General features: G+C 57.9%; 104 protein-coding genes, 4 tRNA genes, 1 other RNA gene and 1 pseudogene (2 of these 110 only partly in view). 63 read left to right on the top strand and 47 right to left on the bottom strand.

Annotated features, from left to right (window positions below):
• From WNY39_RS05640 to rpoD, 5 genes are all read left to right on the top strand, one after another.
• A protein-coding gene (locus tag WNY39_RS05640; RefSeq protein WP_342844686.1) for a sarcosine oxidase subunit alpha family protein crosses the window boundary here: on the top strand, window positions 1-2,530 show its 3' portion. The gene continues 404 nt to the left of window position 1, outside the view; only the last 2,530 of its 2,934 coding nucleotides appear in the window; the start codon falls outside the window, past its left edge; it ends in the stop codon at window positions 2,528-2,530.
• Window positions 2,523-3,068, top strand: a complete 546-nt coding sequence (locus WNY39_RS05635; RefSeq protein ID WP_342844685.1) for a sarcosine oxidase subunit gamma — start codon at window positions 2,523-2,525, stop codon at window positions 3,066-3,068. The genes WNY39_RS05640 and WNY39_RS05635 overlap by 8 nt, the downstream gene beginning before the upstream one ends.
• Window positions 3,069-3,107: 39 nt before the next feature.
• On the top strand, window positions 3,108-3,416 hold the full coding sequence (locus WNY39_RS05630) for a hypothetical protein (protein ID WP_342844684.1): 309 nt from the start codon (window positions 3,108-3,110) through the stop codon (window positions 3,414-3,416).
• Between the two features lie 145 nt (window positions 3,417-3,561).
• Entirely contained in the window at window positions 3,562-5,535 is a 1,974-nt protein-coding gene (gene dnaG / locus WNY39_RS05625) for a DNA primase (protein WP_342844683.1), read from the top strand.
• Between the two features lie 136 nt (window positions 5,536-5,671).
• A complete protein-coding gene (gene rpoD / locus WNY39_RS05620) occupies window positions 5,672-7,651 on the top strand; it encodes an RNA polymerase sigma factor RpoD (protein ID WP_342844682.1) in 1,980 nt (659 codons plus the stop codon).
• Window positions 7,652-7,779: 128 nt separating this feature from the next.
• On the opposite strand, the gene WNY39_RS05615 is transcribed toward rpoD, so the two are convergent.
• Complete coding sequence (locus WNY39_RS05615; protein WP_342844681.1) at window positions 7,780-8,325, bottom strand: MOSC domain-containing protein; 546 nt, start codon at window positions 8,323-8,325, stop codon at window positions 7,780-7,782.
• Between the two features lie 178 nt (window positions 8,326-8,503).
• Between WNY39_RS05615 and WNY39_RS05610 the strand changes: the two genes are divergently transcribed.
• From WNY39_RS05610 to WNY39_RS05600, 3 genes are read left to right on the top strand one after another with little or no spacing between them, the layout of a single operon-like run.
• Complete coding sequence (locus tag WNY39_RS05610) at window positions 8,504-8,914, top strand: hypothetical protein (RefSeq protein WP_342844680.1); 411 nt, start codon at window positions 8,504-8,506, stop codon at window positions 8,912-8,914.
• A gap of 15 nt (window positions 8,915-8,929) precedes the next feature.
• Window positions 8,930-9,328: a hypothetical protein gene (locus WNY39_RS05605; protein ID WP_342844679.1), complete on the top strand. Its 399-nt coding sequence runs from the start codon at window positions 8,930-8,932 to the stop codon at window positions 9,326-9,328.
• 42 nt (window positions 9,329-9,370) lie between these two features.
• Window positions 9,371-9,787 carry a secondary thiamine-phosphate synthase enzyme YjbQ gene (locus WNY39_RS05600; RefSeq protein ID WP_342844678.1) on the top strand — a complete coding sequence of 139 codons (417 nt, stop codon included), beginning with the start codon at window positions 9,371-9,373 and terminating at the stop codon, window positions 9,785-9,787.
• An 8-nt stretch (window positions 9,788-9,795) separates the two neighbouring features.
• Here WNY39_RS05600 and WNY39_RS05595 read toward each other — a convergent pair whose 3' ends face one another.
• Entirely contained in the window at window positions 9,796-10,467 is a 672-nt protein-coding gene (locus tag WNY39_RS05595) for an SDR family oxidoreductase (protein WP_342844677.1), read from the bottom strand.
• Between the two features lie 194 nt (window positions 10,468-10,661).
• Here WNY39_RS05595 and nrdR point away from each other — a divergent pair, with 194 nt between their 5' ends.
• Window positions 10,662-11,129: a transcriptional regulator NrdR gene (gene nrdR, locus WNY39_RS05590; RefSeq protein WP_008225048.1), complete on the top strand. Its 468-nt coding sequence runs from the start codon at window positions 10,662-10,664 to the stop codon at window positions 11,127-11,129.
• The gene (ribD, locus tag WNY39_RS05585; RefSeq protein WP_342844676.1) at window positions 11,126-12,229 is read left to right on the top strand and encodes a bifunctional diaminohydroxyphosphoribosylaminopyrimidine deaminase/5-amino-6-(5-phosphoribosylamino)uracil reductase RibD; all 1,104 of its coding nucleotides are present in this window, start codon (window positions 11,126-11,128) and stop codon (window positions 12,227-12,229) included. Before nrdR ends, ribD begins: the two co-directional genes overlap by 4 nt.
• Before the next feature lie 85 nt (window positions 12,230-12,314).
• Here ribD and WNY39_RS05580 read toward each other — a convergent pair whose 3' ends face one another.
• The 3 genes from WNY39_RS05580 to WNY39_RS05570 all read right to left on the bottom strand — a co-directional run bounded on the left by WNY39_RS05580 (window position 12,315) and on the right by WNY39_RS05570 (window position 16,906).
• Window positions 12,315-14,351, bottom strand: a complete 2,037-nt coding sequence (locus WNY39_RS05580) for a capsular polysaccharide biosynthesis protein (protein WP_342844675.1) — start codon at window positions 14,349-14,351, stop codon at window positions 12,315-12,317.
• Window positions 14,352-14,359: 8 nt separating this feature from the next.
• Window positions 14,360-15,496: a polysaccharide biosynthesis/export family protein gene (locus WNY39_RS05575; RefSeq protein WP_342844674.1), complete on the bottom strand. Its 1,137-nt coding sequence runs from the start codon at window positions 15,494-15,496 to the stop codon at window positions 14,360-14,362.
• A gap of 117 nt (window positions 15,497-15,613) precedes the next feature.
• Window positions 15,614-16,906, bottom strand: a complete 1,293-nt coding sequence (locus tag WNY39_RS05570) for a capsular biosynthesis protein (protein WP_342844673.1) — start codon at window positions 16,904-16,906, stop codon at window positions 15,614-15,616.
• 130 nt (window positions 16,907-17,036) lie between these two features.
• On the opposite strand from WNY39_RS05570, the gene WNY39_RS05565 reads away from it, so the two are divergent.
• From WNY39_RS05565 to nusB, 5 genes are all read left to right on the top strand, one after another.
• Window positions 17,037-17,624, top strand: coding sequence for a riboflavin synthase (locus WNY39_RS05565; RefSeq protein ID WP_342844672.1), 588 nt, complete (start codon window positions 17,037-17,039; stop codon window positions 17,622-17,624).
• Window positions 17,621-18,196, top strand: a complete 576-nt coding sequence (locus WNY39_RS05560) for a hypothetical protein (protein WP_342844671.1) — start codon at window positions 17,621-17,623, stop codon at window positions 18,194-18,196. The genes WNY39_RS05565 and WNY39_RS05560 overlap by 4 nt, the downstream gene beginning before the upstream one ends.
• Before the next feature lie 158 nt (window positions 18,197-18,354).
• Window positions 18,355-19,479, top strand: a complete 1,125-nt coding sequence (gene ribB / locus WNY39_RS05555; protein WP_342844670.1) for a 3,4-dihydroxy-2-butanone-4-phosphate synthase — start codon at window positions 18,355-18,357, stop codon at window positions 19,477-19,479.
• A 5-nt stretch (window positions 19,480-19,484) separates the two neighbouring features.
• The gene (locus WNY39_RS05550) at window positions 19,485-20,033 is read left to right on the top strand and encodes a 6,7-dimethyl-8-ribityllumazine synthase (RefSeq protein ID WP_342844669.1); all 549 of its coding nucleotides are present in this window, start codon (window positions 19,485-19,487) and stop codon (window positions 20,031-20,033) included.
• Window positions 20,030-20,509 carry a transcription antitermination factor NusB gene (nusB, locus tag WNY39_RS05545; protein ID WP_093915775.1) on the top strand — a complete coding sequence of 160 codons (480 nt, stop codon included), beginning with the start codon at window positions 20,030-20,032 and terminating at the stop codon, window positions 20,507-20,509. Before WNY39_RS05550 ends, nusB begins: the two co-directional genes overlap by 4 nt.
• Window positions 20,510-20,562: 53 nt before the next feature.
• Here nusB and ssrS read toward each other — a convergent pair.
• The 3 genes from ssrS to WNY39_RS05530 form a co-directional block, all read right to left on the bottom strand.
• Window positions 20,563-20,716, bottom strand: a non-coding RNA gene (gene ssrS / locus WNY39_RS05540) — 6S RNA.
• A 47-nt stretch (window positions 20,717-20,763) separates the two neighbouring features.
• Window positions 20,764-21,531: a hypothetical protein gene (locus tag WNY39_RS05535; RefSeq protein WP_342844668.1), complete on the bottom strand. Its 768-nt coding sequence runs from the start codon at window positions 21,529-21,531 to the stop codon at window positions 20,764-20,766.
• Window positions 21,528-22,820, bottom strand: coding sequence for a hypothetical protein (locus tag WNY39_RS05530; protein WP_342844667.1), 1,293 nt, complete (start codon window positions 22,818-22,820; stop codon window positions 21,528-21,530). Before WNY39_RS05530 ends, WNY39_RS05535 begins: the two co-directional genes overlap by 4 nt.
• 107 nt (window positions 22,821-22,927) lie before the next feature.
• Between WNY39_RS05530 and WNY39_RS05525 the strand changes: the two genes are divergently transcribed.
• Window positions 22,928-23,386, top strand: a complete 459-nt coding sequence (locus WNY39_RS05525; protein ID WP_342844666.1) for an MmcB family DNA repair protein — start codon at window positions 22,928-22,930, stop codon at window positions 23,384-23,386.
• A gap of 85 nt (window positions 23,387-23,471) precedes the next feature.
• Here the strand turns inward: WNY39_RS05525 and WNY39_RS05520 are convergent, their stop codons facing one another.
• Complete coding sequence (locus WNY39_RS05520; RefSeq protein ID WP_341234190.1) at window positions 23,472-23,672, bottom strand: DUF6324 family protein; 201 nt, start codon at window positions 23,670-23,672, stop codon at window positions 23,472-23,474.
• Between the two features lie 147 nt (window positions 23,673-23,819).
• Here WNY39_RS05520 and WNY39_RS05515 point away from each other — a divergent pair.
• Window positions 23,820-23,896, top strand: a tRNA-His gene (locus tag WNY39_RS05515).
• Window positions 23,897-23,929: 33 nt separating this feature from the next.
• Here the strand turns inward: WNY39_RS05515 and WNY39_RS05510 are convergent.
• Window positions 23,930-24,214 carry a DUF6476 family protein gene (locus WNY39_RS05510; protein ID WP_342844665.1) on the bottom strand — a complete coding sequence of 95 codons (285 nt, stop codon included), beginning with the start codon at window positions 24,212-24,214 and terminating at the stop codon, window positions 23,930-23,932.
• On the opposite strand from WNY39_RS05510, the gene WNY39_RS05505 reads away from it, so the two are divergent.
• The 4 genes from WNY39_RS05505 (at window position 24,213) to WNY39_RS05490 (ending at window position 27,695) form a co-directional block, all read left to right on the top strand.
• The gene (locus WNY39_RS05505; RefSeq protein ID WP_342844664.1) at window positions 24,213-25,247 is read left to right on the top strand and encodes an RluA family pseudouridine synthase; all 1,035 of its coding nucleotides are present in this window, start codon (window positions 24,213-24,215) and stop codon (window positions 25,245-25,247) included. The genes WNY39_RS05510 and WNY39_RS05505 overlap by 2 nt on opposite strands.
• A gap of 173 nt (window positions 25,248-25,420) precedes the next feature.
• A complete protein-coding gene (gene rpoH, locus WNY39_RS05500; protein ID WP_342844663.1) occupies window positions 25,421-26,317 on the top strand; it encodes an RNA polymerase sigma factor RpoH in 897 nt (298 codons plus the stop codon).
• A 117-nt stretch (window positions 26,318-26,434) separates the two neighbouring features.
• Window positions 26,435-27,397: a Gfo/Idh/MocA family oxidoreductase gene (locus tag WNY39_RS05495; RefSeq protein ID WP_342844662.1), complete on the top strand. Its 963-nt coding sequence runs from the start codon at window positions 26,435-26,437 to the stop codon at window positions 27,395-27,397.
• Between the two features lie 28 nt (window positions 27,398-27,425).
• Complete coding sequence (locus tag WNY39_RS05490) at window positions 27,426-27,695, top strand: DksA/TraR family C4-type zinc finger protein (RefSeq protein ID WP_093915784.1); 270 nt, start codon at window positions 27,426-27,428, stop codon at window positions 27,693-27,695.
• Window positions 27,696-27,809: 114 nt separating this feature from the next.
• On the opposite strand, the gene WNY39_RS05485 is transcribed toward WNY39_RS05490, so the two are convergent.
• From WNY39_RS05485 to WNY39_RS05465, 5 genes are all read right to left on the bottom strand, one after another.
• Window positions 27,810-29,630 (bottom strand): M3 family oligoendopeptidase, encoded by a 1,821-nt coding sequence (locus WNY39_RS05485; RefSeq protein ID WP_342844661.1) that lies wholly within the window; start codon window positions 29,628-29,630, stop codon window positions 27,810-27,812.
• A 72-nt stretch (window positions 29,631-29,702) separates the two neighbouring features.
• Window positions 29,703-31,301: an ATP-dependent DNA ligase gene (locus WNY39_RS05480; protein WP_342844660.1), complete on the bottom strand. Its 1,599-nt coding sequence runs from the start codon at window positions 31,299-31,301 to the stop codon at window positions 29,703-29,705.
• Complete coding sequence (locus tag WNY39_RS05475) at window positions 31,298-32,311, bottom strand: ligase-associated DNA damage response exonuclease (protein ID WP_342844659.1); 1,014 nt, start codon at window positions 32,309-32,311, stop codon at window positions 31,298-31,300. Before WNY39_RS05475 ends, WNY39_RS05480 begins: the two co-directional genes overlap by 4 nt.
• A 122-nt stretch (window positions 32,312-32,433) precedes the next feature.
• Window positions 32,434-33,381, bottom strand: a complete 948-nt coding sequence (locus WNY39_RS05470; protein WP_342844658.1) for an alpha/beta hydrolase — start codon at window positions 33,379-33,381, stop codon at window positions 32,434-32,436.
• Entirely contained in the window at window positions 33,381-33,671 is a 291-nt protein-coding gene (locus tag WNY39_RS05465) for an SCP2 sterol-binding domain-containing protein (protein WP_342844657.1), read from the bottom strand. The genes WNY39_RS05470 and WNY39_RS05465 overlap by 1 nt, the downstream gene beginning before the upstream one ends.
• A gap of 74 nt (window positions 33,672-33,745) precedes the next feature.
• Here WNY39_RS05465 and WNY39_RS05460 point away from each other — a divergent pair, with 74 nt between their 5' ends.
• From WNY39_RS05460 to WNY39_RS05440, 5 genes are all read left to right on the top strand, one after another.
• Window positions 33,746-34,312, top strand: coding sequence for a tetratricopeptide repeat protein (locus WNY39_RS05460; RefSeq protein WP_342844656.1), 567 nt, complete (start codon window positions 33,746-33,748; stop codon window positions 34,310-34,312).
• 18 nt (window positions 34,313-34,330) lie between these two features.
• Window positions 34,331-37,255 (top strand): helicase-related protein, encoded by a 2,925-nt coding sequence (locus WNY39_RS05455; protein ID WP_342844655.1) that lies wholly within the window; start codon window positions 34,331-34,333, stop codon window positions 37,253-37,255.
• Window positions 37,256-37,642: an RNA-binding S4 domain-containing protein gene (locus tag WNY39_RS05450; protein ID WP_342844654.1), complete on the top strand. Its 387-nt coding sequence runs from the start codon at window positions 37,256-37,258 to the stop codon at window positions 37,640-37,642.
• Window positions 37,643-37,693: 51 nt separating this feature from the next.
• Window positions 37,694-38,032, top strand: a complete 339-nt coding sequence (fdxA, locus tag WNY39_RS05445) for a ferredoxin FdxA (RefSeq protein ID WP_341234203.1) — start codon at window positions 37,694-37,696, stop codon at window positions 38,030-38,032.
• 303 nt (window positions 38,033-38,335) lie between these two features.
• Entirely contained in the window at window positions 38,336-38,851 is a 516-nt protein-coding gene (locus tag WNY39_RS05440; protein ID WP_176249559.1) for a CarD family transcriptional regulator, read from the top strand.
• A gap of 68 nt (window positions 38,852-38,919) precedes the next feature.
• Here the strand turns inward: WNY39_RS05440 and WNY39_RS05435 are convergent, their stop codons facing one another.
• Complete coding sequence (locus WNY39_RS05435) at window positions 38,920-40,848, bottom strand: cation:proton antiporter (RefSeq protein WP_342844653.1); 1,929 nt, start codon at window positions 40,846-40,848, stop codon at window positions 38,920-38,922.
• A gap of 46 nt (window positions 40,849-40,894) precedes the next feature.
• A complete protein-coding gene (locus WNY39_RS05430; RefSeq protein WP_341234205.1) occupies window positions 40,895-41,353 on the bottom strand; it encodes an Lrp/AsnC family transcriptional regulator in 459 nt (152 codons plus the stop codon).
• Window positions 41,354-41,489: 136 nt separating this feature from the next.
• Here WNY39_RS05430 and hppD point away from each other — a divergent pair, with 136 nt between their 5' ends.
• Window positions 41,490-42,584, top strand: a complete 1,095-nt coding sequence (hppD, locus tag WNY39_RS05425) for a 4-hydroxyphenylpyruvate dioxygenase (protein ID WP_342844652.1) — start codon at window positions 41,490-41,492, stop codon at window positions 42,582-42,584.
• A gap of 117 nt (window positions 42,585-42,701) precedes the next feature.
• On the opposite strand, the gene WNY39_RS05420 is transcribed toward hppD, so the two are convergent.
• Complete coding sequence (locus WNY39_RS05420) at window positions 42,702-45,272, bottom strand: hypothetical protein (RefSeq protein WP_342844651.1); 2,571 nt, start codon at window positions 45,270-45,272, stop codon at window positions 42,702-42,704.
• 198 nt (window positions 45,273-45,470) lie between these two features.
• On the opposite strand from WNY39_RS05420, the gene WNY39_RS05415 reads away from it, so the two are divergent.
• Entirely contained in the window at window positions 45,471-46,166 is a 696-nt protein-coding gene (locus WNY39_RS05415) for an SIMPL domain-containing protein (RefSeq protein ID WP_342844650.1), read from the top strand.
• An 84-nt stretch (window positions 46,167-46,250) separates the two neighbouring features.
• On the opposite strand, the gene WNY39_RS05410 is transcribed toward WNY39_RS05415, so the two are convergent.
• The 3 genes from WNY39_RS05410 to WNY39_RS05400 all read right to left on the bottom strand — a co-directional run bounded on the left by WNY39_RS05410 (window position 46,251) and on the right by WNY39_RS05400 (window position 48,906).
• Window positions 46,251-47,543: an O-acetylhomoserine aminocarboxypropyltransferase/cysteine synthase family protein gene (locus WNY39_RS05410; RefSeq protein ID WP_219579862.1), complete on the bottom strand. Its 1,293-nt coding sequence runs from the start codon at window positions 47,541-47,543 to the stop codon at window positions 46,251-46,253.
• A 145-nt stretch (window positions 47,544-47,688) separates the two neighbouring features.
• Window positions 47,689-48,711 (bottom strand): hypothetical protein, encoded by a 1,023-nt coding sequence (locus tag WNY39_RS05405; protein ID WP_342844649.1) that lies wholly within the window; start codon window positions 48,709-48,711, stop codon window positions 47,689-47,691.
• 111 nt (window positions 48,712-48,822) lie between these two features.
• A tRNA-Tyr gene (locus tag WNY39_RS05400) sits at window positions 48,823-48,906 on the bottom strand.
• A gap of 127 nt (window positions 48,907-49,033) precedes the next feature.
• Between WNY39_RS05400 and rlmB the strand changes: the two genes are divergently transcribed.
• The 3 genes from rlmB (at window position 49,034) to WNY39_RS05385 (ending at window position 50,839) form a co-directional block, all read left to right on the top strand.
• The gene (gene rlmB / locus WNY39_RS05395) at window positions 49,034-49,810 is read left to right on the top strand and encodes a 23S rRNA (guanosine(2251)-2'-O)-methyltransferase RlmB (RefSeq protein WP_342844648.1); all 777 of its coding nucleotides are present in this window, start codon (window positions 49,034-49,036) and stop codon (window positions 49,808-49,810) included.
• Window positions 49,811-49,834: 24 nt separating this feature from the next.
• Window positions 49,835-50,143 (top strand): hypothetical protein, encoded by a 309-nt coding sequence (locus tag WNY39_RS05390; protein WP_342844647.1) that lies wholly within the window; start codon window positions 49,835-49,837, stop codon window positions 50,141-50,143.
• Window positions 50,144-50,371: 228 nt separating this feature from the next.
• Window positions 50,372-50,839, top strand: coding sequence for a CoA-binding protein (locus tag WNY39_RS05385; protein ID WP_342844646.1), 468 nt, complete (start codon window positions 50,372-50,374; stop codon window positions 50,837-50,839).
• A gap of 95 nt (window positions 50,840-50,934) precedes the next feature.
• Here the strand turns inward: WNY39_RS05385 and WNY39_RS05380 are convergent, their stop codons facing one another.
• From WNY39_RS05380 to hisA, 3 genes are all read right to left on the bottom strand, one after another.
• On the bottom strand, window positions 50,935-51,240 hold the full coding sequence (locus WNY39_RS05380) for a phosphoribosyl-ATP diphosphatase (protein ID WP_342844645.1): 306 nt from the start codon (window positions 51,238-51,240) through the stop codon (window positions 50,935-50,937).
• The gene (gene hisF, locus WNY39_RS05375) at window positions 51,237-51,998 is read right to left on the bottom strand and encodes an imidazole glycerol phosphate synthase subunit HisF (protein WP_342844644.1); all 762 of its coding nucleotides are present in this window, start codon (window positions 51,996-51,998) and stop codon (window positions 51,237-51,239) included. The genes WNY39_RS05380 and hisF overlap by 4 nt, the downstream gene beginning before the upstream one ends.
• Window positions 51,999-52,091: 93 nt before the next feature.
• Window positions 52,092-52,808 carry a 1-(5-phosphoribosyl)-5-[(5-phosphoribosylamino)methylideneamino]imidazole-4-carboxamide isomerase gene (hisA, locus tag WNY39_RS05370; RefSeq protein WP_342844643.1) on the bottom strand — a complete coding sequence of 239 codons (717 nt, stop codon included), beginning with the start codon at window positions 52,806-52,808 and terminating at the stop codon, window positions 52,092-52,094.
• Window positions 52,809-52,951: 143 nt separating this feature from the next.
• On the opposite strand from hisA, the gene WNY39_RS05365 reads away from it, so the two are divergent.
• Window positions 52,952-53,341, top strand: coding sequence for a DUF2147 domain-containing protein (locus WNY39_RS05365; protein ID WP_342844642.1), 390 nt, complete (start codon window positions 52,952-52,954; stop codon window positions 53,339-53,341).
• Between the two features lie 54 nt (window positions 53,342-53,395).
• Here WNY39_RS05365 and hisH read toward each other — a convergent pair whose 3' ends face one another.
• Both hisH and hisB read right to left on the bottom strand, forming a co-directional pair.
• A complete protein-coding gene (hisH, locus tag WNY39_RS05360; protein WP_342844641.1) occupies window positions 53,396-54,034 on the bottom strand; it encodes an imidazole glycerol phosphate synthase subunit HisH in 639 nt (212 codons plus the stop codon).
• A 3-nt stretch (window positions 54,035-54,037) separates the two neighbouring features.
• On the bottom strand, window positions 54,038-54,625 hold the full coding sequence (gene hisB / locus WNY39_RS05355; protein ID WP_342844640.1) for an imidazoleglycerol-phosphate dehydratase HisB: 588 nt from the start codon (window positions 54,623-54,625) through the stop codon (window positions 54,038-54,040).
• Between the two features lie 146 nt (window positions 54,626-54,771).
• Here hisB and WNY39_RS05350 point away from each other — a divergent pair, with 146 nt between their 5' ends.
• Window positions 54,772-55,011, top strand: a complete 240-nt coding sequence (locus WNY39_RS05350) for an Lrp/AsnC ligand binding domain-containing protein (RefSeq protein WP_342844639.1) — start codon at window positions 54,772-54,774, stop codon at window positions 55,009-55,011.
• Window positions 55,008-55,343 carry a hypothetical protein gene (locus tag WNY39_RS05345; protein WP_342844638.1) on the top strand — a complete coding sequence of 112 codons (336 nt, stop codon included), beginning with the start codon at window positions 55,008-55,010 and terminating at the stop codon, window positions 55,341-55,343. Before WNY39_RS05350 ends, WNY39_RS05345 begins: the two co-directional genes overlap by 4 nt.
• On the opposite strand, the gene WNY39_RS05340 is transcribed toward WNY39_RS05345, so the two are convergent.
• The 6 genes and pseudogenes from WNY39_RS05340 to WNY39_RS05315 all read right to left on the bottom strand — a co-directional run bounded on the left by WNY39_RS05340 (window position 55,336) and on the right by WNY39_RS05315 (window position 60,893).
• Entirely contained in the window at window positions 55,336-56,292 is a 957-nt protein-coding gene (locus WNY39_RS05340; RefSeq protein WP_342844637.1) for a response regulator, read from the bottom strand. The two genes, WNY39_RS05345 and WNY39_RS05340, sit on opposite strands and share 8 nt — an antisense overlap.
• Before the next feature lie 441 nt (window positions 56,293-56,733).
• Window positions 56,734-56,808, bottom strand: a tRNA-Gly gene (locus tag WNY39_RS05335).
• Window positions 56,809-56,918: 110 nt separating this feature from the next.
• Window positions 56,919-57,308, bottom strand: a complete 390-nt coding sequence (locus WNY39_RS05330) for an MAPEG family protein (protein WP_342844636.1) — start codon at window positions 57,306-57,308, stop codon at window positions 56,919-56,921.
• A gap of 169 nt (window positions 57,309-57,477) precedes the next feature.
• Window positions 57,478-59,151: a cytochrome c oxidase subunit I gene (ctaD, locus tag WNY39_RS05325; RefSeq protein ID WP_341234223.1), complete on the bottom strand. Its 1,674-nt coding sequence runs from the start codon at window positions 59,149-59,151 to the stop codon at window positions 57,478-57,480.
• Window positions 59,152-59,524: 373 nt separating this feature from the next.
• Window positions 59,525-60,190 (bottom strand): annotated as a pseudogene (lipB, locus tag WNY39_RS05320) (lipoyl(octanoyl) transferase LipB); the annotation flags it as partial.
• A 28-nt stretch (window positions 60,191-60,218) separates the two neighbouring features.
• Window positions 60,219-60,893, bottom strand: coding sequence for a DsbA family oxidoreductase (locus tag WNY39_RS05315; protein WP_342844635.1), 675 nt, complete (start codon window positions 60,891-60,893; stop codon window positions 60,219-60,221).
• Window positions 60,894-61,071: 178 nt separating this feature from the next.
• Between WNY39_RS05315 and WNY39_RS05310 the strand changes: the two genes are divergently transcribed.
• Together WNY39_RS05310 and WNY39_RS05305 are read left to right on the top strand one after the other, a co-directional pair.
• Window positions 61,072-61,157: transfer RNA gene (locus WNY39_RS05310), tRNA-Leu, on the top strand.
• Window positions 61,158-61,334: 177 nt separating this feature from the next.
• Window positions 61,335-62,852 (top strand): catalase, encoded by a 1,518-nt coding sequence (locus WNY39_RS05305; RefSeq protein ID WP_342844634.1) that lies wholly within the window; start codon window positions 61,335-61,337, stop codon window positions 62,850-62,852.
• 61 nt (window positions 62,853-62,913) lie between these two features.
• Here the strand turns inward: WNY39_RS05305 and arsJ are convergent, their stop codons facing one another.
• From arsJ to WNY39_RS05275, 6 genes are all read right to left on the bottom strand, one after another.
• A complete protein-coding gene (arsJ, locus tag WNY39_RS05300) occupies window positions 62,914-64,185 on the bottom strand; it encodes an organoarsenical effux MFS transporter ArsJ (RefSeq protein WP_342844633.1) in 1,272 nt (423 codons plus the stop codon).
• On the bottom strand, window positions 64,182-65,180 hold the full coding sequence (locus WNY39_RS05295; RefSeq protein WP_342844632.1) for an ArsJ-associated glyceraldehyde-3-phosphate dehydrogenase: 999 nt from the start codon (window positions 65,178-65,180) through the stop codon (window positions 64,182-64,184). Before WNY39_RS05295 ends, arsJ begins: the two co-directional genes overlap by 4 nt.
• A gap of 3 nt (window positions 65,181-65,183) precedes the next feature.
• Window positions 65,184-66,026 (bottom strand): helix-turn-helix domain-containing protein, encoded by an 843-nt coding sequence (locus WNY39_RS05290; RefSeq protein ID WP_342844631.1) that lies wholly within the window; start codon window positions 66,024-66,026, stop codon window positions 65,184-65,186.
• Window positions 66,027-66,195: 169 nt separating this feature from the next.
• Complete coding sequence (locus WNY39_RS05285) at window positions 66,196-67,479, bottom strand: serine hydrolase domain-containing protein (RefSeq protein WP_342844630.1); 1,284 nt, start codon at window positions 67,477-67,479, stop codon at window positions 66,196-66,198.
• A gap of 194 nt (window positions 67,480-67,673) precedes the next feature.
• Entirely contained in the window at window positions 67,674-68,810 is a 1,137-nt protein-coding gene (locus tag WNY39_RS05280; RefSeq protein ID WP_342844629.1) for a patatin-like phospholipase family protein, read from the bottom strand.
• A gap of 155 nt (window positions 68,811-68,965) precedes the next feature.
• Window positions 68,966-70,114 carry a PLP-dependent transferase gene (locus WNY39_RS05275; RefSeq protein WP_342844628.1) on the bottom strand — a complete coding sequence of 383 codons (1,149 nt, stop codon included), beginning with the start codon at window positions 70,112-70,114 and terminating at the stop codon, window positions 68,966-68,968.
• A gap of 258 nt (window positions 70,115-70,372) precedes the next feature.
• Between WNY39_RS05275 and purB the strand changes: the two genes are divergently transcribed.
• The 5 genes from purB (at window position 70,373) to WNY39_RS05250 (ending at window position 74,669) form a co-directional block, all read left to right on the top strand.
• Window positions 70,373-71,677: an adenylosuccinate lyase gene (purB, locus tag WNY39_RS05270; protein WP_342844627.1), complete on the top strand. Its 1,305-nt coding sequence runs from the start codon at window positions 70,373-70,375 to the stop codon at window positions 71,675-71,677.
• Window positions 71,678-71,779: 102 nt separating this feature from the next.
• Complete coding sequence (locus WNY39_RS05265) at window positions 71,780-71,935, top strand: hypothetical protein (protein WP_341234233.1); 156 nt, start codon at window positions 71,780-71,782, stop codon at window positions 71,933-71,935.
• A gap of 193 nt (window positions 71,936-72,128) precedes the next feature.
• Window positions 72,129-72,542: a hypothetical protein gene (locus tag WNY39_RS05260; RefSeq protein ID WP_342844626.1), complete on the top strand. Its 414-nt coding sequence runs from the start codon at window positions 72,129-72,131 to the stop codon at window positions 72,540-72,542.
• A gap of 136 nt (window positions 72,543-72,678) precedes the next feature.
• Entirely contained in the window at window positions 72,679-73,698 is a 1,020-nt protein-coding gene (locus WNY39_RS05255) for a FliG C-terminal domain-containing protein (RefSeq protein WP_342844625.1), read from the top strand.
• 68 nt (window positions 73,699-73,766) lie between these two features.
• Entirely contained in the window at window positions 73,767-74,669 is a 903-nt protein-coding gene (locus WNY39_RS05250) for a lysophospholipid acyltransferase family protein (RefSeq protein ID WP_342844624.1), read from the top strand.
• Between the two features lie 13 nt (window positions 74,670-74,682).
• Here WNY39_RS05250 and WNY39_RS05245 read toward each other — a convergent pair whose 3' ends face one another.
• A complete protein-coding gene (locus tag WNY39_RS05245) occupies window positions 74,683-75,381 on the bottom strand; it encodes a DUF1223 domain-containing protein (RefSeq protein WP_342844623.1) in 699 nt (232 codons plus the stop codon).
• A gap of 230 nt (window positions 75,382-75,611) precedes the next feature.
• On the opposite strand from WNY39_RS05245, the gene acnA reads away from it, so the two are divergent.
• The 3 genes from acnA to WNY39_RS05230 all read left to right on the top strand — a co-directional run bounded on the left by acnA (window position 75,612) and on the right by WNY39_RS05230 (window position 84,641).
• Window positions 75,612-78,386 carry an aconitate hydratase AcnA gene (acnA, locus tag WNY39_RS05240; protein WP_342844622.1) on the top strand — a complete coding sequence of 925 codons (2,775 nt, stop codon included), beginning with the start codon at window positions 75,612-75,614 and terminating at the stop codon, window positions 78,384-78,386.
• A 283-nt stretch (window positions 78,387-78,669) separates the two neighbouring features.
• Entirely contained in the window at window positions 78,670-80,490 is a 1,821-nt protein-coding gene (locus tag WNY39_RS05235; protein WP_342844621.1) for an autotransporter assembly complex family protein, read from the top strand.
• Window positions 80,487-84,641: a translocation/assembly module TamB domain-containing protein gene (locus WNY39_RS05230; protein WP_342844620.1), complete on the top strand. Its 4,155-nt coding sequence runs from the start codon at window positions 80,487-80,489 to the stop codon at window positions 84,639-84,641. The genes WNY39_RS05235 and WNY39_RS05230 overlap by 4 nt, the downstream gene beginning before the upstream one ends.
• Here the strand turns inward: WNY39_RS05230 and WNY39_RS05225 are convergent.
• Window positions 84,638-85,162: a flavin reductase family protein gene (locus WNY39_RS05225; protein WP_342844619.1), complete on the bottom strand. Its 525-nt coding sequence runs from the start codon at window positions 85,160-85,162 to the stop codon at window positions 84,638-84,640. The genes WNY39_RS05230 and WNY39_RS05225 overlap by 4 nt on opposite strands.
• Before the next feature lie 112 nt (window positions 85,163-85,274).
• Here WNY39_RS05225 and WNY39_RS05220 point away from each other — a divergent pair, with 112 nt between their 5' ends.
• Window positions 85,275-86,780, top strand: coding sequence for a PAS domain-containing sensor histidine kinase (locus WNY39_RS05220; protein WP_342844618.1), 1,506 nt, complete (start codon window positions 85,275-85,277; stop codon window positions 86,778-86,780).
• Complete coding sequence (locus WNY39_RS05215; RefSeq protein WP_342844617.1) at window positions 86,773-87,183, top strand: response regulator; 411 nt, start codon at window positions 86,773-86,775, stop codon at window positions 87,181-87,183. The genes WNY39_RS05220 and WNY39_RS05215 overlap by 8 nt, the downstream gene beginning before the upstream one ends.
• 95 nt (window positions 87,184-87,278) lie before the next feature.
• On the opposite strand, the gene acs is transcribed toward WNY39_RS05215, so the two are convergent.
• Window positions 87,279-89,231: an acetate--CoA ligase gene (gene acs, locus WNY39_RS05210; RefSeq protein WP_342844616.1), complete on the bottom strand. Its 1,953-nt coding sequence runs from the start codon at window positions 89,229-89,231 to the stop codon at window positions 87,279-87,281.
• A 385-nt stretch (window positions 89,232-89,616) separates the two neighbouring features.
• On the opposite strand from acs, the gene dctP reads away from it, so the two are divergent.
• From dctP to WNY39_RS05195, 3 genes are all read left to right on the top strand, one after another.
• Complete coding sequence (dctP, locus tag WNY39_RS05205) at window positions 89,617-90,633, top strand: TRAP transporter substrate-binding protein DctP (RefSeq protein ID WP_093915833.1); 1,017 nt, start codon at window positions 89,617-89,619, stop codon at window positions 90,631-90,633.
• A gap of 73 nt (window positions 90,634-90,706) precedes the next feature.
• Entirely contained in the window at window positions 90,707-91,336 is a 630-nt protein-coding gene (locus WNY39_RS05200; RefSeq protein WP_342844615.1) for a TRAP transporter small permease, read from the top strand.
• Between the two features lie 2 nt (window positions 91,337-91,338).
• On the top strand, window positions 91,339-92,739 hold the full coding sequence (locus WNY39_RS05195; protein ID WP_342844614.1) for a TRAP transporter large permease: 1,401 nt from the start codon (window positions 91,339-91,341) through the stop codon (window positions 92,737-92,739).
• Here the strand turns inward: WNY39_RS05195 and WNY39_RS05190 are convergent.
• Complete coding sequence (locus tag WNY39_RS05190; RefSeq protein ID WP_341234248.1) at window positions 92,725-93,825, bottom strand: AI-2E family transporter; 1,101 nt, start codon at window positions 93,823-93,825, stop codon at window positions 92,725-92,727. The genes WNY39_RS05195 and WNY39_RS05190 overlap by 15 nt on opposite strands.
• 161 nt (window positions 93,826-93,986) lie before the next feature.
• Between WNY39_RS05190 and WNY39_RS05185 the strand changes: the two genes are divergently transcribed.
• A complete protein-coding gene (locus tag WNY39_RS05185) occupies window positions 93,987-95,441 on the top strand; it encodes an aldehyde dehydrogenase family protein (RefSeq protein WP_342844613.1) in 1,455 nt (484 codons plus the stop codon).
• 34 nt (window positions 95,442-95,475) lie between these two features.
• Here the strand turns inward: WNY39_RS05185 and WNY39_RS05180 are convergent, their stop codons facing one another.
• Window positions 95,476-96,024, bottom strand: a complete 549-nt coding sequence (locus WNY39_RS05180) for a peptidoglycan-binding domain-containing protein (protein WP_342844612.1) — start codon at window positions 96,022-96,024, stop codon at window positions 95,476-95,478.
• A gap of 189 nt (window positions 96,025-96,213) precedes the next feature.
• Between WNY39_RS05180 and WNY39_RS05175 the strand changes: the two genes are divergently transcribed.
• Together WNY39_RS05175 and WNY39_RS05170 are read left to right on the top strand one after the other, a co-directional pair.
• Window positions 96,214-96,537: a 2Fe-2S iron-sulfur cluster-binding protein gene (locus WNY39_RS05175; protein WP_093916110.1), complete on the top strand. Its 324-nt coding sequence runs from the start codon at window positions 96,214-96,216 to the stop codon at window positions 96,535-96,537.
• On the top strand, window positions 96,537-97,319 hold the full coding sequence (locus WNY39_RS05170; RefSeq protein ID WP_342844611.1) for a VCBS repeat-containing protein: 783 nt from the start codon (window positions 96,537-96,539) through the stop codon (window positions 97,317-97,319). The genes WNY39_RS05175 and WNY39_RS05170 overlap by 1 nt, the downstream gene beginning before the upstream one ends.
• 76 nt (window positions 97,320-97,395) lie before the next feature.
• Here the strand turns inward: WNY39_RS05170 and purD are convergent, their stop codons facing one another.
• The gene (gene purD / locus WNY39_RS05165; protein WP_342844610.1) at window positions 97,396-98,661 is read right to left on the bottom strand and encodes a phosphoribosylamine--glycine ligase; all 1,266 of its coding nucleotides are present in this window, start codon (window positions 98,659-98,661) and stop codon (window positions 97,396-97,398) included.
• Between the two features lie 106 nt (window positions 98,662-98,767).
• Here purD and xseA point away from each other — a divergent pair, with 106 nt between their 5' ends.
• Window positions 98,768-100,243 (top strand): exodeoxyribonuclease VII large subunit, encoded by a 1,476-nt coding sequence (xseA, locus tag WNY39_RS05160; protein ID WP_342844609.1) that lies wholly within the window; start codon window positions 98,768-98,770, stop codon window positions 100,241-100,243.
• A 9-nt stretch (window positions 100,244-100,252) separates the two neighbouring features.
• Here xseA and WNY39_RS05155 read toward each other — a convergent pair whose 3' ends face one another.
• Together WNY39_RS05155 and WNY39_RS05150 are read right to left on the bottom strand one after the other, a co-directional pair.
• Window positions 100,253-100,648, bottom strand: a complete 396-nt coding sequence (locus WNY39_RS05155) for a hypothetical protein (RefSeq protein ID WP_342844608.1) — start codon at window positions 100,646-100,648, stop codon at window positions 100,253-100,255.
• 39 nt (window positions 100,649-100,687) lie between these two features.
• Window positions 100,688-101,695 carry an alkane 1-monooxygenase gene (locus WNY39_RS05150; RefSeq protein ID WP_342844607.1) on the bottom strand — a complete coding sequence of 336 codons (1,008 nt, stop codon included), beginning with the start codon at window positions 101,693-101,695 and terminating at the stop codon, window positions 100,688-100,690.
• A gap of 173 nt (window positions 101,696-101,868) precedes the next feature.
• Between WNY39_RS05150 and WNY39_RS05145 the strand changes: the two genes are divergently transcribed.
• The 6 genes from WNY39_RS05145 (at window position 101,869) to WNY39_RS05120 (ending at window position 109,804) form a co-directional block, all read left to right on the top strand.
• A complete protein-coding gene (locus WNY39_RS05145) occupies window positions 101,869-103,581 on the top strand; it encodes an NAD(P)H-dependent oxidoreductase subunit E (RefSeq protein WP_342844606.1) in 1,713 nt (570 codons plus the stop codon).
• Window positions 103,582-103,837: 256 nt separating this feature from the next.
• The gene (locus WNY39_RS05140) at window positions 103,838-104,647 is read left to right on the top strand and encodes a transporter substrate-binding domain-containing protein (protein ID WP_342844605.1); all 810 of its coding nucleotides are present in this window, start codon (window positions 103,838-103,840) and stop codon (window positions 104,645-104,647) included.
• Window positions 104,644-106,884: an ATP-binding protein gene (locus tag WNY39_RS05135; RefSeq protein WP_342844604.1), complete on the top strand. Its 2,241-nt coding sequence runs from the start codon at window positions 104,644-104,646 to the stop codon at window positions 106,882-106,884. The genes WNY39_RS05140 and WNY39_RS05135 overlap by 4 nt, the downstream gene beginning before the upstream one ends.
• 162 nt (window positions 106,885-107,046) lie before the next feature.
• Window positions 107,047-108,258 (top strand): signal recognition particle-docking protein FtsY, encoded by a 1,212-nt coding sequence (ftsY, locus tag WNY39_RS05130; protein WP_342844603.1) that lies wholly within the window; start codon window positions 107,047-107,049, stop codon window positions 108,256-108,258.
• A gap of 25 nt (window positions 108,259-108,283) precedes the next feature.
• Complete coding sequence (locus WNY39_RS05125) at window positions 108,284-109,186, top strand: DMT family transporter (protein WP_341234484.1); 903 nt, start codon at window positions 108,284-108,286, stop codon at window positions 109,184-109,186.
• A gap of 12 nt (window positions 109,187-109,198) precedes the next feature.
• Window positions 109,199-109,804 (top strand): inner membrane-spanning protein YciB, encoded by a 606-nt coding sequence (locus WNY39_RS05120; protein ID WP_342844602.1) that lies wholly within the window; start codon window positions 109,199-109,201, stop codon window positions 109,802-109,804.
• Between the two features lie 22 nt (window positions 109,805-109,826).
• Here WNY39_RS05120 and WNY39_RS05115 read toward each other — a convergent pair whose 3' ends face one another.
• The gene (locus WNY39_RS05115) at window positions 109,827-110,531 is read right to left on the bottom strand and encodes a glutathione S-transferase N-terminal domain-containing protein (protein ID WP_342844601.1); all 705 of its coding nucleotides are present in this window, start codon (window positions 110,529-110,531) and stop codon (window positions 109,827-109,829) included.
• A 273-nt stretch (window positions 110,532-110,804) separates the two neighbouring features.
• Here WNY39_RS05115 and WNY39_RS05110 point away from each other — a divergent pair, with 273 nt between their 5' ends.
• The 4 genes from WNY39_RS05110 to WNY39_RS05095 form a co-directional block, all read left to right on the top strand.
• Entirely contained in the window at window positions 110,805-111,989 is a 1,185-nt protein-coding gene (locus WNY39_RS05110; protein ID WP_342844600.1) for an aminotransferase class V-fold PLP-dependent enzyme, read from the top strand.
• A 94-nt stretch (window positions 111,990-112,083) separates the two neighbouring features.
• Window positions 112,084-113,178 carry a GTP cyclohydrolase FolE2 gene (folE2, locus tag WNY39_RS05105; protein WP_341234263.1) on the top strand — a complete coding sequence of 365 codons (1,095 nt, stop codon included), beginning with the start codon at window positions 112,084-112,086 and terminating at the stop codon, window positions 113,176-113,178.
• A gap of 212 nt (window positions 113,179-113,390) precedes the next feature.
• A complete protein-coding gene (locus WNY39_RS05100; RefSeq protein ID WP_341234264.1) occupies window positions 113,391-113,627 on the top strand; it encodes a hypothetical protein in 237 nt (78 codons plus the stop codon).
• A gap of 112 nt (window positions 113,628-113,739) precedes the next feature.
• Window positions 113,740-114,850: the 5' portion of a TrkH family potassium uptake protein gene (locus WNY39_RS05095; protein ID WP_341234485.1), read on the top strand. Its footprint extends 338 nt past the window's final position; only the first 1,111 of its 1,449 coding nucleotides appear in the window; the start codon lies at window positions 113,740-113,742; its stop codon lies off the right edge, out of view.

Genomic DNA, 114,850 nt, shown 5'->3' with positions numbered 1-114,850 from the left:
GGTCTATGAGCCGGTGATCCGGCGGGCGGCTGGTTTAGGCGGGCTAAGCGGCGCGCATAATGCGGATACTTACGAGCGGGCCTTTGCGTTTTGCGATGTGTTGGTGATTGGCGCGGGGCCTGCGGGGCTGATGGCGGCCTTGACGGCAGCGCGGGGTGGCGCGGATGTGATTTTGGCCGATGAGAACGCGCTGATGGGCGGGCGGTTGAATGCCGAGACCTATGAGATTGAGGGTAAGCCCGGTCATGTTTGGGCGGCTGAGGCTGTGGCCGAGTTGGCTGGGATGGACAATGTCCGGTTGATGTCGCGCACGACGGTGACCGGGGCCTATGATCAAGGCACTTTTGGCGCGTTGGAGCGGGTTGGTCACCATCATGGCATGCGGGACGAGGGCGCCCCGCTTGAGTGTTTTTGGCGCATCGTGGCCAAGCATAGCATCTTGACCGCTGGCGCGTTGGAGCGGCCCATTGCCTTTCAGAACAATGACCGGCCCGGGATTATGACGGCGGGGGCGGTGCGCGCATATTTGAACCGTTGGGGCGTGAGCCCCGGAAAGGCACTGACGATCTTTGGCAATAACGACGATGCGCACCGCACGGCGCGTGATCTGGCGGAAGCGGGTGTGCGCATTGCTGCGGTGGTGGACAGCCGTACCAAGGTTGATATCAAGGGAGATTTCCCGGTTTATCGCGGCGCGCAGGTGTTCAACACAAGTGGCGGTAAAGCGTTGGAGAGCATTTCCATCCGCACCATCAGCGGTGTCGAAAAAATCCAGACCGATTGTCTGGCAATGTCGGGTGGCTGGAACCCGACGGCGCATCTGACCTGCCACATGAACGGGCGGCCCACGTGGCGGCCAGACATTCAGGCCTTTGTGCCCAGCGAAGGGGCCATTCCGGGCATGGTCACGGCGGGGGCGTGTAATGGCACGTTTTCGACCCATGGCTGTTTGACCGAGGGGGCGCAGGTCGCGGGTAAGGTGCTGGAGATGCTTGGCAAGACCGTGCCCGATGTGGCGCTGCCGCAGGCCGAGGATGCGCCGTATCGGATGGCACCGCTGTGGGCCGTTGCGGGCAAGGGGCGTGCTTGGCTGGATTTCCAGAATGACGTGAGCGTTAAGGACATCAAGCAGGCGGCGGTCGAAAACTTCCGCTCGGTCGAGCATATGAAACGCTATACCACCCAAGGCATGGCGACGGATCAGGGCAAGAATTCGAACGTCGGGGCCTTGGCGGTACTGGCCGATGCGACCGGGCGCGGGATACCCGAGACGGGGACAACGACATTCCGCCCGCCTTATTCGCCTGTGACGATCGCGGCGATGGGTGCTGGTGCGCAAGGCAAGGGCTTCGCGCCTGAACGGTTCACAACCTCGCATAGCGCCAGTGTTGAGGCGGGCGCGCCGATGATCGAGGCCGGGCTGTGGTATCGGCCCAGCTATTTCCCCAAGCCGGGGGAAAAGACCTGGCGGGAATCATGTGACCGTGAGGTCGGCTATGTCCGCAAGGCGGTTGGGGTCTGCGATGTGTCGACGTTGGGCAAGATAGACATTCAGGGACCGGATGCGGCCATGTTGCTGGATTTCGTTTACACTAACATGTTTTCAACGCTCAAAGTCGGGCGCGTGCGTTATGGTTTGATGCTGCGTGAAGACGGCACGGTGATGGATGACGGTACCTGTGCGCGGCTGGAGGACCAGCATTTCGTGATGACCACGACAACGGCGGCGGCGGGTGCTGTGATGAAGCATCTGGAGTTTGTCGCGCAGTGTCTGCACCCTGAATGGCAGGTTGCGATGACATCGGTCACCGAACAATGGGCGCAGTTCGCCGTGGCGGGGCCAAAGTCGCGCGACTTGTTGAACGGGGTCTTGGACGCGCCCATTGATAATGACAGCTGGCCGTTTATGGCCTGCGGCGACACGTCGGTTTTGGGCGTTAAGGGTCGGTTGTTCCGGATATCGTTCTCGGGCGAGCATGCGTATGAGATCGCGGTGCCGGCGCGCTATGGCGACAGCTTGTTTCGCGAATTGGTGGCCCGTGCCCAAGGGTTGGGCGGGGGTGCTTATGGGATGGAAGCGCTGAATGTGTTGCGCATCGAAAAAGGCTTCATCACCCATTCGGAAATTCACGGGCGGACGACGGCCTTTGATGTGGGGATGGCGGGGATGATCAGCGCCAAAAAGGATTGCATCGGCAAGGTGATGGCGGCGCGGCCCGGATTGGTTGCGGCGGATCGTGAGCGGTTGGTGGGGATGCGGCCCGTGGGGGCGGTCAAACTACTGAGTGCGGGCGCGCATATCTTTGCGAAAGACGCCGAAGCGGTGCGGGAGAATGACGAGGGCTATGTCACCTCGGTCTGTTTCTCGCCCGAAGTTGACACCTATATCGGGTTGGGGTTCGTCAAGAACGGGCCAGAGCGTTACGGTGACGTGATGCGCGTGGTGGATCATCTGCGCGAATTGGAAGTCGAGGTGGAAATCTGCCCGCCGGTTTTCTTTGACCCTGAGGGAGGGCGTGCCCGTGGCTGAGTTGAAAGCGAGAACAGCTTGTGGTGATGAACTGCCGCTTGAGATTGGATCGGCTCAACTGGCGGAGCTTGATCTGGGGCCAGTGACAGCGGTCATGGTGTGGGGGGCAGAGAAGGAGCTGTCCGCAGCGATGAAGGAAGCGCATGGGGTGGCGTTTCCAAAACCGAACCGAAGCAGCGGCAAAGACGCAACCCGCTGCATCTGGTTCGGGCGCAATCAGGCGCTGCTGATTGGGACTGCTGCGGATGTCGGTCTGCGGGACTACGCAGCGATTGTGGATCAAAGCGACGCGTGGTGTGCTGTGTCGCTGAGTGGTGAGGCGTCGGAGGATGTCTTGGCACGGTTGGTGCCGGTGGATTTACGTCGTGCGCAGTTTAAACGGGGGCATACGGTGCGCACGCAGGTCGGGCATATGATGGCGTCTGTCACGCGGATAGGGCCGGACAGTTTTATGATCCTTGTCTTTCGGTCGATGGCGGCTACCTTGATCCACGAGCTGAAACAGGCGATGCAGTCTGTTGCTGCGCGCCGCGCATAAGGCGCGTGCCGCGGCGCTAGAAAGACTTGGAGACGTAGAATGAAGATTGTAACAGTTGCGATGATGGCCGGGCTTTTGACCAGTGCTGCCCCGGTTCTGGCGCAGACGGCAAAGGAAACCGATTGTGCCTATCAGGCGGATGTCGTCAATGCGGTACGCCAGGCGCGGCTGGCGCGGGTCAAAGAACGCAAAGTCGCAGCACATGTTCAGGATAATGCGCCAAGCTGGCCCGAGAAATATTCGGCGATCGTGCCTTTGGTGACCCCATGGGTTTACGAGATGAAAATGCGCGACGTGAAAGCCAATGATCTGGGCGCTGCCTGGAAAGAAATGTGTATGGGCCGATAAGCCTGATATCTTGGCTGAGGTCCCTTGGGGGCCAGCCCCCATCGCCCTGATGGGCGATCCCCCCGGAGTTTACTTGGCAAAATGAAACAGCTGTTTCACGCAGTGGGTTCTGGACTCTGTCCATGCTGGGCCAATATATAGTGTTATGAGCCTGCCCCCTGGATTTTTAGATGAATTGCGAAGCCGTTCCAGCCTGTCACAGGTGGTGGGGCGCAAAGTTATGTGGGATGCGCGCAAGTCCAATCAGGGCAAGGGCGATATGTGGGCCCCATGCCCGTTCCATCAGGAAAAATCTGCCAGTTTTCATGTAGATGATCGCAAGGGGTTTTATTACTGCTTTGGCTGTCACGCCAAGGGCGACGCGATAACCTTTATTCGTGAGACCGAGAACGTGAGCTTCATGGAGGCGGTCGAGATTTTGGCGCGCGAGGTCGGGATGCCTGTGCCGAAACAAGACCCACGTGCGCAGCAGAAAGCCGATAAACGCACCCAGTTGGCCGAGGTGATGGAGCAGGCGGTTCAGTTTTTCCGCTTGCAGTTGCAAACCGGCGCGGCGGGTGCCGCACGGGATTATCTGGCGCGGCGCGGGTTATCTGCACAGGCGCTGGAGCGTTGGGAGATCGGTTTTGCTGCGGACCAGTGGCAGGGGTTGTGGGACCATTTGAAGGCCAAAGGCGTTGAGGATGATCTGATTTTTGGCGCGGGGTTGGCCAAGCCATCGACCAAAGGCGGGCGGCCCTATGACACGTTTCGGGGGCGGATTATGTATCCGATCCGCGATGCGCGGGGGCGTGCGATAGCCTTTGGTGGCCGTGCCATGGACCCAAGCGATAATGCGAAATACCTGAATTCGCCCGAGACCGAGTTATTCGACAAAGGCCGCAGTCTCTACAACGTCAAAGAGGCGCGCACGGCGGCGGGGCAGGGGCAACCGTTGCTGGTGGCCGAAGGTTATATGGACGTGATCGCGCTGGTCGAGGCCGGGTTTGGCGCGGCGGTTGCGCCACTTGGCACTGCGATCACCGAAAGCCAGTTACAGATGCTGTGGCGGATATCGCCCGAACCGATCATTACGATGGACGGGGATACAGCCGGCCAGCGTGCGGCCTTACGTTTGATTGATCTGGCACTGCCGTTGTTAGAGGCGGGGCAATCCTTGCGGTTTGCGATGATGCCAGAGGGGCAAGACCCCGATGATCTATTGCGCGCCCATGGTGCGCCGGCATTGCAGCGGTTGCTGGACGGGGCCATGCCGATGGTGCGGCTGTTGTGGCAGCGCGAGACCGAAGGGCGCGTCTTTGACAGCCCTGAACGCAAGGCCGCGTTGGACAAGGCGCTGCGCGAGAAGATCAAACTGATCAAGGACCCGTCAATCCGCAGCCACTACGGTCAGGAAATTAAGGACCTGCGCTATCAGCTGTTCCGGCCGCAGCAGGCGAAAAAGACGTTTACGCCGGGCGGGCGCAGCGGCGGGCAGGGGCGTTGGAACGCGGCACCGCAGGGGCCATCGCCCAGTGCAAAGTCATCGATGTTGGTGACCGCTGCCGGGCTGGGCGCGACAGAGCATCTGCGCGAGGCGGTGATCCTGTGCGCGTTGCTTGGCTGCCCCGAGCTGGTCGAGGAATTCGAGACCGGGCTTGCAGCGATGCAGTGCCAGGACAGCCATCATGGGCGGATCAGGGATTTGATGTTGCGCCACATGCATCTGGAACCCGCAGCGTTGCGCGAAAAGATATACGGCGCACTGGGCGAGCAGACCCTTGAAAATATGCGGTCGCAACGCCACGTTGCAGTGACGCCGTGCATTAGGACCCCCGGTAATTCCGACATGACCCGAATGACTGTTGCCGAAGAGCTGGGCAAGCTGGAAGCCGTGCGCGGGTTGGATGCCGAGATTGCAGATGCCATGGAAGATCTAACCGGCGTCGCCGACGAAGGGCTGACGTGGCGGTTAAGTGAGGCGGCGCGAAATGCTGACCGTGCGCAGCGCAGTGGCCAAGAAGATACGGCGGAATATGACATCGCGGAAAACGGTGCGCATATCAGCCGAGACGAGCGCAGCGCCTTTGACGCGTTGCTTGGGGCGATCCGTGGAAAGGGCGCCGAGGAAGATAAATGACCCCTGCGTGGCTTTTTCGCCGGGATGTTTAATAAAAAGCAGGGTAACGGGTTTAAGAATCACCCAGAACCCCGCATGATTCGGAAAATTTCGAATCACTATGTGTGATTCGCTTATGTTCGCTGGAGGAAGCTTAATGGCCGCCAAAGATACTAATGAAGACGCTAAGTCTGACGATCAGGATGCCGGCCACTCGCTCGACATGAGTCAAGCTGCCGTCAAGAAGATGATCGGTGACGCCCGTGAAAAAGGCTATATCACCTATGATCAGCTGAACACGGTTTTGCCGCCCGAGCAGGTGAGCTCGGAACAAATTGAAGACGTGATGTCGATGCTGTCCGAAATGGGCATTAACATCATCGAAGACGAAGACGCCGAGGAAGAAGAAGCCAAAGGCGGCACGGATGTTGCCACCACGGATAGCAACCGCGATGTCACGCTGTCGGCCTCGACCTCAGAAAAGCTGGACCGTACCGATGACCCTGTGCGCATGTATCTGCGTGAAATGGGGTCTGTCGAACTGCTAAGCCGCGAGGGCGAGATCGCCATCGCCAAGAGGATCGAGGCGGGTCGCAACACCATGATCGCGGGGCTTTGTGAAAGCCCGCTGACATTCCAGGCGATCACGATCTGGCGCGACGAACTGTTGTCCGAAGACATTTTGCTGCGCGATGTGATCGACCTTGAGGCGACGTTTGGCACCCAGATGGGCGAGGAAGAGACCACGCCGGTTGTGCCGGTCGTTCCGGGAGCCGAGGCCAAGCCCGCCGAGGAAGCAAGCGAAGTCGATGCCGACGGCAACCCGATTGCAAATGACGATGACGATGATGAAGATGAACAAGCCAACATGTCGCTGGCCGCGATGGAAGCCGCGCTTAAGCCTCAGGTGCTTGAGGCGCTGGATATCATCGCTGACGATTATGTTCGCCTTAGCGAAATTCAGGACAGCCGGATTTCTGCGACCCTGAACGAAGACGGTACATTCTCGAAAAAAGACGAGGAAGAGTACCAGAAGGTCCGGTCTGAAATCGTTTTGCTGGTGAATGAACTTCACCTGCACAACAACCGTATCGAAGCGTTGATTGACCAGCTTTACGGCATCAACCGTCGCATCATGCAGATCGATAGTGCGATGGTGAAACTTGCCGACCAAGCACGTATCAACCGCAAGGAATTCGTCGATAACTATCGCGGTTACGAGCTTGATCCGAACTGGATGGAGCGGATGTCCGAGAAGTCCGGTCGCGGCTGGCAGATGTTCATCGAACGCTCGTCCGACAAAGTAGAAGAGTTGCGCGCTGACATGGCCCAAGTCGGTCAATATGTCGGTCTTGATATCTCTGAATTCCGCCGCATCGTGCAGCAAGTTCAGAAAGGCGAAAAAGAAGCCCGTCAGGCCAAAAAAGAAATGGTCGAGGCGAACCTGCGTTTGGTTATCTCGATCGCTAAAAAATACACCAACCGCGGCCTACAATTCCTTGATCTTATTCAAGAAGGTAACATTGGTCTGATGAAGGCCGTTGATAAATTCGAATACCGTCGTGGTTATAAATTCAGCACCTATGCGACGTGGTGGATCCGTCAGGCAATCACCCGGTCCATCGCGGATCAGGCGCGTACCATCCGTATTCCTGTGCACATGATCGAAACGATCAACAAACTGGTCCGCACAGGCCGTCAGATGCTGCACGAGATCGGCCGCGAACCAACGCCCGAGGAATTGGCAGAAAAGCTGCAAATGCCTTTGGAAAAAGTGCGCAAGGTGATGAAGATCGCCAAGGAACCAATTTCGCTGGAAACACCGATTGGCGACGAAGAAGACAGCCAGTTGGGCGATTTCATCGAGGACAAGAATGCCGTGCTGCCGCTCGACAGTGCCATTCAGGAAAACCTCAAGGAAACCACCACGCGGGTTCTGGCGTCGCTTACCCCACGCGAAGAACGTGTGCTGCGGATGCGGTTTGGTATCGGTATGAACACTGACCACACGCTCGAAGAAGTGGGCCAACAGTTCAGCGTTACGCGCGAACGTATTCGCCAGATCGAAGCCAAAGCGCTGCGCAAGCTCAAGCACCCCAGCCGGTCGCGCAAGCTGCGGTCGTTCCTGGATCAGTAAAGCTGAATTTTAGTATTTTGCGTAAGGGGCGGGGTGATTACCTCGCCCCTTTTGCGTTGTTGGGCGGGCCGCGAACTGGGGCTGTAACTTTGGCGCAGGATATCCGCCACCTGCTGACGCCCCGCGCATCAGACCCTCTCAAGCGGCAAATACGGTTTTTCAGGATAAATGGACTGGATGACATCCCCTGCCTTCACCATCCCTCCCGTCTTCACCACCGTCATAATGCCGGACTTTCTCAAAATTTCGCCCCGCTCACCTTTTGACAATACGGCGAACAGAAGCCCCGGCTGAAAGTCATCGATCTGGTGGCAGGGGTTTCTTAGGCCCGTCACTTCAAGCTCCACCGCGTCGCCAATGCGCAAAATGGTCCCTCGGGGCAGCGCCAGTAGATCGATGCCAACGGTTGTAATGTTTTCGCCCAGATCAGCAGGATGAACGTTAAACCCTTTTGCGCCGACCTCCTCGAACAGCTCTGAATGGATCAGATGGACCTGTCTTAGGTTGGGTTGCGCTGGATCAATCGCAACACGAGAGCGGTGTTTTACAGTTCGCCCTAGATGCGCATCACCTTCGACGCCCAGGCCGTCGATCATGCGAATTTCAGAGACCACTTTTTTTGAGAAGCGGTGAACACTATCCTTTGCCACGGCAACGACTTTTCCGGTTAACAAAGCGCCTCCGATCTATGCCAAAATGAACAGACGAACATTCGCTGCCGTACCAAGGGATGTCAAATAGGGCCCAAACCGCCCGCCCACAGCTGCAAGGCACCAGTCACCGAGCTGTGATTTTGTTATTTGTATCGCGGCACTATCTTAACAGGAAAGCCGCTGAACAGGAGATGTCCAAATGCGTTCAATTCTTGCTGCCGTAATCTGTGCCACGGTGCCCTTCGCGGCCCATGCGCAAAGCTATGAGGCGATCAACCGTTTGAATGTTATTCCGCTGGGCGGGTCAAGCTTTGAGGTAATCGAGGCAAGAGGCGAAGGCCCCAGCGGTATTTGGTGCGCTGCAGCAAGCTACGCGCAGGACCGCCTTGGGCTAACCAATTCAACACGGATGTATATCAAAACCCCACGCGGCCCGTCGATCAGCGGCGCGGGCCGTATCGGCGTTGTTTTCACAACTGACCCAAACGATCTGCCAAGCCCGCCGCAAAAATCCTATTCCATCAGTGTCGACCAACAAAGCATTGGTCTGACCATCGGGCATAGCAGCCAGTATTGCAAAGATTACATTATCGAATTGAACGACCTGTAAGGGATGAAGCCTGTTATGAAACGCAATATCGCAGCAGTCGTCATCGCCTCGGTGATGTCGGGCCCTTTGGCGGCCCAAGGGTATCCGGCGAACGGTCGGCTCGTGTTCACGCCGCTGGAAAACGGTGTCCGGATCGAAGGCGACACAGGCCATGGTGCGCGCGGCATTTGGTGTTCGGCTGTGGATTATGCGCGTGATGAACTTGGTGCGCGCAGCGACCAAGACATCTATGTCAGCGCGCCGCAGGTGCGTGGGCTTGGCCAACCTAACGCCGTGTCATTTACGCTTGATCCAACGGGTCTGACGCCGGTTAACGTGTTGATCATCGGCCCATCGCTTAACCGTCAGGGGTCGCGGCTGTCTGTGGGGCATGCGTTGTCGTTCTGCCCAGATCTGTATCTGCCCAGCCGCTAACGGGCGGTTGTCTGCACCAGATCGTGCGCCTAAGCTGAACTGATGATAACAGAGTTTCAGATTTCGACCCACGGGCAGGGCCTGTACGAATTTACAGGCGACGTGGCGCGCTGGCTGAATGCCTCGTCAGACGGGCTGCTGACGTTGATGGTACGCCACACCTCTGCGTCGTTGTTGATACAGGAAAATGCCGATCCGGATGTGCAGCGCGATTTGCTGGCGTTCTTTAGTCGCGCAGTCCCGCGCAGCGATGATCCGTCGATGTCGTATCTTACCCATACCTTGGAAGGGCCGGATGATATGCCAGCCCATATCAAGGCGGCAATGTTGCCCATCAGCCTGTCTATCCCTGTGCAAGCCGGGGTGATGATGCTGGGCACATGGCAGGGTATTTATCTGTTCGAACACCGCGACGCACCCCATGTCAGGCGCGTCGCGGCACATTTTGCGGCGTCCTAGCCCAAGGTTTAACCCACTGGCATCAGATGGATTTCACGCACGGCAGCATGGGCCGGGGCCTCAAGCGCGTGCATAACAGCTGATGCGACGTCATCGGGTTGCAGCTTGTCTGGCTTGGCCTCGTCAAAGAATGCGGTGTTCACCATGCCGGGAGATACCACCATGCAGCGGCCGCCCCATTCGGCCATCTCATCCGCCAGATTACCCGCGAAACCGTGGATAAAGAACTTGGTCGCGCCATAGATCGATCCCTTGATGTGGCGACGCCCTGCTGCCGATCCGGTCACGATGTATTGGCCGGTCGTTTTACGCAGATGCGGCATAGCGGCATGCGCGGTATAAAGCGCGCCCATCACGTTCAGATCGACCATGGATTTCCAATCCTCCGGATCACCCTTTTCGGTGCCGCCCTGCGCAGTGCCGCGGCCTGCATTGGCAAACACGGCGTCCACTTGCCCGAACTTTTCCGCCAGCTTGTCCAGCGCATCATTTTGCGCCTCATATGATGTGGCGTCGCCGGGCAGGGCGATCGCTTGCTGGCCGATTTCTGCCACTAGATCGTTCAGCTTATCCTCGCTGCGCGCGAATAATCCGACGTTCCAACCAGCCGCTGCGGCGGCCTTGGCAGTTGCGGCACCAATGCCGCTGGATGCACCCGTAATAAATAGGGTCTTGGTCATGGTGATCTCCTGAATTCTGTTCCGTTCCGGAGCCAACGCACGGGACAGCTGTTGGGTTCATGCCACTTTTCAAAACACAACATTTAGCGATGTAATTCGCCCCTACCCAAAACCCTGCGGGTATCCTATAGTTCTAGACAAGAGGGTGAACAGCCCCACTATTGAGGCAGATCAGAAAATAAAGGGGAACGGCAATGCGCTGCCCGTTTTGCGGAAATATAGATACCCAAGTCAAAGACAGCCGTCCGGCAGAGGATCACGTGTCCATCCGCCGCCGCCGTTTTTGCCCGGCCTGTGGTGGCCGTTTTACGACATATGAACGTGTGCAGCTGCGCGATCTTGTTGTCATCAAAAGCTCTGGCAAACGCGAAGACTTTGACCGTGACAAGCTCGAACGCTCCATCCGCATTTCGATGCAAAAACGCCCGATTGATCCCGAACGGATTGATCAGATGATTTCGGGCATCGTGCGGCGTCTCGAAAGCATGGGCGAGACCGACATCGGGTCCAAGCAAATCGGCGAGATCGTGATGGAGGCCTTGGCCCGCATCGACACCGTCGCCTATGTGCGGTTCGCAAGCGTTTACAAGAATTTCCAAGCGGCGGATGATTTCGATAAATTCGTTCAGGAATTGCGCCCCGACGTTCCGCCAGAAGAGTGACAACCGCAAACGACACCCGGTTTATGGCGCTTGCCCTGTCTTTGGGCAAGCGGGGGGAAGGGGCCGTCTGGCCCAATCCCGCCGTGGGCTGTGTCATCGTGCGGGGCTCCCGTATCGTGGGGCGCGGCTGGACCAAAGCCGGCGGGCGTCCCCATGCCGAGACCGAGGCGTTGCGCCAAGCGGGCAGCGCGGCCCAAGGGGCCACGGCCTATGTCACGCTTGAGCCTTGCGCACATACCGGCAAAACACCCCCCTGTTCGCAAGCTTTGATTGATGCGCAGATTGCGCGCGTGGTCATTGCCTGCACCGACAGCGATCCGCGCGTCAGCGGTCAGGGCATTGCGATGTTGCAGGCCGCAGGTATCGCGGTCGAGGTTGGTCTGTCCGAGGAGCAAGCCCGCGTAGATCACATCGGTTTCTTCTCAAAGGTTGATCAAGGCCGCCCCATGGTCACGCTGAAACTGGCCAGCAGCTTTGATGGCCGGATCGCGACGGCCACAGGTGATAGCCAATGGATCACGGCAGGCCCGGCGCGTCGCTTGGTCCATGCCATGCGCGCGCGCCATGATGCGGTGATGGTGGGCGGCGGTACAGCGCGCAAAGACGACCCCAGCCTGAATGTCCGCGACCTTGGCATCTCACGCCAACCGGCGCGCATCGTGATCAGCAAACATCTCGATCTGCCCTTGGGCGGCAAACTGGCGCAAACGGCGTCAGAAATTCCGCTGCTGCTGTGCCACGCGCGCACCGCTGACCCGCAACTGGTCAAGGCGTGGCAGGGCATCGGGGCAACCCTGATCCCTTGCGCCACCCATGCCGGCCAAATCGACCCGCATGACCTTTTGCAAAACCTCGGCTCCCATGGCCTGACCCGGATTTTTTGCGAAGGTGGCGGCGGGCTCGCGGCCACCTTGCTAAACGCTGGGCTAGTGGATCGCCTCGTGGGCTTTACCGCAGGTGTCACGATCGGGTCTGACGGAGTACCTGCGATCGGCCCGCTTGGCATAACCCGCCTCGCCTCCGCGCCCCGCTTTAGGCTCCACTCGACCCAAACAATCGGCCCCGACGTGCTGCACATCTGGGACCGCGCAGAAACCTAATTTTCCAAATGGTCCAAAATCCCGGGGGTGTGGGGGCTGGCCCCCACTTGGTCGCTTGTGTGGGGGCCAGCCCCCAGTCCAACATTTACCCCTTACGCCACAGATGCGCTTTACTGGCAAAGACCCCCTGCACCTTGGCCAGCATACGATTTGCCATACCGGGATGCGGCAGATCGCCGTGGCGCAACCGCTCCACGACCAACTCAACAGGGCAAGCGCTGCCTGTACGCGGATCAAAGTAGCGCGGATAATCAATCAAACTCGCGTGGACCAAGCCTTCTAACGTCACCTTGGCGCGGCGACGGGGGGGTATGTCTCCGCGGTCGTCCGTTAGGCCCCAGCCCGCATAAAACGGGGTGCCCAGCGTGACGACCTTGATCCCCCGCACCAGTGCCTCGAACCCTAAAAGCGAGGTCATGGTCCAAACCTGATCAACATGGGCAAGTGCTGCGATGGGATCAGCATGGCTTAGTACGACATCCGCTAGACCGGTGGTATCAACAGCGCCGCTGCGCAGGCCAGCCTCAACATCGGGATGCGGCTTGTAGAGGATCATGGCATCGGGATGCGCGGCTCGTACCGCCTGCAAAAGCCCTAGATTTGTCGAAACCGCACCCGCCCCTGTTATGATCGATGCGTCATCCTCGACCTGGCCCGGCACCAGAATGCGGTGCCCCTTGGGAATTTTTGCAAGGTCCGCAGCGCCGCCGAGGTTATATTTACTCACGCCGCTGGTGCGTAATGCAGCGATCAGCCGCTCGGCGCGCAGCTGTTGATCCGGGCGGATTTTTTGCCGTGTCTCGATCCATTTTTCCAGCCGGCTAGGCTGGCGGGGGTCGTAGTAAATGCCCAGATCGTCACAAACCAAGGATAGGGGCGGTACCAGATCGGCCCCCAGCCCGCGCGAGCGCAAGAACCCGTCTTCGACCCGAATTGCCCCGTCGTGATCACTGCCAGCTTTACCGGCCCAAACCATCCAAGGCTTACCTGCCTTGCGCGCGCGGGCTGGATCATCTTGGAACAGGACTGGCGACCATCCACCAAAGAAGCGTTGAAGGGGCCGGCGTTTCCACAGCCGCATGGCAGAGGCGGTCCAGCCGTTGTGATCCTCGCGCCACGCGCGGGTTTGTGCTGCTAGTGTTTCGATGGCTGTTTCCAGATCGCAAAGCTGGTCGCGGTGCGGGTCATACCATGTGGGATACAAAATCATCGCCGCCGCAAAAATCTGGGCGCGGGTAAGTATGCGTTGACGGCGCTGTACGGGAAATTCGTCATCCGTCAGGCCCCAGCCCGCATAAAACGGCTGTCCAAACACGCGCGGTTTATGGCCGGCGAAAATCGCCTCGAAGCCCATTTGCGACGACACCGTATAGACGCCAACAGCTCCTTCAAACAGCGCCCAGGGGCTGATCGGATCCGTTAGCAGTGTGATCCGATCGTTGGTATCTTCTGGCCCGAAATGTCCCGGACGGTAACCGTCGGCTGTCTCGGGGTGGGTTTTGATGATGATGCGCGCACCGGGGTTTTCCTGCTGGGCAAAAACCAGCATTTCCAAAAACCGCGACCGGTCTGCGCCGGATGCGGTCACCGATGCATCGCCTCGGGTCTGGTCGATCACCAGCACATAACCGGGGTCTGGTGCGGGCAGGTCTGTGTCAAAGCCGGTGTATTTGGTCAGTTGCGCCTCGATCATGCGGGCGATGCAGCCGCGCGCGCGGTTTAGCAACGCCGTGTCATCCAGCGGATGGGTGGCCAGCAAAGTTTCCAGATCGGACGGGCGGGACGGATCAAAATGCGCAGCTTTGGTATCGATCAGCAGCCCTAGCGGAGGTTCTCCGGCGCGGCCCGGAAACAGCGAGCGCAGCATCGCATCCTCAATGCGCAGGACGGGGGCAGTGCGTTTTGCAGCTACCGCAAGGCCGCGATGGGCGGTCGGGGAATTGCCCCAAACCGCGACGGCGTCCCCTTGTCGTGGCAGGCCAAGATGAATGGAATACCCCGACAATTGCAAAATCCGTCGCAGCCGTTTCTGCCGTAGAAACCCGCCATTATACACAAAAAGCCGCCGGTCCTGTTGAGGTCCGGCGGCGGGGCTGTCGTATATCTCAGGCCCTAAAGCCATTTTTGCGATCAGTTGCTCGAGGTAAGGTTGCTCACGCTGTTGAGCGAGCTTGCGGAACCGGTGATCGAGGAGATGACCTTGCTCCACTGGGTGAACGGCGCTTCGGTGACATAAAGCGTGTCGCCGTCGCGGATCACAAAGTCGCGGGCCATGAACATGCCGTTGGGCTTGGTCAGGTTCAACACGTAAACCAGCCGTTGCGCCCCTTGCAGATCGTTACGGCCCAGAACCTGTGCAGCGACCTCTTGGGGTTCATTACGGAACACAAATACGCCCGTCGGATCGGCCGAGCGTGCATTCAGACCGCCAACCTGCGCGATGCCTTCTAGGGCGGACAGGTTTTGCGATTCAAACGGCACCCTTTGTTGGGATCCGGTTGCGCCAAGTGCGGTGAACGACCGTGTGTCTTCCTCGACCAAGATGCGGTCACCGCCGCGTAGGGCGATGTCCAGCTCGGGGTGTTCGTACAAGTCTTCGAACCAGATTTTGCCACGTTGGCCGCCGCGCAGAACGGTGACCTGTGCGATTTCGGGTGTGATCGACACACCGCCGGCGCGTGCCAGCATGGTCGACAATGTGCGGGTTGGACGTTCAATGGCATAGACGCCTTGCGCCCCCACCGCGCCGATCAGGGATACTGTGGCACCGTCGCCCGCAATGCGGCGCACTTGAACCTGCGGGTCGGGCGTTTGTTCGGACAGGCGTTCTGTGATGATACGGCGGATTGCTTCGGGGGAATTGCCTGATGCTTTGATGCGCCCAGCATAGGGCACAAAGATAAAGCCAGCCCCGTCCACTTGGACCTCTTCGAGCATGGTTGCGTTGCTGGCTTGGCTTGCCAGCAGGCCGTCATCGACGTTTTCCCAGATCGTCAGGCCCAGCGTATCACCGGCATTGATCGTGTCTGACCCGATTTGGCCCGCATTAATAAAGGCTCGGCTAAAGCCCAAGGCGGGGGTCACGGCGGTGGCACGGGACACGCGATCATTGACTTCGACAATGAATGCGTCGCCTTCGCGCTGCACGGAACCGGAAAAGATTTGACGTTTATTCGGGCCAACTTGCGGCAAGCCACATGAAGATATCACGGCGATTGCCGCAAGAACTGCGATGGGACGTGCCCACCGAAAAGATACGGATTTCACTGCCCGGTCTCCTCGACCTATTCAAATTTCTGCCTCAAGATCGCCGATTGTTTCGACGTAATTTGGGATAACCTATCGCAGTTCGGATCAAAAAGCTACTGTTTGGAAGGGATTGGCCTAAGTTACAGCGCGCAACTGTTGCCGAGGGGCCGCGGTGCCCTGTTCCAGTGCGTCATAAGGGTCGTGATCGGCCAGCATCATGTCCACCACTTGGCGCAATAACTGGGTGCGGCCGCGTGCGGCATAGAACCCACCAGGCAGCTGCGAGGTTTCCAACAGATAGCGCCGGTAGTCCTTGTAGGCCTTGTTGTCGGGGCGCGCAGCACCTGCAAAAAACTCATGCAACGGCTGATCGGACACGAATTCGGGCTTAGCATAGACGGCATGGCCAAACACCTTAAGCGGGATACCCCGCCAAAGCACCTGCTGACCTGCGGTGGAGTTCACCGTCACTGCAGTGCGCGCATCGTTCAAAAGTTGCGCCAGCTTGCCGCCGCGTACGTAATGCACGCGGTCTGACACGCCCAATTCGCGGGCGATGCGTTTAAGATCGCGGCGCACAGGCGTGCGACCGTCTTCCAGCGGATGCGCTTTGACCACCAGATGATGATGGCGCGGCGCGCCGTTGGCAAAGCCTTCGACCACGAGACGCAGAAAGTCTGACATTGTATCGAATTTGGAATGTTCCTGAAACGAGCTGTCATGTTCCAACTGCAACAGGGCCAGATGATAGGGGAAACCGCCCAACCGGATACGCATTGTCGCAATCAACCGGTCCAAGGCCAGCACAGGCATCAGCAACAGCCGCTTGATATACAGGCTGAATTCTTTGGTAACCGGAATGCTGCGGTGGGGGCGGAAATTACGATAGTCGCCGTTCCGCGCCAAAATAAACCAGTGATAGAGCGCGCCATAAAACACATGCTGGCGCATGTCGCCCCAATGGCCGGGGGGCAAGGGGGCTTCCATATCGGAATTGGCCAGCGCCGCCTGCATCTGGTCGATGGTCATGTCCATTAGCCGTGAATTGCCGTTTGATCCGCCGCGTTCATAGGTGACCCAGTAGGGCCGCATATAGCCTTCCTCGAACACATGCACGGTTAGGCCGCGGGCTTTGGCCTCGGCCACGGCCTGCGCGTGGATAGGGCGCGTGTCGCCGTAGAGCACAATATCAGTGACACCTTTGTCGGCGAGCAGTCCAACAAAGGTGTCTTTCCAGGCGTCTGCCTTACCCCGAAACGGGATATAGCTGGCCGGATGAAACCAGAATGCCCGGTCGCCTGCATTAAAACCCACACGCCACACCTCGGCCCCGGCAAGCCGGAGCATTTTGCCCAATCTGTTAAAGAAGGGGCCATGGGGGCCTTGCAAAAACAAGAAAACCCTATGTTCTGAGGGGGCGGAATTCATCTCGGCTTTCGGTTCATACTGATTAACTCAGGTATATTCATTCAATTGGGGCTAAAATGGGGCAGCTACGCGGACTTGTCATGATCGGGGCGGGGGGCTAACTCCTTAGAGGATACAAAAAGGGCTGCGCATGTTTACAGGAATTATCACAGACGTCGGAAAAATCGCAACGCTTACGCAAGAAGGGGACCTGCGTGCGCGTATTGAAACCGGATATGACACAAGCCGGATCGATATGGGCGCGTCCATCGCCAGCGACGGCGTCTGCCTGACTGTCGTGGATCTGGGGCCCAATTGGTACGAGGTGCAGATTAGCGCCGAAACCGTCGATAAAACCAACCTTGGCGATTGGAAATTGGGGCGGCGGGTGAACTTGGAACGGGCGCTGAAGGTCGGTGATGAACTGGGCGGGCACATTGTATCGGGCCATATTGATGGCGTGGCGGAGGTGATCGCGATGCAGGATGATGGCGACAGCACCCGTGTCACCCTGCGCGCCCCGCTTGCCCTTGCGCGGTTCATCGCGCCCAAAGGATCGGTTGCCCTGAACGGCACGTCCCTGACGGTGAACGAGGTCAACGGCTGTGATTTTGGCATCAACTTTATCCCCCATACCAAAGAAGTAACGACATGGGGCGATGTGGCCATCGGCGACCGCATCAACCTCGAGATTGATACCTTGGCGCGTTACGTCGCGCGGCTGGCGGAAATGTCATGAGCGCGGGGATCGGTCATAACAACGGCCCCAGCATGGAGAGCGGCCATAAGTGGCGCAGCTTTCAATGGCAAAAGGCCCGCGAAGCGGCAATGCCAAAGACGATTCCTCTGATGGTCGTGAAAATGCGCGTCAAACGGGCGCGCGAGCTGGGGTTGGATTACAAGGCTTATGCGGCCATTCGTCAGGCCACCGGGCGTGATATTCTGGCGCTGCTGTTTTCGAACAATGCACTGCGGGTGGTACGTGCAGATGCGCCGCAAATGCCCGTGCGTCAGGCTGATGTGTTGAACACCGTTCAAGGGGCGCAAAAGCTGGCGCTGGTGCACCGTCCACTTGTTCCGGCAACGATTGCTGGCGCGAACCCCGTGTTGGATTTTGCAGGTCAGGCCCCGAAGTTCACCGACAGTTGGTCAGACATGCGCGATCATCTGAATGATGCGGTACAGGGCCGCAAGCTGGCAGGCGATCAAGTGCTGATCATCGGCGACACCGCGATTGAACGCGACTGGTCTGCCGCAAGTAAGGCTGCCGGGTATCTTGAGGCGGGGCGTTATTTCGGGGCAGGGGCCTAACGCGGGCACCTGCGCGCGGATGACGCGGCGGAATTGAGTTTATTTGGCAAAATGAAGCAGGGGCGTTGGTGCCCGTGCTCTAGCTTGGTGCCCGTGCTCTAGCAAAGTCGCGTGTGGTGGGCTATGTGCCAGAACACGCGACACAAGAGGAATGCCCCATGCAATTTGAAACGCCCGGCCCGGTTGAAACTGAATTGTCATCGGCCATCTCTCCCATCGAAGAGATCATCGAAGAGGCTCGACAGGGCCGGATGTTTATTCTGGTTGATCATGAAGACCGCGAAAACGAGGGCGATCTGGTGATCCCTGCGCAGTTTGCCGATGCGGCTGCGATCAATTTTATGGCCACCCACGGGCGCGGATTGATCTGCTTGCCACTGACGGAAGCGCGGATTGATAAGCTGGGATTGCCGATGATGGCGGTCAATAATTCGGCCCGCCATGAGACCGCATTTACCGTGTCTATCGAGGCCCGCGAAGGGGTGTCCACCGGCATTTCCGCAGGTGACCGTGCGCTGACTGTGAAGGCGGCCATTGACGAAGATATTGGCCCTGCGGATATCGCCACACCTGGGCATGTGTTCCCCCTGCGCGCCCGTGATGGTGGCGTGCTGGTGCGCGCGGGCCATACAGAGGCTGCAGTGGATATCTCGCGGCTTGCAGGATTGCACCCGTCAGGCGTGATTTGCGAGATTATGAAGGAAGACGGCACCATGGCGCGGCTGCCGGATCTGGTTGAGTTCTGCAAAGAGCACGACATGAAGATGGGCACGATCAGCGATTTGATCGCCTACCGCCACAAGCACGACAACCTGCTGGTTGAGCGCACGAGCCGTACAGTGACCTCAGCCTATGGCGGTGAATGGAAGATGCAAATCTTTACCGATGAGATCAGCGGCACCGATCACGTGGTGCTGTCCAAGGGCGATCTGACCACGGACGCGCCTGTCTTGGTGCGCACCCACGCCATTAACGCGCTTGAGGATATCTTGGGCCTTGGTCCCAGCCCCGCAGATGAATTGCCCCGCGCAATGCAGATCATCGCAGACGAGGGGCGCGGAGCGGTGCTGCTGTTCCGTGACCCCGATCCGCGCCTGCGGTTCGAGGACGAAGAAGACGAACGCCCGCGTACCATCAAACGTACCGGTCTGGGGTCACAGATCATGGCGACGCTGGGTCTGCACAAGCTCGTCTTGCTGACGGACAACCCCGACACGCGCTATCTGGGTCTGGACGCCTATGACCTGAGCATCGTGGGCACGCGCCCCATCACAACGGAGTAATCCCAATGGTAGCTACAAATCACACCACATTGGTCACGCCGCAGTTTGACAAACCCGTTAAGGTTTTGATCGTGATATCGCCCTATTATTCCGACATTGCGGATGGGTTGCTCAAAGGGGCCAAAGCCGAATTGGAAGCTGCTGGCGTTGAATGGGATGTGGTTGAAATGCCCGGTGCGTTGGAAATTCCCACCGCCATCGGCATCTCTGATCGCAAAAGCAACTTTGACGGTTATGTCGCCCTTGGCTGTGTGATCCGTGGCGAAACAACCCATTACGAGACGGTGTGCAACGACAGCAGTCGTGCGTTGCAATTGATGGGCTTGCAGGGGCTGTGCATCGGTAATGGCATCCTGACTGTGGAAAATCACGAACAGGCGGCGGTCCGTGCTGATCCTGCCAGGCAAAACAAGGGGGGCGGCGCTGCTGCTGCGGCCTTGCATCTGATCGCGCTCGCCCGTAAGTGGGGCGAAATTCGCAAAGACATCGGTTTCAAGCCCCGCTCGGATGAATATCTGATGGCGGGCGACAATGACGGACCCAAGACAGCATGACACCCACCGCCGGCCTTTCGGGCAATCAAAAACGCAAGATGAAATCAGCCTCGCGGCTTTACGCGGTGCAGGCGCTGTTCCAGATGGAACATTCATCGCAAAGCTATGACACCGTGAAGGTAGAGTTCCTGAACCACCGGTTCGGGGCCACTTATGATGGCGAGGAAATGATCGATGGCGACATCCGCCACTTCTCTCAGGTGCTTGAGACGGCTGTGAACGATCAAGCCGCGATTGACCAAATGACCGACCGCGCCTTGGTTGCGAAATGGCCGATTGCACGCATTGACCCGACATTGCGCGCCTTGTTCCGCGCTGCGGGGGCCGAATTACGCGATCAGGACACGCCACCAAAGGTCGTGATCACCGAATACGTAGACGTCGCGCGCGCGTTTTTTGAAGGCAGCGATGAGCCGAAATTCGTGAATGCGGTTCTGGATCACATGGCCCGCGAAGCGCGTCCCGAAGCGTTTTAATCCAAGTTTATGAAATCTGGTGCTGGCGCGGGTTCAGCGCGCTTGCAAAGTGTGACGGAACCACCACTGCCGTACCGTTGTATATTCCCGAGGACCTGTATGTACAGGTGGGCGCCAGGTAAAAGAACCAGGGTTCGAACAGAGCCAGCTCCCTCGGATTTGCTTAAGGCCACTGGAATGTAACTTTTACAAACAGGGCAGAACCGTCACAGCCAACAGGTAGGCCCGCGCTGGCCCCACGACAAGGGGCTATCTTAGCTGCCGCTCGGTTTTTCTATAAAACGGTAGCGTTCCAGCTCTTGCGGCAGCAGCACATAGATTTCATCGGGCGGTGTGACCAACGCGTGCTGCATCACCAGCGGATCAATGCCCATGTCATCCAGATATGTCAAGACTTCGCCCTGACCGCGCTGGATGTCCTCCACCGCGACAAAGGCAGGCAGCAGCGTGCTTTCCCCGAAATAATGTTGATGTACGCCGACGGAGGCATCATCGGGAACGGTGCGACCTATGCCAGCGGCCAGCAAATAGGGGCAGGCGGAATAGCAGATATCGCCAGACCGCAATGCCGTCGTCAGATCGGCATCGCGCAGATAACGGCCCAACAATAGCGCGTCCTGCACCGATCCACCGGGGGAGTTTAGGATCACGCCTTGGGGTTTTGGGGCCAGCTCGGCCAGTTGTTTTTCGATCCGCTCGGCGTCACCCGGCACAATGCCCCCTTCCAGCAGGGCCCTTTGCCCGCCTTCAACCACGGTCAACGTCAACCGGTCGGGCAGGGGCGATGACGGCATGGGTTGGCCGCCGGGCGGCGCGCGGTCGGGGCGGAAGCGTCTGGTTTGATCCCCGGGGCGCACGGGTTCTGTCAGTTCCGGCGCACGCGGGCCGAAACCTGGCAGACGTAACCCGTCACGCAGGTCGCCCCAAAACAGCAACCCGGCTAGCCCCAGCTGAAAGATCAGAACCCAAGCCAGCACCCTGCCAATCGGGTTGCGTTTGGGTGCGTCGGCTGTGTCGCTCATGATGATTTCAACGGGGTGACGCGGGGCGGGCTTTCGGTGGTGGCCTCCGCAATCTCCACCGTGCCTTTCATCGACGCTTCGACGTCACGCATGGCGTTCACGGCGGCGCGCAGCTCGGCCAGCGTCAGGGTTTCTTCAATCGACGTGCCTTCGCGCCCCTCGCGGATCGCGCCGTGGGTGATGGCAAGGATGAACACCAACACGGCCGGCAACAGATCAATTGCAATGGCCCCGGCCCAGGATGGCACAAAGTTGCGCGCGTATTTGATCACGGCATCGGCGCTGGAAATGGGGGTATAGGTGGTCTCAGTGGGCGGGGGCATGGCCAGCACGGCTTGGGCTGCGCGCTCCAATGTGGTGGCGCGTTGTGCCAAGACCTCAAGCACCGATGTGATGGTGGACGCCTGATTGCCGCGCTGCTCAGCCGAACTGCCGTCCAGCTCTGGCAGGACAACCGAAGCAGACAAATCCTGTGCTGCACGCTCAACCAAGGACGCAACAGAAAGCTGGCGCAATTGGGCGATCAGACCGGCAAGCCGCACGGCCTGCTCTGAAAACTCGACCGACCGTGCCTCGACGGGGCCGGGCTCAACCGTCAGCGCGCGCATCCGGCTGAGCAATTGATTACCTTCGGCAAAGGCGGCTTCGACCAGCGGGGTTTGTGTGGCGATCTGTGCCTCAAGCCCGGCCAGTTCGGATGATTTTTGCCGCAGCACGCGAAACACCGCACCGCGCCCGGCAAGGCCAGACAGTCCGCCGCTGGCTTCTTGCTCGCTCAGGTCTTCAAAACTCTGGCGCACGCGGGTCACGTCGCGCTCCAACCCTTGGGCGGACAGGGCAATCTCGTGGGCGCGCTCCAGCGATTCCTGATATTCCTGCACCGTGACGGCCAGATGCTGCTCAACCGCCGCCGATCCGGCAAGCGCCGCCGCGTTCAACCAACTGGACATTGCGATGATCGCGAACGACCCGAGGCCCATCGCCCCCAACAACCCCACACGCGCCCGCGCACTGCGCACAGCAGGGAATAGACGCAGCATATAGGACCAGAACACAAAGATGCCGACGGAGACAGCAATGGAATAGGCAATCGCGGCAAAGGCCGACATCGCACCATTGTCATCCAGCAAGGACGAAACCCCTAGATAGGTATAAATCCCCGATGCCACGGCCAGAACCCCCAAGGCGGTGCCGGAAAATGTATCCAGCCAGCTTAGATGCGCCTCAAGCTCTAGGGCATAGCGCGCCCCGCGCTGGTTGCCCGACGTATTGCTCGTTTCATCTGTCATGGATCGCCCCTTTATCTCAGGGTTCAAAGATAGGGCGGCACAGCAAGATTACCAAGCCGCAAGGTCAGGACTTGCCTCATGTTCACCTATTGTTCATAAGTGCGGGCATGATGCTTGACGACACCAAACAACTTCAGCCCGGTCAAATTCTGGCCCGCGGCGTGGCCCGCCACCTGTCCGCTCTCGGCTTTGCCTGTGTTGAGGAACTGGTCCCCACCCGCGGCCTGCGCGTCGATGTGATGGCCCTTGGCCCCAAGGGCGACATCTGGATCGTCGAATGCAAATCCAGCCGTGCCGATTTCATGACCGACAATAAATGGCAGGGCTATCTAGAATGGGCAGACCGCTTTTTTTGGGCCGTTGATGCCGATTTCGACACTGATCTTTTGCCAGAACACTCCGGCCTGATCATCGCCGATGGCTACGGTGCCGAAGTCCTGCGCATGGGCGCGGAAACCCGCCTTGCCGCCGCCCGCCGCAAGGCCATGACCCATAGGTTTGCAACCCACGCAGCGCGCAGGCTCCACCACTTGCGTGATCCGCACATGACCCCGCATTGGGACTGATCTGTAATTCCAAATGGATCTAAATCCCGGGGGGCCGCGCCTTGGCGCGGTGGGGGCTGGCCCCCTTATCCCCGGCTCTATGCGCTTAGCGCTTTTTGTTGCCGGCTTTACCGGCGCGGTGGGCCGCTGCCATGATTTCTTCGGCGATCTCGACAGCCTCGTCTGGCGTGAAATCCATCGGAATCTCAATACCGCCCTCGGCTTCAATAAAAAGCCGAACCATGCCTGCATCGGTTGGGCCGATTTGCAGATTTGCTTCGATGTCGCGTTCAGTGTCGATACCCATAGGTCCCTCCGAAATGTTGTCGCCAGCCCTAGCGCGGGTGCATATGAAAGGCAAGTTTCACCAAACATGGCAATGTGACGAACAAATCAAATTCCCACGTCTTAGGGTATTGCAATCTTTTTGCTTGGACGTTAGATCGGCGCAAGTGCCGCCTTAGCTCAGTTGGTTAGAGCGCCTGATTGTGGATCAGGAGGTCCCTGGTTCGAGACCAGGAGGTGGTACCATCATCCCCCCCCCGCTATTTAATAATGATCCTGCTATTCTATATCGACGGTTTGTCGTAAATTTCCGCTCGTCCGGTCAAAAATCAAAATCTGATTATCCTGTGTCACAATGGCGTACCAATCGGGGCCTTGCGTGAATGCCGTCGCCTTTTCACCGCTTGGCAGTGCGATCACTTCCGGTAAATCTGGTGACGTGCTCGAGAAGCGGATGACAAGCAGGCCAATCACGACTAGAAGGCCGAAAATCATTGTGGCGGTCAGCACCGTCACCAGCCTCCGCAGGAATTTGATGTTTGGGGGCTCGGAAGGATCAGTCATGTCGCACCGCCGTATCAGCTTTGTCATCGCGGACACACCGCCGCCGCGCCTTGATAAGGCGCTTGCCCGCGATGTGCCAGAGGATGCGAACCTGTCGCGCACCCGTTTGCTGCGGCTGATCACGGATGGGGCCGTGCAAATCGACAGCTTTGTCGTCACAGACCCGCGTGCGCGCGTCATGGAAGGGCAGGAAGTCACCATCGACGTCGAAGAGGCCGAAGAAAGCCACATCGCCCCCGAATCCATCCCGCTTGATGTGATCTTTGAGGATTCCGATCTGATCGTGATCAACAAACCTGCGGGCATGGTCGTGCATCCCGCCCCCGGCAGCCCGTCTGGAACATTGGTCAATGCACTGTTGGCGCATTGTGGCGATGATCTGTCTGGCGTTGGCGGTATGAAGCGCCCCGGTATCGTGCACCGCATCGACAAAGACACATCGGGCCTGCTGGTGGTGGCAAAATCTGACGCGGCCCATCACGGGCTTGCCAAACAATTCGAAAAACACACTGTGGAACGCTATTATCAGGCGCTTGTTTACGGTGTACCTGACGCGAACGATCCGCGTCTGCGCGGCGTCAAAGGGGCGAGCTTTGAACCGGGCAATATCCTCAAGATGACCACACAACTGGCCCGCCACCGCACCGATCGGCAACGTCAGGCGGTGTTGTTTCAGGGCGGTCGTCACGCCGTTACACGGGCCCGGACGATCCACCGCTTTGGTAATCCTCCGGTTCTGGCGCTGATGGAATGCTGGCTGGAAACCGGGCGCACCCATCAGATCAGGGTGCATATGGCCCATGCGGGGCATTCACTGGTTGGCGATCAAACCTATGGTGGTAAACGCAAACTGCCCAAGGCGGCCTTGCCGGAAATCGCGTCCGACGCCGTGCGGGCCTTTCCACGGCAGGCGTTGCACGCTGCGGTTTTGGGGTTTGAACATCCCGTCACGGGCGAAATGGTCCGGTTCGAGGCCCCTTTGCCGCGCGATATGACGGAACTGCTGGAACTGGTCGGGTTGGCGCAGGCTTAATCGTCACAAACTGCACGTCCGCGTGAGCATCGCCGTGTAACTTTCCTTCATTAAGATTAACGCCATATTAAGAAACTGACGGTAGAGAGCACTTGAAATCAGTGTTAGCGCTCTCCATATCTATGTTAAGCCCAATAACATGGGCCCCTAAAACTAGGGAAAGGGACAAGAAAATGGCTAATTACGCAAATCTGCCAGCACCAACACCAGAGGGCGGTTTAAACCGCTACATGCAGGAAATCCGCAAGTTTCCGCTGTTGGAACCTGAAGAAGAATACATGCTCGCCAAACGTTGGGTTGAAGAGCAAGACACCGAAGCCGCGCATCGGATGGTCACATCCCACCTGCGCTTGGCGGCGAAAATCGCCATGGGCTATCGTGGCTATGGCTTGCCACAGGCCGAGGTGATCTCCGAGGCCAACGTGGGTTTGATGCAGGCCGTCAAACGTTTTGACCCCGAAAAAGGTTTCCGTCTGGCGACCTATGCCATGTGGTGGATCCGCGCCTCGATCCAGGAATATATCCTGCGCTCGTGGAGCTTGGTGAAACTGGGCACCACCTCGGGCCAAAAGAAACTGTTCTTTAACCTGCGCAAGGCAAAAAACCGCATTGGTGCGTTGGAAGAGGGCGACATGCGCCCCGAAAACGTTAAGCGTATTGCGACCGACCTTGGCGTGACCGAAACCGAAGTCATCTCGATGAACCGTCGTATGTCGGGGGGCGATGCCTCGCTGAACGCGACCGTCGGGTCCGAGGGCGAAGGCACCATGCAATGGCAGGATTGGCTCGAGGATGAAGACGCCGATCAAGCTGGCGATTACGCCGAACGTGACGAGCTGGAAACCCGTCGCGAGATGTTGGCCGAAGCACTGGATGTGTTGAATGACCGCGAAAAGGATATTCTGACACAGCGCCGTCTGTCCGATGAAACCATTACGCTCGAAGATCTGAGCAGCCAGTATGACGTCAGCCGCGAACGCATCCGCCAAATCGAGGTGCGCGCGTTCGAAAAGCTACAGCAACGGATGCGCGAACTGGCCCGCGAAAAAGGGATGATGGCGAACGCCTAACGCCCCATCCACTTGGAAAACGCGCCCCCGCATAGCCCGGCTATTGCGGGGGTTTCTCATTCCCCCTCGTCTTGTCTGCCGATCCTGCCTAAACTGCACCAAAACAGGAGGCTGGACATGAAAACATTGAACTGGGGCATCATCGGCGCGGCAAACTTTGCCTACGAACATATGGGTCCCGCGATCCATGCCGCGCGGGGCGCACGTCTTGCGGGGCTCGCCACCTCCAGCACCGAAAAAGCCGAGCGTTTCAAAACTTTCGCGCCGGATATTAAGGTCTATCCCGATTATAGCGCATTGCTGGCTGATCCGGAAATCGACGCGGTCTATATCCCGCTGCCCAATCACCTGCATGTTGAATGGACCCTCAAGGCGCTTGAGGCCGGAAAGCATGTGCTCTGCGAAAAACCGATGACGATGCAGGCGTCGGAATTCGATCGCCTAATCGCCGCACGCGATGCGTCAGGTCTGCTCGCGGCCGAGGCGTTTATGATCGTCCACCACCCGCAAATGATCCGCGCCCGTGATATCATCGCCTCTGGCACCATCGGCCGCGTGCGCCATGTCGGCGCGACATTCTCGTTTTACAACGGGGATATGGACAACATCCGCAACAAACCCGAGGCAGGCGGCGGCGGGTTGCCCGACATCGGCATCTACACCTTTGGCTCCGTGCGGTTTTTGACAGGGCAGGAACCGCTTTCGATCCCTTATGCAAAAATTGACTATGAAAACGGCGTTGATGTCTTTGCCCAAGTCGCCGCAGAGTTTGACGGTTTTGGCTATTCCGCAACGGTTTCCATGCGCATGTTTCCGCGCCAAGAAATCGTCGTTCACGGTGAAAAAGGCGTCTTGCGTCTAAGCTGTCCGTTCAATCCAACCGTTCATTCTCAGGCCGAGCTGCACCTTGAGACGGAAAAGAATACAACCACCACGGAACGTTTCCCCGGCACAAATCATTATATTGAACAGGTCGAAGCCTTTGGCCGCTCGGTCACGACAGGCGCTGCCTATCCGTGCCCGCTCGAATTTAGCAAAGGCACACAAGAAATGATCGATATGGCCTATGCAGCACGCTAGGCCCAGATAACCCGAGAGGAAGCGTAAAATGGCCGGAGGTTGGGCAAAAGACGGCGCAGTAAGCGAACAGATCGAGGCGTCGATCAACGACGAGCTGGCCCGCCTCAAGGCGCGCAAGCTGCCGCAGGGCGAAAGCCGCACCCACTGCGCCGAATGCGAAGAACCAATCCCCGAAGCGCGCCGCGCCGCGCTGCCCGGTGTCAAACTCTGCATCGACTGCGTGAATGAACGCGACAACCGTCCCGAAACACGCGGCGGTATCAATCGCCGGGGCAGCAAAGACAGCCAGCTAAAGTAAAACGAAAAAACGGGCTTCTGAATATTCAAAGGCCCGTTCAATACTTCACGTCTTCAATTCCAAATGGCAAAAAATCCTCGCCGAAGGCATTCTTCTCTTCAGCGGCGCATCTGCCTAGTCTTCCATCGCTTCCAATTCATCGATGAAGCCGGAAATCATCGAAAGACCCTTGTCCCAGAACGCGGGGTCCGATGCATCGAGCCCAAACGGGGCCAACAGCTCTTTGTGATGCTTCGATCCACCGGCTTTCAGCATATCAAAATACTTGTCCTCGAACCCAGGTTTGCCTTCGGCATAAACGGCATAAAGCGCGTTCACCAACCCGTCGCCAAAGGCATAGGCATAGACATAGAACGGCGAATGAACGAAGTGGGGGATATAGGCCCAAAAGGTCTCATAGCCGTCCATAAACTCGAATGCAGGCCCAAGGCTTTCGGCTTGGACGGACATCCACAGCGCGTTGATGTCATCGGGGGTCAGCTCCCCACCACGGCGCGCGTCGTGCAGCTTGCACTCGAAATCATAGAACGCGATCTGGCGGACGACCGTGTTGATCATATCCTCGACCTTGCCTGCCAGCAAAACTTTGCGCTCGGTTTTGGTCTTTGCGTTGTCCAGCATCTTGCGGAAGGTCAGCATTTCGCCAAACACCGACGCGGTTTCGGCCAGCGTCAACGGCGTCGACGACAGCATTTCGCCCTGACCGGCGGCGAGAACCTGATGTACACCGTGGCCCAACTCATGCGCTAGCGTCATCACATCACGCGGTTTGCCAAGATAGTTCAGCATCACATAAGGGTGCACATTGGTCACGGTCGGGTGGGCAAAGGCACCGGGCGCTTTGCCCGGCTTTACGCCCGCATCGATCCAGCCATCGGTAAAGAACGGTTTGGCGATTTCGCCCATGCGCGGATCAAACGCGTTATAGGCATCCATCACCATGCTTTGGGCGCGGTCCCAATCCACAATTTTGGGGTCTTCCATCGGCAGTGGTGCGTTGCGGTCCCAGACCTGCATCACGTCCAGCCCCAACCATTTGCGCTTCAGCTCGTAATAGCGGTGGCTCAGCTTGGGATACGCGTTGACGACGGCGTTGCGTAGGGCCTCGACAACCTCGGGCTCCACGTCGTTGCTCAGGTGGCGGCCGGTTTGCGGGGTTGGCATGCCGCGCCAGCGGTCGATGACCTCTTTTTCCTTGGCTTGGGTGTTGTGAACCCGTGCAAAGGTTTTGATATTGCTTTGAAACACATCTGCCAGCTCGCGCGCGGCGGCTTCGCGAATCTCCCGACCGGGATCGGTCAGCAGGTTCAGCACCCCTTCGATGTTCAGCGGCTCGCCGTCGACCTCGAATTCCAGACCCGCAATGGTTTCATCAAACAGACGTTCCCAAGCGTCCCCTACAACGCCCAGATCATGCAGGAATTTCTCCAGCTCATCGCTCAGCTGGTGATCTTTCATCGCACGGATGCGGTCAAACACCGGCTTATAGCGTGCAAGATCAGCATTCTGGGCCAAGAGCTTGCCCAGATGATCATCTTCCAGACGGTTCAGTTCCAGCGTGAAAAACACCAGCGGTGTGGTGAAGTTCGTGATGCTTTCCTGCATGTCGGACATGAATTTGGCCCGCCCTGCATCCGTGGTCAACTGATAATAGCGCAGGCCGGCAAAGGACATGATGCGCCCGGCGATCTGATTGATTTTTTCGTTGCGCAGCACGCAGTCCAGAAAACCCGCGGCGTCTAGATCTGCCAGCTTGCCTTCATAATCAGCGGCAAAGCTGCGGCAGGCTTCCTCCAACCAATCCAGATCACGCTTAAGCTCGGGCGCGTTTTCACCGGTATACAGATCATCAAGATTCCATTCTGGCAGGTCCCCGAAAGGAGAGGTGCCAGCACCAGCATTTGCATCACGGACGGGGAAGGGGAGTTGGAACATCATATACCTCTTTTTAACGTCTAAAGTACCTAGGCGCGCCACCGCGTCAAAGCAAGCGGGGCAGGCCAGCGATTAGCCGTAAATGCGCAATAACTCTTCCAGATCGGCCAATGTGTTCGCCTCTTGCAGGGGTTTGTCCTGCCGCCAGCGCAGCATGCGGGGAAACCGCAGGGCGACGCCGGATTTATGGCGCGGGCTGCGCTGGATGCCCTCGAACGCGATTTCAAAGACGTGATGCGGCGTGACTTTGCGCACAGGGCCGAACCGTTCGAGGGTATTTTTCCGCACCCACGCTGTAATTTGGCGAAATTCCGCATCGGTCAGCCCGCTATAGGCCTTGGTAAACGGGACCAAATCGTTGCCGTTCCAGACCGCGAAGGTGAAATCGGTAAACAGATTGGCGCGGCGGCCAGACCCCGATTGGGCATAGATCATCACCGCATCAATCGTCAGCGGGTCCAGTTTCCATTTCCACCAATCGCCCTTTTTGCGCCCGGCCAGATAGGGGCTGTCGGCACGTTTGAGCATCAGCCCTTCGGCTTGGGCCGTGCGGGCGTTGGCGCGGAACGTGGCCAGATCATCCCAAGTCGTGAAATTCAGCTGTGGCGACAGGCGCACCGGGGCCTCGGGTGGCAGGGTTGCACAGGCGTCTTCCAACAGTGCCCGCCGCGCGGCAAAGGGCGTGTTGCGCATGTCCTGACCTTGCCATTCCAGCACGTCATAGGCGTGCAGCACCACTGGGGCCTCGGTCAGCAGCTTTTTCGGCACGGTTTTGCGGCCAATGCGGGATTGAAGCGCGTTGAACGATGATGGGGTCGGTTGACCGAATGGCCAGACCAATAGTTCACCATCCAGCACGGTGCCATCAGGCAGATAGTCCACGGCGCGCGCCAGCTCTGGAAAACGATCGGTCATCAACTCTTCACCACGAGACCAGACGAAATACTGGCTGTCGCGCAGGATCAATTGGCCGCGAATACCGTCCCATTTCCACTCGGCGCGCCAATCTGATGTGTCGCCAAGGGCGTGCGGCGTATCCTCAAGCCCGTAGGCCAGATAAAACGGATAGGGCCGCGACGCGTCTGCAGAGGCATCTTCGGCGATGACCAGCGTGTGCCACGTGGTATCATCTGGGTGCCAGTTCCCCATCAGCCGATGTGCTAGCTCGGCCTCGGGTTTTTGGGTGGCACGGGCCAAGGCGCGGGTCATCAGTTTTTGGCTGATACCGACCCGAAAACCGCCTGTAATCAGTTTGTTAAAGATAAACCGCTCTGTCCCGCCAAGCTGGTCCCATGCGGATAGAACGAAGGCTTTGCGCGCGTCTTCGTCTTGGGTATAGACCTCGCGCAGGGCGGCGATCCATTGCGATAGGCTGCGCGTGTCTTGGCTGGTGTTTGGCGGCAGGACGAGCGCGATGGTTTCGGCCAAATCACCGACGATGGAATAGCTTTCCTCGAACAGCCACAGCGGGATATTTGCGCGCTCAGCCGCCCATTCGCGCAGCTTGGTCGTGGTCACGGCCCGTTTTGGCCGCCGTCCGGAAAACAGCGCGATGGTCCACAGCCGGTCGGTATCGGGCGCGTCCTGAAAATATGCGGCAAGGGCTGCGACCTTAACGTTCGTCTTGGTGCTTTGGTCGATGGTGTTGAACAGTTGGGCAAAGCGCTTCATTCGCTGGCATCCTTGTCCAGGCTTTCCCCTTCGAACTGCGTCGGCACCACCTGCGCGTTCCAACCGTTAATATTCAAGTATCGGCTGAAGATGTCCGTATAACCATGCGTGACGTATATATTTTCAGCTTCTGTTTGTTTGATTGCTGACAGCAAACCGTCCCAATCTGCATGGTCCGATATGACAAAGCCCCGATCACCCGCACGTCGCCGCCGGACACCACGAATGGCCATCCAGCCGCTGGCAAATGCGGTCTCTTGCGGGCCGAATTTCTTGGCCCATGCGCTGCCCAATGCTGATGGCGGTGCCAGCACGATTGCGCCGGGGTGATCCTTGGGCTTTAGGTCCGCATTTGCCAATATCGTATCGGGCAGCTTGATCCCTTGGTCGCGCATGACCTGATTGGTGTTTTCCGTCGCCGTATGGGTCAGGATCGGGCCAATTTCAGGGTCCAGCATGGTGAGCAACCGCTGAGCCTTGCCCAACGCATATGCGCCGAGGAATGCGGTTTTCCCCTCGGCCGCGCAGGCCGCCCACCAACTGTTGATCTCGGCAGCTACGCTGGATTGATCGGCCCAATGGAACACCGGCAGGCCAAAGGTGCTTTCAGTGATGAAATGATGACATTTTATGGGGTTGAATGCTTCGGATAGGCCGTCATCGACAACTTTATAGTCCCCCGATGCGACCCAGACCTCGCCGTCTACTTCGACCCTGATCTGGGCCGATCCGGGCACATGACCGGCAGGGTGAAATGACACGTCAGCACCGCCGATCCGCCGCGTTTCGCCATAGGCTATCCCCTCGGCTGTGATGTCGCCCAAACGGTGACGCATGACGGGCAGGGCAGCATGGGTGGCCAGATAGAGGCCCATGCCCCACCGCGCGTGGTCGGAATGCCCGTGCGTGATCAGCGCGCGGTCCACGGGCCGCCACGGATCAATATAGAAATCCCCTGCCGCGCAGTAGATCCCGTTTTCGGTAAAGCTAAGAACCGGTTTTTTGGTCATGCAAGACAGATAGCGGCGTCTTGGGTTTTGAACAGGGGGCAGGCGGATGAAACGATTGTTGGATTTTCAAATCTGTTACGGATCAATGTAATAGCGTACAAAGATCATGTAGCACATGAATTTTAATCTTTTGCATTGCCAAGGAAAAGCCGCGCAATGTCATCGATTGCCGCGTCACGCAGTGCCGGTGTTTCCATCAAAATCTCATGCTCGGCCCCTTGGACCATCTGCAACTGACCGTTTTTCCAGTTTTCCATGCGTTCCTTGATCCGCCCGATGTGGACGATCCGTTCATTTGATCCAAGAAACGTTATGCAGGGCAGGCTGGGTGCGGCGCGGAGCGATAGATGTTTGGTCTCGGCCAGTGCCTCGCGCAGCCAGACATAACTGGGACCGCCCAAAGACAAATCCGGATGCGCGATAAGCTGGTCACGCATCATATCGTACATCTCTTCGTCAGTGGTAAGCATGTTGTCGTCAAATGGCGCGTCCGCGACGTAAGGATTTAGGGACGTTCCCATCGGCAGACGATGCCCCTGGCCGATTTTCGGCATCAGATGCGACAAAACAGTGGCGATCGGGCGCAAATGCGGGGCAATCCGGATGCCCCACATGGGGGCGGTAAAGGCAGCCGCTTGTACGGACAGCCCTTCCATCACGGCGCGCAGGCCGATGCAGCCACCCATCGAATGGGCAAGCAAAAAGAACGGGCGCGGCAATTGCAGCCCGCGTGCCGCGCGCATCAGGGCGGCGACGTCTTTTTGATAATCAGAAAATACGTCGACATATCCGATACGCCGGTCGGGCAACATGCGATCCGCCAGCCCCTGACCGCGCCAGTCAATCGTAATCACAGCCAACCCGCGTTTAGCGAACTCGGCAGCCGTTACGCCATATTTTTCAATGTATTCGGTCCTGCCGGGGAACAAGAGGACAGTGCCCCTTGCCCCTTCGGCAGGCCAATGTGCAATCCGCACGCGCTTACCATCAGAGGTGTCGACCCAATGGGCCACGCCGGTGTCCGGCCCCGGATGGATGTCGGTAAATAGCGGTGCGGAAGCCAGATTCATTAGGCCAGTACAGATGCCAGTTTCATGGCCATACCCATGTCGCCGTCGATCTTGAGCTTGCCGCTCATGAATGCGCCGGTTGGGTTTGTGTCGCCGGACAGGATAGCCTGAAAGGTTTCCGCGTCGGCCGACAGGGTAACGTCTGCTGGCTCGTCTGCGGCGCGCGCGCCGGCGTCGTCCATCATCACGCAGCCTTCGCCTTCGATGTCGAATTTTGCTGTGCCGTCAAAATCAGCGCCTGCCAGCTTTTCATTCAATACGGTTACCGCTTCGTTCAAAATATCACTCATAGTGGGCCCTTTTTTGGCAAATGGAGCCGTCACATCTGGAAAAGTGGCGGCAGCCTGTTACATTCAACATTGTTATGGTCAATCACATCGTCAACCTCAAACATACCGTAGCGGCACTTGGTTTGTTGGTGTTGCTCGCAGGTACATGTTTTGCGCAATCCGCCCCGTCACAAGTGGATGAATTGCTGGAAAAACTGCGCAGCGCACCTGCCGAAGAGGCCGCACGAATCGAGCGTGACGTTCAGGCGGCATGGCTGCGGTCCGGATCGGCGACGATGGACTTGCTGCTCAAGCGGGGGAGCGAGGCCCTGCGCGCCGGGGATACGAAACTGGCGATTGAACATTTCACTGCCCTGACCGACCACGCACCAGAGTTCGCCGAAGGCTATCATCTGCGGGCACAGGCCTATTTTCATGCTGATCTATATGGCCCGGCGATTGACGATCTAGAATCAACTTTGACGTTTAACCCGTTGCAATATGATGCGATTTTCGGGTTGGGCGCGATCTTGCAAGAGTTTGGTAACCTGCGGTCCGCCGCGCAATTGTATCGCCGGGTGTTAGAGATTAACCCTCACCATGAAAACGCGCAAAAGGCGCTGGACGGGCTTCGGCGCGACGGCATCGGGCGCACAGTTTAACACGTCGGGAATATTCTGGTGACAGGCGAAGGTAGGGTCGTGGCCGTTTTAGGCCCGACCAACACGGGCAAAACGACATATGCCATTGAACGGATGCTGGCGCATCGCACGGGGATCATCGGTTTGCCGCTGCGGCTGCTTGCGCGCGAGGTCTATGATCGGATCGTAGCGTTACGCGGCCCGTCTGTGGTGGCGTTGGTCACTGGCGAGGAGCGGATCGTGCCGCCGCGCACGCAATATTGGGTCTGTACCGTCGAGGCGATGCCCGAAGGTATGGGTGCGGACTTGGTTGCGGTAGATGAAATCCAGCTCTGCGCCGATCCGGAGCGGGGGCATGTCTTTACCGACCGTCTGTTGCGGTCGCGCGGCCTGCACGAAACGCTGTTTATGGGGTCTGACACCATGCGTGGGACCATCGCGGCGCTGGTCCCCAAGGCGCAATTCATTAAACGCGAGCGCATGTCCGAATTGACCTATGTAGGTCAGAAAAAGATAAGTAGAATGCGCCCACGCAGTGCAATAGTCGGATTTTCGGTTGAGAATGTATATGCGATAGCTGAGCTGATCCGCCGTCAAAAGGGTGGTGCCGCGGTGGTTATGGGCGCGCTTAGCCCGCGCACGCGCAACGCGCAGGTCGAGATGTATCAAAACGGTGAGGTTGATTATCTGGTGGCCACAGACGCCATCGGCATGGGGCTAAACCTTGATGTCGATCACGTGGCCTTTTCAGCGCTGAGCAAATTTGACGGTCGCCGCATGCGCCCCTTGGCCCCCAATGAGCTGGCGCAGATTGCCGGGCGGGCAGGGCGCGGGTTCAAGAGCGGGACATTTGGCGTGACCGGTGATGCGCCCCCGTTAGAGGACGGCGTGGCCCAAGCCATCATGGATCACAACTTTACCCCGCAAAACAAAATCAACTGGCGCAACCCGTCGCTTCAGTTCGGGTCGATTGACCGGTTGATCAAGACGCTTGAGATGTCGCCGGATAACGAGCGTCTGTTCAAAGCGCGCGAGGCCGACGATCTGCGGGCGCTGAAAACGCTGGGCGAGGATGCCGAGGTTATGGCGCGCTGCACGGACGGGCCGTCGGTCAAGCTGTTGTGGGATGTTTGCCGGATTCCCGACTTTCGTGGTATAAGCCACGCAGAGCATGCGAGCCTGCTTGAGGTGATTTTTAACTACCTTCATCAGCGTGGTTCTTTACCGGATGATTGGATTGCGCGACAAATTCAGCGCATAGATCGAACCGATGGCGACATTGATGCGTTGTCCAAGCGACTGGCCTTTATCCGCACATGGACCTATGTCACCCAACGCAAAGGGTGGACGGGTGACGAAAACCATTGGCGAGACGAAGCGCGTGTCGTAGAAGACAGACTGTCGGACGCGCTGCACGAGCGTTTGACCCAAAGATTTGTAGATCGGCGCACATCCGTGCTTTTGCGCCGACTAGGACAGAAGGAAGCCATGGTGGCCGAAGTAAACGAGACCGGTGAAGTAACCGTTGAAGGCGAATTTGTAGGCAAGTTGGACGGGTTCCGCTTCCGGCAAGACAAAGGCGCTGGCGTCGCGGAAGACAAAACGATCAAAACCGCGTCATTGCAGGCTTTGGCCCCGCAATTCCATTTGCGTGCAGACCGTTTTTACAATGCACCCGATACCGAGATTGATTTCACAGAGCAGGGCGGCCTGATGTGGGGCAGTGCGGCTGTGGGCAAGCTGGTTGCTGGCCCTGACGCGCTGAAACCCGGGATCGAGGTTTTCGTCGACGATGTCGCGGGCCCCGAGGTTGCACAAAAAGTGCAACGGCGTTTGCAGCACTTTATTGATCGCAAGGTCGCGGCACTGTTCGAGCCGCTGGTCGCCTTGTCCAAGGACGAGGCGCTGACGGGTCTTGCCCGTGGTTTTGCGTTCCGCATGGTTGAAAACCTTGGGATTATTCCACGTGCTGACATCGCCGACGATGTGAAGGCGCTGGACCAAGACGCACGCGGCGCCCTGCGCAAGCACGGCATTCGCTTTGGTCAGTTCACCATCTTCATGCAGGCGCTGCTGAAGCCCGCGCCGACGCGCCTGCGTCTGGTACTGTGGTCGCTGTCGAAAGGCCTGCAAGAATTTCCTGAATCGCCACCACCCGGCTTGGTGACGATCCCGGTTGATGCCGGTGCCCCTGCGGGTGCCGATACCATGTCGGGCTACCGCAACGCTGGTACGCGGGCGATCCGCATCGATATGCTTGAGCGTCTGGCAGATATGCTGCGGTCCGAGGATTCTCGCGGCGGGTTCGAGGCCAAGGCTGACATGCTGTCGATCACAGGCATGACGCTTGAACAGTTCGCGGCCCTTATGGAAGGGTTGGGCTACAAGGCCGAAAAGGCTGAGCGTACCAAGGTTAAACCCGTTGATACGGTGATGCCGCATGACGATTCCCCGTTTGCGGCCAGTACCGATGAAAATGCGGACACGCCCGTTATGGACATTGCCGCTGAACAACCCGCAGGCGGCATCGTTGCTGATCCAGAACCCGCACAACCTGCTGATATTGTGCCCGAAACAGCTGGCATGATCGACGAAGGCATCGCGCCGATGATCTCGGAAGAAGCCGAAAGCACCGAGGTGTCTGACCACACCGGCGATACGGCAAAAGGCGAAACGCCGCAGGGTACTGCGCCCGACGCATCCCTTGCCGGGGCCGAGACCGAGGTGTTCTATATCTTCACATGGGGCCGTGCCCCCCGCGCCAATCAAAATGCGCGACGTGGTGGTGGTGATCGTCCACAAGGTAAGGGCAAACCAGCCCAACGTGGGAAGAAAGGTGGCCCGCGCGGTGATAAAGGCGGCAATAAATCGCAAAACTTTAGCGCACGTCCCCCCAAGGCGGAAAAGCCTATCGATCCCGACAATCCCTTTGCTGCGGCCCTGATGGGTCTCAAGAACAAGTAATTGTCTGAAGCGGCCACAAAGCTGCGGCTGGATAAATGGCTGTGGCATGCGCGGTTCTTTAAAACACGATCACTGGCGGCGGCACGCGTGCAAGCGGGTGCCGTCCGGGTGAACGGGAGTATCGCGCAAAAACGGGCAACGATCATTGTGCCCGGTGACGTTTTAACCTTTGCGATGGGCGATGACATTCGTGTGATACAGATCGACGGGATCGGCGCGCGGCGCGGGCCAGCCCCCGAGGCGCAGGAACTTTATACCGATCTGTCCCCACCTGCGCCCAAGTCCGAGAAAAAACCGCCTGAAAATCCAGCTTTTGAGGGAAAAGGTCGCCCCAGTAAGCGGGATAGGCGTGTGCTTGATCTTTCTCGGGCGCGCCATCTTGAATGATGTGCTGCGCTGATTTAGCAATGCGCCAAATCCGTTATAAAAGATGACCCTATGACCTATATCGTTAACGACGCCTGCATTGCGTGCAAATATACCGACTGCGTCGAGGTATGCCCCGTGGATTGTTTCTATGAGGGCGAGAACATGTTGGTCATCCATCCCGATGAATGCATCGATTGCGGCGTTTGTGAACCTGAATGCCCGGCCGATGCGATCCGCCCCGATACAGAGCCGGATATGGAAAAATGGGTCGAATTTAACCGCAAGTATTCCGAACTGTGGCCGGTCATCATCACCAAGAAAGATCCGCTGCCCGAGGCAGAGGAACGCGACGGTGAAGAGGGCAAGCTTGAGAAATACTTCTCTGAGGTGCCGGGCGAGGGCGGTTAAGCGATTCGCAAGACGCGCCATTGGTGGGTGAATTTGTCAGTTAATTGACGTAAAATACCCCTACGGCGCGATAATTTGATCAAGAACTGCCTTGCCATCGCTTTCGGTAGGGCCGTTTTTGTGGTATATTCTCTCCAATGAACTTACATCTTTACCATCTCTCAACCTCTTCGCTGCGGTTGAAATTGTAATTCTGAAGTTATGAATCTTAGCTGTCGGTCTTTTCGGGCCGGGCAGCTTTTGTCTTTGTGAAAAGACAATCTACCCCTGCGGGTTATGTCCCGCGACCAAGGAGCCATGTTTATGAGCAAGTCGAAAAAGCTAGATTTCCGCCCCAACGAATTCGTCGTCTACCCTGCGCATGGCGTCGGGCAAATCGTATCGGTCGAAGAGCAGGAAGTCGCGGGCATCACGCTGGAACTTTTCGTGATTGCCTTTGTAAAAGACAAGATGACGTTGCGCGTGCCAACCCACAAGGCGATCGAGATCGGGATGCGCGCGCTAAGCAGCCCGGACACCATCACCCACGCGATGAAAACCCTCAAGGGTAAAGCCAAGGTGAAGCGTGCCATGTGGTCGCGCCGGGCGCAGGAATACGAGCAAAAGATCAACTCGGGCGATCTGATTGCCATTGCCGAGGTCGTGCGCGACCTGCACCGCACCGATGATCAACGTGAGCAAAGCTATTCCGAGCGTCAACTTTATGAAGCGGCACTTGAGCGTCTGACACGCGAAGTGTCTGCCGTTGCCGGTGGCGATGAATTGGCCGCTGCCAAGCAAATCGGTGACGTGCTGGAAAGCCGCGTCGCCGCCGCCTAAGCGACCCGATCAAGCACTAGATAAAGCCGCGGCAGGTTTCCCTAGCCGCGGCTTTTACGTGTCTGGCGCTAGGCCTGTTTCTTTTCCTCTTCCTCGATCCGGTTCATGAACGCGGTCTCGAGATCCTTTTGCAGTTCTTTCGCGCGGCTGACATAGGCCTTGTTCTCGCTCGGTGGAACACCGGGCCGCCATAGCGCTGCCAGTTCACGCACCGATGCACGGTCATGGCTATAGAACATGCGCTGCGCCTCGGCGGCCTCGTAATCGGACAGGCCCAGATTTTCCAACACATAGCGCCCCGCACGCAGCGAGCTGTCGAACATCTCGCGCACGATGTCATTGGCCCCTGCCTGATACTGAAGGTACACATCCGTGCGGTCATGGGCGCGGGAGACGATATGCAGATCGGGGCATTCCTTGCGAGCATAAGCAATCAGCTGAAGCGCTGATTTGGGATCGTCCAACGCCACCACCAGCACCTTGGCATCACGCAGACCGGCCTTGCGCAGGATGTCGGGGCGCGTCGGATCACCCAAGAACGCCTTGAACCCAAAGCGGCGCATGACGGCGATAGTCTCGGGGTTGTGGTCCAGCACCACGGTGCGAAAGCCCGACGCCTGAACCAAACGGTTCACGATCTGACCGAACCGGCCGACGCCTGCGATGATAACAGTGCCTTGTTCGTCAATCTCATCGGCGACGATGGGGCCGGCCTTGGTGTCAAACCGTTTGCTGATCTGATCGTATAGAATGAACAACAGCGGTGTGATCAGCATCGACAGGGCGACCACCAGCAGCAGAACCTCTGCAACGTCGTTGGGCATCACGCCGGTCGCAACCGAGAAGCTGACCAACACAAAGCCAAACTCACCCGCCTGCGCCAGACCCAAGGCCAGCAACCACCTGTCGCGCCCGCGCAGTTGGAACAAGCTGCCCAGGCCAAACAAAATTACGCCTTTGACGATGATCACCAGCAGGGCCATGCCCATGATAATCACCGTGTCTGCATACAGCAGCTCAAAGTTGATGCCCGCACCGACAGTGATAAAGAACAGCCCCAGCAGCAGCCCTTTGAATGGTTCAAGGTCGGTTTCCAGCTCGTGGCGGAATTCGCTACTGGCCAGAACCACGCCCGCCAAAAATGCGCCCAATGCGGGGGACAGGCCGACAAGCTCCATCAGAAACGAAATCCCGACGACGATCAGCAGGGCAAGGGCGGTATACATCTCGCGCAGTTTGGCGGCGTGGATAAAGCGGAACACGGGTCGGGTGAAAAACACGCCCGTGATGATGATGCCCGCGATGGCACCGATGGTCACAAGGGTGATGCCCCAGCCGGGCAACCCTTGAATAAGCGAGATCGCGGCATAGGCGACCTCGGCCCCTTGGCCCACATGTTCGCCGCCGCCATGGCCTGCAGCCGACGCAGCATGATCATTCCCCGCGATTGAGATAGACCCGTCAGGCAAAACCTCAGCCGCCATTTTCGTGACCAAGAGCGGTAGAAAGGCAAGGATCGGGATCACGGCGATGTCTTGTGTGAGCAGGACAGAAAACACAGACCGCCCCCCGGCGGTTTGCATCAACCCCTTTTCCGACAGGGTTTGCAGCACGATCGCGGTCGATGACAGCGACAGCGTCAGACCGATCGCAATTGCTACGCCCAGGGGTTGGTCATAGGCCATGGCGATGCCCATAAGTGCGGCTGCAGAGATTAGTACCTGCAAGCCACCAAGCCCCAACAAGCGATGCCGCATGTTCCACAGGGCACGGGGTTCCAGCTCAAGCCCGATCAGAAACAGCATCATAACCACGCCGAATTCCGCGAAATGCTGAAGGTCCTTGGTCTCGGACCCGACAAGGCCCAAGGCAGGCCCAATCAGAATACCCGCCGCCAGATAGCCCAGCACCGATCCAAGCCCCAACCGCGAGGCAATGGGCACCGCAATAACCGCAGCGGCCAAATAGATCGTGGCTTGGAACAGGAAACCTTCCATGGGATGTCTTCTTTCATAGGGCCGGTGGTTCGCCGGCTAGGGGGCGTTAAGTGGGCAGGGGTCCGTCATGCTTTAGTTGGTCCATAACGATCTGACTATGCACTTTCGCAACAGCGCCATGGGGCAGCAATACATCATGTATCAACCGGTTAAGGCTGGACAGGTCTGTGCAATAAACCCGCAAAAGGTAATCCGCATCCCCGGTCATGGTCCAGGCGCTCACGATCTCGGGCCGGGTGGCCAAAAGCCGCGCAAAGCTGGCCGAATGGTCCGGCCCGTGGGTGCCAAGATGTACTTGGATAAAACCTTGAACCGCCAACCCCAACCGGATCGGGTTCAGCTTGGCACGGTAACCTTCGATATATCCTTCGCTCTCAAGCCGTTGACGTCTGCGCCCGGCCTGCGAGGGCGACAGGTGCAAACGTTCGCCCAACTCCTGTGCCGTTAGATGCGCATCCTTTTGCAGGGCTTCCAGCAGGCGGCTATCTGTTTCGTCCAATGTCATGCGGGTTTCTCGCTTGGTTTCATCTCAATATGCGGGTTTCGCGCGTATACTTCTATGACATAGGTCATTTTTGCGCAAATCCAGCGGGGTTATGCCGATAGGTTGGGCAAAATATCCCAGCTATAGGAGAATCCCCATGGGTCCGTTTCCCCACGATGCAGAAAAGTCTCAGATCACTGATGAAAATCCGGCTGGTACCGATGGCTTTGAGTTCGTTGAATTCGCCAGCGAAAACCCGCAGGAATTGCGCGACCTGTTCACGCGCATGGGCTATGCTCATGTGGCCAATCACAAAAAACAGGCGGTCGAACTGTGGCAGCAGGGTGATATCACCTATGTGCTGAATGCCGACCCCGACAGCTTTGCCGCGAAATTTGTGGGCGAACACGGTCCTTGTGCGTCGTCCATGGGATGGCGCGTTGTCGATGCGCAGCACGCATTGGCCCACGCGGTGTCGAAAGGGGCCACAGAATACACCGGGCCGGGCAAGGTTCTGGATGTCCCCGCCATCGAAGGGATCGGCGGCTCGCTGATTTATTTCGTGGACCAGTATTATGACACCTCCCCCTATAACGAGGAATTCGATTGGATCGCACAGTCGAAACCGGCTGGCGTCGGGTTCTACTACCTCGATCACCTCACGCATAATGTGTTCAAGGGGAACATGGACGTGTGGTTCAAATTCTACGGCGATTTGTTCAACTTCCGCGAAATCCGTTTCTTCGATATCGAGGGCAAGTTTACCGGCCTGACATCGCGCGCTTTGACATCGCCCTGCGGCCGCATCCGGATCCCGATCAATCAGGATCGCGACGAAAAAGGTCAGATCGTCGCCTATCTCAAAAAATACAAAGGCGAGGGCATCCAACACATCGCTGTGGGCGCGCGCGACATCTATGAGGCCACAGACAAAATCGCTGACAACGGCCTCAAGTTCATGCCGGGTCCCCCTGATACCTATTACAAACTCAGCAAGGACCGGGTGAAAGACCACGAGGAACCGCTGGACCGTATGAAAAAGCACGGGATCCTGATCGACGGCGAAGGCGTGGTCGATGGCGGGGAAACACGCATCCTGTTGCAGATATTCTCGAAAACAGTGATTGGCCCGATCTTCTTTGAATTCATCCAACGCAAAGGCGACGACGGATTCGGAGAGGGCAATTTCAAAGCCCTGTTCGAAAGCATCGAGCAAGAGCAGATCGACAGTGGCGAGCTGACATCAGCCTGATCAAAACCATTCAGGGCCGCACCTCACCGTGTGGCCCCATTGCTTCTCTGGCTCTTAAATATCCCGGGGGAGCCGCCGTAAGGCGGCGGGGGGCAGCGCCCCTAAACTGCACCACCCTTAGCCGCGCGGCATTTTCAGCACGACATCGCGCCCGCTTCTGCGATAGCGCAGCTCGCTCTCGCCAATGGCAGACACACGGCCCCCATCCAGGCGGTCACCAACAGTCACTTTTTGGTAGCGGCCATTGGCAAGCCTAACCAGCGCGCGGCGGCTGGACGGCTGGCCATACACCCCGATCAAGTTGATTTTGCGCAGCTTAATCGCGTTCTTAACCGTGGCCTGTTTGGCGACTGATGCTTTTGATGGCAGGTCGGGTTTTACGGTGCGCGGCACCAAAGATGCAGTCGTGGCCACTTGGGTGGGTTCGGGCGTGGCGCGTTCTGCACGCTGTACAATCGCTGAAAAACCTTTTGGCCGCGTATCAGGGCGCAGCGACGTTTCAATCGCATTCGGGGTGGCATTATTAAACAGGGGGACCGTTGCTAATGTTGGCACTGGGGGTCTTGCCGACGCTGCGGCAAGGGATGCTGATGCAAGCGACGCATTGGCTGACACCGGGCCCGCGACGGGGGCGGGCGTTTCTTGCGCCGCAGCTGCAGCAGCTTGTTGAAGGGATACGGGGCGCAATAACGGACGCAGGCTGGCCAGTTCGTTGCGTGTCAGCCCGCCGAGGTTTGAACGCTCGTTGCTTTCGATCAACCCCTCTGGCCGCACCACGGGTCTAACCCCAAGCAGGGCCTGCCGTTGCGGCGCGTCGTCTAGGCTTTCGGGTGCTTGTGCGCTGCGTATCACGGATGGGGGGGGCGCAACGGGGGGGCGACCTGCAATCACTTTGACGCCATCCGCATTCAACGCCCCCTCAGGGGTGGGAATGACCAAGCCGCTGTCATCCAGCGCAAATGTGGTGCCCGACGGCGCGGGTGATGATGGTGCAAACTCGAATTCATCTCCGCCAAAAGATGCCAGCGCGGGCAGTGCCACCGCGTCATTTGCTGTGCTGACCGGATCGATGCTGGTCATATAGAGGTCATCAAGGGATACCATCGCGGGGACGGTCGGCGTGTCGGGTGCCAGCGGCCAGATGCCGGATGTGGCATATCGCGCTTCGATTTGTTGTTGGGACAGCGCGCGCGGTTCGGGCCGCTCTGGCACACGCAGCGCGTCGAGCACCGCGCCGTCTTCATCCGTCAGGCTGCTGTCTAACGCGGCAACGCGTTCCTCGTCAGGCTGGGGTGTGGGGGCAGGTACCAATACGGCCTGCACCGCGGGTGGTTCGATTGTCGCTTCAACCGCTGGGGCGGTGACGGCGGGATCAGCGGCTTTCAGGGGTGTCGATGCGACCGCCGTGGTGTCACGGTTGGAAAACAGGCGCGACAGTGAAATGCCGTCGTCCAAAAACACAGACGCCCAAGCCGCGACGCCCGCAAGGAACACCAACAAGACGGCAGTCAGCAAAAGCCCAAGGAACCGCGGCTTGCCGCCCACGTCATTGGATTTGCGCGCGCCAAAGATCGTCATCTGTTCGGCTTCGGACGCGGGCTTGCTTGGGGTGTAGGTGACGTCTTTGACGGCGGTCGCGGCGGCTGGCTGGCGCTTTGTCCGCCTGCTCAGGAACCGAAGTTTTTTGGGTGACGCTGCTTCATCCGTTGCCGTGCTGAGTGACCTGCTGTCCGGTATCGGGTTGGGAAAGATATCGGCGGATATTGCCGGTTTGGCAGCGGCCCGTTCCCCTGAAACCGGCGTGTAACCGGGCGGGGCAGGCATTGCTGCCGCGCCGCGCGTGGCGGCACCCGCCGATGGCGCTGTGGTCGATGACGCGGTGGCCGCGCGGCGGCTTGCGAATGTAGTGGGTACAGGTGCGGGTTCTTCAGGTTCTTCTGCCTCTGGGGCTTCTTGAACGACCTCCGCCACAGGTTGCTGCGTCTCGGCTGGCTTAGCCTCTAGCTCCACCTCTGCCGCCGGCTCAGCTTCCTCTGGCGGGGCCGCTGGTGAGGTCTCTGCCTCATCTTCATCCTCGGCCTGAGGATCGGACGCCTCCGCAACAGGCTCCGGCGTTTCTTCATCCTCGACAGGTATCGCGCCCGGACCAAGGACCACGACGGCATCCTCGTCCGGCTCTACCGTATCTCCGGGCTCAAGCAGGGTTTCAGCCGCCTGCGTTTGACCAAAAAACGGCTCGCCCTGAAACACATCGCTGTCAGGCTGCGCGACAAAGCTTACGGGATGGAAACGGTGCGACGTTGCAAAGGCTTCAGCCTCGGCCAGGGTTTCGCGCGCAACGGCGGCAATATGTGTCTGCGCGCCGTCACTGCTGATATCAAATGCCAGATCTTCGACGGCATAAGGGGTTGCCCCTTCCAGCGCGTGGCGGGCTTCGGACAGGCGGTCTGCGTCGGAAAGATCAGGCGTCTCAAGCGTCATATACTTGATCTGATCGTTGGGGATCAGCACCTTTGTCCGAACACCGCCGGGTTCCAGTGCCGCTGCCGTTTTGCGTAGCATGGCCAGTTCGGCGGGCATGTCCTCGGCGTCAAAAGGCACATTGCCAATGCTGTGCCAGCCCCCGGCGGAGCGGTGCAATAGCCTGATGCCTTCGACGGACAGGGACAGTGCAAAATTTGGCTTCATATCGACGCTTTTTGACCGGGCGGTTGTGAGAGAAGTTTTAGCATGTACACGCTCATTAAAACAGAGCGCCTGAACTTCACCAAGATTATAGCAGTAGTTTGCCTATGGAAAGGGCCGCGGGGCGACGGGGCTTGCGGTATAGGCATTGGACCGCCAAACATTGGCGAGGATGAACTTATCAAACCAAAGGTTGAAATAATGCGAATTTTGCAATGGGTTGCTGTGATGTGGATCGCGTTGGCGACAGGTGCTGTGGCTCAAGACGGTGCGCGGGGAATCAGTGTTACCGGTGAGGGGGTCGTATCAATGGCCCCTGACATGGCGACAATCCGGCTGGGCGTATCGGAACGCGCGGCGACCGCATCTGACGCCATGCGTCAAACGTCGGAAAAGGTGCGGGGCATCTTGGATCAGTTGGACAGCATTCAGGTGGCGGGTTTGGATCGTCAGACCAGTGGCCTGTACCTGCGCCCCGTCTATGACAATCGCCCCCGCGAGGATAACGGCCCGGCCCAAGTGGCGGCCTATGAGGCGGGGAACACGGTCAGCATCACCGTGCGCGACCTGAGCAAGCTGGGCGCGCTGCTGGATGCCGTGGTGGCCGAAGGGGCGAATAACTTCAACGGTCTGGAGTTCGGGCTGCAAGATAATGCCAATGCGTTGATCGAGGCGCGTAAAGGTGCGGTCGCCGATGCGATGGCGCGCGCCAATCAGCTTGCCGATGCGGCGGGGGTAAAGTTGGGGGATGTCCTGCAAATGTCGGAATCCAGCCAAGGATACATGCCGATGGAAATGAAGGCGTCGCAGATGCGCAGCATGGACGTGCCAATCGAGTCAGGCGAGGTCAGCGTGCGCGCGCAGGTGAATATGCAATTCGCCATCGCGCAAGACTAGACGCGCGATAAACATCTTTGAAAATGCAAAAGCGCCCGAAAGACGATGGTCCTTCGGGCGCTTTTTATTGTCAGTATCGCTAAATCAGCTGGTGGCTTTGGCCAGCGCCTGATCCAGATCCGCGATCAAATCATTCGCATCTTCCGTCCCGATGGACACACGCACAACATTTGCGCCGGCGCCTGCGGCCTCTTGCTGTTCCGCGCTAAGCTGGCGGTGCGTGGTCGAAGCCGAGTGGATGATCAGTGATCGTGTGTCGCCCAAGTTGGCGACGTGGCTAAAGATTTCCAGGGCGTTCACCAGTTTGACGCAAGCGTCATAGCCACCCTTGACCGCGAAGGTGAACAAACCACCAGCACCCTTGGGGCACACGGTTTTGACGCGTTCAAAATACGGCGAGGATTCGAGGCCAGCATAGGTCACGTAATCGACGCGGTCGTCATTCTCGAGCCATTGCGCGATTTTCATGGCGTTCTCGACGTGACGCTCCATCCGCAGGGACAGGGTTTCGGTGCCCATCAACGTGTAATGCGCGGCTTGGGGGTTCATGGTCATACCCAGATCGCGCAGACCGATGGCAATGCCGTGGAAGGTAAAGGCAAGCGGGCCAAAGGTCTCGTGGAACTTGAGGCCGTGATACGCAGGCTCTGGCTGGCTAAGCGACGGGAATTTGTCATTCGCGGACCAGTCGAACTTGCCGGAATCCACGATACAGCCGCCGGTGACAGTGCCGTTGCCGGTCAGGTATTTGGTGGTGGAATGCACGACCAGCGTCGCGCCATGTTCAATGGGGCGGCACAGGTACGGTGTGGCAGTGGTGTTATCGATGATCAGCGGGATACCGGCAGCATCGGCCACATCCGCGATGGAACGTACATCCATGATATAGCCACCGGGGTTTGCAATCGCCTCGCCAAAGATGGCGCGGGTGTCGTCATCAACGGCAGCTTTAACCGCGTCGACATCATCGAAATCAACAAATTTGCAGGACCAGCCGAAACGTTTGATGGTTTGGCTGAACTGGGTGACCGTGCCGCCGTACAGACGGGTCGAGGCGATGATGTTCTTGCCGGGGCCCATCAACGGGAACAGCGCCATGATCTGCGCCGCGTGACCGGAAGAGCAACAAACAGCGCCGACGCCACCCTCAAGCGTGGCAATGCGTTCTTGCAGCACGGCAACGGTTGGGTTGGTCAGGCGCGAATAGATAAACCCGACTTCTTGCAGGTTGAACAATGCGGCCGCATGATCGGCGTCGCGGAACACATAAGCGGTGGTTTGGTAGATCGGCGTCTGGCGCGCGCCAGTGGCTGGATCAGGCTTGGCCCCTGCGTGAATTTGCAGCGTGTCAAAGCCGTATGTTGGGCCGTCAGTCATGGTCATCCTCCCGTGGATTGTTTGAGAAAGAGATATTGGAATGGGCATTGCGGTACAAGTGATTGTGCAGCGGTCGCGGGGGGAGACGGAATTTTCAAAAAATGCCGACCCGGAAAATTCGAATTTTCCGCCGCCCGATGTGGGTCTAGCGCATCCAATAGCCGTTGGATTTTAGACGGTTCCGGATCGCTTGTTCTTTGCGGGGCAAATTATCCTGGTCAAACAGCGCCCGCGCTTTCCGACCGCGCCCTTGATAGATCATCCGTTTGATCGGGTCGTGGCCCTTGAGGACCTTCTTTAACTTGTTCGGGGCCGCGACCGTTTCCAGAACATCAACCGCGCTTTGGCTTTCGCGCGCATAAAGCAGGGGCAGGAACCTGTAGTGACAGCTTACGCTGCCATCTAGCAGGCCCTCTGGCAGGGTGTCGCGTCCGCCGCCCAATGCGTGGATGACCAGTGGCAAGGCGACTTGGTCCAGCCACGGGTCAAAGCTTTGTGCGCAAAGCTCCTCCGGCGGCGTGTCGCGGATCGCCAGCGCATATTCCAAAAACTTGGCACCGAATTCATGCGGGCAACGGTAAAAGAAAAAACCTGCGTTGAAATAGAGGTATCTTTGCCAGTATTCGTCCGGCTGGCTGAGATCGAGGCTGCTTTCGAAATCAAGATCAAACATGTCATACAGCGATTTCCACAGCCCGGTATATTGTGGCCCGTATAGCTGGGGCACAGGCCACGTGTTGGTGCGGCGCAGCGATGCGGTCGGGCGGTCAAAATCGAACGGAACTTGGGTGATGTCGCCCGTGATCAGCGTATCGGTGTCGAAAAAGACAAAGGGTTCGCCTTTGGGCAGGGCGCTCAGCATCTCGATCTTGTTGCCATAGGGATAGGATGCACCGAAATGTTCCGAGTGAAACGGGATAATCTCGGCACCCAAATCGGTTAGAGCGGTACGAATTTCATCGCTTTTGATATTGGGGTCGTTTGGCCATTGGTGCCCGGGCTGCGGTTCGGCCACCAAAAGGCGTCCGCGAAAATCGGGGCTGCTGTGGCGCAGGGACGCGGCAAACAGCAATGCCTCGTATGCCAGACGGCCCTGTTGCCCGACGACGACAATATTAAAGTCCTGCGATGGGGCGGGGGGATTGGTCAACGCGCTGCCTCTTGCCATTTTGTCGAACTATAGGGGCAAAGGGCGTTTCGCAAAAGATGCCAAATAAATGCGGCGGTTACACTACCCCCAAGGGCGGGGTTTGACCCAATCGGACATCTGATGTGAAAGTGGTGGGCGACCCTGGAATCGAACCAGGCGTGCGTCTCCGCGAGGGAGTTACAGTCCCCTGCCACACCTTGCGGCCTGTCGCCCACTTTCAGCCAGTGCATTGCACCGGATGTGAAGGCGTGATTACAAGCGGTCCTGATAGGCGTCAAGGCGAAAACCTAGGCGAAAGGCAGGGAAATGATCCTTGCAGCATATGATAGAGGGTCTGGGCATGAAAAAACCGAAGTGGGTCGTGCAAAAAGAGCAAGATAAAAAGGTCGAGGCGAACCAAACCGTGTGGTTATTCGGCTTGCACGCTGTGCGTGACGCGCTGGAGAATCCCAAACGCGAGAAGCTAAAGCTGATGGTCACGCCAAATGCGCAGATCAAGCTGGAAGAGGCGATCGCAAAAGCGGGAATCGAGCCAGAGGTCGTGGACCCGCGCAAATTCCGCCCGCCGCTTGATCAAGGGTCGGTGCATCAGGGCGCTGTGCTAGAGGTCAAGCCGCTGGCATGGGGATCGTTGGCCGAGGTTTGCATCGGGGCAGAGGCACCGCGTGTGTTATTGCTCGACCGCGTGACCGATCCGCATAACGTTGGGGCAATCTTGCGCTCGGCCGAGGTTTTGGGCGCGTCCGCCGTGATTGGCATGCGCCATCACGCTGCCCCTGAAACCGGATCGCTGGCGAAATCGGCCAGCGGCGCGTTGGAGCGTCAGCCCTATCTGCGGGTGCGTAACTTGGCGGATTCGATCAAAGAGCTTCAGAATATGGGGTATTTGGTGCTTGGGCTGGATGGTGAGGCCGATATGACGGTCGAGGCCGCACTGGAGGGAAAGCGGGATCGCCCCGTTGCACTGGTGCTGGGGGCCGAGGGGCCGGGGTTGCGTGAAAAGACCAAAGAAACGGTGGATATGCTGGTGCGGATTGACGCAGATGGCGGATTTGGCTCGCTCAATGTCTCGAACGCGGCGGCAATCGCCCTATATGCGTCTCGTCCGCACGGGTAAATCCGGCGCTAGGGGAAAGACGCAATGGCCTATCCAACAAAGATCGCAACCTGCTGTTTTTGCGGCAGCAAAGCGGCTTTGACGCTGGATGTGGGCCGCCACGAACTGTCCTGCGCGCAATGTGGCGCGCCGCTGCATGATTTAAAGCAAATTCCGGCGCCCAAGGCGAAAACCACGGGCGTCGGTGTGCCGCCAGCCTTGCGGCGGTTCCCGGCCGCTAAACCTGTCAAACGGGCATCCAAACCGAAGGTGAAGCATTCGAAACGCCGTAAATCTTGGCTGAAAGAACTTGCCAGCGAGGTTTTTGACGTTGTCGAAGACATTTTCGACTGAGGCGATGTCTCGGGCATTGGGCGGTATTCTGCCCAAATCTTTAGGTTTTATTCACGGATTTGTTAGACGGTCTTTGAATAGCGCAAAGAGTTCTTACTTCATGTGTAAGGCGGCGGGTATGGAACACCCGTCGATCTGTAACTGTCCCTCGTTCCATACCTTAGCGCCCTCGGACCTTTGTCTGACGGGCGCTCTTTTTTTTCGCCCGAATCGGTGTAGATGTAGGCGATGATATATTCAGATGCCCTTTTGAAAGATGTGCTGACCCGGACCAAGCGTGTTGCGGTTGTCGGCGTGTCGATGAACCCGGTGCGCCCCAGCTATTTTGTGGCGCGTTATCTATCGCTTAAGGGGTTCGAGGTGATTCCCGTGAACCCCGGCCACGCGGGCGAGACATTGTTCGGTGCCAAGGTTGTCGCAAAGCTGTCGGACATCGAGGGTGATGTGGATATGGTCGATATTTTCCGCCGCTCGGAAGCTGTGCCGGAGATCGTCGAAGAGGCGTTGGCGAGCTTTCCCAAGTTACAGACGATCTGGATGCAAATTGGTGTGGAACATGCGGAGGCTGCGGCCTTGGCAGAGGCGCGCGGTGTCACGGTGATCCAGAACCGCTGTCCGAAGATTGAGTATCAGCGTCTGTTTTCCGAGTTGCGCATGGGCGGTTTTGCGACGGGGATGATCTCGAGCAAGCTGTAATAGAGTCATAGTGCCTGCGGCGGCGGGGAAGGGGGGCTGGCCCCCCAAGCCGATATATCGGCTTTCCCCCCAGGATATTTAAGAGCCAGAGAAGCCTAGCGGGATGCTTTTTCAGCGATACCGCTTTGGTTTTGGCGGCGCGCGAGTTCATCCAACACATCTGTGAGCGGCACATCGCGTGATGCGAGCATGACCAGCAGGTGGTAAAGCACATCGGCGGCCTCAGATGTGAGCGCCTTTTTGTCGTCCTTCACGGCTTCGATAATGGCTTCTATTGCCTCTTCCCCGAATTTTTCGGCACATTTTTCCGGGCCTTTGGCCAGAAGCTGCGCTGTCCAACTGCTTGACGGGTCGGCGGTTTTGCGGGCGCTGATGGTGGCGTAAAGGTCATCTAGGGTCATGTCAGCCTCATCGGGATGCCGGCGGCGGCCATATGCTGTTTGGCTTGCGCGACCGTATATTCGCCAAAGTGAAAGATCGAGGCGGCAAGCACGGCAGAGGCACCGCCTTTGGTGACGCCGTCAACGAGGTGATCGAGATTGCCAACGCCGCCCGAGGCAATAACCGGCACGCTGACCGCGTCAGAGATGGCGCGGGTCAGGGGGAGATTGAAGCCTTGTTTGGTGCCGTCGCGGTCCATCGAGGTGAGCAGAATTTCACCCGCACCTTTGGCCGTGACGAGCTTGGCAAATTCCACGGCGTCGATGCCGGTGGGTTTGCGGCCACCATGGGTGAATATTTCCCATTTGCCGGGGCTAACGGTTTTTGCATCGATGGCGCAGACGATGCATTGGCTGCCGAATTGATCGGCGGCCCGTGCGATGACATCAGGATCTGCAACGGCGGCGGAGTTAAAGCTGACCTTGTCGGCACCGGCCAGAAGCAAGGCGCGCACATCTGCCACCGTCCGCACACCGCCGCCCACGGTTAGGGGGATGTAGCAATGTTCAGCGGTGCGGGTCACCAGATCAAACATGGTGCCGCGGTTTTCATGGGTGGCATGAATGTCGAGAAAACACAGTTCGTCCGCGCCGGCAGCATCATAGGCGATGGCCGCATCAACGGGATCGCCCGCATCGCGCAGGCCAACGAAATTCACGCCTTTGACCACACGGCCATCGGCGACATCAAGGCAGGGGATGATACGGGTTTTAAGCATGGGTATTCTTTAGATGGCGCATGTGCAGGTGGCAAGCGGCTGGAGGGCTGTCTGCCCTCCAGACCTCCCGAGGATTTTTAGCCATTTGGAACATCAGGCGAGCGCTTTGAGGGCTTCTTGGAGATCGATAGCACCGTCGTAGAGGGCACGGCCCGAGATGGCACCGGAGATGACGTTGGTGGCTTTGAGTGCTTTGAGGTCATCAAGGGAGCTGACGCCGCCGGAGGCGATGACCGGGATATTGACCGCGCGGGCAAGATCGGCTGTGGCATCGATGTTGGGGCCGCCCATGGCCCCGTCGCGCAGGATATCAGTGTAGATGATCGCCGCGACGCCTGCATCTTCAAAGGATTTTGCCAGATCGGTGACCATCACATCGGTCTCTTCTGCCCAGCCTTTGGTTGCGACGCGGCCATTGCGGGCGTCGATACCAACGGCAACTTTGCCGGGGAAGGCACGGGCGGCTTCGCGGACCAGATCGGGGTTTTCAACGGCAACGGTGCCAAGGATGACGCGGGCCAGCCCCTTGTCGAGCCAGGCCTCGATCGTGGCCATGTCGCGGATGCCGCCGCCAAGTTGGGCGGGGACATTGCAAGATTTCAAGATCGCCTCGACCGGGGCGGCGTTGACGGGGGTGCCTGCAAATGCGCCGTTAAGGTCCACCAGGTGCAGCCAAGTGCAGCCAGCATCAACAAAAGCGCGGGCTTGGGCTGCGGGGTCGTCGTTGAAAACCGTGGATTTTTCCATGTCGCCATGCACAAGGCGCACGGCTTGGCCGTCTTTGAGGTCGATTGCGGGGTAAAGGATCATATGGCTCGCCTTGGGTTGCGGGTGTTGAAGGTGAAATCGCATGATGGGCGTAAATGTGCAACGCAGCAGGTGCGGCCCTTACGTCAACCTTGCCTGAAGAGACAAATATGCGCCAGACTATCCGCGTATCGGGAGGATATATCATGAAAAGACTGATTTTGGCAGCGGCACTAAGTGTCATGGCAGCAGGCGCTGCGATGGCGGCGGATCCTGCTGTTGGCGTTTGGAAGACACAACCGGATGACGGGGCCTATGCGCATGTGAAAATGACACCATGCGGCGCAGAAATTTGCGGCACGATGATGCGTACGTTTAACGACGATGGCGAATATAAGTCGCCTAACCTTGGTAAACAGTTGGTCATCGGCATGGCACCGGATGGCAAGGGCAATTATGCGGGCAAGGTCTGGCGGCCCTCGAACGATAAAATCTATATCGGCAAGATGACCGTTGCGGGCGATAACCTAAAGCTGTCCGGTTGCATTGCGGGCGGTTTGCTGTGCTCAAAACAAAACTGGAGCCGGCTTAAGTAAGCTGGGGTGCCGTATGGCGCACCCGGCCCCGGATAGCGGGCCGGTGCGTGAAACTTATGGTCGCCACTTCAAGAAGTTGGCGATCATACGCAGGCCGGTGGTTTGGCTTTTCTCTGGGTGGAACTGCATGCCCAACATGGTGTCACGGCCAATCACGGCGGTAACATCGCCTGCATAATCGACATGGGCCAGACGCTCGGCAGGGTTGGTCACGACCATATGATAGCTGTGCACAAAATACGTGTGATCACCGGTGTTTATACCGTCGAATACCGGGTGCGGATGGTCGATGATCAGATCATTCCAGCCCATATGGGGCACCTTTAGCGTGGGGTCAGCTGGGGTGATCTTGGTTACTTCGCCCTCGATCCAGCCCAACCCTTGGGTATCTTCGTATTCGCGGCCCCAAGAGGCCATCAACTGCATGCCCACGCAAATGCCCAAGAAGGGGCGGCCTTTGACCTCGACCGCCTCGACCATGGCGGCGTAAATCCCGCTGTGCCCCTTGAGGGATGCCATGCACGCCGGGAACGCCCCGTCGCCGGGCAGCACAAGGCGATCGGCGCGGGCAACCACGTCGGCGTCGGCCGTGACGACAACATCGCCTGCGTCGCCTTCGCGGGCCATGCGTTCAAACGCCTTGTGGGCGGAGTGCAGATTGCCGGATTCGTAGTCAATAATCGCGGTTAACATGCCCTACAGCGCGCCTTTGGTGGACGGGATATCGCCTGCCTTGCGGGTGTCGACCTCGACTGCTTCGCGCAGCGCACGGGCCACGGATTTGAACGCCGCCTCGGCAATGTGGTGGCTGTTAAGGCCGTGCAGCATGTCCACGTGCAGGGTGATGCCGCCATGGGTGGACAGCGCCTGAAAGAACTCGCGCACCAGTTCGGTGTCAAAGCTCCCGATCTTGGCCGAGGGCAAAGCCACGTTCCAAATCAGAAAGGGGCGGGCAGACAGATCGAGGGCTGTGCGCACCAATGCATCATCCATGGGCAGCAGGCATGCGCCATACCGGCGGATGCCACGTTTGTCGCCCAAGGCCTGGGTCAGCGCCTGACCGATTGCAATGCCCACGTCCTCGACAGTGTGGTGGTCATCAACATGCAGGTCGCCCTTGGCGGTGATCTTCATATCAATCAGCGAGTGCCGCGCCAATTGATCCAGCATGTGGTCAAAGAAACCTACGCCAGTGTTGTTGTCATAGGCCCCGCTGCCATCAAGGTTGATCTCGACAACGATCTGGGTTTCGGCAGTGGAACGGCTGATGGTGGCTTGACGCATTGGGAATTCTCCGGCTGTTGTTGCCCTTATAGCAGTGCGCGCGGCCACGCCAAGGCCTGCAAAACGGATTTGCGTCTCATAGGGGATTGCAGCCCATACCCTGCTATGACAGCGTGTTAGCATCGCAATCAGCCGAAGGCCTTTTCATGTCCACCTGCGTCTTTATCCAGATACGGTGCCGCCCTGGCACAACTTACCGCGTTGCCGAAGAAATCGCCCTGCGCGAAATCCATTCAGAGCTGTATTCCACATCTGGCGATTTTGACCTGCTGATGAAGCTGTATATTCCCAAACGTGAAGATGTCGGCGTCTATATCAACGATCATTTGCTGGATATCGACGGGATCGAGCGGTCTTTGACGACGATGACCTTCAAAGTATTTTGAAAACGTTAATCGCCCTGTGTGTGGCGCTGTTATGTGCCACCCCCACCTTTGCTGCCCGCACCTATGAGGGCGAGGAAGCCGCGGCTTTGCGCTGTGCCAATATGCTGGCCTATACGGCGGTGACGTTGGCGCGTGCGGATATGATCGACGAGGATCAAAAGAACGTCATGCTTAGCATTACCGTTCTGATCCTCGAACGTCATGTCACTGGTACGCGGGCCGAAAAGAAGGCCGCAATGGGCATCGTGCGCGACCGGCGCGACATCGACGCCACGCTAGAAGATTACCGCCTGAATGCGGCCAAATGTTTGGTCCAGTTTCCGATTAATTAGACTTCACGGCGACGGATGCCTTGTTCGACGCGCGCATTTCCGCGCGGCAGATCGCGCGGGTAAAGGTGTTTTTCACACGCTGTGTCCGGTTCGCGTTTGGTACAATCGGGGTGCCGACCGACACTGTGATCGCGATGTGATCATCCGCTTTCAAGCCATACGACGTCTCTTCAATACTGCGCTGGATTTCAGTTTCCAGCACCTCCCAATCGGGAAGCTCAGTCTCGCGGTTGATGCAAATGAATTGCCCGTTGCCCACGTAAGACATCAGCAGATGCTGACTTTCGACGACGCTGTAAATGCTTTCACCCAGATCAGACAAAAGCTTCGCAAAATCGGCCGAGGTCGTGGTCTCATACACTTGTTCTGCGGAATCGAGCGACACGCAAAACACTTTGCATCCGTTCAAGGTTTTGCGGTCAAGTTGTGTAAGGTAGTTGCCAAGCGAAAAGGATAGGATCAGCCGGTCCACATTGGAGAAATACAGCTTTTCAGCCAGGTCAAAGGGATGCGTGCCAATCGGATTTTCATCAGAAATATCAAGCGCGTCGATGGTGACCACAGTTTTCGCAGCTTCGCTAAGCCGTTCTGCAACGCGAATACGGTTATAGACGTCTTTCAGGTTAAACGGCTTCGAGATGTAGTCGTTCGCGCGCGCGGCAAAAGCGCTTTCGATCGAAACGGCATCGGTGCGGGCGGTAAGCATCAAGATCGGGGTCATGTCGTGACCGGGCAGGGCGCGGATGCGGCGGCACAGCTCGATCCCGTCCATCTCGGGCATATCAACATCCAAAACAAAGCAATCAAACGGCTGCTTTTCAGATGCGATCAGTTCCAAGGCCTCAGGCCCGCCAACGGCCGTGTGGATATCCGTTAGGTCGGCCAGCTCAAAAATCTCGGGGAACAATTCAAGAATGAATGGATCATCGTCTACCACTAGAATTTTCATGACTTGCCTCGTCCTTGATTTATCGCTTTTGCATCGAATTTGACACATGTGTAACTGGGTAGTGCCGACGCTAGGTTTCAATCTAGGCAAGAATATGACAAAGGCCTGTTTTCTTACTGTTTTATAAGGCTGCTGCCGCCACGTAACCGGCCAAAGAAACATTCGTGCCCTACACATAGTGCGTTATTTAACGAGGCCAAGAACGGGCGCGTTTTTCCGCCGATTGGTTCAGGGCATAGGGTGGCGGGCGGTTGCACGAACCGAAATTTGCGAGGCAGTGCACGGTGCATTTAGGTCCGCTGTACGGTGTCAATTTCACGGAACACCTATGGCCCGGCTGTGGGAAGGGGGCGTTTCTGCGTCGAAAATATCTGTCGCTGAAAACACAAAGGCCGCCCGAAGGCGGCCTTGTTTTTATCTGCTGGGGTTGCAGAAACCAGTTGGAGCGGGCGAGGCGATTCGAACGCCCGACCCTAACCTTGGCAAGGTTATGCTCTACCCCTGAGCTACGCCCGCATCCTCTGGTAGGGCGTGAGATACCCATAGGGCGCTGTGTCTGCAAGAGGGAAATCAGCTTTGAATGCACTTTTTTCAAAGTTTTTTTCAGCGGCGGTTTTTGGGGCCTGTTAAAGCAGTGCGTGGCCCAAAAGCCCCAGGGCCGCGAAGGTGATCATGGTAATGTTCATCGCCATCCCGAGCTGACGCAGAATGATTTTCTGCGGGGTGGAGGCAAAACCAATGGCATGCAGCGCACGCCCCGCCACCAACAAGACGCCCAGCACATGCAGGGCCAGTGAGGGTGCACCTGCCAGTTCGCTAAGCATCAAGAGGATCAATGCCAACGGCGCATATTCGGCGCAGTTTGCTTGGGCGCGCATCCGTTTCAGCAAGTTCTTGTCGCCGCTATCGCCAAGCGAAATGATGTTGGCACGACGATAGATGATAACGCGGATGCTGAGGGTCAGAAAAATCAAAGCGGTTAATGCCGCGTAGATTGATGTGATGTGTAAGGGCATAAAAGATGTCCATTCGGGTCAGGTTCAAATGGTACTTTAGGGCAAAAATCGGTTTGCAAAAGCGTTTGCTGTTTTAGGCGTCCGGGCAGGGCCTGCATTCGGGTGAAGCTTGGGCATGAAAAAGGGGCCCCAACCGCCGTTGGAGCCCCTTGTATTTTACGGCCTAACCTTAGTGGCTTGGCTGCTTGTCCCATTCTTCCTGCTTTGGCAGGGTTTCGAAAGTGTGCTCTGGGGGTGGGCTTGGCAAAGTCCACTCAAGAGTATCTGCATATTCGTTCCATGGGTTCGCAGCCGTGCTCCGTGCGCCTCGGGTCAATGTGTACAAGATGACGCCGAAGAAGAAGATGAAGGATGCAAAGCTGAGGAACGCGCCGATCGAGGACCACAGGTTCCAGTAGGCAAATGCCTCTGGGTAGTCGATGTAGCGACGTGGCATGCCCTGACGGCCCAAGAAGTGCTGTGGGAAGAAGGTCAGGTTTGCACCGATGAACATCGCCCAGAAGTGCAGCTTGCCCGCCCATTCAGGGTACATGCGGCCCGACATCTTGGGCAGGTAAAAGTAGATACCTGCAAAGATCGCGAATACAGCACCCAGCGACATCACATAGTGGAAGTGCGCAACCACATAGTAGGTGTCATGGTAGTAGCGGTCGACAGCCGCTTGGGACAGAACGATCCCTGTAACCCCACCAACGGTGAAGAGAAACAGGAAGCCGAAGGCCCAAAGCATTGGCGTCTTGAATTCAATGGAACCGCCCCACATGGTGGCAATCCAGCTGAAGACTTTGACGCCTGTCGGCACCGCGATGACCATGGTCGCAAGCATGAAATATGCTTGTTGGTTCAGGGTCAGACCGACTGTGTACATGTGGTGCGCCCACACAACAAAGCCCAACGCGCCGATGGCGATGATCGCCCAAACCATTGGCAGGTAGCCAAAGATCGGTTTGCGGCTGAACGTCGCAATGACGTGGCTGATAATACCAAAGCCAGGCAGAATGATAATGTACACTTCGGGGTGACCGAAGAACCACAAGATGTGCTGGTACAGTACCGGATCACCGCCGCCTGCTGGGTCAAAGAACGCAAAGCCAAAGTTACGGTCCATCAGCAGCATGGTGATCGCGCCAGCCAAAACGGGCAGGGACAGCAAGATCAGCCAGCTGGTGACAAAGATCGACCAGCTGAACAATGGCACCTTGAACAGGGTCATGCCGGGGGCACGCATGTTCAGGAATGTGGTGATCATGTTGATCGCACCAAGGATCGAGGACGCGCCGGATACGTGAACCGCGAAGATCGCGAAATCCATCGACATCCCACCCTCGCGGACGGACAGCGGTGGATACAGAACCCAGCCAACGCCGGACCCCAGTTGGCCGTTGCCGCCCGGTGTCAGAACCGAACAGATTGCCAGCGTTGTACCGCCAACATACAGCCAGAAAGACAGGTTGTTCATACGGGGGAACGCCATGTCAGGCGCGCCGATTTGCAGCGGCATGAAGTAGTTACCAAAGCCGCCGAAAAGGGCGGGGATAACCACAAAGAACATCATCAGGATGCCGTGACCGGTGATCAAAACGTTCCAGAGATGGCCGTTTGGCGTACATGTTGCCGAACTATCAGCAATAAAACGCGCACCTTCCATACACATGTACTGAACACCTGGGTGCATCAGCTCTAGTCGCATATAGATGGTAAAACAGACAGAAACAAAGCCAACGAGGGCTGAGACGATCAGATATAGAATACCGATGTCTTTGTGGTTCGTGGACATAAACCAGCGTGTGAAAAATCCACGCTCGTCGTGATGGTCTTGCCCGTGAATGGCTGCGTCGGCCATGCGGTGCCTCCTGAGATTGGTTGGTCAACCCACGCCCCGACAGGGAACGCGCGCTGGATTATCATTCGTTTTAGTGCGCCTTGCCCAAAGGGGCAATGGCCCCCATTGCCGCAGGGGCGGTATTTTCTCAAAAAAGCAAGCGCGTGGCAGGTAGGCCGGTTTTGGAAATCGAGGCTGTTTTAACTGTGTTTTTCGGACCTTTCATCTGACAAGTAAGATGAAAGAAGTGAAACATATGTAAATTTCGGAATATCTTTTCCTCAAAAAGACGCTGCGAGCGCTATTTTATGCGGTACGTGCTTGGCAACTTCGTGGGGAATGACCGGGGGTGGTCAGATATCGCTCGGGGAGCAGATTCCGCGAATCGAAAGCCCTATCGTTGCGTTTCGAAAACTGTCTCGAACGCCGCGCGCAATGCAACGTCGAGTGTATCCATCGTAACGGGCAACCCAAGATCAACCAGCGACGTGACCCCATGGCCGCTGATCCCGCAGGGCACGATGCCGTCAAAGTGGCTCAGGTCGGGATCAACGTTGATGCTGATGCCGTGAAAGCTGACCCATTTACGCAATCGTATGCCGATGGCCGCGATTTTGTCTTCTGCTGTATTACCATTCGCCATCAGGGGCTTGTCAGGTCGTTCGACCCAGACGCCAACCCGACCTTCGCGTATTTCGCCGGTGACATTAAAGCTGTCGAGGGTGGCGATCACCCAGGCCTCAAGCTCTTGTACAAAGCGGCGCACGTCGCGGCCCCGTTTGCCCACGTCCAACATGACATAGACAACTCGCTGGCCCAGCCCGTGATAGGTATATTGCCCGCCGCGGCGGGTATCATAGACAGGAAATCGGTCAGGGTCAGTCAGATCATCGATTTTGGCCGAGGTGCCTGCGGTATAAAGCGCCGGATGTTCCACCAGCCAAATGCATTCATCAGCCGTGCCCGCCGCTATCTGGGTTGCACGGTCTTCCATCCACGCCTCGGCGGTTCTGAAATCGGTCAAGCCATCAGAGATGATCCATTCCACCATTTTCAGCTGCTTTGCGCCCCGCTTTCTATTTGCATGATTAGGCGGCTGTCTTTTCCGCCATGATTTGCTGGATGACTTGGCCGTAGTTCTCTGCGCCTTGTGCGCCGGTTACCAGATATTTGCCTTCGAACACCATCGCAGGCACGCCAGTGATTCCCTGACCCGTCCACGTGCCTTCAAGCTCGCGCACCGCATCTGCGTGGCTGCCGCTTTCCAAAACCTCGACGGCCTTCGCACGGTCAAGGCCAACGTCTTCGGCTACATCAACCAGAACGCCCTGATCAGACACATCACGCCCTTGTGTGAAATGCGCCTTGAACAGCGCCAGCTTTAACGGGTGCTGAAGGTTGTGTTCCTGGGCCCAGTGCAAAAGCTGATGCGCGGCAAAGCTGTTCACCATGCGGCTGTCGGGGGTAAAGTTGAAATCAATACCCAACCCTTCGCCAATTTGCACCAGATGCGCGCGGTTCTGTGCTGACTGCTCGGCGCTCGCGCCGTATTTTTCCATAATATGCTCGGCCGTGTTCTGACCTTCAGGTGGCATTTGGGGGTTCAGCTCGAACGGATGCCAACGGATGAAAGCACCCACACCGGTTTGCGCAAGGGCCTGCTCCAACTGGCGATACCCGACAATGCACCAAGGGCACATCACATCAGATACGATGTCGATTTGCAGGGCAGGGGCGGTTTGTGGGGGCACATCATTGGGCACGGGGGATCACCTGTTTTAATTTCTTGCCCCTAAAGTCAGGTTTTGCGCCCGTATTTCAAGGGGGGCGGCCAAATTTAGGCTGGGGTGCCTGCAGAAAATGCCGTTGTTCAAAATGATGAGGATTGCCTCTTCACAAGGGGATCATCTTTGTCTAAACGAGCGACACCATCCATGGCGTGCGGTCGTGGCGGAATGGTAGACGCGCAGCGTTGAGGTCGCTGTGGGGTAACACCCGTGAGAGTTCGAGTCTCTCCGACCGCACCAACTTATCAAGCCGTCGATTTAGACTGTTTGGGCTCCATGGTTGCCCTCTCGTAATGCTCCCCATTTTATCATCCGTATGCGTGCAGCAGATTTTGATGCGCACCGAAGCCGAATGCCACTTTGGAACTTTTCGCACTTCCTTGGGTTGTCCAACTAGGCAAGCTTTGGAGAGTGATGATGACCGAGAAGAAAAACGTTCCCCCCACAACAACCGATGCCGGTATCAGGGTGCAAAGTGATGAACACTCACTGACCGTTGGCCCCGACGGCCCGATTGTGTTGAATGATCACTATCTTTTGGAGCAGATGGCGAATTTTAACCGCGAACGTATTCCTGAGCGGCAACCCCATGCCAAAGGGTCCGGCGCGTTTGGGACCTTCGAGACGACGCAAGATGTGTCGCAATATACCAAAGCCAAGATTTTCCAGCCTGGTGCCAAATGCGACGTGGCAATGCGTTTTTCGACCGTTGCCGGTGAACGCGGCAGCCCGGACACATGGCGTGACCCGCGTGGTTTCTCCGTAAAAATGTACACCGAAGACGGCAATTTCGACATGGTCGGGAACAACACGCCGATCTTCTTTATCCGCGATCCGATGAAATTCCAGCACTTTATCCGCAGCCAAAAGCGCCGCGCGGATAACAACATGCGCGACCATGATATGCAGTGGGATTTCTGGACGCTGTCACCAGAAAGCGCGCATCAGGTAACCTATTTGATGGGCGATCGTGGCATTCCCAGAACGTGGCGCGAAATGAACGGCTATTCGAGCCACACCTATTCACTGATCAATGCCGAGGGCGAAAAGTTTTGGGTAAAGTTCCACTTTCACACCGATCAGGGCGACGGCAATGCGTATCTAAGCCAAGATGAAGCCGATAAAATGGCCGGCATGGATGGCGATTACCACCGCCGCGATCTGTTCGATTCTATCCACGAAGGTAATTACCCCAGCTGGACCCTCAAATGGCAGATCATGCCCTATGAGGATGCCAAGACCTATGACATCAACCCTTTTGATCTGACCAAAGTTTGGCCGCATGCCGATTATCCGCTGATCGAGGTTGGGAAACTGACGTTGAACCAGAACCCAACCGATTTTCACACCCAGATCGAACAGCTCGCGTTTGAGCCGAACAATATGGTGCCGGGCATTGGTCTGTCGCCAGATAAAATGCTGCTGGCGCGCGGCTTTTCCTATGCGGACGCGCACCGTGCCCGTTTGGGTGTGAACTACAAACAGATCCCGGTGAACACGCCGAAATCGCCTGTTCACAGCTACTCGAAAGATGGGGCAGGGCGGACTGTCCCCGTGACCGATCCAGTCTATGCGCCAAATTCCTATGGCGGTCCGGCAGCGCAGCCAGAGCCGGGCGGCGAGGCCGGCCTGTGGCATGCTGACGGCGATATGGTGCGCCAAGCCTATACGCTGCGTCCCAAGGACGACGATTGGACCCAAGCTGGCATTCTGGTGCGCGAAGTGATGGATGACGATGCGCGCGAGCGTCTGGTTGGCAACGCGGCGGGCCATCTGGCTGACGGCGTCAGCGAAAAGGTTCTGGTGCGGGCATTTGAATACTGGCGCAACATCGACAGCGAAATCGGTGACCGGATTGAAATCGCCGTTCGGGAAAAGATTGGCGGCGAATCCAAAGCCCCCGGTATGGCGTCAGCCAAAAGCATCAGCGGCTAAATTCGACCGCGTTGTAAAGCGAGAGAAAGCGGAGCCAGCAGGCTTCGCTTTTTCTTTTGCATTAAGGGTGTGAATGCACCTGCGTCTGGGTATTCTCGCGAAGCTGCGATGTTGCAAGCCAGCTGAAAAAGATCATGCCAGCGGCCGTACCAAGGCACAGCGGAAGCCCGCCAAGTTGGTAGGTGAGCCCGGACAGCATCGTGCCAGTCAAACGGCCTGCGGCATTGGCCATATAGTAAAAGCCCACATCCATCGTGACCCGTTTTGCATCGGTAAAGCTGAGGATCAAAAAGGAATGCAGAGCCGAGTTTACTGCGAATATCCCGCCAAACACCAAAAGCCCCAAGATGATCGTTACCGTCAGCGGGGTGGAGGGCGTGGGCGTGATCCAGACGATGGCGGCCAGTACGGCGGGGACCGCCATCAGCATGCCCACCCATATTCTGGCCTGCGCCAGAATTTCGGCCTCGTCGCGGGATGATGCGCGCAAGATGCGGGGGGCCCAGCCTTGGACAAAGCCATACAGGATCGTCCAGACTGCCATGAATGACCCGATCATAAAGAACGCGGCGCGGTTTCCGGCCTCGGACCCGTCAGACAACACCGCATAGAAATAGATCGGGATGCCGACGACGAACCACACATCGCGCGCGCCGAATAGAAAGAGCCGTGCCAAGCTCAGCCAGTTGATGTTGCGGTTCTTGGAAAACACGTCGGAAAACTTCGCGCCCCTGCGCCCGACGGGAAGGCCTCTTGGCATGCCAAGTACGACGCCGATCAGGATGACGAACAGGATCGCCGCCATTGCTTGGACCGCAGGCACAAAGCCAAGAACGGCCAACAGCGCCGCCCCCAGCAGAAAACCGAAGCCTTTCACGGCGTTCTTTGATCCGGTCAGCAACGCCACCCAGCGAAACAATCCGCCACCACCCGTCGGGGCAAGGATTTTCACCGCGCTTTTTGCGCTCATTTTGGCCAAATCTTTGGCGACGCCGGACATGCCCTGCACCAGCATGACAAAGGCAACGGACGCCGTGATGCCCCAAGCCGGATCAAGCTGCGCCAAGGCCAGCAATGCGACGACCTGCAACGCAAGCCCCGCATAAAGCGTTTTGGTCAGCCCGAACCGCGCGGCGATCCAGCCCGCCGACAGGTTGGTTACAACGCCTGCGACTTCATACAAGACAAACAGATAGGCCAGCTGCACCGGCGAGAAACCGAGCGTGTGAAAATGCAACAACACCAGCATGCGCAAGGCACCATCGGTCAGCATGAACGCCCAATAGGCTGCTGTTACGGTGATATATGCTGTGAAACCTGCCGGACGTGTCACAGCTTGCCACCCACCATCAGGGCCACGTCGACCAGCCGGTAAGCATAGCCATATTCATTGTCATACCACGCATAGATTTTCACCTGCGTGCCGTTTACCACCATGGTTGATGGCGCATCGATGATGCTACTGCGGGTATCGTTGGTGTAATCCGACGACACCAAGGGCCGCGTTTCATAGCCTAAGATGCCTTTCATCGGGCCATTGGCTGCGGCCTCGAACAAGGCGTTGACTTCCTCAACAGTGGTTTCACGGGCCATCTCGAATACGCAATCGGTGATGGAGGCATTCAGCAGCGGCACGCGCACGGCGTGGCCGTTCAGCTTTCCGGTCAGTTCGGGGTAGATCAATGTGATGGCTGTCGCAGATCCGGTCGTGGTCGGGATCAGGTTGGTCAAGGCCGACCGCGCGCGGCGCATATCCTTGGCGGGGCGGTCCACGATTGTTTGTGTGTTGGTCACATCATGGATCGTCGTGATCGACCCATGCTTGATGCCGATCCCCTCAAGCAGCACTTTGACCACCGGGGCCAGACAGTTCGTTGTACAACTGGCTGCAGTCACGATGTGATGGGCGTCTGGCTGATAGACATCGTCATTAACGCCATACACAATATTCGCGGTGGGGCCGTCTTTGACCGGTGCCGATACGATGACCTTTTTCACGCCTGCCGCAAAATACGGGGCCAGCTTGGCCTCGCTCTTGAACGCGCCGGTGCAGTCGATCACCACATCAACGCCGTCCAATGGAAGCTCTGACAGATTGCGGGTGCTGGTGACCGGAATGCGCGTGCCATCGATGCTGATCGAATTGGCATCGGCCTCGAATTTGGCAGGCCAGCGCCCGTGGACGGAATCAAACTCCAGCAGATGGGCGTGCATGGCCGGATCGCCCACGGCGTCATTGATAAACGCAATCTTGGCACCGCGTTCCAGCAGCGGGCGCAGGGCAAGTTTGCCGATCCGGCCTAGTCCGTTAAGTGCATAAGTTGTCATGATTTAGTCCCCTGTGGGTTTGGTTCTGCCGATGTCGTCGACGTGTTTTTGCAAGGCCGCGCGGTCCAGCGCTTCGAACGACAGCGAGGTGAAGGCGCTGATCCGGTTGTGCAGCGCGCCATAGGTTTGCTGAAAGGCCAGACGTTTTTCCGCATCGGTGCCTTGGGCCTTTACCGGGTCGGCCATGCCCCAATGCCCCGAAACGGGCTGCCCGGGCCAGGTTGAACATTCTTCGTTCGCGGCGTGGTCACAGACGGTAAAGACGAAATCCATTTTCGGCGCACCCGGCCTATGAAGTTCGCTGATATTCTTTGACCGAAGGGGGCTAATGTCATGGCCTTTGGTTTTCAGCATTTCCACGGCAAGCGGGTTCAGCGCGGATTGATGTTTGGTGCCTGCGGAATAGGCGTTGAATTTGTCGCCAGCCATGTCGCGCAGAATGGTTTCGGCGAAAATCGACCGGGCAGAGTTGCCCGTGCAAATGAACAGGACGTTATACTTCTTGTCAGACATGGGAGAGATGCTCTTGAGAAGATCAGAAAATTGAGGCGGGCAGACGTCGGCGCGCCCCCGACAGCAATCGAAAAACAGGTTCGAGACAACCTCTCGCGCCGCATCAAGGTTTACCGAGTACAAAAGCCGCGTGCCATCGCGCCGCTGAGAGATCATGCCAGCTTGGGTCAGGGCGGCAAGATAGACGGATGCCGTGCTGGACTTGAGGGATAGCGCTTGGGCGATTTCACCGGCGGGCAAGGCATCGGGGCAGCGCCGCATCAGCAAACGAAAGACTGCCATCCGTTGCGGATGACTAAGGATCGAGAGGCGGTTTATGAGCGCTGTTTCCATATTTCATGAATATTTAAAATATAGAACACGAGTCAATTGTTTTATGGGTTTGAAATGTGAATGTTTCATGACGGTTGGGGGGGGGGGCGTACCAAAGGCGAAACCGCCTGAGAGATACAGCAAGCCGACGAAAGGCCCCGATCATTCCAGAGCGGGGCCTTTGTTGTGGTTAGTCGTCGTTGCGGCTTTCCGCGATTGTTGGATAGAGCAGGTTGCGGAAAATCAGCCGCAGCGGCCCACGGTTTGCGGGGGACTGGATCATCAACAGTGCGATCATGTTTTCCTTGGGGTCGGTGTAATAGCCGGTGCCAGCAGCACCACCCCAATTGTAATCGCCAGCCGTTCCGAATGACGGGGCATTGCCATCGTCAAGACGCACCGCATAGCCAAGGCCGAATCCGTACCCCGCGCCGGGCAGATAGTATTTACCGGGTTTAATCCCCTTCAAGTGATCGGAGGTCATCAACTGCACCGTTTTGGGCGACAAAAGCCGCGTGCCGTTCAACTCGCCCCCGTTCAGCATCATCTGCGCGAACTTGGCGTAATCCTGCGCGGTGGACATCAAACCGCCGCCGCCCGATTGGTTGGGTTTACGCACGCGCGGATCGAACAGGGGGCTGCCGCCAAGCGTGCCTTGATCCGCAAAGGGTTCCGCGATGCGGTCAAAGTCAGCTTCGTCATCCACGTAGAACGCCGTATCGGTCATGCCCAAAGGATCGAAAATCCGCGCCTTCATAAAGTCTTCAAGGCTTTGCCCGGACACGACTTCGACCACGGCACCCAAGACATCCGTCGCACGGGAATATTCCCAAACGGTGCCGGGATCATGTTCCAACGGCAGGCTGGCCAGCAGGTTTGCCTGCTCGATCCCTGTGTTTTCCGCGCTGGCAACTTCGGCGGCTTTATATGCCTCGCGGGCGGGGCCGGCCCCGAAAAACCCATAGGTCAGGCCGGATGTGTGGCGCAGCAAGTCCTGCACCGTCATGGTACCCTTTGCGGGGCGCGTGACTGCATTGCCATCGGCGTCTTTTTCACCTGTCACCACAGTCATGTTCTTAAACGCGGGCAGGTAGGTCGCCACTGGCGCGTTCAGGATCAACCGGCCCTCTTCGACCAACATCATCGCGGCGACTGATGTGATGGGCTTGGTCATCGAATAAATGCGAAAAATGCTGTCTTCGGTCATGGCGTCCCCATCGGGGGTGCGCTTGCCCATGGCGGATAGATGCGCGACCTGACCATCACGGATCACCATAATCACCGCGCCCGGTGTCATGCCTTTGTCGATCAATGCGCCAAATGTTGCGTCCATCCGCGCCAGCCGTGCCGGGTCAAACCCCAGTTCTTTGGCATCACCCCGTGGCAAGTTTTGGGCCCAAGACCCCGTTACACTGGCCAGCACCGCAGCAATCGCAATTGCCCCGACCGACAGGCCTGATTTCAACCGTTTCATAATAACTCCTCCCAGATGTTATTGCCCGTTATGCGGACAGCATCAGGTTAGAAGGGGGGATTTACGGGTGGCAACCGCTGCAATGGCGATGACAGCGCCAAGATGTGTAATTGACGTACCGTAACTCTACCCAGGCGGTACTTTGGCAAACCGATGTCGCGGGGCCGCACCGGGTGGGGTTGCCCTGTACCAGCTTAACCGCGCGACCAAAGCGTGCCGCTTTTTCCGCGCTCAAGACCGTATTCAAACAGCTCGGTCATATAGGGCAGCGAAAACCGGTCAGACGGGTCATAGACGATCCCCGATTTGGGATCGATCGATGTCACGAACAAATCCAACCCGTTTGCGCGGGCAAACAAGCTGGTGGCGTTGATGGATGACAGGGCGCTGGCCCGTGCGAATGTCGTCAATGCCTGCTGCGAGATCGCCAGCGGATTGCGTGCAACTGCGACGGGGGCGGGGTCGAGGGTGTTGTTGATCAACAAATAAATCTCCCCATCGGGGAATTCGCGATGGCGCGCGGTAGTAAAGGCAAAGGCCGGAATGGCCAGAAACTGCATATGAACGCCGCCATCCACATGGGTTTCGCTATAGGTCACGCCATTCGCGGTGAATTTCAGATCAACCGGCGAAAACAGCCCCGGCAGCGCGGCAGAGGCCCGCATGATCGCCCGGAACAACGTATATTCGCCCGCCTGTGCAATTTCGCCCATATCCCAGACCGACGCGCGCGCGGTTTCCAGCTCTGAGGTGACGATGAACAGCCGTGCGCCTGTTGCGTGCCGTTCCGCGACGCGGTCGATGAATTCAATCGGCGTCGACCGCGTGATCAACTGGTCCAGCTTGGTCGTGTCATACAGCGCTTCACGAAACAGGCCATTAAAAGGACTGAACTTTACGATGTCTTCGGTGCCAAAATCGGTAAAAATGCGCTTTAGCTCAGCATCGACGGAACTGCCAATAAACCCAAAGGGCGCGATCAGCGCGCCGATTGAAATACCCGTCACGATGTCAAATTCAGGGCGCGTACCCGTCGCTGACCACCCGACCAGCGCACCGGCCCCGAACGCGCCTTCTTCGCCACCACTGGAAAGGGCCAACACGCGCAGCTTGCGCCCGGCGGCTGGCTCTGCCAGATGGTCCTCCCATTTTTGCTGGCTGGCATCGGCAAACAAACGGAACCGCGCCAATGGATCGCGGTCAAGGGGCGGGCGCTTGATGGCAGCCCGCCGCGCTGTGCCGGAACAGGCCCCCAATGCGGCTGTCGCCCCGAACCCCGCCAAAAGCTGCCGCCGGCCCAAGAAATTGGGCATTTCGCTCGAAGTGTTCATTTTGGCCCCATGGTTCGTCTGCGCAAAACTGCCTGCAAAGCCCGTGCTCCTTGCCTGCAGGGGGCAGTTTAAATGCAGCGCGCCGAGATTTGCAATGAACCGTCCTGCGGTGAACGCGTTCAGGGCTAAAGGCGCTTTGTAAAATGCCCCTCGGTCTAGACGGCCAAGGCTTGAACCAGGTCCGCCTTCAAATCCTCAACATCTTCGATTCCGACCGATACACGCAACAACCCTTCTGGAATGCCGGTGTGTGGCTCGATCGTGTGGCGATGCTCCACCAGACTTTCAACCCCGCCAAGCGAGGTTGCACGGTGGAACAGGTTCAGCTTGCCTGCGACCGCCAATGCGGCTTCGGCCCCGCCCTTGATGATGAAGGACAACAGCGGCCCAAAGCCACCCTTCATCTGACGCAGGGCGATGTCATGGCCGGGGTGCGCAGGCAGGCCGGGATAGAGCACGGCCTCCACCTGATCATGTTGGTCCAGAAATTCGGCCAGTGCTTGCGCGTTGCGCGACATTTCCCGCATTCGCAGGGGCAGGGTGCGCATGCCACGCACCAACAGCCATGCCTCGAACGGTCCGATAACCGCGCCCGCATCGTGACGGTCGGCTTTGATGTCCGTCCAGATCTGCGCCTCAGTGTCGTTGGTCGCCAAGACACCCGCCAAGACATCCGAATGGCCGTTAATGCCCTTGGTCGCCGAATGCATCACAATGTCAGCGCCGGATGCCAGCGGCTTTTGCAACACTGGCGTTGCGGCGGTGCTATCGACCATCAACAGCCCGCCAACGGCGTGAACCGCCTTGGCCGCGGCCTCAACATCGGTCACCCGCAACCACGGGTTTGACGGTGTTTCAATCAAGACCAGCGACGGCTTCAACGCGGCGCAGGCAGCATCAAACGCGGCTGCATCCGACGCCTCAACCTCGTGCAGGGCGATCTCGCGCCGGGTGCAGAAATCGCGCAGCCATTTGGTGGTGCCCCAATAAATCTGCGATTGCACCAGAACAGTGCCGCCATTGGGGACGGTGCGAAACGCTGCCGCGATCGCGGCCATGCCAGATGGAAACAGCAAAGCCTCCGCGGCACCTTCAAGCTGCGCCAGAACGGTTTCGGCCACACGGATGATATCGCTTTGGTCGCGCAGATAGATATTGTCGGGACGCAGCGGCGCGTATTCGGTGTCGCGCAAATAGGTGGTGGCCATTTGCAACGGGGGCACAACACCGCCGCTTTGCAAATCAACGGCTCCGGCGGCCTGTGCCGCGATGGTGGCTGGGTTCAATCGAGACGTATCAGACATGGCGCACGCCGCTCCTCAAAGATGACCTGTTTTCAATCCCCTACACCTAAACCGGACCCTTGTGAAACTGCCAGCCTGTAAATGAATGAACGCCACGTTCGCTTTCATTTTGCCCAATAAACTCCCGCCGGAGGCGTCCCACCCTCGCGCCACATGCCGCATCTGCAGGCTCCAAACCCCTGTTGAGCCTTGTTCTTTACCCCTTTGCGGTCTATGCCGCGCCCGAACCCTCATGCCCCTAGATAAAGGTATCACCACATGATTCCCCGCTATTCCCGCCCCGAGATGGTCGCAATCTGGTCCCCCGAAACCAAGTTCCGCATCTGGTTCGAGATCGAGGCACATGCCTGTGATGCCATGGCCAAGCTGGGCGTCATCCCGCAGGCCAATGCCGACGCGGTGTGGAAAGCCAAGGATGTTGAATTCGACGTGGCGCGCATCGACGAAATCGAAGCGGTTACCAAGCATGACGTTATCGCGTTCCTGACCCATCTGGCCGAACATGTGGGCAGTGACGAGGCGCGTTTCGTGCATCAGGGCATGACATCATCCGATGTGCTCGATACCTGTTTCAACGTCCAACTGACCCGCGCGGCTGACATCCTGATCGCGGATATGGGGCAGCTCTTGGCCGCGCTGAAACGCCGCGCGATTGAACATAAAGACACGTTGCGTGTGGGCCGCAGCCACGGCATCCACGCAGAACCAACGACAATGGGCCTGACATTCGCGCGTTTCTACGCTGAAATGGACCGCAACCTTGCCCGGCTGAAAACAGCGCGGGATGAAATCGCTACCGGTGCGATCTCGGGCGCTGTCGGGACATTTGCCAACATCGATCCCCGCGTAGAAGAACACGTCTGCGAGCAATTGGGCCTGACCCCCGAACCGATCAGCACCCAAGTGATCCCGCGCGACCGTCACGCGGCGTTCTTTGCCGCACTTGGCGTTGTTGCCAGCTCCATTGAAAACGTCGCCACCGAAGTGCGCCACATGCAGCGTACCGAAGTGCTGGAAGGGGCCGAATTCTTCTCGGCCGGTCAAAAGGGTTCGTCGGCGATGCCGCATAAAAAGAACCCCGTTCTAACCGAAAACCTGACCGGACTGGCGCGCACGATCCGCATGGCAGTGATCCCCGCGATGGAAAACGTTACCCTGTGGCACGAGCGTGATATTTCGCATTCCTCCGTCGAGCGTGCGATCGGGCCGGACACCACGATCACCCTTGATTTCGCCCTGCACCGTTTGACCGGCGTGATCGACAAAATGCTGATCTATCCTGACAACATGCTGGCCAACATGAACAAGTTCAGCGGTCTGGTTATGTCCCAGCGGGTATTGCTGGCATTGACCCAAGCAGGGGTAAGCCGCGAAGACAGTTATAAGCTGGTGCAGCGCAACGCGATGAAGGTCTGGGAAGAAGGCAAGGATTTCAAAACCGAACTGCTGGCCGACCCGGAAGTTCTAAAGGCGCTAAGTGCTGAAGAAATCGAAGAGAAATTCGACCTTGGGTACCACACCAAGCATGTCGACACGATCTTTGCCCGCGTCTTTAAAGACTAAATTATTGGCCGGTTAACCGATCGGCTAACGTGATTTACAATATTCCTTTGAGAATGCACCAAGCCATTGTACGCTTATGTTGCATCTCAAAGGAGTAGTATGATGAAACTTAGAATTGCACTTTCTGCAGTGGTCCTTGTGGCCCTTCCGGCGGTTGGCTTTGCCAAATGCGGATGGGAACAACATGCGATGTCTTGCGCCGAAGGCAGCGTGTATGACCCCCAAACGGCAAGCTGCGTAGCTGCGGCCACATCATAAAACAACACGCAAAGTTGAACCCGCGCCGCTTTACTTGGTCTGCGCGGGTCTTAACATCCGACCCTCATCTGATCGGGAGAGTACGATGCGTGTCCTTTTAATATCAGCCCTTGCAGCCGTTTTACCTTGCAGCCTTTTTGCCAACGGGCCTGAACCGGCCGCCCCAAAGCCCACGGTCACCTGTGAGCAGGGCATGGTTTACGATAAGAAGACCAAGAAATGCATTCCGGCGCAGGATAGCCGATTAACTCCGGACGACTTATTTCAAACTGTTCGTGAATTGGCCTATGCGGGGGATTATGTGGGTGCGCAGATCATTCTGGCCGCGATGCCACAGGACGATGACCGCACCCTAACCTATATGGGGTTTACCAATCGCAAGATGGGTAATGCCGCGGCGGGGATGGCGTTCTATACCCGCGCTTTAGCAGTTAATCCCGGCAATATCCTAGCGCGATCCTATATGGGGCAGGGCATGGTCGAGGAGGGAAATATCGCGGACGCATTGGAACAACTGCGCGCGATCAGGGCCTATGGTGGTACCGGAACATGGGCCGAAACATCCCTGCGCACGGCCATCGCAACTGGACAGACTTTTAATTATTGAACGGGTTTTTATTCGTTCTTTGTTTATCTCTGACTGCCACAACGCTGACAGGCATGGTGACAGGCAGAGATGATATTTTATGAATGAACTCGCAACGTTAGGGCAAATTCAACCTGTTCAGATGCCTAGACCAGGCATGATGGCAGCACCCGGACTTACCCGGCGTGCAAAGGCCGCGATTGTGGTGCGTTTGCTGTTGAACGAAGGGGCCGATATCCCGCTTGAGGAACTGCCCGAGACGCTTCAGGCCAGCCTGACGCAGCAAATGGGCGCGATGCGGACGGTTGACCGCCACACGCTTGCCGCTGTTGTCGATGAATTCGCACAAGAACTGGACAGCATCGGCCTGTCGTTCCCGGGCGGGATCGCCGGCGCGATTTCGGCGTTGGATGGCAAAATCAGCAAACAAACCGCCGAACGCCTGCGCAAAGAGGCGGGCGTGCTTGAGATGGGCGATCCGTGGGATCGGCTGCGCGGTCTTGAGGCGGCCAAACTTTTGCCGATGATCGAAAACGAAAGCATCGAAGTGGCGGCCGTGGTTTTGTCAAAGCTCAAGGTCGGGTTGGCGGCTGAACTGTTGGGTCTGTTGCCCGGACCCAAAGCACGCCAGATCACCTATGCGGTTTCCCTTACCAGCACGGTTACACCAGAGGCCGTTGAACGCATTGGCCTTTCACTGGCCAGCCAGCTGGATTTCGTGCCGGTTATGGCGTTCGACACAGGGGCGGTGGAACGGGTCGGTGCGATCTTGAACTCGTCCACGACACTGACCCGCGACGATATGTTAAGCGGATTGGAAGAGACCGACGAGGGGTTTGCAACTGCCGTGCGCAAGGCGATCTTTACCTTCGCGAATATCCCGGGCCGGATCATGCCCCGTGACATTCCCGCCATTCTGCGCCGCGCCGACCAACCACAGCTGGTGATCGCCCTGGCCGGGGCAGAGGCGGCAGGGATGCAAACCGTGGCTGACTTCATCCTTGAAAACATGTCGGGCCGTATGGCCGACCAACTGCGCGAGGATATTACCGATGCAGGCACCGTAAAACCCGCCGATGCAGAGGAGGCGATGGCGGGGTTCGTCTCGGTCATTCGCGAGATGGAGGCGGAGGGCGACTTGCAATTGGTCGTTGAGGAGGAGGAGGACGACACCTGATCACGCTTGTTGCTTGCGTGCGGTCACTGTAAACAGCACCACGCGATGCAGTCATCTGGCAGAGGTATATGGCCGATCCCAAGCTTCCCCCCAAAGATCCGCTGGCCCGCCGCACTGGTCACTATCTGACCAACGCGCTGATTGTCGGGATTATCAAATTCGCCTTGCTGATCCCCTTTCGGGCGCGGCTTGCGTTTGTGGGCTGGGTTGTGCAGCACATTATCGGCCCCGCCGCAGGATACCGCCGCCGCGCGCTACAAAACGTGGCGATGGTCTGGCCCGATGTATCCGAAAAGCGCCGGAATGAAATTGTTGCGGGGTGCCTGAACAACGTTGGGCGTACCTTTATCGAAAATTACTCGACCGATGATTTCCCTGCCCGCATGGCGCTGAATATCCCCCAGGGGCCTGGTTTCGATGCCTTGGAAAGTGCCGCCAAAAAAGGGCAGGCTGTTATTCTGGTCACGGGGCATTTTGGTAATTACGAAGCGACCCGCGCCTGTCTGGTCGCACGGGGCTATGACATCGGCGGTTTATACCGCGATATGAAAAACCCCTATTTCAATGAGCATTACGTGAAAACGATGGAAGCCTTTGGTGGGCCGGTTTTTCCGCAGGGGCGGCGCGGCACTGCCGGTTTCGTGCGCCACCTCAAGGACGATGGGCAGCTTGTTTTGCTGTTCGATCAACATGTCTTTGGCGCACCAAAACTCGATTTTTTGGGCCAACCTGCCAATACGGCGCTTTCAGCCGCTGAGCTTGCCCTGCGGTATGACGCGCTTTTGATCCCGTTTTATGGGATCAGACAGGCAGATGGCGTGTCCTTTGACGCCGTGCTTGAGGCACCGATCCCGCATTCTGATGCAACCACCATGACGCAAGCGCTGAACGACAGTCTGGCCGCGCGGGTAAAGGCGCATCCGGAGCAGTGGTTTTGGGTGCATCGGCGTTGGCGCCCGAACGAAGATTAAAGTTTTTACCCGATTATTTTACGCGGGCCGCTGCCACGATGGGGCCTGCACCGCTTTGCTGGATAATCACAACTGCTGGCAGGCCGCCGTCAATCGGGGTGGTTAGGATCAGCGGGGCATTCGCCGCCCAATCACCCAAAATCGACCAGTCTTTGGCGATGTTATGATAGGAAAAGGCGTGACCTGCGTTTTCACCACGTTTGATATGGATCTTTTGCGCGGGGATGTATTGCAGCAAATTCACCGTGAACGGCCCCTTGGCACCGGGCAGCGTTTCGGCGTTGATTTGCAAGCTATCGCCGCTGCGCGTCAGGGTTAGATCAACAAGTGCTGGATCATTTTTATGGTCAACGATGGCCTGGGCCACGGCCATGGGTTTTGCGCCCACGATATCCGTTATGCCATTGATAATCATTTCGGGCGTATAAATCGATTTCCTGCCACCAGCCACTGCATAGGCCCGCTGGCGCGTGGCATGATCGGGGTCGCCAAACTGGTCTTTCCAGCCGATGTAATCCCAGTAGTCGACATGCAGCGCCAGCGCGATTACGTCGTCGCGCCCGGCAAGTTCGGCCAATATCTCATCTGCTGGCGGGCAGGAGGAACAGCCTTGCGAGGTAAACAGTTCGACCACCACGGGGCGATCTTGGGCATGTACCGGTGCCGTACACGCAAGGCCCAAAACGAGGAGGGAGGAAAACAGGAATTTCATCGATCAGGCCACTTTCACAAGGTGGTTTTTTGTAGACCGGGTGCGGATTAATTACCACTCAAGCTTTGTTGAAGCGCTGTAACGTCAGGTTTTATCGAATTTGCGTCAATTTCTGTACACAATGGTATACAAAAGCGATTTACATGATGGATAACTGTTGAAACGCGCCGCGCAATACTGCATTTAGGCCCCAAGCCACCAATCTTATCAACCCACCGAAGGGAGCTTCCATGACCATTATTGTTGGGCAGGACACCGCCAAGACACGCAAGACGCTGACGTCAGGCGACCAATCTATCGCTTATTATTCGATTCCTGCCGCGCAGGAAGCCGGGCTTGGTGATTTCTCGAAATTGCCCGCTGCGTTGAAGGTGGTGTTGGAAAACATGTTGCGTTTCGAGGATGGCAAAACTGTCACCGTCGACGATATCAAGGCATTTGCCGAATGGGGCGCCAAGGGCGGCCAGAACCCGCGCGAGATCGCCTATCGTCCGGCGCGCGTTTTGATGCAGGATTTCACCGGCGTTCCGGCGGTTGTCGACTTGGCCGCGATGCGTGACGGTCTGGTTGCCTTGGGCGGTGACGCTGACAAGATTAACCCGCTGAACCCTGTTGATCTGGTCATTGACCACTCGGTTATGATTGACGAATTCGGCAACCCGCGCGCGTTCCAAATGAACGTTGACCGTGAATACGAGCGTAACATCGAACGCTATACCTTCCTCAAGTGGGGCCAGAAGGCGTTTAACAACTTCCGCGTTGTGCCCCCCGGCACCGGCATTTGCCACCAGGTGAACCTTGAATATCTGGCGCAAACCGTTTGGACTGACAAAGACCAAAACGGCGTCGAAGTGGCCTATCCTGATACGCTTGTGGGTACAGACAGCCACACCACCATGGTCAACGGCATGGCCGTTCTGGGCTGGGGCGTTGGCGGGATCGAGGCTGAGGCCGCAATGCTGGGCCAGCCGATTTCGATGCTGATCCCCGAAGTTGTCGGGTTCGAGCTGACAGGCCGCATGATGGAAGGCACCACCGGTACCGACCTTGTGCTGAAAGTCGTCGAAATGCTGCGCGAAAAAGGCGTGGTTTCCAAGTTCGTCGAATTCTACGGCGAAGGTTTGGACCATCTGCCATTGGCCGACCGCGCGACCATCGCCAACATGGCCCCTGAATATGGCGCGACCTGTGGTTTCTTCCCGATTGACGGCGAAACCCTGCGTTACCTGCGCACCACGGGCCGCGAAGAAGACCGCATTGCACTGGTCGAAGCCTATGCCAAGGAAAACGGCATGTGGCGCGACGCGGATTACGCACCAATCTACACCGACACATTGTCGCTGGACATGGGCACCATCGTGCCTGCGATTTCCGGCCCCAAGCGTCCGCAAGATTACATCGCGCTGACCTCTGCACACACCGCATTTGCGGATTACGTCAAAGGTGTCCGCGAAGGCAAAGATGCGTCACACGCTTCCGAGGTACGTTGGGAAGGCGAGGGCGGTCAGCCAGAGCCACAGGATATTCCCGGCGACGAGGGCAACCACAACCGCGGCTATGTGATGACCGATGATGGTCATTACCAGCTGCACGACGGTTCCATCGTGATCGCGTCGATCACATCCTGTACCAACACATCGAACCCATACGTGATGATCGGTGCCGGTCTGGTCGCACGCAAAGCGCGCGCGCTTGGCCTGACCCGCAAACCTTGGGTCAAGACGTCGCTGGCACCAGGCAGCCAAGTGGTTTCCGCCTATCTTGAGGCCGCAAACTTGCAAGAAGATCTGGACGCCATCGGCTTTAACCTTGTTGGCTATGGCTGCACGACCTGTATCGGTAACTCTGGCCCGCTTGAGCCTGAGATCAGCAAGGCGATCAACGATTACGACCTGATCGGTACGTCGGTCCTGTCGGGTAACCGCAACTTTGAAGGCCGTATTTCCCCTGACGTGCGCGCCAACTATCTGGCGTCGCCGCCACTGGTTGTGGCTTATGCGCTGGTGGGTGACATGAACGTCGATCTGGCACACGCACCTTTGGGTCAGGATCAGGACGGCAACGATGTTTATCTGCGCGACATCTGGCCAACCACGCAGGAAGTTGCCGAACTGGTTGAAAAGACCGTGACGCGCGAAGCCTTCCAAGAGAAATACGCCGACGTGTTCAAAGGCGACGAAAAATGGCAAGCGGTCGAGACCACGGACGCCAAGACCTACGACTGGCCACCTGCATCGACCTATGTGCAGAACCCGCCGTATTTCCAAAATATGTCGCCAGAGCCGGGCGTGATCACCAATATCGAAGGGGCCAAAGTACTGGCCGTTTTGGGTGACATGATCACAACCGACCACATCAGCCCGGCGGGTTCGTTCAAGGAAACCACACCTGCCGGTCAGTACCTGCTTGAGCATCAAGTGCCAGTGCGTGAATTCAACTCCTATGGCTCGCGCCGCGGTAACCACGAAGTCATGATGCGCGGCACATTCGCCAACATCCGTATCAAGAACGAGATGCTGGATGGGGTCGAGGGCGGCTATACCAAGGGGCCTGACGGCGAACAAACGTCGATCTTTGACGCGGCAATGGCCTATCAGGATACTGACACGCCGCTGGTGATCTTTGGTGGTGAACAATACGGTGCCGGGTCCTCGCGCGACTGGGCGGCGAAAGGTACCGCACTGCTGGGCGTCAAGGCCGTGATCGCCGAAAGCTTTGAGCGTATTCACCGCTCAAACCTTGTTGGTATGGGCGTTATCCCGTTCGAATTCACCAACGGCGACACGCGCAAAACCCTTGGGTTGACCGGCGATGAAACCGTTTCGATTTCCGGTCTGGATACGATCAAGCCGCTGCAAGAAGTACCTTGCACGATCACAATGGCCGACGGTTCGGTCAAAGAAATCATGATCAAGTGCCGCATCGATACCGCGATCGAGATTGAATACATCGAACACGGTGGCGTTTTGCACTATGTTCTGCGCGATCTGGCCAAGTCTGCCTGATCGGTCCGAACGATACCTTTAAGAACGCCCGCCAAGCATCGCCTTGGCGGGCGTTTTACGTTCTAAACCTGTCTAATATGGTGCGTATCTGCAGGAACCCGCCCATCCGACGGCAAATAACAGATTACGCGTTCACAATTGTGATTTGGCCCAGCAGAGTGTTTGCTGCCAGCAGTTCGTTTGAACTATGAAGCAAAGTATTATTTCACGATATGCTGACGCACCGGTTAATCGGACTAGCTGTTGCTTATCAGGTTTCGGTCTTCGCAAACGAGGGGGGCGCATGGCGCGTTCAACACCAGACGGTTTTTTCAGGGGCTTGCGGGCTGCAGGCACTGCTGTGGCAATTGTCTGGGGCAGCTCGGTCGGTCATGCCGCGTCGTTGGATGTGACGGGTATCGAAAAAGGGTCTGACCTTTATGATGCAGTGCTGGGCGGGTCGCTGCTGCGTGAACAAACCGCAGAAGACGCATCCCCATCGACCCAAGAACTCCTCGCCGCCGCGCAAGCCGACTATGCCAGAGTGTTGGCCGTGCTGTATGATCAGGGCTATTTCGCCCCTGTCATCAAGATCACTGTCGATGGCGTCGATGTGTCTGCCATCGCGCCTGTATCGCCACCTGCACAGATCAACCGCGCTGTGATCGCCATCCAGCCCGGCAAGAAATTTACCTTTGCCAAGGCCGATATCGCGCCTGTCGCCCCGGATACCGAACTGCCCGAAGGGTTCGCCGTGGGCCAGCCTGCGCGTTTAAGTATTTTGCAAACCACGGTCGAAAGGGGCATCACCGGCTGGCGGGATCAAGGGTACGCTAAGGCGGCTTTGACCGAACAACAGCTGACTGCGCGGGTCACCTACAGCACGATCAGCGCGCGGTTACGATTGGACCCCGGTCCGCGCCTGCGCTTTGGCGCGCTGACGGTCAAAGGCGAAAGTGCCGTGCGCCGCAACCGTATTCTCAAGATCGCCGGCCTGCCCACGGGCAAGGTATATTCCCAAGAACAGCTTGATCTGGCAGCCACCCGACTACGCCGCACTGGCGCGTTTAGTTCGGTCGCAATGATCGAGGCGGACCAGATCACAGCGCCTGACATTCTGCCTATCACAGCCCAAATCGCCGACGCACCCCCACGCCGGTTTGGCTTCGGGGCCGAGCTTTCGTCCCTCGAAGGGTTGAGCGTCAGCAGCTATTGGATGCACCGTAACCTTTTGGGCGGCGCGGAAAACCTGCGGGTCGAGGGCGAAGTATCTGGCATTGGCGGCAGTTCAGGTGGTACGGATTACCGGCTGTCGACGCGGTTTGAACGCCCCGCGACCTTTAATGCCGACACGAATTTCTATGCCTTTGCCGAGATCGAACAACTGGACGAAGTGAATTATTTTTCCCGTCAGCTTGATCTTGAGACGGGGATCGAACGGATCGCCAGCGCCGAGCGGACCTATACCTTGGGCGTCGGCCTGCGCACGGCGGAAACGCGTGATGCGTTCGGCATGCAAAAATACACGCTTTTGACGCTGCCGCTGACCGCCGAACATGATTACCGTGACAACCGTTTGGACGCCAAAGACGGGTTTTATGCCAAGGCAAGCGTGACCCCGTTTGTTGCCCTGTCCGGATCGGCGAACGGCGTGCGCAGCTATGTCGATCTGCGCGGGTATAAGACGTTTGGCACCACACGCCCGGTAACATTCGCCCTGCGCGGGCAGCTTGGGTCGGTCTACGGGCCAACGCTGGCGCAGTCGCCGGCGGATTACCTGTTCTACTCGGGCGGGGGCGGCAGTGTTCGCGGGCACCCCTATCAGACGCTTGGCGTTGATCTTGGGGGTGGTAACACCGTCGGCGGGCGCAGTTTCGCTGGTCTGTCAGCCGAGGCACGCGTGGCCCTGCGCGACAAAATCGGCGTCGTGGCCTTTGTCGATGCGGGCTATGTCGGGTCCGAACAGTTCATTGACGGCTCGGGCCGGTGGCATTCGGGCGCGGGGATCGGTCTGCGCTATGCCACGGGCATCGGGCCGATCCGCGTCGATTTCGCGGTGCCAACATCCGGGCCCGAAACGGACGAAAATTTTCAGGTTTATATCGGCATTGGACAATCGTTTTGATCCATTTTCTGCGCAGCTTAATCTTCACCTGCATGATGCTTTTGGCCTCGGGGGTTGCAGCCCAAGAGGATGACAAAGGCTTTTTGACTCGCACCATCCAGAACGCGCTAAGCGGGGCGGGCCGGACAGTCAGCATCGATGGTTTCGCAGGCGCGCTTAGCTCGCGTGCGACATTCGATCAGATGACGATTGCCGATGATCAAGGGGTGTGGCTGACCCTCGAAGGCGTCGAGCTGGACTGGAACCGGTCTGCGCTGCTGCGCGGGCGGCTTGAGGTTCAAGCGCTGACCGCCAAGCGCCTGTCGGTGCCGCGTTTGCCCGCTGCCCAAGACAACACATTGCCCGACCCCGAGGCGAAACCGTTCAGCTTTCCAACGATCCCCGATCTGCCCGTCGCCGTTGATGTGGCGAATTTCGAGGTCGAGGAGATTTTGCTGGGCGCACCTATTCTGGGCGAGGCCGCGCAGATGAGCCTGCGGGCCACAGCGAAACTGAACGACGATGTGGCGACCGTTGATGTTGACGCGGTGCGCACCGATGGAAAGCAAGGCGCGTTCAAGGTTTCGGCAAACCTGAACCGCAGTGACAGATTTCTGGACCTTCTGATTAACCTCTCGGAAGAGCAACAAGGCATCCTTTCACGGTCCCTTAACATCCCAGACGAGCCGTCGGTTGAGCTGACGGTTGCGGGGCAGGGGCCGTTGTCGGATTTCAATGCTGATATCAACCTGTCGACCGATGGGGCCGCGCGTCTGGCCGGCCAGGTTAACGTGGCCGAACAAGGCGCGGCGGATGATCCCGATCGCCGTATTCAGGCCGATCTGCGCGGCGATGTAACGGCATTGATCTTGTCGCAATATCGCGCGTTTTTTGGCACCGATGTGGGGCTGACCTTTGATGCGGTGGTGCAGGCAGATGGCGGGTTTGAGGTCAGCGATTTCGCCCTGAACGCCCAAGCGGCGCGGCTGCGGGGTAAGGTCACCCTGAACAGCAACAAATGGCCAAGCGTGATTGATATTACGGGAACCGTCGCCGCGACGGATGGTGAACGTGTGTTGCTGCCTGTGGCAGGGGCCAGCACCTATGTCCGGCGGATGGATTTGGACGTTAAGTATAACGCCGATGATGGCGATGCGATCACGGCGGTGTTTAACGTGGATGGGTTGGCGACAGACGCGCTGGCCATTGATCGCAGCCGTCTGGACCTGACCGGGACGCTGGCGGAACAGTCCGGCACGGTAGGGGCATTTGACGGCGATGTTGGTTTTTCTACTTCGGGGCTGACCCTGACCAAGGCGGCCATTTCCGAAGCTTTGGGAAAGACACTAAATGGCCGCGTCAATATTGCCTATACTACCGGCCAGCCGGTGCAGATCAGTGGGCTTGATCTGGCAGGTGCCGATTATGGCCTGTCCGGCGATGCCAGCATATCCGGCCCGTCCGACAAGTTTTTGACGCAGCTTAAGATGCGGCTGGAAGCTGATGATATAAGCCGTTTTTCCGCCCTTTCCGGTCGCGATCTGGGCGGCGCGGCACATGTCGATGTTGCGGGGCAGATCAAGCCGCTGGATGGCATGTTTGATCTGAATATTATTGGTCTGACGCGCGATCTGAAGGTTGGGATTGACCAAGCGGATGCCGTGCTGGTCGGTGAAACGACCCTAAGCGTTGCAACCTCGCGCGATGAGACGGGCACATTCGTGCGGGATTTATCGCTTGAGAATGCGGCGGTGACGGCCACCGGTGGTGCAGAACTGCGCAGCAATAATTCGCAAGCGCGGTTCATGGCTGAACTGACGGATATCGCGTTGATTGCGCCGCAGTATTCCGGCCCCGTGACACTAAACGTCAGTGCTGATCAAGACACCCGTGGTTGGACCGTCGATGCCAGCGCTGACGGCCCATACAATACCGCGCTAACGGCCAAGGGGCTGGCAACAGGGCCGAATGCGGTGCTTAACTTCGCCGCCGAAGTGCCTGAAATCAAAGATTTCGTTCCCGATGCACCGGTCGGAGGCAAGGTGGCCCTAGACGGCATAGTGCGCCAAACGCCCGCAGGCTGGCAGGTCGATGCCAATGCCGCAGCGCCGGAGGATGTATCGGCCACGGTCAAGGGCTTGCTGACGCCGCTTGATATAGATTTTAAGGCAAACATCCCACGCGTGCAGGCCTTTGCGCCGCAGGTAGACGGCCCACTGACCGCGACAGGCAATCTGAAGCAATCGGATGAGGGTTTTGTGATCGATGCGCAGGCGTCTGGCCCCTATGCTGCGCAGCTTGCTGTGCAGGGTGCCTTGACACCGATGATCGATATTTCGTTTGATGCAGCGCTGCCCGAGGTGAACCGTGTTGTGCCACAGGTGAATGGCGCGTTGAATGCTACGGGACGGCTGCGTCAGACCGACAAAGGCTTCTTTATCGATACGTCCGCCACGGGCCCTTATGGCGCGCGGGCAATGGTTGAAGGCTTGGCAACCGGCCCTGATATGTCGCTGACCTTTGATGTATCTGTGCCGGATGTGCAGCCTGTGGTGCCGGGTGTATCCGGCCCGCTGGCCGCCACCGGATCGATCCGGCAAACGCCGGATGGTATAGCGGTCGATACCAATGCAACCGGGCCATATGCCGCCCGCGCGTCGGTGCAAGGGCTGGTGACCGGCGCGGCACCGGCATTAACCTATGATGTGACGATCCCCAATCTGGCCGCCTTGGTGCCCCAGTTAAACGGCCCGCTGAATGTTTCCGGCACCGCGCAGCAAGAGGATGCAGGCTGGCGGTTGAATACCAATGCCGATGGCCCCGCTGGCACGCAGGCGACAATTGCGGGCGTGGTGGGGACTGATGGCACGGTGAACATCGATATCAACGGGAATGCCCCGCTGGGCCTGTCCGCCCCCTTTACCGCGCCGCGCATCCTGCAGGGGCAGGCGACATTTGATCTAAGCGTGAATGGTCCACCGCAGCTGGGGTCGGTGACGGGCACGATCCGCACCTCGGATGCGTCCCTTTCTGCGCCCAACCTGCGGGTTGCGCTGCAAAGTATCGCGGCCAGTATCGATATAGGCAACAACCGCGCGCAGGTTGATCTGTCGGCGGACAGCGCCGAGGGTGGCCAGATCACGGTCGGTGGTGCGGTGATCTTGACCGGGGCTATGACGGCGGATTTGCAGATTGTGTTGAACAATCTGGTGCTGATTGATCCCTCGCTTTATCGCACCTCGCTGAATGGGAACTTGCGGTTTGCCGGCCCTCTGAGTGGCGGGGCGCGGATTGAAGGACAGATTGATGTGGGCGAAACCAGCGTGACCGTCCCATCGACGGGCCTGACCAGTATTGGTGACATCCCGCAGATCGATTTTATCGGCGCACCGGCTGATGTGATCGCGACCAGACATAAGGCCGGGTTGAACGGCGCTGACGCAGGCTCCGACGCGACCGATACCAGCAGCGGGCCGGGCTATGGCATGAACGTGCGGATCAACGCGCCGAACCGCATTTTCGTTCGTGGGCGCGGCTTGGATGCGGAACTGGGCGGCAGCCTTTTGCTGACCGGCACCACCAACCGCATGATTTCGGCGGGCCGTTTCGACCTGATCCGGGGGCGGCTGGATATCTTGGGCAAGCGGTTTGACCTGACCGAGGGCGCGGTGCAGTTTCAGGGCGATCTGGTGCCTTATCTGCGCTTTGTCACCGCCACGACCACCCAAACCGGCGAGGTGCGGATTATCATCGAGGGCCCTGCAACATCGCCCGAGGTGTCGTTTGAATCGACCCCGGCATCGCCGCAAGACGAGGTGCTGGCGCAACTGTTGTTCGGGCGTAATATATCCGAGATTTCAGCCTTTCAGGCGCTGCAACTGGCCAACGCCGTTGCGACGCTTGCGGGCCGTGGCGGGGCGGGGGTGATTTCGAACCTGCGGGCCGGGTTTGGTCTGGATGATCTGGATGTGACCACCACGGACGATGGCGCAACCGCCGTGCGCGCGGGGAAATATATCTCGGACAACGTCTATACCGATGTGACAGCGGCGTCGGATGGGTCAGCCGATATTTCGATCAATCTGGACATCAGCAAAAGCCTGACCGCCAAAGGCACGGTCGGATCAGATGGCAATACAGGTATCGGGGTATTCTTTGAAAAAGACTATTAAGTCAGGCGGTTACTCGCGCTGAAACTGCCAAACCTGCTTTGCTCAAACAGCAGCGCAGGCGCATTGACGTCGGTGCTATACGACCCATGGGTGACCTGCCCCAGGATTACCGAATGATCGCCAGCGGGATGTACCGCGAATGTATCACAATGAAACGTGGTCAGGCACCCGCCGAGGGTCGGCGCGCCATTCGGCCCCGCGGACCAGTCGAACTGATCGAACCCGTCGCCATTTGCGGCGAAATGATCGGCTAGGGCTTGCTGATCTGCGCCCAAGATATGCACGGCAAAATGCGATGCTGCGGCGAAAGCATCATGGCGTTTTGACGATATCGCGGGCGACCAAAGCACCAAGGGCGGATCCAGCGAAACCGACGAAAAGGAATTCGCCGTCATTCCCAACGGGCCCTGTGGCGTTTGAACAGTAACGACCGTCACACCTGTGGCAAACCGCCCAAAGGCGCGGCGCAGGTCTGCCGTGTCGTTCGTGGCGGGGTCAAAGTGATGCAAGCGATCTGTCATGACGCAGCGGTGCCACGGGCAGGCGCGATTGTCCAGACGACAAAACATCAGGGGCGGGGGTGCGTCGGGGCAGCTGTAACCAACGAAATATTAACTGTGACGGCTTAGCTGAATGGTGAACCATCGTTGGAACAGCCATCTCGTTGCTGAAGGGAACCGCGTGTCGATTATCGAAAAGTACCGTCTGGCCTTTGATATTTCCCCTGTGCCGATGCTCTTGGTTGCCAGCGATGGCAAGCTGTTGCTGGCGAATGACGATTTTCTAGAGCTTTTTGAATATACGATAGAGGAAATCCGCGAGCTTAGCGTTGAGGCGTTGGTGCCTGAATCGATCCGCGCCCACCATCCAGAGCTGCGCAATGCCTATAGCCGCGCATCGACCAAACGCAGCATGGGCGCCGGGCGTGATCTGTATGGGGTGACCAAATCCAACAAGGTGATCCCGCTTGAACTGGGCCTTGAACCGGTCACCGACGGGGTCGAGACGATGGCACTGGTTGCTGCAATCGACATCCGGCACCGCAAAATTCACGAAGAACGGATGCACCGCGCAATGGATGCTGCTGCCTGTGCCATGGTGATGGTCGACGGGCGCGGTACAATCGTTTTCGTCAACAAAGCCGCATCTAGGTTGTTCGGATACGAGGAAAACGACCTGCTGGGCCACACCGTCGAAATGCTGATCCCCGAAGAATTCCGCCGCGCCCACCCGGTTTATATCGAAAGTTTTATGAACAACCGCACGGAACGGTTTATGGGGCTGGGCAGGGATCTATTTGCGCGGCGCAGTGACGGCACCCGCTTTCCCGTTGAAATTTCACTGACCCCTGTTGATGCCCCCACGGGCACCTTGGTGATGAGCACGATCGTGGATTTGTCAGAGCGTGTGGCTGCCGCCGAGGAAGTCGCAGAGAAAAGCGCCGAACTGGCCGCCTTGAACGTCGAGCTGTCCCATTTCGCTTATAGTGCCAGCCACGACCTCAAGGCGCCTTTATCCTCAATCACCGGGCTTTTGACCCTATGTATCGAGGATTTGGATGAAGGGAGCATTGAGGACGTACGCGAGAACCTGTGCAAGGTCGTTGAAATCAGCCGCCGCAGTGCGAGCAAAGTCGAAGGCGTTTTGCAGATCGCCCGCGCGGGCCGCGATGGGATGCCTGCCACGGCAGTTTCGCTTAGCACGATTATTCAGGAAATTTGGGTCGATCTGACAGGCGACACCAGTGACACAGAACTGCTGCTTGATTTCACCCATCAAGGGCCGGTCGTGACTGAATTGCCGACACTTAAGGTGATCGTCGAAAATATGCTGTCCAATGCGCTGCGCTATGTTGATGCGTCGAAACCAAAGCATCAGGTTTGCGTGAAAAGCGAACCCGATCCTTGCGGTGTTAAGATTTCTATTTCGGATAACGGCATTGGCATTTCGCAAGCGAATTTGCCCAAGGTCTTTCAAATGTTCAAAAGGCTGGATGACCGCAGCGGTGATGGTTTGGGGCTTTCCTTGGTCCAAAAACAGGTCGAACGGCTGGGTGGGTCGATTGATATAACCAGCGTCGAAGGGGACGGAACCACGATTACCTTTACCCTCCCAATCATGGAGCCTGCCTGTGACTGACATTCCGGTGGTCATTGTCGATGACAACGTAACGGATCGCTATATCGTTCGCAGGCGTTTGGCCAAGGCCGGTGGCTTTGGCAAGATATTCGAAGCGGATAACGGCGACGATTTTCTGGGCCAACTCAAAAACGGCGATTTCCAGGCGGAGGTGCGAGATACCCCTTTGCTGATTTTGATGGACGTCAACATGCCGCGCAAAACCGGCTTTGAAACGATAGTTGAGCTTGAAAGCTTGATCGAGGCCGGTACCCAGCGACCAAGCATGGTTGTGATGATGCTGACATCCTCTAGCAACCCGCGCGATATGGAGCAGGCAGAGCAGCTTGCGTCGATCAACGGCTATGTTTTCAAACCCCTGGACGATGAAGGGGTCCATAAAATTCACGCGCTTTATCGGTGACCATTCTGTGCTTGAGCATCGCAGATAAGCCAAGGGGCACCCGATAAGATGCCCCTTGTGGTCTAGATAAATAACTTTCCGCGCCGCAAATGGCGTTAGCGGTTCATCCGGTTTTCGATCAGCTCGTCCACCACTTCGGGTTCTGCCAGCGTCGAGATGTCGCCAAGCGCGCCAAAGTCGTTTTCGGCGATCTTGCGCAGAATACGGCGCATGATCTTGCCGGAACGGGTTTTTGGCAAACCCGGTGCCCATTGAATCAGGTCGGGCGACGCAATGGGGCCGATCTCAGTTCGGACCCAATTGCGCAACTCGGTGCGCAGCTCTTCGCTAGGTTCTTCGTCCGCCATCAAAGACACATAGCAATAGATGCCTTGGCCTTTGATGTCATGGGGGTATCCAACCACCGCTGCCTCGGCGACCTTCGGGTGGGCAACCAGCGCGCTTTCGACCTCGGCCGTGCCCATGCGGTGGCCCGACACGTTGATCACGTCATCGACGCGACCGGTGATCCAGTAATCACCATCTTCGTCACGGCGGCAGCCATCACCGGTAAAGTAGTAGCCCTTGTAGTCACTGAAATAGGTCTTTTCGAACCGTTCATGATCGCCCCAGACGGTGCGCATCTGACCGGGCCAGCTGTCGGCAATGCATAGCACACCTTCGACGCCGTCCCCTTCGACAATCTCGCCGGTGGTGGGCTCCAGTACGACTGGTTCGATGCCGAAAAACGGCTTCATCGCGGCACCGGGTTTTGTGGCGTGGGCACCGGGCAGGGGGGTCATCAAATGGCCGCCGGTTTCGGTTTGCCACCACGTGTCAACGATGGGGCATTTGCCCTTGCCGACGACATCATTGTACCAGTTCCACGCCTCGGGGTTGATCGGCTCGCCCACGGTGCCAAGCAGTTTCAGGCTGCTTAAATCGCACCCTTCGACAAATTCGGCGCCTTTGCCCATCAACGCGCGGATCGCGGTGGGGGCGGTGTAGAATTGGTTAACCTTGTGCTTTTCGCAGATCTGCCAGAAACGGCTGGCGTCCGGATAGGTCGGCACGCCCTCAAACATCAGTGTGGTCGCGCCATTGGCGAGCGGGCCATAGACGATATAGCTGTGACCCGTGACCCAGCCGACATCAGCCGTGCACCAATAAACGTCACCATCGTGGTAATCGAACGTGATCTCGTGGGTCATGGCGGCATAGACCAGATAGCCGCCTGTGGAATGCACCACGCCTTTGGGCTGACCGGTCGAGCCTGAGGTATAGAGGATGAACAGCGGATCTTCGGCGTTCATGGCTTCGGGCGCGCAGGTGTCGGCGGCATCCTTGGCCAGCGCCTTATAATCGAAATCGCGGCCCTCGGTCCAAGTTGTCTGACCGCCGGTACGTTTGACGACCAAGCATTTGACGCTGTCCTTGCAATGCAAAAGCGCCTGATCGGCATTGGTTTTCAGCGGTGTGGCCTTGCCGCCGCGGGGGGCGTAATCGGCGGTAATGACGACTTTGGCCTCTGACCCATTGACCCTTGAGGCCAAAGCATCGGGCGAAAAGCCTGCGAAGACGATCGAATGAATGGCACCGATCCGCGCGCAGGCGAGCATGGCATAGGCCGCTTCGGGGATCATCGGCAGATAGATGACGACCCGGTCACCTTTGCCCACGCCCAAGTCGCGCAGGATATTGGCCATTTTGCAGGTCTGCGCATGCAGTTCACGGTAGGTAATATGCTGGGCGGCTTCTTCGGGGTTGTCGGGTTCCCAAATGATCGCTGTCTGATCGCCGCGGTTTTCTAAATGGCGGTCGATGCAGTTGGCGCTGACGTTCAGCTCTCCATCCGCGAACCAGTTGATTTTCACCTGACCCAAGGTGAAATCCACATCTTTGACGGTCGTAAAGGGGGTCATCCAGTCAACGCGCTGCGCTTGCTCGCGCCAGAACCCGTCTGCATCCTCGATCGACGCCTTGTACATCGCGTCGTATTTTGCCGCGTTTACATGAGCACCCTCAGCCATTTCGGTAGACGGCGGATAGGTTTTGGCTGCGTTGGACATCGTTTCCTCCCTCAAGGATCTTAACACTCAAATGACCGATTTAGCCTGACGGCTTGTCGGTCCTCCCGGGTCGGATCATAGCGGCAACTGAAAAGAAGGGAATAAGTATCTGTAATGGCGGGCTTTGTCTGTAAAGTTTTTTCCGTACCAGGTGGTTTTTTGTAAATTATCGGGGGCTGCACGGCAAAATCTTGCGGTTTTGCCGCCGATTACATGTTAACAATATCCGGCGGCTTTACCTGCGCAAGGGGCCGCGAAAACCTCAACCGTGCAAACCTTGTATGCTGGCAAGCGCGTGCTGGTGTTCTGGGGTTGGCAGAGCTGCCATCGGCGGTTAATGTTTTCGCAAGCGGAACACATAGGTCCGCATCTAGGGAGAAACCATATGAATAACCTTTTGAACGGCGCAGCTGTCTGCGCCCTGACTTTTGCATTTGCATCGCAAGCTGCCGCAACCGAATGGAACGCGTCTGTTTGGGGCAAGCGCCGCGCCTTTACCGAGCATGTTGAAAAAATCGCAGAGCTGGTATCCGAGAAAACCGGCGGCGAATTCACCATCAACGTCAGCTATGGCGGCCTGTCCAAGAACCGCGACAACCTGGATGGTATTTCCATCGGTGCCTTTGAGATGGCCCAGTTCTGTGCCGGCTATCACGCGGATAAGAACCGCGCGATCACCGTGCTTGAGCTGCCATTCTTGGGTGTAAGCAATCTGGAAGAAGAAGTCGCGGTATCCCGCGCCGTCTATGCGCACCCTGCTGTGACTAAAGAGATGGCACAGTGGAATGCACGCATGTTGATGACGTCGCCAATGCCGCAATATAACCTTGTGGGCACGGGCGAGCCGCGCGACACATTGGCCAAGTTTGACGGCATGCGCGTGCGCGCAACCGGCGGTCTGGGCAAAGCGTTCGAAGCTGTTGGCGCGGTGCCGACATCCGTGACATCGTCCGAGGCATATAACGCCATGGAATCCGGTGTTGTTGACACGGTGGCCTTTGCCCAGCACGCGCATCTTAGCTTTGGTACGATCAACAAAGCCGACTGGTGGACCGCGAACCTGAACCCCGGCACCGTGAACTGCCCGGTTGTCGTGAACATCGACGCCTATGACGCGTTGTCTGACGCTGAAAAAACCGCGCTCGACAGCTCGGTCGACGAGGCGCTGGATCACTACCTTGCCAACTACGGCGAATTGCTGGCCCGTTGGGATTCCGTTTTGGAAGAAAAAGGCGTTGAAAAGGTGATGTTTGCACCTGAAGTCATCGCTGAATTCAAAGCCAAGGCTGCCGACCCTGCCCGCGAAGCATGGATCAAGGACATGGAAGCCCAAGGCATCCCGGGTCAGGAACTGTATGACCTTGTGATGACCACATTGGAAAAAGAGCGCGCCTCTAACTAAGGTGTGTCACGGGGGCTGCGCACAGGCGCGGCCCCTTTTTGCGTTTTATTCCCCTTTTTGAAAGGAAAGCATCATGGCCGGTTCCTCTGCCGTGCTCGAAGATGGCAGCTTGCTCAGCCGTCTCGACAAGGGTCTTTTGCGACTTGAAACTGCCTTTGCCCTCGCGTCGGGCATCGCGGTTTTCATGCTGATGGTGCTGGCCGTTTGGTCGGTGGGCGGGCGCAAGTTTTTCGCGACGCCCTTGGCGGGTTATGTCGACTGGATCGAATTTGCCATGCCGCTGATCGCCATTATGGGGATTTCTTATACCCAGCGAAACGGCGGCCATGTGCGAATGGATATTCTGATTGGCCAGCTTAAGGGTCGCGCGCTTTGGGCGGCCGAGTTTTTCTCGGTGGTGTTGATTTTCATCCTGATGCTGGCGTTGATCTGGGGATCTTGGGCGCATTTCCAACGCAGCTTTGATTTCGCAGCCCCCTTATGGAGCCGGGACAGTTCGATCGATATCGGCATTCCGATCTGGCCTGCAAAATTGATCGTACCGCTTGCCTTTGGTGTGCTGGCGCTGCGGTTGTTGCTGCAAATCTGGGGATACGGGCGCGCGTTCGTGTTAGGGCTGGAACGCCCTGTTGCTGTACCGCTGGTACAATCTGCCGCCGAGCAGGCGATGGCCGAAGCTGAACATTTGGATGGGCGAGACTGATCATGGATTCTATTGAAATCGGCCTATGGGTTTCCGGCGGCATGTTGTTGATGGTCGTTCTGGGCATGCGCGTGGCCTTTGCCGCCGCATTGGCAGGGGTGATCGGCCTTGTTTGGATATTTTGGGCCAAAAAGGGCATGCAATGGTCCGAGCTGGATTGGGCACTCACGGTTGCGATCAAAACCGCAGGGCAGGTGCCCCATTCCAAAGTGTCCAGCCAAACGCTTAGCCTGATACCGACCTTTATTCTAATCGGGTTTCTGGCCTATTACGCTGGTCTGACCCGTGCGCTGTTCGAGGCCGCGAAACGCTGGATCGCTTGGTTGCCGGGCGGCTTGGCTGTTTCGACCGTGTTTGCGACCGCCGGTTTTGCCGCCGTGTCGGGTGCATCGGTGGCGACGGCTGCGGTGTTTGCGCGGATCGCCATTCCCGAGATGTTGGCCATCGGCTATAACAAGAAATTCGCGGCAGGCGTGGTTGCTGCAGGTGGTACATTGGCATCCTTGATCCCGCCGTCCGCTATTTTGGTGATCTACGCCATTATCGTTGAACAAGACGTGGGCAAGCTGTTGCTGGCGGGCTTTATTCCCGGTGCGTTTTCCGCCGTGATCTATGCGATCTTGATCGTTGGTATTGCGACCATCTGGAAGAACGTCGGCCCCCCCGTTGGCGGCTTTACATGGCGGCAGCGGTTTGAATCCCTGCCTGCGGCCTTGCCGATCTTTGCCGTTGTCATCATCATTATTTTCTTTGTCTATAACCCCTTTGGCGACGCATGGGGCACCCCGACCGAAGGCGGTGCCGTGGGCGCGTTCATCGTGTTCCTGATGGCGCTGTATCGCGGTATGCGCTGGACCGAGCTTAAGGACGCCCTGCTGGAAACCGCCAAGCTGACGGTGATGATTTTCACCATCATCTGGGGCGTTTTGATCTATGTGCGCTTCCTTGGCTTTGCCGACCTTCCCGGTGCGTTTTCCGATTGGATTTCCGGGCTTGAGGCGTCACCGACGTTGATCCTGATCTGTATCCTATTGGCCTATGCCGTGCTGGGCATGTTCATGGATGCCATTGGCATGCTGCTGCTGACCTTGCCCGTGGTGTATCCTGCCGTCATGGCGTTGAACGGGGGCGAATTTGTATCGGCCGCGGACAGTGCGTTTGGCATGTCTGGCCCGATGTGTGCGATCTGGTTCGGCATTCTGGTGGTCAAAATGGCCGAGTTCTGTTTGATCACACCGCCCATCGGGTTGAATTGCTTTGTCGTCGCGGGTGTCCGCCCTGATCTAAGCGTTCAGGACGTGTTCAAAGGTGTCATGCCGTTCTTTGTCGCCGATGCTGTGACAATTGGCTTGCTCGTGGCCTTCCCGGCTATCGTACTTTGGTTGCCTTCACTCGCTGGCTAAACCGGCGCGTTGTTGTTCCCTGCTATCCTCGGGTTTGACCTGTTCTGCGGACAGGAAATGCCCGATGGTATGCAGGGGCTCAAAGTTCTCGCAAATGACTTTGAAAACCACCAAAAACGGCACCGCAACAAGGGCACCTGCAATGCCCCACAGCCAGCCCCAAAAGACGACCGTTAGAAACACGGCGACCGTGTTCATCTCAAGCCGCCTGCCAACCAGCCACGGCGTGACGATCTGCCCTTCGATCATGGTCAGCATCAGATAGCCCAACGGGGCGAGCAGGGCATAGCCAAGGCTGTCAAAGGTCACGATTGAAAAGCCGGCCACCAGCAACACGCCGCCAAACCCGCCAATATATGGCAAGAAGTTCAACATAAACGCGGCAATGCCCCAGATATAAGCCGAGGGTAGGCCTAGGGCCGTCAGATACAGCCCGACGCAAATCCCAAGACCTGCGTTGATCGACGCGATGGTCAGCAGGTAGCGCGACACGCGTTTTTCCACGTCATAGACCGTTTGCAGCGCACGTTTCTTGCCGGTCATGGTTGGCATGGATTGCACCAGCTTGAGGTAAAACATTTCCCCCGACGACAGCAGGAACAACGCAAGGATCAAGATCACAGCCAGCGATGCGCCGGTGGTGCTGACGGTATCCATCGCCGTATCCAGCAGGCCGGGCTGGCGGACCACAACCTCTTTTGGGTCCTCAACACCGCCATTGCCGATTTTTTCCACCTCTTCGCTGGCCGACCGCATGTTTTCGACCGCCTCGCTCACACCGCTCAGCTTTTGTTTGATCTCGGTGCCCATTTGCGGGATTTCGTCGCTCCATAATGCGACGGTTCCGGCGGATAGAACCACGATCGACATGATCACCAACGCGGTTGCCAGCACCAAAACGAATGCCGAAACCACATGGGGAACGCCAATGCGGTATAGGCCGCGCGATACCGGGCTAAGGGTCAGGGCAAGCAAAAAGCCCAGCAAAATCGGCAGGATAAGGTCTTTGGCAAAATAGGCCGTCACAAATAACGAGATCAGGACCAGCATTTGCAAAGAGCGCCGGATCGAGGGCAGGTGTTCCACAAGGTTTTCCAATGCATAGAGGATTACCGATCAAACGCGCCAACAGCGCAAAAGGTTCACGCCAGCGTGAGTGATTTTGCCGATCCACCATATTCCCCCCTCGCGAAGCCCGCCAATCTGTGCTGATGTGCGCGTGAATGTCTGAATACGGAGAAACCACAATGCCCATCACGCCCCTCGGTCTGGACCCGACGCTTTGTTTTATCGGGGGGGCGTGGGTGCCATCGCTTGGGTCGGGGCGCCTGTCGCTGCTGAACCCGTCTGATGGGTCGCATCTATGCGAGATCGCGCGCGGTTCAGATGCAGATATCGACCGCGCCGTTCAGGCTGCGGGTGCAGCGCTGGTGGGGGATTGGGGGCGCGCCACGGCTGCCGAACGGGGGCGGGTTCTGGCCAAGATCGGGCAGGGTGTTCTGGACAACGTCGAGGAGCTGACCCAGCTTGAGGCGTTGGACGTGGGCAAGCCGCTGAAACAGGCGCGCGCCGATGTTTTGGCGCTGGCCCGCTATATGGAATTTTACGCAGGCGCTTGCGATAAATTACACGGCGAAACGATCCCATATCTTGAAGGGTACACCGTCTATACCTTGCGTGAACCGCATGGGGTGACGGGGCATATCATTCCTTGGAATTACCCCATGCAGATCATCGGGCGCTCGGTCGGGGCCGCGCTGGCGATGGGCAATGCCGCCGTCCTCAAACCGGCCGAGGAAGCCTGCCTGACAGCGCTGGCCTTTGCCCAGATCGCCCATGCGGCGGGCCTGCCCGCCGGTGCGCTGAACGTGGTGCCGGGACTGGGGGCCGAGGCGGGTGCCGCGCTTACCCGCCATCCGGGGGTGCATCATGTGTCGTTCACCGGGTCGGTTGGTGTTGGGAAGTTGATCCAAGAAACAACGGCCCGCAACGTGGTGCCAGTCACGCTTGAGCTGGGGGGCAAGTCCCCGCAGCTGGTGTTTGACGATGCCGATATTGATGCGGCGCTGCCGTTTTTGGTGAACTCCGGCATCCAGAACGCGGGCCAGACCTGTTCGGCGGCCTCGCGGATATTGGTGCAGCGCGGCGTTTATGACCGTGTCGTGGCGCAGATGGGCGAACGGTATAACGCGCTGCGCGTCGGTCCCGCCTTGGCCGATCTGGATGTCGGGCCGCTGATCTCTGACCGGCAGAAAACCATCGTGGGCGGGTATCTTGAGCAAGGCGACGGGCTTGAGGTTGTGGGTCGCGGGCAGATCATGCCTGACGCGCCCGAAAACGGTGCCTATGTCGCGCCGACCTTGTTTGCAGGTGTCGCGCCAGACCATGTGCTGGCCCAGCAGGAAATATTCGGGCCCGTTCAGGTGATCATCCCCTTCGATACCGAGGAAGACGCCCTGCGCATCGCCAATGGCACAGAGTTTGGCCTTGTCGCGGCGGTTTGGTCGCAAAACGGCGCACGTCAAATGCGGCTGGCCAAGCAATTGCGTGCGGGTCAGGTGTTTCTGAATAACTACGGTGCTGGCGGTGGGGTGGAACTGCCCTTTGGCGGCGTCGGCCTGTCCGGCCATGGCCGCGAAAAGGGGTTCGCGGCGTTGTATGGTTTTTCAACACTGAAAACCGTCGCGGCGTTCCACGGCTGATCAACGCTGACGGTTGATGCAGCTAGGTCAACGCTCACTCCAATGTGGCGCGATCGACCGCGATCAAACCCAATTGTCGTGCGGTGCTTAGCGCCAAAATAGGGCTGTCCGGTCCGCCCGCACTGATCTGATACGCGCGCATCGCGGCGCGTGTCGGCGCATCGTAACTGCCTGAAACCGGACCAGTATATATGCCACGCGCCTCTAGCGCGCGCTGCAAGGTTTCGACGAATTGCGGCGTCATTTGCGCGGCGCATGGGGTCTCGAACCAGTTGTCGATGCGGGGCTGTACGATCTGCTGCCGGGTTTCGGTGCGATAGATGGGAAAGGCCTGAACCTCTCCGGTTGAGCTAATCTGCGCAGGCTGAACCTGCACCTGTTCGGTCACGGTTTCAATCACAGCGGGGGAAACGGTGCGCCCCCAGCACGATCCCGGCTGTGCGCCTGCGGGGCCTTGGGTGGTTGCCTCGATCACGCCCGGCTCTGGCGGTGCGGTATCGGCGGGCGAAACATCACAGCCCGACACCGCAATACAGCACAGTACGCCCATGCAGCCCATCAACATGTTTGACCCTGAAATCACCTGTCTGCCCTGCCTTTACCGGTCTTGGGTTTCGTCGCAATCTAGCCCGTTTTTCCGGCGATGCCTAGCGCAATGCCCAAACGCTGCGGGTTTGACAAATTCATGCGTAAACTACCGCGCAAAAGGGGGTGGCGAAGGGGGGCAGGGCTGGCTACATATACAGCGATATTTATTGCACAGGGGGTCAAGATGGCCAAAATCACCTACGTAGAACACAGCGGCACAGAGCATGTGGTGGATGTGGCCAATGGCATGACCGTCATGGAAGGTGCGCGCGACAACAACATTCCGGGGATCGAGGCCGATTGCGGCGGGGCCTGTGCCTGCTCGACCTGCCACGTCTATGTGGACCCTGCGTGGGTCGACAAAGTACCGGCCAAGGACGACATGGAAGAAGACATGCTGGATTTCGCCTATGAGCCCGACCCAGAACGCTCGCGCCTGACCTGCCAGATCAAAGTCACCGACGCGCTGGACGGTTTGCGCGTGCAGATGCCAGAAAAGCAAATCTGATGCCGGCGGGGGCGCGGCGTCAGCTGGCGCACCTGCCCAAGCGTTTTACACGCCACGCACAGCGGCTGTTGTGCGTGGCGCTGATGGTGCTGGCACCCGGCTGGGCTGCGGCGCAAACGATTACCGCCGCACGCTACGCCGACCCGACGACGCGCTACGACCATGGCATTCTGGGCGATGCCGTCGAATGGGGCACGCTTGAGATCACGTTGGATGATGGCACCACAAGGCGCTTCATCCTGCCCGAAACACTGGTGTTCGAGGATACGGCCCCAAGGCTCGCCGATCTGGATGCCGATGGGTCACCCGAAGTGATCGTGGTCGAAAGCAGCCTAACAGCTGGCGCGCGATTGACCGTCTATGGCCCCAACGGCCGCCTTGCCATGACCGATTATATCGGCCGCAAGAACCGCTGGCTTGCCCCCGTCGGTGCCGCTGATTTCACCGGCGATGGTCGGTTGGAAATCGCGATGGTGATGACACCACATCTCGCTGGCAGGGTTGATCTACTGGCCTTTGACGGCAGCAACCTGACCCTCATCGCACGCACCAGCGGCCTGACCAATCACCGCATCGGCGACCCGGATATCGCGGGTGGCATTCGAATCTGCCAAAATACCCCGCAGATGATTTTGGCTAAAATGCCATGGCGTAAATCGGGGGATAGCAAAATGGTTGCGGTCAGCCTGTCCAACGGATCGCTTGAGGTATCACCGTTCAAAGAACCCTTTACGCCCCAGAACTTTGCAAAAGCCAAAAACTGCACCATCCATCCTGAATAGGCTCAGCCACACACGTATTTTCCAAATGGTCCAAAATCCTGGGGGTCCGGGGGCTAGCCCCCGGTCCGATACCCGATTAGTTCAGCGCACGCCAACCAATATCGCGCCGGAAGAAACCGCCGGGCCAATCAACGGCTTCAACCATCTCATAGGCCCGCGCTTGCGCCTCGGCCAGGCTGTCACCCCGCGCGGTGACGTTCAACACACGCCCGCCCACGGCGACGATCTGGCCGTCTTTCTCCGCTGTGCCTGCATGAAACACCATGTTACGGCTGTCCTCGGGCAATGCATCCAAACCAGCGATCACGCTGCCTTTGTCATAGCTGCCGGGATACCCCAATGCTGCCATCACGACCGTGACCGCATGGTCATCGGCCCAGTTCACTTTCATCTCGGACAGACGGGCTTCAGCCGCCGCATGCAGCAGGTCAAGAACCTGCGCACCCAGCCGCATCATCAGCACCTGACATTCAGGGTCGCCAAAGCGGGCGTTATATTCCACCAACCGAGGCACCTCGTCTTTGATCATCAGGCCTGCGTATAGCACGCCCTGATAGGGCATGCCGCGTTTTGACATTTCGGCCATCGTCGGGCGGATAATCTCGGCCAAGGCGCGTTCGGCGATTGCGTCGGTCAAAACCGGCGCGGGGGAATAGGCCCCCATGCCGCCTGTGTTGGGGCCTGTGTCGCCGTCGCCCACGCGCTTGTGATCTTGGGCGGTGCCGATGGGCAGCACGGTATCGCCGTCGCATAACACAAAGAATGATGCCTCTTCGCCGTCCATAAACTCTTCGATCACCACCTCGGTCCCCGCGTCGCCAAAGGTGCCATCGAACATCGTATCAACTGCGGCCAGCGCTTCCGCGTCGGTTTCGGCGATGATCACGCCTTTGCCAGCGGCCAGACCGTCGGCCTTGATCACGATGGGGGCTGGGTGGTCGGCCAGATAGGCGCGGGCAGATGCGGCATCGGTAAAGTGGCCATAGGCGGCTGTAGGCGCATTCGCGGCATCGCAAATTTCTTTGGTGAAGGCCTTTGACGCCTCAAGCGCTGCGGCGGCTTTGGAGGGGCCAAACACCAAGAACCCTGCATTGCGCAGATCATCGGCTACACCAGCGGCCAGCGGTGCCTCGGGGCCGATAATCACGAAATCGATGCTATTTTCATCTGCGAACCCGACCACAGCGGCACCATTGTTGATGTCCAGGGTCGCGCATTCGGCAATCGCGGCAATGCCTGCGTTGCCCGGTGCCACGATCAGCTTGTCGCATTTGGGGTTTTGCAAAACGGCCCAGGCAAGGCTGTGTTCACGCCCGCCGCTGCCCAAAATGAGGATATTCATGAATGCGCTCCCTTGGCCTTGGTTGCTGCGCGTTCTAAGCTGGGGCTGTGAAATACACAAGCCGGACACGAGCCCAGATAAGAGCCAAGACCCAAAGGACAGCCGCATGGACCTGATCGACGACCCTCGCGAGGGTCAAAACAGCCCCGAATTCACCGTGACCGAGCTTTCTGGCGCGATCAAGCGGGTGATCGAGGGGGAATTCGCCCATGTACGGATTCGCGGCGAAGTTGGCCGCGTCAGCCGACCGCGCTCGGGGCATATCTATCTGGACCTCAAGGATGACAGTTCGGTGATTTCCGGCGTGATCTGGAAAGGCGTGTCCGCCCGTCTGGAAACCCAACCCGAAGAGGGGATGGAGGTGATTGCCACGGGCCGCATCACCACCTTTGGCGGGCAGTCCAAATACCAGATCGTCATCGAAGACATTAAACCGGCGGGCATGGGCGCGCTGATGGCGCTGCTGGAAAAACGCAAGGCGGCGCTGGCGGCAGAAGGATTGTTCGCACCGGAACGCAAACGCGCGCTGCCCTATTTGCCTGATGTGATCGGGGTCGTTACATCGCCCTCAGGCGCTGTGATCCGCGATATTTTGCACCGCTTGCGCGACCGGTTCCCGCGCAAGGTGCTGATTTGGCCCGTGGCCGTGCAGGGGGCGAAATGCGCGCCCGAAGTGGCCCGTGCCATCGAAGGGTTTAACAAACTGACGCCCGGCGGGGCGATCCCGCGACCCGATTTGCTGATTATCGCACGCGGTGGCGGCTCGGTCGAAGACCTCTGGGGATTTAACGAGGAGATCGTGGCGCGGGCTGCGGCGGCGTCGGATATTCCGCTGATATCTGCTGTAGGCCATGAAACTGATACGACCCTGATCGATTATGTGTCTGACAAACGCGCGCCGACGCCGACCGCTGCGGCGGAACTGGCTGTGCCTGTACGTCATGAACTGGTCGCCTTGCTGGACGGGCAAGAGGCACGCATGACCCGCGCGCTTAGCCAAGGGCTGTTGCGGCGCGATCAGCGGTTGCGCGATATGGCGCGGGCCTTGCCACGGGCCGAAACCTTGCTGGATGGGCCACGGCAAAAGCTGGATGTTCTGGGCGGGCGATTGGGGCCTGCGCTGACCGCTGGCGTTCAGAAACGCAAAGTGCGGCTGGCAGATATATCTGGCGTGCTGCGCCCCGGTACGTTAACGCGCAGCTTGCAGTCTGAACAGCGGCGGTTGGCCGCGCTCTCATCGCGGTTCCGGCCCGAGGCATTGGTGCAAGATCACAAGCGCAAAACCGATGCGTTTCAAGCGCTTGCGTTGCGTCTTTCAGATGCGGGCCAACGTCAAACCCAAGGATGGCGCAAGCAGATTGCGGGGTTGGACCGCCTGCATGAAATGCTGAGCTATAAATCAACCCTCGCGCGCGGCTATGCTGTGGTGCGCGGCGATGGCGGGTTGGTTACCACTAAAAAGGCCGCTCAAGACGCCACATCGCTTGAGATCGAATTCGCCGATGGCCGCATGCAAATCGGCGGCAAGGCGGGGCCGCGCAAGGCCACGAAAAAGCCGCCAGAGCAAGGCAATCTGTTTTAAACACCGATACTAAACGCCAATTCTGGGGCCGAGGCACAGCAGCTTTTCATCGATATCTTCGGCCTCGTATAGCTCGGTCGTGGCGGGGTCATTCTCGAACCGAGCGATCAGGCCTTGCGCGGATTTCTCGAACGTCCAGCATTGCGGATCGGGGTTGTCGTCATAGGTGAAACAAATCTGGCCATTGTCCTCGAACCAGGACCCGGGCTTGCATTCGCCATCCAGAAACGACCATTCAACGCGGCGGTTGCTGAGGTAGCGTTCAGCGCCATAGGCCTGACCATTGCTGTTGTAAAACAATGTTTTACCACGGGTATACTCATCAAATTCCTGTGCTGTCATCGCGGTTTGCGCCGCCAACGGGGTGGTGATGAGCAAGGCAATGAACGTCAGGACATGTTTCATAAGGCAAGCTTGCCAGAAACCATGCGGCTGATCCAGCGGTTACGCGGTTTGTTGCCAGCGGGCGACGCGGCGGTCCATGACGCGCCGCCAGATCGGCGGCACCAGCGCCAGCGCGGCCATCACCGGCAAGGATCGCGGTAAAATTGGCATGGTGTCCGGGGTGACTTCAAGCGCGGGAAAGGCGCGGGCCGGGCGCATGTGATGGTCGGAATGGCGCGGCGCGTTCAGCATCATCGCGGACGAATACCATTGCGGCGCGTTCCAGCTGTGCTGCGGGCCAACGGGTTCCATACGGCCATCTGCACGGGGTTTTCTGCGCAACCCATAATGCTGCACATAGTCGGACAGCAGCAATTGCATCTGCGCATAGGCTGCGAGGGCCAGCATTTGCACCACACCGCCCCAGCCCGCGATGATCGCGGCAACGCCAAGCGTCAGCGCGGCCCCTGAAACATAGCCCACATAGGGATGCGACCAGATCGGCAGCGCTGCGCTGCGCGCGCGATGCTTGGTTTCCGCGTGCAGGCCCGACGTGAATTCGCCCCGCAGCGCGCGCAGCGCAAAGGCATAGAACCCTTCGCCCAACCGGGCCGAGTTCGGATCGGCATCCGTGGCGACGTGAATGTGATGCACCCGCAGGTGCGCGGAGACGTGATGCCCGTATAGCAGCGAACAATAGATCGCCGTGCCGATGCGCCGCGTCCAGCGATTGCTGGTGTGGATCAGCTCATGCGCGTTGGAGTTTGAGACCTGCCCGAAGTACATGCCCAAACCTAGGAAGATCAGTACCTTATCCGATGCGCCTAAATCATTGCCCGCCAACGCCCACACCCCCAAGGGCAACAGCACAAAATGCGCGGCGGCCAAGGTCAGGCTGATGCCGCGCCCGGTTGTGTCACGCGCTGGTATCTGCCGCGTGATGCGGTCCAGCGTAAACACCAGCAGCGTGATCGACAGCAACGCGGTCAGCGGCCAGACCCCGCCAAAAAGGCAGGCCAACGCCAAAAGCACGGCGGGGGTCAGGCTGGCGATGGCGTACCAAATCATCAGGGCGGCTCCCTTTGTGGGTTACAAGTTTCTTATAAGCGAAATGCGGGCGCGCAAAAGGGTGCAACCCGTCACAAGCACCGCGCAAAGTATTAGGGAAGGGTCGTTTTTTGATTATGAGGGGCGGTGCAAGTTTGCTAGCTTAGCCGGAACATCAAGGTGAGGGGGCCGATATGGCATTGGATGAACACAAAAAATCCGGAGGCAAAGGCCCCGAAAAAGGCGTGTGGAAGTCCGGCAAAGGCAAGGGGCGCACCCACACCAAGGGCCGCCAGTTGGATGACACGGCTTGGGAGGAAGTTCGCGCGCTGTTGGGGGAAAAGCCCCGCCGCGCCGATCTGCTGATCGAGCATCTGCACCTGATCCAAGACGCATATGGCCACCTGTCTGCCGCCCACCTGCGCGCCTTGGCCGAAGAGACGCGGATGAGCATGGCCGAAGTGTACGAGGTCGCGACATTCTATGCGCATTTCGATGTGGTGAAAGAGGGCGAGACACCGCCGCCCGCGCTGACCATCCGCATCTGCGATTCACTGGCCTGCGAAATGGCGGGCGCGCAAGCGTTGAAGGCGGCGCTTGAGGATGGCTTGGATGCCGCCGAGGTGCGCGTTGTGCGCGCGCCCTGCATGGGCCGCTGCGATACGGCACCCGCGCTTGAGATCGGCCATAACTTTGTCGACAACGCGACCTTGGAAAAGGTCGAAGCGGTGATTGATGCGGGTGACACCCATGTGCATCTGCCTGATTACGAAGTGTTTTCCGATTATGTAGAGGCTGGCGGGTATGAGGCCCTCAAGACCCTGCGCAAAAGTGGAGATTGGGAAGCCGTGCAAGAGCAATTGCTTGAGGCCGGCGTGCGTGGTCTGGGCGGGGCGGGTTTCCCGTCGGGCAAGAAATGGGGGTTTGTGCGGGCAAATCCGGGCCCACGTTATATGGCCGTGAACGGCGACGAGGGCGAGCCGGGCACGTTCAAGGACCGCTGGTATCTGGAACGCGTGCCGCATCAATTCCTTGAGGGTATGCTGATCGCCGCATGGGCGGTCGAGGCGGAAAAGGTGTTCTTGTACATGCGCGATGAATATCCGCAGGTGCTGGCGCTTTTACGGATAGAAATCGAGGCGCTCGAAGACGCGGGACTGGTCGAACCGGGGTATATCGATCTGCGGCGCGGGGCCGGGGCCTATATCTGCGGCGAAGAATCCGCGATGATCGAAAGCATCGAGGGCAAGCGGGGCATGCCGCGTCACCGCCCGCCTTATGTGGCGCAGGTCGGCATCTTTGGCCGTCCGACATTGGTACATAACATTGAGACATTGCACTGGGTCACGCGGGTGTGCCGCGAGGGGCCGCAAGTGATGAACAGCACGGAAAAGAATGGCCGCAAGGGGCTGCGCAGTTTCTCGGTTTCGGGGCGCGTGGCGAAACCAGGCATGTATGTCATGCCAGCAGGGTCCACCATCACCGACATCATCCGGGTCGCAGGGGGCATGGCCGTCGGCCATGTGTTCAAGGCCTATCAACCGGGCGGACCGTCATCAGGTTTGTTGCCCGCATCAATGGCCGATATCGCGATGGATTTTGATGTTTTGCAAGAACACGGATCATTCATCGGATCGGCGGCGGTTGTGGTGTTGTCTGAACATGACAGCGCCAAAGCGGCGGCACTGAATATGCTGCGGTTTTTTGAGGATGAAAGCTGTGGTCAGTGCACGCCTTGCCGCGTGGGCTGTGAAAAGGCGGTCAAGCTGATGCAAGCGGACCGCTGGGATCAACCGCTGCTTGAGGAACTGTCGCAAGCCATGGTCGATGCGTCGATCTGCGGGTTGGGGCAGGCTGCACCCAATCCGATCCGGCTGGTGATGAAGCATTTCCCCGACGAGGTATAGCATCTTAAACCGCGCCGAACATGGCCGCGACGGATGAGAGGAAAGGCTCATTCAGCGGGTCTGCACATATGGCGTGCCTGGTGTCAGCGGAACGACAGGAATGGTCGCAACTGCACAAGATTTGCCTGTTCTTTGCTAGAGGATGACCATTCGTCGCAGAAAGTTGCATTTTGAAGGTCTTTGGGGCAGTTTGACGCTGAAACTTGCCTCGAATACGTCTCTTTGGCGAGAGTTACTTTGCGGAGATGTCGTAATAATGGTGACCCCCTTGCGCATGGCCACATCCTACCTGCGCGCTGACATGGGGGCAGGGTCAATTGCGGCGCTGTCGTTTTGCGCGCGTGCCATTGCTCTTGCGCTGTGTTGCGCGGTTTGGCTTGCGGTGCCAGCAGCGCAGGCATCTGACCGGCATCTAAACCTTGCCGCAGCGCCATATCCGCCCCTGACCACCGTCGCGAAAGACGGATATCTGGACCGTATCGTGCAAGAGGCCTTTGCCCGCGCGGGTATTGGGCTGACCTATCAGGCCACGTCCCCCGCGCGCGGATTAATGGGCAGCCTTACCGGCGAATTTGACGGCTACTTTGCCACGCCAGAGCTGGACGTTCCTATACTGGCCCCCTTGGTGCGTGTCCCCGAGCGGATTTATACCGGCAAGGCGGGCGGCGTGTATCTGCGCGACGACATCATGATGATGAACAAGGAATACCTAAAGTCGTACCGCGTTGGTTATGTCGAAGGCTGGAAACAGGCCGAGGATGATTTGCATGACGTTCCAGATACTTACGCGGCCGACAGCTCGGGCCGGTTGATGGACATGCTGATAAAGGGCCGCATTGATGTGGCTTATATGTATTTTTTGCAGGCACGGTATCAGGCCCAACAACATGAGGTTACGGGTCTCAAATTCTCGGAACATACCTTTGATACGGATTTGTTTATCCATCTAAGCGCAGAGCACGCTGATCTGGCGCTTGATCTGGCGACGGCGATCCGGCTGATGAAGGCGGACGGAACACTGGAAAATATTTTGGCCCCGGCAATGATGAAGTGGGGCCCGAAATGAAACTGCGCAGTTTTACAACGGGCATCAGGCGCGAAATCTGGCGGGCGATACTTGGCCCGATGCTGGGCCTGCTTATGGTGGCCTGCCTGCTGCCATCGCTGATCTATTTCAGTATCGCCGAGGCGCGGCTGAAAGAGCGGGTTGATAATCTGGCCAATGCCACCTTGGCCACAATGCAAGACCACGTCTGGCAATACGACCTTGAGGACGCGCAGCAGTTGCTGGACAGCTATGTGAAATTTGGGGCCGTCACAGGTGCCAAAGTGTCAGATGGCAAGTTTATCGATCTGACGGCGGGCACTTTGGGCGATAATGTGGCTGGGTATGTCCTTGAACTGCCGCTTTATGGGGGCGGGGAATCGGGCGATGTCGAAATTGGTACCTTGCGCCTCGAAGTCTCTAAATCCGAGATTTGGGAATTCATTTTGGTGCGCATCGCGGCCACCATTCTGACCTCGGCCATTTTTGTGTTTTTCACGGCATTTCTGACGTTGCGATTGCTGGATCGAACCCTGTTGCAGCCCGTGCTGACCATCTCGAACACGCTCAAGGACCATTCGGGGGATTGGGGCGCGCTTAACATCGACTTGAACGATGGGCCGTCGCCACGCGGGCGGGACGAACTGACCGGACTTGTGGATGCGATCCATGGGATGCGCGACCAAATTTTATCCTCTCAAGAGGTGCTTGAGGCGTCGATGACCAAGCTGACCCATGTGGCGCTGTTTGCGCGGCTTGGCTATGCGACCCTTGATGCCACGCTGGACAGGTTTATCGAATGCGATCCGGCGTTTGCCAGTGCCTTTAAAATGACGGTCCAAGAGGTTCTGGACGTGGATGTACGGGGCGAATTTCTGGGCGCATTCCTGCGGGATGAAGACCCTGACAGATTGGAGGCCATCCGCGCACTTCTTCACAAGGGTAAGATGTCCGAAGGGGTGCTGAAATTCACGTTGAAGAACGACGAAATACGGTATTTCCGGCATATTGTACGGCCCTTTATTGATCAGGTGACCGGTAACTCCGTGCTTGAGATTATTATTCTGGACGTGACCGAGCAAAAGATCGTCGAAGAACAGTTGCTTCAGGCGCAAAAGCTGGATGCGATTGGCATGCTGACGGGCGGGGTTGCGCATGATTTCAACAACTTGCTGGCCATTATTTCGGGCAATATTGAACTGACGCTTTTGGCGCTAGACAGCCCGCAAGAGCGCGAATTCCTAGAAGTGGCGCTATCGGCGGTGGGCAGTGGCGCGACATTGACCCAGCAATTGCTGTCATTCGCGCGCAAGCAACCGCTGTCGCCAACGCATTTTGATGCGGCTGAATTGATGCGGGATTCCAGCGCGCTGCTGGGGTCGTCCGTGGGCGAAGCAATTGATCTGGAAATTGTCGCGGATGACGACCTCTGGGGCACCTTTGCGGATCCGGAAAAGCTGAAGACGACGCTTTTGAATTTGGTGGTTAACAGCCGGGATGCGATGCCGGACGGGGGGCTGCTGACGATTGAGATCACCAATTGCAAACTGGACGAGGATTACGCCGCCAGCCATGTTGATGTGGTCCCCGGCGAATATGTGCGCATTTCGGTGAACGATACCGGCTGCGGCATGTCCGAAGAGACGATCCAACATGCGATTGAACCGTTTTTCACGACCAAAGGGGTTGGCAAGGGAACCGGGCTTGGCCTGCCGATGGCCTTTGGGTTTGCGAAACAGTCGGGCGGCCATCTTGAGGTGTATTCCGAATTGGGAATTGGCACCTCGGTCAAGCTTTACCTGCCGCGTTCAGGCGAAGAAAACGCAACACTGGATGACCGCGACCGGAGCAAACAGCGCCCGGATTTTACCGGGATGGCGGTGTTTTTGATCGAAGACAACAAAGATTTGCGCGCCATGTTCAAAACCATGCTCGTGTCGATGGGCTGCGTTGTCCATGACGCCGAGGATGGGCCAGAGGCGTTGAGAATGGCGGAAACGCTTGCTGATGTTGATCTGATCCTAAGCGACGTGATCCTGCCGCGCGGCATGGACGGTAACGAAGTGGTCAAACGCCTAAGCCCGCTGTACCCAAAGGCGGCCGTGATCTTTATGTCGGGCTTTAGCGAAAATTCGATTATTCAGAACGGGCGCTTGGACCCCAAGGTGACCTTGCTGCAAAAACCGTTTGGTGCGGATGATCTGGTGAAGGCGATTGTTTCGGCGCGGGGCATCAAACGTAAATCGTCCAAAGAATAAGCCCTAAGCCCTATCAGAAACGGCGGAAATACCATGTCCGGATGCCTGTTCGATTGGGGCACTGGGGCGTAGAAATGGGCAATTCGGGCGGGTGCCCTTCCCTCTGGCCATATGAGCCTATAGATCATAGCAAACGCCTGACACTTTTCGCGGAGACGACGCTTGGCCTTTTTCAAGAAACTGAAAAGCAAACTGTTCAAATCATCGTCAAAGATCGACGAAGGCCTTGAGGCCATCGTTGAGGAAGGCGGCGCTGTTGACGCAGCCGAAACGATTGACGAGCTGCCCGTAGATCAGGTGATGGACACGCCAGACATCGCGGTTGAGGCATTGCCGGAGGCCGTCGATGATGAACCCGCGCCGCTGCCCGCCGATGTTCCGGCGGAGGAGGCACCAACACCCGAACCCGTGCCTCTTCGTGAAACCATCCAGCCAGCGGTCACGGATTTGCAATCGCCCGCGCCAGCCCAGCCTGAGGCCCCAAAACCCAGCTTGATGGGCCGTTTGATGGGGCGCAGCGCGGCCGCGCCAGTCGTGCGCCGCGTGCTGGATGACGAGATGCTCGAACAGCTCGAAGAGCTGCTGATCTCGACCGATATGGGCGTTGATACGGCGCTGCGCGTCACGGCAAACATGGCCGAAGGGCGCTTTGGCAAACGCTTGTCGGTTGAGGAAATCAAACGGCTGTTGGCGGCCGAGGTCGCGCGGATCATGGACCCGATTGCCAAGCCCTTGCCGCTTTATGCCAAGACCCCACAAGTGGTTCTGGTTGTGGGTGTGAACGGGTCCGGCAAAACCACTACGATTGGCAAGCTGGCCAGCCAGTTCAAGGCGGCGGGCAAGAACGTTGTGATTGCGGCGGGCGATACATTCCGCGCTGCTGCTGTTGAACAATTGCAGGTCTGGGGCGACCGCGCAGGCGTGCCTGTGCTGACCGCAGCCCAAGGGTCGGACCCGGCCAGCCTTGCCTTTGATGCCATGGGCCAAGCCGAACGCGATGGCGCTGATCTGCTGCTGATCGACACGGCGGGGCGGCTGCAAAACCGCGGCGACCTGATGGAGGAGTTGGCCAAGATCGTGCGCGTGATCCGCAAGAAAGACCCGTCAGCCCCGCATAACACGCTGTTGGTGCTGGACGCGACGACGGGCCAAAATGCGCTAAATCAGGTTAAGGTGTTTCAAGAGATTTCGGATGTCTCCGGCCTTGTGATGACCAAGTTGGACGGCACAGCCAAGGGTGGTGTTCTGGTGGCGCTGGCCGATAAATTCGGCCTGCCGATCCATGCGATTGGTGTGGGCGAACAGATCGATGATCTACAGCCGTTTGACCCGCAGGAATTCGCGGATGCGTTGATGGGGCTGGACCCTCAGTGAATACTCTCAAGCGGGGCACATGCCCGTGACCGAATGGCTTGCCCAGATCGAAGGCACACCGACGGGGCATCAGGTGGCCCTAATGCTGGCGTTGCTGGCGGCATTTTTGCATGCGGTTTTCGGCGCTTTGCAAAAGGGGCGGCATGACCCGTGGCTGACGCGCGGCGCGATTGATTTTTCCTATGGTATGATGGCGGCCCCCTTTGCGCTGTTTGTCGTGCCTTGGCCCGAACCGCATATGTGGGTGATCTTTGCCGGCGCGTTTGCGATCCATGTCGTCTACAAAGTGTTGCAGGCTTGGGCCTATACCAAGGGGGCCTATACGGTCGTATATCCGGTGGTGCGTGGCACCGGGCCGCTGTTCACGGTGATCGGTGCCTATCTGATTTTCAATGAAAGCTTTACCCTAGTGCAGTGGATGGGCGTGGGGGTGCTGATGGCAGGCATCTTCGGGCTGGCGCTGTATAATATGATCTATCTGGTGTCCGAACGGGACACGTTGAACGTGGCGCTGGCATTGGCGGTTCTGACCGGACTGTTCGTGGCGCTATATACGACCTTTGACGCCTACGGCATTCGCGCGACGCAAAGCCCGTTCACCTTTTTGGCGTGGTTTTTCATGATCGACGGGCTGGTGATGCCTGTTATCGCATGGCGGCGCTATGTGACCATGCCGAACCCGCCCGCGCTTGGCCCGCTGATGACACGCGGTGTTGCGGGTGGATTTGTGGCGTTCTTTAGCTTTGGATCGATCATGCTGGCGACGCGGCTGGACAAGGTCGGCGAGGCCGCAGTGCTGCGCGAAACCTCGACCGTGTTTGCGGCCGTCATCGGTTGGTTGGTCCTGAAAGAAACTGTAGGCCCGCGCCGTGTGGCGCTGATGGCATTGATCGCGGCAGGTGCTGTGATCGTCGAAATGGGCGGATAATTGGAGAGTAAGATGACCGAGAAACGCCAGATTAACCCGCTGCTGAAATCGGCCCTAGAGTTCGGGCCCGTGCTGATCTTTTTCGTGGCCTATCTACGCTATAAGGATGATGTGTTCACGGTCTGGGGCACGGAATACAGCGGCTTTATCCTGATTACGGCGGCCTTTGTTCCGCTGCTGATCGCCGCCACGGGCGCGCTTTGGGCGCTGACGGGCAAAATCAGCCGGATGCAGGTGGCCACAGTGATTTTGGTCACTTTGTTTGGCGGGCTGTCGGTCTGGCTGAATGACGAGCGGTTTTTCAAGATGAAACCAACCGCGATCTACCTGCTGTTCGGCGGTTTGCTGGCCATTGGTCTGGCGCGCGGGCAATCCTATCTGAAATACGTGATGGAAGAAATGATGCCCCTGCAAGACGCCGGCTGGATGATCCTGACCAAGCGGTTGATGTTCTGCTTTTTCGGGCTGGCGCTGGCCAATGAAGTAATCTGGCGTTTTGCCAGCACCGAAACATGGGTTTACTTCAAGACCTTTGGCCTGACGGCGGCGGTGTTTGCGTTTTTCATGGCGCAGGGCAAGTTGTTTCAAACCTACAGCATCGAACAAGACGAAACCTGACGCGCGCCCGCCACGGCTGGCATCATTTGGTTTTGAACAAGGTCGATTGCGCGTCTTTGTCGGCGCGGAAATCGGCACGCTTTTCTGCATATAGCGCACGACCTGCCTGCACGCCCTTGCGCGCGCCCACGAGGTCCAGCCAGCGGGCCATGTGGGGTTTGTCGTCCAACGTTTGCTGCTGACCTTCCCACAGGGACGCCCAGCCCCAGATGGCGAAATCCGCGATCGAGATGAAATCGCCTGCGACAAATTCATTGTTGGCAAGCTGCCGGTCCAACACGCCATAAAGGCGCGCCGTTTCGCTGCGATAGCGGTCTTTCGCATAGGGCAGATCGTTGGGCGGATCCATATGTGGGGCGTATTTCAGGAAATGATGCGCTTGCCCCGCCATCGGCCCCAGCCCGCCCATTTGCCACATCAGCCATTCCTCGACCGCGACTTTTTCACGTTCGGTCGTGCCGCCGAACTGACCTGTCTTGCGGGCAAGGTATTGCAGGATCGCACCGGATTCAAAAATCGAGATGGGCGCACCATCCGGTCCATCAGGATCGACAATCGCGGGCATCCGGTTGTTGGGCGCGATCTTTAGAAACTCCGGCGCGAATTGATCGCCGGAACCGATGTTGATCAGATGAGTGGCATAGGGCAGGGCCATTTCCTCGAGCGCGATGGATATCTTCCAGCCGTTCGGCGTGGGCCAGTAATACAGATCAATCGGTGCGGACATGGCATAGGTACCTTTTGGATGCAGTGTTGGCCCCATACTGCCGGTTTCGGTGGCACCCGCAAGGGAAAGCGCGGCCTGCTATAACGCAGGCTGTTGACGTGGCGCGCGCACAGGCGTAGCAGATGTCGCGTGGCGATTTGTTACCGGATTGCGGGCCACGGGCAGGGCGACTTGCTGAAATACCGCTAAAAGGTCAGGATGAAAGCCCCCTTTCGCTTGACCGCGTCTGGGGTTTTTTTATGCCCGCACTGTCGGGCCGGAAGGATGATAAAGATGAGCAACGATTGGAAGCCACGCACCAAGGCCATTCACATGGGCACCCGCCGCAGCCAGTATAACGAACTGTCCGAAGCGATGTTTCTGACCCAAGGGTTCGTCTACGAGAGTGCCGAACAGGCCGAGGCACGGTTCCAATCGCTGGGCGATGATGAATTTATTTATGCGCGCTACGGCAACCCCACCGTGCGGATGTTCGAAGACCGTATTGCCGGCATGCTGGGATACGAGGATTGCTTTGCCTGCACATCCGGGATGGCGGCGGTTAACGGGGCGCTGACGGCGTTGCTGAAGGCAGGTGATCACGTGGTTGCTGCCCGCGCGCTGTTCGGCTCGTGCTTGTACGTGCTCGAAGACATCCTTGCGCGGTTCGGGGTTGAAATCACATTGGTTGACGGCACCGACAATGCAGAATGGGATGCAGCAATCCGGCCCGACACGCGGCTGGTGTTCTTCGAGAGCATCTCGAATCCGACCTTGGAAGTCGTGGACATGCGCCATGTGGTGGCCAAGGCCCATGCCGTTGGCGCGTTGGTGCTGGCCGATGATGCGATGGCCACGCCGGTCTATTCCTATGCGCGGGAATGTGGGGCTGACATCGCGATCATTTCGACCACGAAACACGTGGACGGGCAGGGTCGCCTGCTGGGTGGTGCGATCTGCGGGACCAAAGACCTGATCCGCGGCCCGATTGAGGCCTATATGAAGCACACCGGCGGCGCGATGAACCCCTTCACCGCCTGGACCCATCTGAAAGCGCTTGAAACCATCGACCTGCGCGTGCGGGCGCAATCTGATGCGGCGCTGAAACTGGCGAATGCGCTCGACGGCCATCCACGCCTGCACGCCGTGCGCTATCCTACACACCCATCGCACCCGCAGCACGCCCTTGCCTTGGCGCAAGCGCCGTCTGGCGGCACCGTTTTCGCGATCGAGGTGAAGGGCGGCAAAGACGCCTGTTTCAAGTTCCTGAACGCGCTGGAACTGGTCACCATTTCCAATAACTTTGCCGATGCGAAATCGATCGCGACGCACCCGGCCACGACGACGCACCAGCGGTTGCCGCAAGACCAAAAAGACGTGTTGGGCATTACCGATGGCCTAGTGCGCATGTCAGCGGGGCTTGAGGACGTGGATGATCTGATCGCGGATATCAAACAGGCATTGGACCGCTCGGCGTAAAATTCGGATGCGGCTGCGCACTATTGTCAGCAGTTTCATGGAAACGGTGCGGTGATTGCCCTATATAAAGTCCAGCTACCAAGGGGGGCTTATCATGAATGTCATCGCACCTGGGTCCACACAGCCTGACCGCGCGGCCGCCACGGCGGCGCTGGATACTTTGCGCGCTTGGGCGGCAGCGGCCAGTCAATCGGAGATGGACGCGCTGGACCCTGCATTGGCGCGGCTGTTGACCAAGGTTGATGATTACCCCGAATTCAACCGCATTTACCCCGACGATTTCGCCGTTGGTGATAATTACAAAGCAACCTTGCCGGATTTGCAAAACGGCCCGTCCAGTCTGATCCGGGGGGCCAAACAGCAGATCCAGCATGTGGGAATTTCGAACTTCCGCCTGCCGCTGCGCTTTCACACCCGCGATAATGGCGATCTGACGCTTGAAACCTCGGTGACCGGATCGGTTAGCCTTGAGGCGGATAAAAAGGGCATCAACATGTCCCGCATCATGCGCAGCTTTTATAAACATGGTGACCAGACATTCAGCTTTGAGGTCATGGAAGCGGCGCTTGATGACTATAAAACCGATCTGGAAAGCTTGGATGCGCGCATCCAAATGCGGTTTTCCTTTCCGATGAAGATCGAAAGCCTGCGCTCCGGTCTGTCGGGCTACCAGTATTATGACATCGCGTTAGAACTGGTTGAAATCGCAGGTGTGCGTAAAAAGATCATGCATCTGGATTACGTCTATTCATCGACCTGCCCCTGTTCGCTGGAACTGTCCGAACATGCGCGCGCCACACGCGGACAACTGGCCACACCGCATTCGCAGCGGTCGGTGGCGCGCATTTCGGTCGATGTGAAATACGACGCCGATTGTCTGTGGTTCGAAGACCTGATCGAGGCCGCGCGCCGCGCTGTGCCAACCGAGACCCAAGTGATGGTAAAGCGCGAAGACGAACAGGCTTTTGCCGAACTGAACGCCGCAAACCCGATCTTTGTCGAAGACGCGGCGCGACTGTTCTGCGAGCAGTTGCAAGCGGACCCGCGTATTGGTGATTTCCGCGTTGTAGCAAGCCACCAGGAAAGCCTGCACAGCCATGATGCGATCAGTATTCTGACCCAAGGCGACACATTTGCCGCCCAAAGCATCGACCCCAAGCTGTTCACCACGCTGTTTCACGTCGGGTAAATTCGCGCCTTAAATAGCCCAAGTTTTCACACTGCCCGCGTTTTGGGCGGTGTTTTGGTGCCTCTGTCGCATTTTTGGCAGTCTTTATGCTGCGGTGCAGCGCAATCGGGATGCTGCTATGCAGAATGGTCAGTTCTCATTCCGGCTGAACGCTATATATTGAAGTCAACAGAGCGTAACAGGCGGAAATGCCTAGCAAAGAAAGGTCTATCATGGCATATAGCAGCACAATTTCCCACACCGGTGGCTTCTCCCTGAAAACACCATTTGCAGCAATCGGGGCATTCTTCGCCGCCATTGGTAACGCAATGATCGCAGCCAGCAGCAACTCTGCCCGCTTGCAAAAGGTTGAGATGCTGAACGCAAAATCCGACGCAGAGCTGGCGGAAATGGGCATCAAGCGCGATGATATCGTGCACCACGTGTTCCGTGACCTGTATTACATCTAAACAGGTCCACCCCTGCAGAAAATGCGGCCCCGCTGACATCAGCGCGGGCCGTTTTCGTTTTCAGGTGTCCTGATCCTTGACACCGCCGCTTTGCCGCGCCAACGCTGCCCCTATGTTGGACATGCGACCAGTTGGATATGTGATCGGGCTTTTGCTTGCCGTGCTTGGCATCGCGATGATTGTGCCGATGTTGGTCGATATCGCTGAGGGGCGCGGCCACTGGCCCGTGTTTGTCGAGTCGGGATTGATCACCTTTTTAGGGGGCAGCATGATTGCGCTGGCCTGCGCCAATGGCGTCAAAGAAGGCCTGACAATCCAGCAGACATTTTTGCTGACCACCGGCGTTTGGGTGATGCTGCCGCTGTTTGGGGCCTTGCCGTTTATGCTGGGCGCGACCGAGGCACGGTTTGTCGATGCGGTGTTCGAGGCGATGTCGGGCCTGACCACCACAGGGTCGACGGTTTTCACCGGCCTTGATGACCTGCCCAAGGGGCTTTTGCTGTGGCGCGGTATCCTGCAATGGCTGGGCGGGATCGGTATAATCGTGGTCGCGATGGTGTTCCTGCCCGAATTGCGGGTCGGCGGTATGCAGATTTTCAAATCCGAAGCGTTTGATACCTTTGGGAAAATCCTGCCACGTGCGGGGCAGATCGCCAGTCAAATCTCGGTTATCTATGTCTGGCTTACCTTTGCCTGTACGCTGACCTATCTGGCGCTTGGGATGGAGCTGTTTGATGCGACGGTGCATGCGCTCACGACGGTGTCGACGGGCGGGTTCTCGAACTACGACGCGTCCTTTGGGGCGTTTTCTGGGTCAGCTGAGTATGCGGCGTCGTTCTTTATGATCCTCGCGGCGTTGCCCTTTGTACGCTATGTGCAGCTGTTGAACGGTCACCCCATGGCGTTGCACCGCGACCCGCAGGTGCGTGGGTTTATCATGGTGGTATTTGTGCTGGTGGTCCTGATCTTTATCTCGATCCAAGGGGTGTTTCCGCAGCATTGGGAACAATCCCTGCGCGAGGCCTTGTTTAACATCACCTCGATCATTTCGGGCACGGGCTATGCGTCGGTGGACTATATGCAGTGGGGGTCGTTTCCCATCGCGCTGTTCTTTTTCACCGGATTGATTGGCGGCTGCGCAGGGTCGACCGCCTGTTCGATCAAGATTTTCCGCTATCAGCTGCTGTTCGCATCGATCCGCGCACAGTTGCAGCGTATCCGGT

Origin of the sequence: Sulfitobacter sp. AS59 (assembly GCF_038899995.1) — a bacterium.
Classification (GTDB): domain Bacteria; phylum Pseudomonadota; class Alphaproteobacteria; order Rhodobacterales; family Rhodobacteraceae; genus Sulfitobacter.
This window is presented reverse-complemented; position numbering and strand designations above follow the sequence as displayed.

Bases quoted from the DNA above. Each gene is read 5' to 3' on its own strand.
- WNY39_RS05630 (WP_342844684.1), top strand. From the start codon at position 3,108: ATGAAGATTGTAACAGTTGCGATGATGGCCGGGCTTTTGACCAGTGCT.
- dnaG (WP_342844683.1), top strand. From the start codon at position 3,562: ATGAGCCTGCCCCCTGGATTTTTAGATGAATTGCGAAGCCGTTCCAGC.
- rpoD (WP_342844682.1), top strand. From the start codon at position 5,672: ATGGCCGCCAAAGATACTAATGAAGACGCTAAGTCTGACGATCAGGAT.
- WNY39_RS05610 (WP_342844680.1), top strand. From the start codon at position 8,504: ATGCGTTCAATTCTTGCTGCCGTAATCTGTGCCACGGTGCCCTTCGCG.
- WNY39_RS05605 (WP_342844679.1), top strand. From the start codon at position 8,930: ATGAAACGCAATATCGCAGCAGTCGTCATCGCCTCGGTGATGTCGGGC.
- WNY39_RS05600 (WP_342844678.1), top strand. From the start codon at position 9,371: ATGATAACAGAGTTTCAGATTTCGACCCACGGGCAGGGCCTGTACGAA.
- WNY39_RS05595 (WP_342844677.1), bottom strand. From the start codon at position 10,467: ATGACCAAGACCCTATTTATTACGGGTGCATCCAGCGGCATTGGTGCC.
- nrdR (WP_008225048.1), top strand. From the start codon at position 10,662: ATGCGCTGCCCGTTTTGCGGAAATATAGATACCCAAGTCAAAGACAGC.
- WNY39_RS05580 (WP_342844675.1), bottom strand. From the start codon at position 14,351: ATGGCTTTAGGGCCTGAGATATACGACAGCCCCGCCGCCGGACCTCAA.
- WNY39_RS05570 (WP_342844673.1), bottom strand. From the start codon at position 16,906: ATGAATTCCGCCCCCTCAGAACATAGGGTTTTCTTGTTTTTGCAAGGC.
- WNY39_RS05565 (WP_342844672.1), top strand. From the start codon at position 17,037: ATGTTTACAGGAATTATCACAGACGTCGGAAAAATCGCAACGCTTACG.
- WNY39_RS05560 (WP_342844671.1), top strand. From the start codon at position 17,621: ATGAGCGCGGGGATCGGTCATAACAACGGCCCCAGCATGGAGAGCGGC.
- ribB (WP_342844670.1), top strand. From the start codon at position 18,355: ATGCAATTTGAAACGCCCGGCCCGGTTGAAACTGAATTGTCATCGGCC.
- WNY39_RS05550 (WP_342844669.1), top strand. From the start codon at position 19,485: ATGGTAGCTACAAATCACACCACATTGGTCACGCCGCAGTTTGACAAA.
- nusB (WP_093915775.1), top strand. From the start codon at position 20,030: ATGACACCCACCGCCGGCCTTTCGGGCAATCAAAAACGCAAGATGAAA.
- WNY39_RS05535 (WP_342844668.1), bottom strand. From the start codon at position 21,531: ATGAGCGACACAGCCGACGCACCCAAACGCAACCCGATTGGCAGGGTG.
- WNY39_RS05530 (WP_342844667.1), bottom strand. From the start codon at position 22,820: ATGACAGATGAAACGAGCAATACGTCGGGCAACCAGCGCGGGGCGCGC.
- WNY39_RS05525 (WP_342844666.1), top strand. From the start codon at position 22,928: ATGATGCTTGACGACACCAAACAACTTCAGCCCGGTCAAATTCTGGCC.
- WNY39_RS05520 (WP_341234190.1), bottom strand. From the start codon at position 23,672: ATGGGTATCGACACTGAACGCGACATCGAAGCAAATCTGCAAATCGGC.
- WNY39_RS05505 (WP_342844664.1), top strand. From the start codon at position 24,213: ATGTCGCACCGCCGTATCAGCTTTGTCATCGCGGACACACCGCCGCCG.
- WNY39_RS05510 (WP_342844665.1), bottom strand. From the start codon at position 24,214: ATGACTGATCCTTCCGAGCCCCCAAACATCAAATTCCTGCGGAGGCTG.
- rpoH (WP_342844663.1), top strand. From the start codon at position 25,421: ATGGCTAATTACGCAAATCTGCCAGCACCAACACCAGAGGGCGGTTTA.
- WNY39_RS05495 (WP_342844662.1), top strand. From the start codon at position 26,435: ATGAAAACATTGAACTGGGGCATCATCGGCGCGGCAAACTTTGCCTAC.
- WNY39_RS05490 (WP_093915784.1), top strand. From the start codon at position 27,426: ATGGCCGGAGGTTGGGCAAAAGACGGCGCAGTAAGCGAACAGATCGAG.
- WNY39_RS05485 (WP_342844661.1), bottom strand. From the start codon at position 29,630: ATGTTCCAACTCCCCTTCCCCGTCCGTGATGCAAATGCTGGTGCTGGC.
- WNY39_RS05480 (WP_342844660.1), bottom strand. From the start codon at position 31,301: ATGAAGCGCTTTGCCCAACTGTTCAACACCATCGACCAAAGCACCAAG.
- WNY39_RS05475 (WP_342844659.1), bottom strand. From the start codon at position 32,311: ATGACCAAAAAACCGGTTCTTAGCTTTACCGAAAACGGGATCTACTGC.
- WNY39_RS05470 (WP_342844658.1), bottom strand. From the start codon at position 33,381: ATGAATCTGGCTTCCGCACCGCTATTTACCGACATCCATCCGGGGCCG.
- WNY39_RS05465 (WP_342844657.1), bottom strand. From the start codon at position 33,671: ATGAGTGATATTTTGAACGAAGCGGTAACCGTATTGAATGAAAAGCTG.
- WNY39_RS05460 (WP_342844656.1), top strand. From the start codon at position 33,746: ATGGTCAATCACATCGTCAACCTCAAACATACCGTAGCGGCACTTGGT.
- fdxA (WP_341234203.1), top strand. From the start codon at position 37,694: ATGACCTATATCGTTAACGACGCCTGCATTGCGTGCAAATATACCGAC.
- WNY39_RS05440 (WP_176249559.1), top strand. From the start codon at position 38,336: ATGAGCAAGTCGAAAAAGCTAGATTTCCGCCCCAACGAATTCGTCGTC.
- WNY39_RS05435 (WP_342844653.1), bottom strand. From the start codon at position 40,848: ATGGAAGGTTTCCTGTTCCAAGCCACGATCTATTTGGCCGCTGCGGTT.
- WNY39_RS05430 (WP_341234205.1), bottom strand. From the start codon at position 41,353: ATGACATTGGACGAAACAGATAGCCGCCTGCTGGAAGCCCTGCAAAAG.
- hppD (WP_342844652.1), top strand. From the start codon at position 41,490: ATGGGTCCGTTTCCCCACGATGCAGAAAAGTCTCAGATCACTGATGAA.
- WNY39_RS05420 (WP_342844651.1), bottom strand. From the start codon at position 45,272: ATGAAGCCAAATTTTGCACTGTCCCTGTCCGTCGAAGGCATCAGGCTA.
- WNY39_RS05415 (WP_342844650.1), top strand. From the start codon at position 45,471: ATGCGAATTTTGCAATGGGTTGCTGTGATGTGGATCGCGTTGGCGACA.
- WNY39_RS05410 (WP_219579862.1), bottom strand. From the start codon at position 47,543: ATGACTGACGGCCCAACATACGGCTTTGACACGCTGCAAATTCACGCA.
- WNY39_RS05405 (WP_342844649.1), bottom strand. From the start codon at position 48,711: ATGGCAAGAGGCAGCGCGTTGACCAATCCCCCCGCCCCATCGCAGGAC.
- rlmB (WP_342844648.1), top strand. From the start codon at position 49,034: ATGAAAAAACCGAAGTGGGTCGTGCAAAAAGAGCAAGATAAAAAGGTC.
- WNY39_RS05390 (WP_342844647.1), top strand. From the start codon at position 49,835: ATGGCCTATCCAACAAAGATCGCAACCTGCTGTTTTTGCGGCAGCAAA.
- WNY39_RS05385 (WP_342844646.1), top strand. From the start codon at position 50,372: ATGATATATTCAGATGCCCTTTTGAAAGATGTGCTGACCCGGACCAAG.
- WNY39_RS05380 (WP_342844645.1), bottom strand. From the start codon at position 51,240: ATGACCCTAGATGACCTTTACGCCACCATCAGCGCCCGCAAAACCGCC.
- hisF (WP_342844644.1), bottom strand. From the start codon at position 51,998: ATGCTTAAAACCCGTATCATCCCCTGCCTTGATGTCGCCGATGGCCGT.
- hisA (WP_342844643.1), bottom strand. From the start codon at position 52,808: ATGATCCTTTACCCCGCAATCGACCTCAAAGACGGCCAAGCCGTGCGC.
- WNY39_RS05365 (WP_342844642.1), top strand. From the start codon at position 52,952: ATGAAAAGACTGATTTTGGCAGCGGCACTAAGTGTCATGGCAGCAGGC.
- hisH (WP_342844641.1), bottom strand. From the start codon at position 54,034: ATGTTAACCGCGATTATTGACTACGAATCCGGCAATCTGCACTCCGCC.
- hisB (WP_342844640.1), bottom strand. From the start codon at position 54,625: ATGCGTCAAGCCACCATCAGCCGTTCCACTGCCGAAACCCAGATCGTT.
- WNY39_RS05350 (WP_342844639.1), top strand. From the start codon at position 54,772: ATGTCCACCTGCGTCTTTATCCAGATACGGTGCCGCCCTGGCACAACT.
- WNY39_RS05340 (WP_342844637.1), bottom strand. From the start codon at position 56,292: ATGAAAATTCTAGTGGTAGACGATGATCCATTCATTCTTGAATTGTTC.
- WNY39_RS05330 (WP_342844636.1), bottom strand. From the start codon at position 57,308: ATGCCCTTACACATCACATCAATCTACGCGGCATTAACCGCTTTGATT.
- ctaD (WP_341234223.1), bottom strand. From the start codon at position 59,151: ATGGCCGACGCAGCCATTCACGGGCAAGACCATCACGACGAGCGTGGA.
- WNY39_RS05305 (WP_342844634.1), top strand. From the start codon at position 61,335: ATGACCGAGAAGAAAAACGTTCCCCCCACAACAACCGATGCCGGTATC.
- WNY39_RS05295 (WP_342844632.1), bottom strand. From the start codon at position 65,180: ATGACAACTTATGCACTTAACGGACTAGGCCGGATCGGCAAACTTGCC.
- WNY39_RS05290 (WP_342844631.1), bottom strand. From the start codon at position 66,026: ATGGAAACAGCGCTCATAAACCGCCTCTCGATCCTTAGTCATCCGCAA.
- WNY39_RS05285 (WP_342844630.1), bottom strand. From the start codon at position 67,479: ATGAAACGGTTGAAATCAGGCCTGTCGGTCGGGGCAATTGCGATTGCT.
- WNY39_RS05280 (WP_342844629.1), bottom strand. From the start codon at position 68,810: ATGAACACTTCGAGCGAAATGCCCAATTTCTTGGGCCGGCGGCAGCTT.
- WNY39_RS05275 (WP_342844628.1), bottom strand. From the start codon at position 70,114: ATGTCTGATACGTCTCGATTGAACCCAGCCACCATCGCGGCACAGGCC.
- purB (WP_342844627.1), top strand. From the start codon at position 70,373: ATGATTCCCCGCTATTCCCGCCCCGAGATGGTCGCAATCTGGTCCCCC.
- WNY39_RS05265 (WP_341234233.1), top strand. From the start codon at position 71,780: ATGAAACTTAGAATTGCACTTTCTGCAGTGGTCCTTGTGGCCCTTCCG.
- WNY39_RS05260 (WP_342844626.1), top strand. From the start codon at position 72,129: ATGGTTTACGATAAGAAGACCAAGAAATGCATTCCGGCGCAGGATAGC.
- WNY39_RS05255 (WP_342844625.1), top strand. From the start codon at position 72,679: ATGATGGCAGCACCCGGACTTACCCGGCGTGCAAAGGCCGCGATTGTG.
- WNY39_RS05250 (WP_342844624.1), top strand. From the start codon at position 73,767: ATGGCCGATCCCAAGCTTCCCCCCAAAGATCCGCTGGCCCGCCGCACT.
- WNY39_RS05245 (WP_342844623.1), bottom strand. From the start codon at position 75,381: ATGAAATTCCTGTTTTCCTCCCTCCTCGTTTTGGGCCTTGCGTGTACG.
- acnA (WP_342844622.1), top strand. From the start codon at position 75,612: ATGACCATTATTGTTGGGCAGGACACCGCCAAGACACGCAAGACGCTG.
- WNY39_RS05235 (WP_342844621.1), top strand. From the start codon at position 78,670: ATGGCGCGTTCAACACCAGACGGTTTTTTCAGGGGCTTGCGGGCTGCA.
- WNY39_RS05225 (WP_342844619.1), bottom strand. From the start codon at position 85,162: ATGACAGATCGCTTGCATCACTTTGACCCCGCCACGAACGACACGGCA.
- WNY39_RS05220 (WP_342844618.1), top strand. From the start codon at position 85,275: ATGGTGAACCATCGTTGGAACAGCCATCTCGTTGCTGAAGGGAACCGC.
- acs (WP_342844616.1), bottom strand. From the start codon at position 89,231: ATGTCCAACGCAGCCAAAACCTATCCGCCGTCTACCGAAATGGCTGAG.
- dctP (WP_093915833.1), top strand. From the start codon at position 89,617: ATGAATAACCTTTTGAACGGCGCAGCTGTCTGCGCCCTGACTTTTGCA.
- WNY39_RS05200 (WP_342844615.1), top strand. From the start codon at position 90,707: ATGGCCGGTTCCTCTGCCGTGCTCGAAGATGGCAGCTTGCTCAGCCGT.
- WNY39_RS05195 (WP_342844614.1), top strand. From the start codon at position 91,339: ATGGATTCTATTGAAATCGGCCTATGGGTTTCCGGCGGCATGTTGTTG.
- WNY39_RS05185 (WP_342844613.1), top strand. From the start codon at position 93,987: ATGCCCATCACGCCCCTCGGTCTGGACCCGACGCTTTGTTTTATCGGG.
- WNY39_RS05175 (WP_093916110.1), top strand. From the start codon at position 96,214: ATGGCCAAAATCACCTACGTAGAACACAGCGGCACAGAGCATGTGGTG.
- WNY39_RS05170 (WP_342844611.1), top strand. From the start codon at position 96,537: ATGCCGGCGGGGGCGCGGCGTCAGCTGGCGCACCTGCCCAAGCGTTTT.
- purD (WP_342844610.1), bottom strand. From the start codon at position 98,661: ATGAATATCCTCATTTTGGGCAGCGGCGGGCGTGAACACAGCCTTGCC.
- xseA (WP_342844609.1), top strand. From the start codon at position 98,768: ATGGACCTGATCGACGACCCTCGCGAGGGTCAAAACAGCCCCGAATTC.
- WNY39_RS05155 (WP_342844608.1), bottom strand. From the start codon at position 100,648: ATGAAACATGTCCTGACGTTCATTGCCTTGCTCATCACCACCCCGTTG.
- WNY39_RS05150 (WP_342844607.1), bottom strand. From the start codon at position 101,695: ATGATTTGGTACGCCATCGCCAGCCTGACCCCCGCCGTGCTTTTGGCG.
- WNY39_RS05145 (WP_342844606.1), top strand. From the start codon at position 101,869: ATGGCATTGGATGAACACAAAAAATCCGGAGGCAAAGGCCCCGAAAAA.
- WNY39_RS05140 (WP_342844605.1), top strand. From the start codon at position 103,838: ATGGTGACCCCCTTGCGCATGGCCACATCCTACCTGCGCGCTGACATG.
- WNY39_RS05135 (WP_342844604.1), top strand. From the start codon at position 104,644: ATGAAACTGCGCAGTTTTACAACGGGCATCAGGCGCGAAATCTGGCGG.
- WNY39_RS05120 (WP_342844602.1), top strand. From the start codon at position 109,199: ATGACCGAGAAACGCCAGATTAACCCGCTGCTGAAATCGGCCCTAGAG.
- WNY39_RS05115 (WP_342844601.1), bottom strand. From the start codon at position 110,531: ATGTCCGCACCGATTGATCTGTATTACTGGCCCACGCCGAACGGCTGG.
- WNY39_RS05110 (WP_342844600.1), top strand. From the start codon at position 110,805: ATGAGCAACGATTGGAAGCCACGCACCAAGGCCATTCACATGGGCACC.
- folE2 (WP_341234263.1), top strand. From the start codon at position 112,084: ATGAATGTCATCGCACCTGGGTCCACACAGCCTGACCGCGCGGCCGCC.
- WNY39_RS05100 (WP_341234264.1), top strand. From the start codon at position 113,391: ATGGCATATAGCAGCACAATTTCCCACACCGGTGGCTTCTCCCTGAAA.